Source organism: Caloramator sp. CAR-1 (genome assembly GCF_030546345.1).
Lineage (GTDB): Bacteria > Bacillota > Clostridia > Clostridiales > Caloramatoraceae > Caloramator > Caloramator australicus.
In genome coordinates this window covers 1-115,343 of sequence record NZ_JAUONW010000022.1, presented here as the reverse complement: position 1 = coordinate 115,343, position 115,343 = coordinate 1, and the positions used below count along the sequence as shown (strand labels likewise).

Sequence of the window (115,343 nt, the reverse complement as noted above, 5' to 3'; positions counted from 1 at the left end):
ATACTCAAAATGATGAAAAAGAAGAAAAGATAAAAAGTTATGTTTGGAGCATCATTAAAAGTCAACAAGATAAAGATAAGATATCTGCTGAAATAAAGAGCTTAAATAAAATAGGAGTAGCAGATGATGATATCCTATACTTCATAGTTACAGATACAAGGGAATCAAGGCTTGCAGGAGACATACTTTCTGAATACTTCGAAGTTACATTTAATGCAACATCTAAAGTCTTATCTATTACAAATCTTGTGGTAAACGATTCGGTAAAGTTCGAACGGGAAGGAATCAAAAATCTCATCGAAAAAATTCTTGAAATCATCGAACAAAATCCCTATGCAGAAATAATATTTAATCCAACTGGAGGATACAAAGGTGTTGTCCCATATTTGACTATTTTAGGCATGATTTACAACAAAAAAATTGCCTACATATTTGAAAACACCGATAATTTGATAGAACTTCCTCCAATACCTTTAGAATTCAATTATGATTTGATAAAAGAAAATGAAGAAAGATTTGATCGACTATGTAAAGAAGGTGCTTTAAAGGAGGAAGAGTTTTTTCAAGGAATTGATTTTGCAATAAGGGGAGATTTTAATTCATTATTAATACATGATGGTGGGTATGTAACGCTGTCAGGGATTGGGTTAATGTTATATAGAAAATATAGAGCGGTTAATGATAAGGAATTCATTTATTTATCAAAGCAGGCTATGAAATTCTTAAATCGTATTTCGGATAGAACAGATAGAGAAAAAATATTATCACTTCTTAAAAAATTATTGAAGGAAGATATAAGAAATAATTATATCCACACTAATTTTGATACTTCTATTACGGATTGTAAGGTGTTTAAGATGCCTGCTACAAGTGAAAGAATATTTTATTATCTTAAAGGAGAAATTCCATGGGTATGTGAAATTGTCCCTGACCATGATGAGTATATGAGGGAACTTGGTAATAAGGGAATATTTAAGTCAAATTATACATGTTTTGAAAAACTTTATTTTGAAGACGATGATTGATTAAATATTTGCTTTTTAGGAGGTAGAAATAATATGGCTTTTTATCCTGCAAAGATTGATGATTCGTATAAAAGGATAAATGATTTTTCGGATTTAAAAAATATTTATTATCATCTTAAAAGTTACGAAGACGTAGTATGGAACGAAAAGAATATAAAAGAGAATAAGCCTTCTGTTGCCGATGCGGCTAAGATATATGTTTTAATTTCTTATTTAAAGACGATGGATAAATCAAATTTTGATAGAAAAAAGGCTTATATGAGCTTTTTCTCAGATGAAGCGGATGATATAAAAAAATTTATTATAGACGGCTTAAATGGCATCCAAAGTCAGCTTTTTAAAGATATAAAAATCGATGTGATCAAAGGTTCTATATATAAGATAAAGAAATATTTCTTAGAGAATAAAAAGATAAAAGATATAAGAGGGGCAAGTGAAATAATAGAGTATCTTAACATAGATGTTACTTTAAATATTGTAGGTGAAAAATTTATAGAGGAATGCGTAATTTATGCAGGAGGAGGCAATGTATATATTGTTTTACCTGAAGGTAAAGGCAAGGATGTTTGTAAAAGGCTTGAAGAAGAGTATACCAATATTGCTCTTACTGCTATGAATGCCTTTGAATGGGAAACTACCGATTTGAACACATTTTTTTATGATTATAAAAGAATATCGGGAGAATTAAACAGAAAGTTGGAATGGAGAAAAAAAATAAAAATTTATCCTATAAATCCTGATAGCCAACTAGAGGAGCTAAATATAAACGGCAATAAGATTAGTCTTAAGGCAAATACTTTAAGGGAAAATGGTGTGGTATGTGATCTTTGTGCAATAAGAGATGCTAAATATTTAATAAGTTCGCCTGATGGACAAGTTCCTGTATGTCCTTCATGCTTAAGAAAAAATAGAGTTGGTAAGGATAAGAGTAATTTTGCAAATGAGTTTAAAAGCTTTACAAACAAAGAGGCTAAATCGGTTAAGACTTTGGAAGATTTAAAAGACGATAGAGGATATGTTGCAGTTATTTATGGCGATGGAAACAACATGGGTAATTATGTTATGAATATAAATAATCCTTTTGAGATGATGTATTTTAGCAGGACATTGGACTACATAACAAAAAAGTCAGTTTATGAATCCTTTGCAGAAGTTATGAAGGATGATATAAGGTTTGAAATAATTGCTCTAGGTGGGGATGACATATTTGTTATAGTGCCTGCTGTTTATGCTCTTGAGGTTTCAAAAAAAATAATAGAAAAATTTGATGGAAGCTTTAAAAATAATATAACAATGTCTATTGGAGTTTGCATTGCAAAATTCAATACCCCTATAGGGAATATGTCTGATATCGCACAAAATTTGCTTAAGAATGCAAAGAAAAAGGCTAAAAATTTAAAAAATCCTGCAGGAACCGTTGATATTGAGATATTAGAGGGAAACAGCTTTATAGATTTTGATTATATCAAGGAAGGATTATTCCCTGCCACGGTAAATGAGCTTGCAAGTTATTATGAAGCAATAAGAAAAATGAAGGAGAAAAGCATTCAAAAGAGCCAGTTGTATAAACTAAGGTATGCTTCTGAGACTATGGAAAGGGAAGAATTTGAACTATTTTATCTATATCAAAATGCCAGAACAATAAAGGAATTAAACAAAATCGTGACTGAAATGTTTAGAGGGAGAACCTTTACAGGTTTAGTTAATGGAGTATATTCACCATGGGCTGATATTTGTATGTTATGGGATTATGTAAGGTGGTGATTGGTATGGTTAAGAAGGTTTATGAGATTGTGATTGAAATAAAGACTCCTTTTATCATTTCTTCAGGTAACATAGAAGGGGAAATGATAGATAAAGCAACCGTAAAAATGAATAACAAGCCCTTTATCCCAGGTTCAACTTTAAAAGGTAAGGTTAGGGATAATCTTTTGATGATTCTTAAAAGTAAATTAAATGAAGACAAGGTAGAAGAATTGGTTAGTAGACTCTTTGGAAGTAAAGGCTATTGTCCTTCAAAAATTTATTTCACTGATCTACTTCCCGAAGAAGAAAAAGGAACTAATGTTAGATATGGAGTTGCTATAGACAGATTTAGAAAAGTATCGAAGGATAAAGCGTTATATTCCTTTGAGACCGCAGATATTGGAATATATAAGGGTAAAGTTGAGGCCTATATTGATGAAGAAATAGATTTGGAAGAACTTATTATGGCCTTCAAAATGATTGATTTTATTGGAGGCTCAAAAAGTAGGGGATGCGGAAGATGTAAAGTGGATATAAGGGAGGTGAAGGCATGAGAATTATTGCTGAATTTTTATCGCCTTTGTTAGTCGGGACTAAAAAGCTCTCGAGCAATTACATAGAAGGGGCAGATTACATTGCAGGGGATGTTATGCGGGCAGCTTTTGCAAGAACGATTTTAAACAATTGTAAAGAATTTAAGAATGATATTGTTGAAGTTGAAGGCCAGCAAAAAAGAAATTGGGTTTATTTTAGAAATGGAAATGGATGCAAAAACTGTGATTTTTTATCCGTTTGCAAAAAGTTTAAAGATATAAAGTTTTCATTTTTCTATCCAACTGGAACTGATGTGCTTCCATTGACAGCGATGAAATGCAAAAATAATGATGAACATAGGTTTGTAGATGTTTTGACGGATGAAGCCAAATGCAAATTATGTCCAGAGGGAAATAATAGGGTTGAGTTTATATCCGGGCTTGTAAGGGATAACAAAATATTTAGGCCCTATAAAAAGGTTTTTACAAGGACTGCAATTAATACCTATACAAAAACAGCAAAGGAAGGAAATTTGTTTTCTTTGATTCCTATTGTTGCAACGAAAAGGGTTAATGATTCTTTAGAATGTAAATTTGAAGGCTATATTGATGGCATTACAAAGGAAGAGCTAAAGCTATTTGAAAATATAAGGGTTGGAAGTTATATATCTTCGGGTTTTGGAATGGCAAAGCTTTCAATAGGTGAAGAAAAGGAAAAGGATAATAAGGAAAATGTAAAAATGAAAATTAAAAGGTTTAATGAAAGGTATAAAAATAAAAAAGAAGATAAAACTTATTTTGCATTAAAGTTAGTTTCGGACTGTAAGCTGGATTTTGAAATAAATGATAAATATTATTCAACGGAGGAATATAAAAATTTGTGGAAGGATCTATTAAATATTGGCAGCGATTACGATATAGATGTGGCGTATTTAGAAACTATAAATTATAGAGGTTATGACACATCTCAAAATAAAGAAGACAAAAGGGAAAGGGCAATTATACATGTTTTAAAGGGAAGTGTTTTTGTTTTGAAGACTAATAATGATTTAGACAAAATTTATGATGATTTTTTCAAAAATCCATTTTTTGGTTTAGAAAACAATAACGGTTTTGGCAAATATGAGGTTTATTGTGGAGGTGTAAGGTGATGGAAAAAAAGCAAATTCTTCAGAAGGTGGAAGAAGTAAGAAAGACAAATTTTTTAAATAATAAAGATATTGGAAGTACAAATATTAAAAGCTTATCGGCGATGGTTTTAAATGCTGATTGTTATGAGGAGATAGAGCTTTTTATAAAGTATAAGACCGGTAAGGGAAATGGATGGGAAAAAACTTTGCCAAATTCAAAGCAAAAATTTGGAGATTTTATAATAAATAAAATTAGAGAAATAAAAAATGTATCAAAGGATGACAAGGAAGCCATTAAAAATATAAGTCTTTTCTTTGGATATTTGTATTGGTTAAAAAGAGGGTTAGAGGGTTAAGAAAAAAGAATAATAACTCAAAAAAGGGGATGATTAGATGTTGCACGATAAATTTGTGAATAAATATATAGTTACAGGGATTTTGGTAAATAACACTCCTTTACATATCGGAGGAGGGGAGGATGAGTTTACCCCCAATGCTGTTGACAACAGCGTTGTAAGATATAAAAATGGTGAACCTTTTATACCGGGAAGTTCCCTTAAGGGAGTTTTAAGGTCTTATATAGAAAGGATTTTAAACAGCGGATATGACGAAAGGTTTAGTTCTTGTTTTATTGTAAATGAGGAATGTTTAAGCGATAAAAAATTGGAAGCACTTAAAAAGGATTCAAAGAATGAAAAGGATTTTGCAGAAAAAATCTATGATAATATGTGCACAGTATGTAAAATATTTGGTTCTAAGTATTTTGCATCTAAAATTCATATAAGCGATGCGGTCCCAATTGAAAAAATTTATACAGGTAAAAGGGATGGCGTTGCAATCGATAGGGATACATTAACAGCAGCGGATGGGAAAAAATATGATTTTGAATATGTATCACCCGGTTCAAAATTTAACTTTTATATGACGATAGACAATTTAGAAGAAGCGTATGAGGATATTTTAAAGTTAATTATAAACCTTTTAGCAAAGGGTGAGATTAAAATAGGCGGAAAAACTTCAGCAGGACTTGGGGATGTTCAGCTTAAGGATTATAAGGTTTATAAAATAACGGATAAAAATTTAAAGAAATATCTTTTAAACGGACCTTCTGAGGAAATGAGGTGGCAAAATGTTTAAAAAGATATATAATGAAGCGATTATAACTTATACTTTAAAGACTAAAAGTCCTCTTTTTATAAGGTCAGGCAAGGAGGAAGGATTAGATCCTACTAAAGAGGATAATACTTTCATAACTGTTCATAAAGATGGACAAGTAATTCCATTTATGCCTGGAACTAGTATTAAGGGAGTTTTTAGGTCGAGGGCAGAAAAATTACTGCCTAATAGCTGTAACTTGTTTTCAGGAGCTTGTTTAAACCAAAGTGACATGAAAAATAAGAATGGAACCGAAAGGTATAAATTAAGCTGTCCTGCCTGCAAAATGTTTGGTTCTACGGCTTTGAAAAGCAGGGTGTTATTTTCGGATGCTTATCCTGTTGGAAAATACTTTATAGGTTCAAGGACTTCGGTTGCTATAGAAAGGATATCTGGTGCGGCAAAACAAGGAGCTTTATTTAACATGGAATATGTAGAGGATGCGGAGTTTAAAGGGGAAATAAGGCTGCAAAACTTTTTTAAATGGCATATAAAAACACTTGTTGAGGTGTTTAAGGATATTAATAATGGCTTTGTAACTTTTGGAGGATTAACTTCAAAGGGATTTGGACGTATGGAAGTTAAGGAATTTAACATTAAATTAAGGTATTATAATAAAGGATTATCAAACAATAATTATGCGGATAAAGGATTTTATATAGAAAGAGAAATAAATAGTTTAGATGAATTGGATGGACTTTTAAGGAATATCCAGTTAAATGATAATGAATTAAGAAAGGGCGATTTGAATGAGCAAGCCATATAGTTTTGTTCCCTTTTTGGATTATAAGCCGTATAACGAAGATGGAAACTTAGAGGGTATAATAAAATTAAAAATTAAGGTTTTGACCCCGGTTCATATATCTTCGGGTAAAATAGATGAACATAATGGGAAGATTTACAAAAAAATTTTAAGGATAAACGGTGAGGTTACTATTCCGGGAAGCAGTATAAAGGGATGTGTAAGAAGCATAGCAGAAGCAATATCCTATAGCTGTTATCAACCGGGTAAACAGGTTCGATATAATAAATTACCAGATGGTAAGACAAATGATCGTTTGAAGGATTGTATAATATGCAAGACATTTGGAAGTATGGGCAGGAAAAGCAAAGTAATATTTAGTGATTTTAAAATGACAAAAGGGAGTATGGATATCATTGGATTGCCTAATTTATATGCACCTCATATTGAAGAAAAGTTTTATTTGTTAAACGGAAAATATAAAGGATATAAATTTTATTATCATGGAATTTCATCAATTTGCGAAAAAGGCACAATATTTTTTGAATTTGCAAAGGAAGGCGCTGAATTTGAAGGAGAGGTTTATTATAATGGTTTAACTCAAAAGCAATTAAAGCTACTTTGTTATTCTTTAGGACTTAACGGCGATATTCAACCTAAAATAGGATACGGGAAACCTGCATATTATGGGAGTGTTAAATTTTTGGTCAGAGACTCCGATGAACAAGACAAATATAAAAAATATGCCAATCAATACTATAATGAATCCGATGCTAATATTAGAAAAAACATAGATAGGCTGAAGACTATATTAAGTTATAACAATGCTAAAAGAGTTTCAGATTGGACACAGAATGGTAACATAAGAACTTATTAAGGTTGGTGGTTGGATGGATAAGAAAAAATTATTAAAGGAAGCAGAATCCATGGTGAGTTTCACCCAAAGAAAGCAATATTCTAATTTTTTTGACCATATATTAAATCTTATAGAAATAGCAGAAAACAGCTCAGAAGATGAAACAGAAAGAAAACAGAAATTTTTGAAGCTGCTAAGTCTTTTGAAGGATGACAAAAATATATCTATTTTAGGTGGAGGGAAGCAGGTAAAACAAGGTTTGAAGGATTTTATTGAAAATCATATTATGGTAAGGAAATATAGTGATTATCAAATAGCAAATCCAAGGTTACAAAATTTAAGCTTGACGGAATTAAAATATGTGTTTGGATGGGCAAGAAGACTTGCAGGCAAATAAAAGTCGCCATTTGGCGACTTTTATTCTTCTTGTAAATAGTGCAAAAAAATATGAATATTATTTTTAGTATGATATAATTGAAACTTTATTTGAGGAAGTGAAGATTTATGTATTTAATATTAAAAGTTCCCCCATTTCATGACTTAAAATCAGGCCAATTTTATTTAAATCAAAAAAATACAGAGATTGTGTTATCTAAATTTCCAGGGATTCAAAAATTAGCAGCCAAAGATATTAAACGTGCTTTTGCCTTTTATAATGGTAAAAATATGGATAGCAAGGTATATTCCATTATTGTTAACAATATCGCTATTTCTACAAACGGGATAAGTATAAGATATAATATTGTGTTAAAAAATGAAGAATATTTTAACTCTACTTTATTTTCTAAATCACTATATTATTACTTAATAAGCGAAGGTAAAATAAAAAAAGAAGAATTTATGCCTAATATTATTTTACTTGATAATAATGGCTGGCTAGCTGTTTTAAATAATATGAATAAAAATGATTTGAAAAAAGATGAAGATGATATAGGAAGTATGTTTGCTCAAAATAATTGGGAAGGAATATATAACAAATTTAAGCCAATTGAAAATATAGATAGAAGCAAATATTGGAATAATCATGAAATTTTATCTATGATAGGGTTTGCTATATCAAAATTATCATACTTAAGTGATGCTGATAAGGAGTGTTTAAATAATATAAAAAAGAAGGAAAAAATACTTAAAGAAAAGAAAAAGTTAAGGGAAGAAGCTGAATTTATATTTAAAAGGTGTATTGAAATTGATAAGGAGAATAAGGCGAGATATTTGTCTAACATAGCTTATATTAATTATCATTATTTACAAGATGCTATTAATAATAGAAAGTTTAAATTAGAATCAACCGAGGATCTTCTTACTTATTTTAATAAAGCTGAAAGATATTTTAAAGATGCATTAAAACTTGATGATACAAGAATTAAAGAGTGGTATAGATTAGGATACCTTATGCTAGAATGCTATGGGAAAATTGTGGTAGATACTGATGAAGTCTTTAAAAGACAAATGGAAGGTATAGACTATTTGAGAAAAGTTATAAATTTATGGAGAGAACTATCGGAAGATGAGAAGAAAAGATGTAAATATGAATATATAAATTCGCTATACAATATATCCAAATTTTATCAAGAAGCTTTAAAATCTTTCTGGAGTAATGTTAAAAGGAGATTACAAGGTAATTTGTTAAACACAAATTTGTTTTCTAAAAACCATATCGATCCTAAACAAGGACTATGTTATGCAAAAGAGTATTTAGAAGAATGTTTTAAGGATCAATATGAACAAGATATAAATGAAGTTATAGATAAAATTACTCATGAAGATATAATGAAGACATATGATAATTGGAAAATTGAAGCGATTGATTTGCTATATAGATTAGGGCTTTTGTATTTTATGATTTATTGGTATTTGATAGACATAAATTGTAAAGATATAGATAAGCTGAATTCATATATAAATAAATCCAAAAAATGTTATGAATTATCATTGAAATTAAATTGGAAAGAAAATAAATCTATGCAAAGGGATTTTATAGAAGAAAGGTTTGCTAGGCTTTATATAACTATTGGTCAATATGACAAGGCTATAAATTTGTTAGAAAAATATAGGGATAAATACAAAGATAAGGAATCAAAAAAATATATTTTAGACACATTAGATTTGGCTGTATATCTTAATATAAGAAAAAGAGTGGTATAAAAGGGGGTGGGGATAGATGATATTATTAGACGATAAAATACATGTTGAAAAGGATGACCTTAGAAGAATATTTTACATTAAGGATGAAGATAAGGAAGTTCCTTTTTATATACAAAATGCAATTGTTGATTTGATTTTTGAAGAAGGTGGCTTTAAAAGAAAATACAATGATCTTAATGACTTGGAGTTAATAGAAGATAAATTTATTAAAAAGGTTATTAATATTATAGATAATTTGTATAAGGTTCCTTCTAAAACCGATTATTCTGATAAGTATATAACGTATATTTGGTATTATTTGCCTAATAATATGTATAAAGTTTGGCAGCCTCTTGTTGATTTGCTTATAGTTGGAGAATTGAAAAATAAAATAAAGGTATTGGATGTTGGAACAGGTCCTGCTACTCTGCCTTTAGGGATTATTGAATTTTATAAAATAATTGCTGAGAATTTAAAAGATAAGGAATTTGTTATTTGTTTTCATTTAATTGATTCGCAAAAAAAATTCATAGATTACGCTAATTATTTAATAAGTAAGGTTTTATTGCCTAAAAATTTAAAAGTTCAAGTTAATAGTTTAGTAGCAAATGTAAAGGATGATTCTATAATAAAAAAAGATTTTAAATATGATATTATCAGCATGAGCAATTTCATAAACCATTTTGAGCATGAAAAAGATTTTGATGCCTTTAAATTATTAAAAAATTTAAGGGATAATTTAAACGACGATGGATCCTTAATTATCATTGAACCAGGTAGCGAGTTTGAATGTATAAGTTTTAAAAAAATCAGAAACAAATTAGTTAATGAAGGAATATATAATATTTTCTCACCTTGCATTCCTATATGGGAAGATAGAGATAAAATAAATTGTGCATGCTTTTCTACTTATATAATGGAAGTTAAAAAGCCTGAATTAATCGAATTTTTACTTTCAAAAGGACTTAAAAAGTTTAAAAATAGAGAACATGTGGCATATAATTATACAGTTTTAAGAAAGGATGGTCTATATAAATATCGCATTGAGAGGAATAAACAGAGTTTTTTTACAATAAAGGAGATATTCGAACATCAAGAAAAAGAATTTCGAGCAAATATTAAAGGTATAGTAAAGAAAAAATCTAATAAGAATTTAAGTTTTTGTATATGTGATGGAACGATGCCGAATAAAGATTATTGGATTAAAATAGATGAAAGTGCTTTAAATGATACAAAAGAAGCTATTAAAAAATTAAATATGGGAGAAAAGATAAGTATAAAAAAATTGAAGGTTATTAAGAAAAAGAATAATGTTAATATGATCTTAGATATCAATTCAAAGTTACAACTATTCTATTGATGGGGACGGTTCTTAATAATTTTAAAAATTTGACAAATATGTGGATGAACTACAAGTTATTGAAGTTGTTTATAAAAATAAAAAGCCTATTAAAGCCTATTTGGGCTTTTTATTTTTTGTGTTATAATTTTAAGAAAATTATAAAAATGGAGGGTTATGATGGAGTATAAAAGCACGCGGGGGAATATAAGGTTAACGTCTACAAAAACTTTAATTCAGGGATTATCTGATGATGGAGGATTGTTTGTTCCTGTTGAGTTTCCTAAGTTAGAATGGAATTTCAAAGAACTTATGAATAAAAAATATAACGAACTTGCATTTTATATTCTTAAAAATTATTTTAATGACTTTGATGAAAACACACTTTTAAATTGTATAACTAAGGCCTATGATGATAAGTTTGATACAAAAGAAATAGCTCCTTTAGTAAAGAAGGATAAGTTTTATTTTCTCGAACTATTCCATGGACCAACCCTTGCCTTTAAGGATATGGCTTTATCGTTGTTCCCATACCTTTTAAAAGAAGCAAAATTAAAAGAAAATATTAAAAAGGAGATAGTAATTCTAACAGCAACATCTGGGGATACAGGAAAGGCTGCCCTTGAGGCCTTTAGGGATATAGAGGGGATTAAGATAATAGTTTTTTATCCTTCTAAAGGGGTTAGCAACATTCAAAGATTGCAGATGACAACTCAAGAGGGAGAAAATACATTTGTTTTTGGAATAAACGGCAATTTCGATGATGCCCAAAGGGCTGTAAAGGAGATTTTTTCGGATGTTCACTTCAATGAAGAAATCGATAAAAGGGGTTATGCTTTATCCTCTGCAAATTCAATAAACATAGGAAGGCTTTTCCCACAGATAGTATATTATTTTTATGCCTACTTAAAACTTTTAAAAATGGGGGAAATATCTGAAGGGGAATATGTAAATATAGTTGTTCCAACAGGAAACTTTGGTAACATACTTGCTGCCTATTATGCAAAAAAGATGGGACTTAAGGTTAATAAACTAATATGTGCATCAAATAAAAATAATGTTCTTTATGATTTTTTAAGGAGTGGAGTATATGACATTAGAAGAAATTTTTATACAACAATATCTCCTTCCATGGACATTTTAGTATCCAGCAATCTAGAAAGATTTTTATATGATGCCTGTGGTGAGGATGAGGATATAATTAGAGCCCTAATGAGGGATTTAAAAGAATTTGGATGCTTTAAGCTTTCAGAAAAATATATGGATTCTTTAAAGGATTTTTATGCTAATTTTGCAGACGATAAGGAGACATGCTCTGAAATAAGGTGGGCCTTTTTAAATCTTAGATATCTTATTGATCCTCATACTGCTGTTGCATTAAACGTTTATAAAAAGTATCTAAAGGATACCGATGACGATACAAAGACAATTATAGCTTCAACTGCAAGTCCATATAAATTCGTAGCATCTGTTTATAAAGCCATTACTTTAAAAGAGCCTTATGGTGATGAATTTATGCTTGCTGATGAATTGTCAAAGCTTACAAAAACATCTATTCCAAAACAAATAGTTGAGCTTAATAATAAAAGGGTTTTGCATAACAAGGTTATTGATAAAGGGGAAATTTATGATGTGATAAAGGATATACTTAAGGGGGATTAATATGGTTAAAGTAAGGGTTCCGGCTACAACTGCTAATATAGGGCCAGGGTTTGACTGTTTAGGAATAGCATTGGATCTTTATTGTTATATAGAAGTCGAAGAAATAGAAAAAGGACTAGTTATAGAGGGATGTGACGATAAATTTAAAGGCGAGGATAACTTAATTTATAAATCTATGAAAAGGATATTTGAAAGTGCATCATATTCACCAAGGGGAATTAAAATAAAAGTTGATAGTAAGATTCCTATATCAAGGGGTCTTGGAAGCAGTGCTGCTTGTATAATTGGAGGCCTTTTGGCGGCGAATGAACTTGTAGGACGTGTTTATTCAAAGGAGGAAATTCTAAATATTGCAACTCAAATAGAAGGACATCCTGACAATGTAACGCCTGCCTTACTTGGAGGTATGACGGCAGCAATTTATGAAAGGGATAGGGTTTATTATAATAAAATCAAGGTTGCAGATAGATTTAAGTTTTATGCCTTAATTCCTCAATTTACAGTTTCAACGGAAAAGGCAAGAAAGGTTTTGCCAAAGGTTATAGATTATAAGGATGCAGTTTTTAACATAGGTAGGGTTTCCCTTCTTATAACTTCCTTTATTGAGGGAAATGATAATATAAAAATAGCCTGTAGAGACAAAATACATGAGGATTATAGAAAGGAGCTTATAAGGGGCTTTGATACTATAAAAGAGAAATGTTTAGATTTAGGCAGCCTTGCAGTTTTTATAAGCGGTTCTGGATCTACTCTTATGGCTATAGTTGATAAGGAGAATACGGATTTTAAAGCAAAAATAGAAAAGGATATATATAATTTTGAAGGAAGCTGGATAGTTAAGGAAGTAAATATAGATTATGAAGGGGCTAAAATAATAAAATAGGGCAGGTTGCCCTATTTTTGTTTTACAATATAAAGGGTATCAAACTCTAAAAAGTTAGGATAAATTTCTAATAGTTCATCAAGGATTATTTCTTTTTTGGGAAAGCTATTTAAAAATTCATCAAAATCCTGTTTGTTTCCAAGAATGACCTCAACATCCTCGTCATCGCTGTTTATAACTATAAATTTAAAATCTTTTTCTATGTTTTGTAGGACGTTTTTTACGTTGTCTATTCTGCTAAAGGAGCTAATAACTATATCGCAGGCACAATGTCCGTTGCTTATGTGATATAAAAAACCATCGTCTATTTCAACTTCCCCTGTTATATCCGTTACATATAAATTGTCCACTTCATTTTGCCTTAAAACATCCTCCGGCAATCTATTTTTTGTCCTTGCAAACATAAAGTAGCACATAACATCACCTTCCCTTTTTATTTAATTATACCATAAGTTAACAATTAGTTCATAAAAATTTAATAAAACAAAATTGACTATTAGTCATTTTAGGAGTATATTAATATTGTCGAACAAATGACTAATAGTCAATTTATTTTGGGAAAAATATAAATAAAAAACAATTGGAGGATATTGTATGGTTGATACAAAAGATATTTCAAGCAAGAAAAAACTAAAGCAAATAAAACTTTTCGAATCGGCCTTTAACCTTTTCTTAAACAAAGGCTTTAACGAAACAGCAATAGATGACATAGTAAAGGATGCTGGTGTGGCAAAGGGAACATTTTATCTTTACTTTAAAGATAAATACGACATTTTAGACAGGCTCATTCTTTCAAAAAGCTGCATGGTAATTAGGGAAGCATTGGAGAAAACAAAGGAAAAACAAGAGGATGATTTTATAGAGAATATGATAAACTTTATAGATTACATCATCGAATACTTTAAGAATAACAAAAGGTTATTAAAGCTTATTTACAAAAATTTATCCTGGGGACTTTTTAGAAAGGCATTGGCAAGACCTGAGGAATATGAAGAGATGAATAATTTAAAGAACATAATAATAGAAAACTTTAAAAATAAAGGCTTTACTGAGGATGAGATTGAAAGAAATATTTTTATGATTATGGAGCTTGTAAGTTCCGTTACCTATAGTTGCCTAATTTTAAATGAACCTGAAGATATAAATAATATGAAACCATACCTTTTTAATGTTGTCCGTAAAATATTAACAAAATAAAGGAGATGGTGGACTTGAAAAGATTAGGACGCTGGATTGCAAAACATCGTATTCCTACATTGATCATCGCAGTATTTCTTTTAATTCCTTCTTTTATTGGTTTTGTAAATACGAAGGTAAATTATGATATTTTAACCTATCTTCCTAAAAATTTAGATACCATGAAGGGACAGGAAATACTTGAGAAAAATTTTAACAATGCAGCAACAGCTATGCTTATAGTTGAAAATATGCAGACGAAGGATGTTTTAAAATTAAAGGACAAGATTGAAAAGGTTAAGGGTGTGGAAAGGGTTATATGGATAAGCGATATTTTGGATTCAACAGTTCCTAAAGAATTTTTGCCTGAAGATATTAAGGAGGTTTTTTATAGGGGAAATTCAACTTTGCTTTTTATCCAATTTAACGAGCCAGCATCAAGCTTAACTACCATGAAGGCAATAGAAAGTATAAGGTCGATAGCAGACAAGGATTGCTTTCTTGCAGGCGTAGCAGCGATAATCAAAGATACTAAAGATCTTGCAGATAAAGAAACTCCAATTTATGTTCTTTTGGCAGTTATTCTTACCCTTTTAGTTTTGGCCCTTGCAATGGAATCTTATATAATACCAATAATATTTATTTTAAGCATAGGTTTTGCTGTTATTTATAACCTTGGAACAAACATTTTCCTAGGTCAAATATCCTATATTACAAAGGCATTAGCGGCAGTTTTACAGCTTGGAGTTACTATGGATTATTCAATATTCTTACTTCATAGATATGAAGAGGAAAAAAGAGAATTTGAAGATAAATCAGAGGCTATGGCTGAAGCGATTGCTTCTACCTTCTCGGCTATAACAGGAAGTTCCTTAACAACTATTGCAGGTTTTTTAGCTTTAACTGTTATGAGCCTTGGAATAGGTAAAGATATGGGAATAGTTATGGCAAAGGGTGTATTTATAGGGGTTTTAACGACGGTTACTGTTCTTCCTGCTATGATATTGACCTTTGATAAGCAGATTCATAAATATCAACACAAGGTATTACTCCCTGAATTTAATAGGACTGCTAGTTTAGTAACGAGATATTATAAAGTTTTTGCAATATTAGCTATATTAGTATTTATCCCAGCCTTTATAGGTCAGGCCAGCACAAATGTTTATTATAACTTAGATGAATCTTTACCGAAGGATTTAAAATCAGTGGTTGCAACTAATAAATTAAAAAATGAATACAATATGACAACAACCCATATGATCCTTATTAAAGATAAAATTCCTGCATATAAGGTTAGGAACATGGTAAAGGAAATTGAAAGGGTCGATGGGGTTGAAAAGGTGATAGCCTATGATAAGTTTGTAGGGAATAGAATTCCTGAAAAATTTTTACCGGAGGATATAAGAAGCTTTGCTTCAAAGAATGGGTATAAGCTTATTATAGTAACTTCAAAGTATAAGGCGGCATCTAATGAAGAAAACATGCAAATAGATAGAATAAATTCAATAGTAAAAAGCTATGATAAAACAGGTTTAGTTGCAGGTGAAGGACCCCTAACAAAGGACCTTATAGAACTGGCTGACAAAGATTTTAAAAAGGCAAGTTGGGTTTCTATAATTGCAATATTTGGAATAATTATGTTTGTATTTACTTCATTATCCCTTCCAATAATATTGGTTCTTTGCATAGAGCTGGCAATATTCATAAATATGGCAATCCCATTCTTTATGGGACAGACGATACCATTTGTAGCATCAATAGTAATCGGCTGTATTCAACTTGGAGCTACGGTGGACTATGCGATACTTTTATCAACAAGATTTAGAGAGGAAATTAGGGAAGGGCTTAATAAGTTTGATGCCATGAGGATTGCAGTTCAATCTTCGGGTAGATCAATCCTTACAAGTGCTCTATCATTTTTCTCTGCTACTATTGGTGTTGGATTAATTGCTAAGATGGACATGATTCAAACTCTTTGTAAAATGCTTGCAAGAGGAGCTCTAATTAGTATGGTTGTAATAATATTTATCCTTCCTTCTATTTTAATTATTAGTGAAGGAATTATCTCAGCTACCAGCAAAAACTGGGATAAAAAACCATCATTAAAACTTAAGCTCGCAAAGGAGAGTGAATGACGATGAAGAATTTTAAAAAATTATTAGCATCTATATTAGCTTTAATGGTTGTATTTACTAATATAGGTTATGCAGCAGTTAAAAAAGATGAATCGGTTTATGTTGTTTTATCTTCAAAGGGAGAAACAAAGGATGTAATAGTTAGTGACTGGATTCATTCGGATGATATAAATGTTGAAATAAAGGATAGGTCAATATTAAATAATATTGTCAACGTTAAAGGGGATGAAGTGCCTAAAAAGGAAGGTGAAACTTTAATTTGGACTTTACAAAATAATGACCTATTCTACCAAGGAACTACTAATAAGAAGTTGCCAATAGAAGTTAATATAGACTATTATCTAGATGGAAAAAAAGTAGAGCCTAAAGATCTTGCAGGGAAAAGTGGTAGAGTAAAAATAGAATTAAATTTTAAAAACAACGATGAGCATGAAGTTAAAATAGACGGAGATTATAAAAAAGTATTTACGCCCTTTACAGTAGTTGCAGTTGTTAATCTACCCCTTGATAATTTTAAAAATGTAAAGGTATCTTCAGGGGAGGTCTTTTCAGATGGTAATAACCAAGTAGTAACCTTTATAAGCTTTCCAGGACTTAAAGAGAGCTTAAACTTAAAGAGTAATTTATTAGATATTGACGATAAATTAATTATTGAAGCAGATGCAAAAAAGTTTAGATTATCTCCAATAATGATTACAGCAACGCCTAAGATGGTAAATATCGATAAAATAGAGGGAGCAAACGATATTAATGAGCTTATAGACGGAATTAAAAAGATAAAGGAAGCAACAGAAAAGCTAAACGCTGGTTCAAAAAGACTCTCAGAAGGTTCTAAAGAGCTTTATAATAATATGAATAAGTTAACAGACGGTCTTGATAAGCTTTCTTCAGCTTCAAAGGATGTTAAGGACGGAATTCAAAGTATAGCAATTGGTGCTAAAGGTGCCTACGATGGTTCATTAAAATTAAATGAAGGTTTGAGCAAGTTAAAGGATGGGTTAGGAAATATAGAAGGTAACTTAAATGGTTTTGCAGACGGAACAGTATCTTATGCCGATAATGCTAAAAAGTTTGCAGATGGTGCTGTAAAGTTTTCAGAGGGAGCATCGATGCTTTCGGAAAATACAAAGGCATTAGAAAATGGGCTTGAGGATATAGTCAAGGCAACAGAGGAGATAAAAAATGGGGAAAATAGGATAGTTGAAGGTTTAGGCAAAAGCTTAGAGGTTATAAAAAAGTTAAAGGAATCTAAAGAAAAAGAAAATTCCTATTATGAACTTTTAATAAAAGGGATAGACTCCTTAAAAGGTTTAGTTTCCTTATTATCAAATATCCCAGGTGCAGAAGGTATAGCTGATAAGTTAAATGCTGGATTAGAGGAACAAAGAAATTATCTTCAAGCTATGTTAAAGTCGGGACAAGATTATGTTTTAGCCCTTGATGAGCTTCAAAGGGGGATTTATGAAATAAAAACAGGGACAGAAAACTTAAATAATTCCCTCAAAGCCTTAAATGAAGGACAAAAGAAGGCATTATATGGTGCGAAGGCCCTTTCATCAGCTGGAGATACATTAAAGGATTATGCAATTGAGATGCAGAAGGGAAGTTTAGGACTAAAGGATGGGGCCGAAAAATTACAAAAGGGTTCAGAAAATTTAGCTGGAGGCCTAAAGCAAATAGTTCCATCTGTAGCTGCCCTTTATGAAGGTTCTAACAACCTTAAAGGTGGTCTAGATGAATTAAGTAAAGGCTCTAATAAGTTATATAGTGGTTATGATGAATTTTCAAAAGGTATAGATTCGGCTAAAGAAGGAAGTATAAAATTAACGGAAGGTGCCAAGAAACTTTCTGATGGATTAGAAGAATTCGATAAAAACTTTACTAAATACAAAGAAGAAGGAATATACAAGATGGATTCAGAAGTTAGCAGCAAGTTTGGTGATATAAATGAAATATTAAAGAGGAAGGATGAAGTTGTAAGGCTTTCTAAAAACTATGGCACCTTCTCAGGCCTTTCAAGGGACATGGAGGGAAGCGTGAAGTTTATAATGAGAACCGAAGAAATAAAATATGACGAAGTTGAAGAAGTTTCACAAACAAAGGTTATAAAAGAAAACAAGAACATCTTTGAAAGATTAATCGATTATTTAAAGAAAATGTTTTAATATATACTACCCCCTTCGTGATTTAAGACAGTAATAAAAATTGTCGATATAATTTTAAAGACAAAATTAAGGCCTTTGTAGTATAATAAAATCACGAAAGGGGGATTTTTTATGAGTAAAAAGCTTTGGTCCTTTAAGTTTTCAACGGCATCATTGGTTTTAATTCCTGCAGCAGTTGGTATTAACTACATAGGAAAGCTTTTTGCAGGACTTCTTAAGTTGCCTTTGTGGCTAGATTCAATTGGAACGATGCTTGCAAGCATGCTGGCGGGGCCAATAATCGGTGCCTTAAGCGGTGCAATCAACAACATAATCTATGGACTTACAATGGATCCTATTTCCTTTGTTTATGCTATAACCAGTATAGCAATAGGAATAACTGTAGGCATATTGATGTATAGGGGACTTATAAAAAATATTTATCTTGCAATTTTATCGGGAATAATAGTTGCTCTTGTTGCAGCCATCGTTTCAACACCAATAAACATAGCCTTCTGGGGAGGACAAACAGGTAATATTTGGGGAGATGCCCTATTTGCATCCCTTATGGCTAAAAAATTTCCAATGTGGCTTGCCTCCTTCTTAGATGAGTTTGTTGTTGACCTTCCAGATAAGGTGGCATCTTTAGTAATAAGCTTTTTAATATATAAAGGGCTTCCAAAGAGCCTTATAAACCTTTACAGCAGCGATGATGAAATTGAAAGGCTTTAATTTTAGAGAATATATTTGCCAAGGCAAATATATTCTCTAATTTATGTTAGGAAGGTGCTAAAATGAGGATGATGAGCTTATATAAAGATAAAGATACTATAATCCATAAAATCGATCCATTAAACAAAATACTATATATATTAGCATCAATTTTAATTACGATGCTAATTTCTGATTTTAAGATTTTAACATTAACTTTAGTATTTTCCTTCTTGCTTCTTGCAATAGGGAAGGTTATAAAAAATGTATTTCCTATAATAAGCTTTAGTTTGATTGTTTTGGTAACAATAGTTATAATCCAGGGACTTTTTAATCCTAGTAATAAAATTCCTTTATTTAATATAGGTCAATTTGTTTTTTATAAAGAAGGAATCATTTATTCTTTTTTATTAATTCTTAGAGTCTTAAACATATTATGTGCCTTTTCCCTTCTTATTCTTACTACAAAACCATCCGATTTAATTGAAAACCTGGTAAGAAGAGGATTATCTCCTAAGCTTGGTTATGTTTTAGCTTCCGTCCTTCAGATAATTCCTCAAATGTTATCGACAATGGATACCATTTTAGACGCACAAAGGTCTAGGGGGCTTGAGACGGAAGGAAAATTAATAAAAAGACTAAAGGCCTTTATTCCACTCATTGGTCCTGCCGTTATGAATTCTTTAATTTCAACAAGGGAAAGGGCTATGGCCCTTGAAATGAGGGGATTTAATTCAAATATCAAGAAGACCTTTTTAAATGAACATAATGAAACTTCTATGGATAAATTGATAAGATATCTAATTATTGCTTTAATCATTTTTACTATAGTTTGGAGGTTAGTATGGCTAAAATAGTTGTTGAAGGTTTAAAGTATAGATATCCTTTATCCCAAAAGCTAGCTTTAAATGATATATCCTTTGAGATAAACGAGGGGGAATTTATAGGAATCATAGGGGCTAATGGAGCTGGGAAATCAACCCTTTGCCAGGCTCTCACAGGTATCGTCCCTTTATTTTTTAAAGGAGCCTATGGTGGAAGGGTAATTATAGATGATGTCGAAGTTGCAAAATCTAACTTAAGTGAAATATCCTTAAAGATAGGTATGGTTTTTCAAAATCCATTTACTCAAATAACAGGCTCTAAACTTACTGTATATGAAGAAGTTGCCTTTGGGCTTGAAAATATGGGGCTTGAAAGGGAAGAGATGAAAAGAAGAATTGATGATGCTCTTATGCTTTTGGATCTATATAGGCACAAGGATAAAAATCCCTTTGATTTATCAGGAGGGCAGATGCAAAGGCTAGCTATTGCAAGCATAATTGCAATGCAGCCTAAGATAATTGTTTTAGATGAACCAACATCTCAGCTTGATCCTCAAGGGTCAAATGAAGTTTTTAAGGCAGTTTCCGACCTTAAAAAGAAGGGGATAACCATAATCATGGTTGAACATAAGGTTGAGAAGCTTTCTGAATATGCCGATAGAATAATGCTTCTTCACGATGGAAGACTAATAGATTTTGACACTCCATCAAAGATCTTCTCGAGGGATGATTTGAAGGATTATGGAGTAGTAGAGCCTGTTTTTACAAGGTATTGCAAAAAGATAGGCTTAAAGGATGAAAGGGGATTATATCCTGTTACTTTAGATGAAGCTGTTAATTTGGTGGTGAAGAAACGTGAACATAATAGTTAAAGATTTATATTTTTACTATAAAGAAGGAGAAGATGTTTTAAAGGGGATAAACCTAGAGTTTGATTATAGATCAACTGCAATTATAGGTCAAAACGGTGCAGGAAAGACGACCTTTGTAAAGCTTTTAAAGGGTCTTTTAAAGCCTAAAAAGGGTGATATATTTATAAAGGGATTAAACACAAAGGAAACCACAGTTGCTAAATTAGCATCTATAATAGGCCTTGTTTTTCAAAATCCAAATGATCAGATTTTTAAGAATAAGGTTTTAGATGAGGTTATGTTTGGGCCATTGAATATTGGACAAGATAAGAATTTAGTCTTTGAAAATGCCAAAAAGGCCCTTGAACTTGTTGGACTTTTACAAAAGGCTGATGAAAACCCATACGACCTTACCCTTTCTGAAAGAAAGTTAATTAGCATTGCATCAATTTTAGCGATGGATACCGATATTATAATTTTAGATGAGCCGACTATTGCACAGGATTTTATATCAAGGGAAAAGATTAAAAATATAATAAAAAAGTTAAAAAAAGAAGGAAAGCTTGTTATTACCATAACCCATGACATGGATTTTGTTGCAGAAACCTTTGAAAGGACGATAGTATTCAACCAGGGACAAGTTCTTCTTGATGGCCCAACTAAAGAAGTTTTTTCAAAAGAAGATATTTTAAAAACAGCTCATCTAGAACCTCCGTATATAACGCAGCTTTTTAAAAGATTGGGCTTTAGCGAGACTGTTTTGAATTTAGAAGAAGCTATAAATTATAAAATTTTATAAAATTATTTTTTTGTTATGGATATAAAGCTTTACGAAATAATAGAAATTAACATATTAAAATCCGCCAGAATAGGCGGATTTTAATATGATTAATTTAATTTATTGAATAATTTAAATATTTATACTTAAAAAATCAAAAACATTTTTAGCTATAATCTCAGAGAAAATTGGTGGAACAGCATTTATTACTTGATTATACATGCTTATTATAGAATCAGTATTTGATTTAAATTCATAATCTATTGGGAAACCTTGTAAAGATGCACATTCTCTAACAGTTAAAATTCTATTACAATATGGATGAGAAAAGTGGCTTTTATATACAGATGATGTTAATGTTTTTGATGGTTTTAAAGGATCTAACTTATAATAGTAATTTTCATGATATTTCTTTTGAGATAAATTAGGTATATTTTTATAATTGCCACCTGGAGGTATGTTAATTATATTTTTTTGTGTATTTTCTTCTATGTTAACAGCATAGTGATTATGCAAATTATGATGTGAACATGGCTTAGGGAGATTTTTAAAAATTTCTTCCACTTTAACATAGTTTTTGTTATTAATTATAGGTTTTGGAAAGTTAAAATTAGTATTACTAAGTTGTTTGTTTATTCCATAAATTATAACTCTCTTTCTATGTTGAGGTAAACCATAATCAGCTAAGTCAATGATATTATAGTTTATTATAAAATTATTTAGGATATTTATTAAATAATTATATGCTTTTGACTTACCATTAGAAACAAATTCAGGAACATTCTCTATTAAAAATATTTTTGGTTTTAGACCGTTAATAAATTCAACTAACTTTTTATATAAATTTCCTTCATGATGTTGTTCTTCTCTTATTTTCTTATTTGCTCTACTATATGGTCTACATGGTAAACCTGCGATTAAAACGTCTACACATTTGCTATTTATGTTTTTTTTTAATATTTTTAGATTCAAATTATTAATATCATATAACAAAGTTTTGGCTTTAATATTGTGTTTATAAGTTTCGATTGCATCTTCATTGTTATCAATGCCAAGTAATATTTTAAAGTTATTTTTTTTAAAACCGTATGAAAAACCACCTGCACCACAAAACAAATCAATAACGGTAAAATTTCTTTTCAACCTCCCATCCCCTAAATTTTGATACACTACATTATATATTTTAATAATTTATTTTATTCCTTAGGAAAATTTTCTTCTAACCACTTCCGAACCTTATCTGTAGTTGATAATCCTTTTGATTTTAGAATTTCTACAATATCTTTTGCTGATATTATTAATATTGGATGACCATCTTCTATAATTTCTTTATATGCTTGATTACTAACATAAGAAGTAGTGACTAAAACTCCGAATTGTCTATATTTTAATCTGGAAATTAATCTTGTTGTATGTTTTAATGTAATTGCATTCTTGAGTTTATATTTTTTTGCTTCTAAGGCAAATTCTACTATAATATTATTTTGATCAAGACCAATTCTATATTTCCCAATAGCATCTCTCCCTCCATCTTTCCATTTTCGTGTTAATTGATATTCTATTACATTATTGTCTGAAAGCTGAAATAATTTTGCAGCGAATTCTTCGAAACTATAATCGTCGAAGTAGTTATAAATTAATTCGATAATTTTTCTATCTATATCATTATATGGTAATTGATCTTTTTTGGTTCGAATCTTTTTGCTATTAATACAACATAGTGGATTATATATACCGTTTTCAACCCAGATTTTATAATTTTTTGGTGTTGATTCAGTAATTTTATTACCATTTATAAGATCTATAATCCATTTTCTAGAAATAACTATGTCGTTTAATATTGTAAATGTAGCTTTATAATTTAGAAATCTTAAATTATTTTGTAATGACCATACTGCAATGAGATCATCTTTTTCAGTTAAATTATTAGCTCCAGGAACTGCTAAGCCTCTGAAAATAACATCTCTACTTTTTTGAGATGCTTTAGAAAATATAAAAAATGGGGGGATTATATCTCTGTTATTTGTATGTAAAGAATCAAAAACTTTTTTTAGAATTTGATTGCCTTTAGTATTGAGTAAAGTATCACCACATTCTCTATTGTCACCATAATAAATAAAAATACCTTTTTCAAGATCTAGGTAATCTTCCCATCCTGATTGTGAAAAATCTGTGTAAAGAATTACAAAAGCTATATTTGATAGATCGTTGCTGTTCTTTTTAATAGAATTTTTTCTTATTCTAAATCCACCTAGATTGCCACATCCTAATAGTTTGCTTATAGGATCATCAGAAATATTATTTTTGTTACCACCTTTATATAATGCATCAACAATTAGATCAGAGTCATTTAAATCATTAAAAGAAATAATTTTTTGATTGTTTTTTATAGGCTGATTTTTAGTTTTGGGTTTTAAAGTAGTTTTATATCTTTTTATTAGACTTTGTTGCATACATATCACCTTTTTATTTGATAAGTTTATTTTTCTTTTTATAAGTTTTTGCATTACTTAGCAGATTATTCATTTTTATTTGCGTTAATAAATGACAACATTTATATTAAAGAAATTGCAGACGCGTTAAAACCTAAAACAAATTATCTTCTAGGTATATTATGGGGAATTGCTGGTTTGATAATTATGTATGTTCTTTATGTTATGTTTAATATGCTTGATAAGACAATGGGGATGTGACTTCCGCCGATTTAGGCGGAATTTTTTGTATAAAAGAAGGATTTGTTACAAATATGTAGAATTTTTAATTGGGGGGTGGTTTTGTGCAAACTTTAATGGTAGTTTTATTATCTTTAATTTTGCTAATTCAAATTATTGCTTTTTTTAAAAAGGGTAGCACAAATATAGACCTTAACCAGTTTAAAATAATGTTTGATAATCTTCAAAACAAATTAGAAGGAACGTTTAGGGATGAGATGAGCAAGAATAGGGAGGAAAATAATAAATTATCCTTCCAAAACAGGCAGGAGATATCTCAAAACATAAAAAATATGTCGGATACAATAAATCAGCAGATAAATAGTATTTCAAACCTTCAAAAGGACCAATTGGATTTAGTCCTTAAGCAGCTTTTGGAACTTTTAAAGACAAATTCAGAGGGGCTTGAAAGGATAAGACAATCGGTTGAGAATAAGCTTCAGCAAATACAAGAGGACAATAACAAAAAGCTAGAAGAAATGAGGGCAACGGTCGATGAAAAGCTTCACAATACATTGGAAAGAAGGCTTGGGGAATCCTTTAAAAACATAAGCGAAAGGTTGGAGGCCCTTTACAAGCAGCTTGGAGAGATGCAGAGCTTAAATAGCGGTATAAACGATTTAAAAAGAGCCCTTACAAACGTTAAAACAAGGGGTATATGGGGTGAAATACAGCTTGCCAATATAATTGAGGAGATTTTTACAAGGGATCAGTATGATGTTAATGTTGCAACTAAAAAGGGAAGCAGGGATGTTGTTGAATTTGCCATTAAGCTTCCTTCAAAGGATGATACTAAAAAGTATATTTATCTTCCAATAGATGCAAAATTTCCGCAGGAGGATTATCAAAGGCTTTTAGATGCTCAGGATTTAGGTGATAAGGAAGCCGTCGATGCTGCAAGAAAACAGCTTGAGGCAAGGATAAAGGGTGAGGCAAAGTCTATATTTGAAAAATACATAGATCCACCTAACACAACGGATTTTGCTATCATGTTTCTTCCAACCGAAAGCTTGTTTGCGGAGGTTGTAAGAAATACAGGGCTTATAGAAACACTTCAAAGGGAATATAAGGTTATAATAACAGGACCAACTACTATAACTGCCCTTTTAAATAGCCTCCAAATGGGCTTTAGAACCCTTGCAATAGAAAAAAGGTCCAGCGAAGTTTGGCAAATATTAGGGGCAATAAAAACTGAGTTTGGTAAGTTTGCAGAAATACTTGAAAAAACCCAAAAGAAGCTTCAAGAGGCAAGTAATAGCATAGAAAACGCAACCAAAAAGACAAGGACAATAGAGAGAAAATTAAAGAAGGTGGAGGAGTTACCAATTGAAGAAAGTCAAAAGTTAATTGAAATTGATTTGGAAGATGAAGAGGAAACGGCATAAATAAAAAGCACTTTATAGGATATTTATAATCATCCTATAAAGTGCTTTTATCTTTCTAGAAAATAATAAATGCAATTGGTGAAACTATTATTAAGGTCAAAACAGTTCTTTCAAACCAAATCACGAGTATTTCAGGTATTGTAATTGGTATTTCGGTTGATAAAATGCATGGTATTGAAGCCGAGAAGAATAAAATTGCTGATATTGAAACAACGCCAATTATGAATTTTGTTATTAGTGGTGCATTAGCAGCTAACAAAGCTGGTAAGAACATTTCTGCGATTTCGACGCTGCAGGCCTTTGCTGCAAGCATAGGCTCTGGAATTCTAAGTAGTAATGTAAATGGGTAGAAAATATAACCTAGTATATCAAAAACAGGTGTATATTTAGCAAGCGCAAGTCCAATAAGGCCGATTGACATTATAGTAGGTAAAATATTTAAAGTCATTCTAAAACCATCTCTTAAATTGATATAAATATTTTCAAAAATTCCAGGTGCATTTGATGCAGCTTTTATAGCTTCGTCAAAAGCATTTTTTAATAAATTATTCTTATAATCTGGCTCAGGATCTCCTTTCCCATTTATATAGCTATCATCCTTATTCTTAAGCGGATAAAGCCTTGCAGTTATTGCTGTAACTATAAAAGTTACAACTAACGTAATCCAGAAAAATTTATTCCAATGTTCCATAAGTCCTAATGTTTTTGCAACTATAATCATAAAAGTTGTTGATACTGTTGAAAATCCAGTAGCAATAATTGCTGCTTCTTTTATAGTGTATTTTCCTTCTTTAAATACTTTGTTTGTTATAAGAAGTGCTATAGAATAACTACCAACAAAAGAAGCAACAGCATCTACTGCTGACCTTCCTGGTGTTTTCCATATAGGTCTCATAATTGGTCTCATTATAACTCCTACAAATTCTAAAAGTCCATATCCAACAAGGAAAGCCAAGAAAACGGATCCGATTGGAACAATAATACCAACTGGTATTACAAGTTTGTTGTATAAGAATGGTCCCATGTCAGCTTCAAATAACCATTTTGGTCCAACTTTAAAATAAATGAGCAAACCTACAATAAAGCCTATAACTTTTAAAATTGAAAAAGTTAAGGTTAGCTTATCTTTGTTCCATGTCTTACGATAAAATGGCATTAATGCACCTAAGAAAAGAACAATTAAAGCATAGAAAGAGGCAAGAGCTGGTAAATTGTTTCTGATGTAAGTTACTATGTGGTCAAGAGGTATGGTTGTGCTTTTGTTAATTGTAATACTAACAAAAAACATGAAGATACCAATAAAGCTGAAGATTAGAAATTTTAATAGGGACGTTGTTCTGTTTTCTGTTTTCAGATTAATGTTGCTTTGCATAATACCCCTCCCATTTATTAACTATATTATTATAATATTACATCAAGAGCGTCTAAAATTCGTCTAATTTTATTATGTAGATAATATTTAGTTGTTAAGTTATAATTTTATTAGAGTTTTATGACGGGTGGGGGATGAATCGTGAAAAAAGTGATTTTAAGCATTTTATTTTCGGCCTTTGTTTTTAGTAGTATTGAGGTTTCAGGAAAATTAATTTCTGGACAGCTTAATGCCTTTCAAGTAACCTTTATAAGGTTTTTGATAGGTGCTTTATTACTTTTTCCTTTTGCCATAAGGGATATTAAAAGGAGACAATTAGTTTTAAAAAAAGACGATTTTTTGTTTCTATTGCTTGAGGGATCCCTTTGTATTCCTATATCAATGGCTCTTTTGCAGCTTTCGGTTTATTTTACTAAAGCGTCAACTGCAGCCGTCATGATGAGCACAAACCCTATTTTTATGGTTATTTTTTCATATTTCATATTGGGAGAAAGGATAAACAAAAGGACAATAGGTGCTATAATAATAAGCTTTATTGGGGTTTTATTTATATTTAATCCCCTTAAAATTAGCTATGATATTAAAGGAATGCTTATTGCACTTTTAGCAGCAGTAACCTTTTCTTTATACAGCGTCCTTAGTAAGAAAAGAATATCCATATACGGTGGATATATATTCAATTTTTTTAGCTTTATACTAGGGGATATAGTTTTACTTATTTTACTTCTTATGTTTAAAGTTCCAATACTTCAAGGCATAAATTCAAAGAACATCTTAGTTTTAATTTACATGGGGATATTTATAACAGGATTAGGATATATATTCTACCTTTATGCCATTCAAAAAACTAGTGCTGCGATATCATCCTTTGTATTCTTTATCAAACCAGCCCTTGCCCCTATTCTTTCTGTTCTTATGCTTGGTGAAAAAATATCATTTAATGTTTTATTGGGGATAATGTTTATAATTTTAGGAACGGTTTTTGCCTTTGGGGATAAATTGAGAATTAAAAATTAATTTGAGGGGGATCCTTTATGAATGCTACCTTTTTAAAGATTTTAGCCATAATTTTTATGCTCATTGACCATATTGGTGCTTTTTTGTTTCCGAATGTTTTAATTTTTAGACTTATAGGAAGACTTGCCTTTCCCATATTTGCCTATTTTATTGCTGAAGGATATAGGAAAACCAGTGATTTGACATCGTATTTTGGCAGGCTGTTTGCTTTTGCTTTAATATCACAACTTCCCTTTTCAATGGCAACGGGGAGTAAAGCATACCTTAATATTTTCTTTACCCTTGCATTAGGTTTGTATGCAATTTATATTTATGATAAAAGGAATGATTTGAGGTTAGTATATTTGATAGCTATCCTTGCCCAATATGCAAATACCGATTATGGATTTTTTGGGGTTATGCTTATTTTTATATTCTATAGGTATAGGGATAACTTTAAAGAGCTTGTTAAATGGTTTGCTATATTAACTTTAGCCTTTCAAGGAATGATAGATCTTAATTTAGCTTCATTGGGCTTTAAAGAAATGCTTACCCATGCAGGATTTTATCAATTCTTATGGATGGGCTCATTAGTATTTTTAAAACAATATAATGGAGAAAAGGGAAGAGGGCTTAAGTATTTATTCTACCTATTCTATCCTCTTCATCTTGCTATAATTGCAATTATAAGAAACTATTTGAGGTGAAAATATGAATGAATGGAGATATGAAAATTTCAAGTATGCTCTTAATAGACTTATTGAGGCTTTAAATTTTGAAGAAGTAAATGATATTATAATCGATGGAATTATACAAAGATTTGAGTTTACATTTGAATTGAGCTGGAAATTGATGAAGGAGTTTTTAGAACATGAAGGAATAGAGGCTAATAGCCCAAGGAGTGTTATAAGAGAGGCCTTTAAAATAGGACTTATTGATAATGGAGATAAATGGATTAGTATGTTGACAGATAGAAATAAAACATCACATATATATGATGAGGAAGAATCGAGAGGGATATATGTTAATATAAAAGAAAGTTACGTTAAAGAGTTTATTGATCTTTTAAAAAAGTTTGATCAAATAATATTAAGCTTATAAAGGGAGCTTAGCTCCCTTTAAATTATTAACCAAAATATAATTCCAAACATTATCAGTGCTGAAAAATTGTATAATGAGAATCTTATAAGGTATATTTTCTTTTGTGCTTTATAATTTTCAGCATAAAATTTATATGAAATTACGCTGGCAAGGGAGGCGATTAACGTTCCCATACCTCCTATATCAACTCCAAGAAGTAGTTCCTTATAATTGTTTGTAAATCCAGATAAGAAAATGGCACAGGGAACATTGCTTATAAACTGGCTAAGGACTATGGATGATACATAGGTAGATTTTGGCCTGTTTAAAACCCTTTCAATTATATTTTTTATAATTCCAAAATGTGAAAGATTTCCTATGAATATAAAGAAGAAAACAAAAGTTAAAAGAAGGGCATAATCTACCTCTTTAAAAAGTGTTTTATCTAATATTAAGGTAATAAATATAGTTATAACAAAGGCTATTTTGTAGTCTAAGTAGTTGAAAATTGAAAGAAGGACTAAAATAAAAAGTAGTATAAATATTAAGGTTCTTTTTCTATCCTTTATTTCAACTTCTTCAATGTGAAAATCTATTTTTTTGTTTGGGATCATAAAGTTAATTAAAATTAAAGACACAAGCCCTAAAAGGACAAAGGGAAGCATAATTTTTATAAATTCATGAAGATTTATATTATACTTTGAATACAGAAAAAGATTTTGCGGATTTCCCATTGGTGTTAAGCTGCTTCCTATATTGGCGGCAAGGGTTTGGAATATTATTATTTCAAGCGGATTTATGCTGGATTTTCTTGCGATGATCAGCGTCAATGGCACAAAGGTTATAAGCGCAACATCGTTCGTTACCAACATGGAAAAGAAAAATGTTATAAGTATCAGCATTAAAGAGACAATTCTTTCGTTGTTAAACCTATCTAAAATTTTTATAGATATCATTTCTAAAAGTTTTAGCTTTTCAAAGGCCTCCACAACTATCATTAAGTTAAAAAGAGAAATCAAAACCTTAAAATCTATGTATTCTACTTTAGGAAGGCTAATAAATGAGGTTATTAAAGCAAGCATAAAGGATATCAAAAGAACTATATCTTCCTTTGCTTTGTTTATAAACTGGTTTATCAATTTTAATCCCCCTTTTGATATTGTCCATTAAGATTATATATTATAATAGAATTATTTCCAACAAGTATTTTGTGGACATAAATGCATATCTATGTTAGACTATAAAATGCATAATACTTTAGAGGAGGAAGGCTATGAGGCTAAGACATAAGCCGTGGGCAAGGCCGGAGCTTGAAGCATGCCCCTTTGTAGTAACTCAGCCTAAGGAATATAAGGGAAAATGGAAGGACGTTTTTGGGAACGACAATGACATTTATCTTGAGCTTGGCTGTGGAAGGGGTAGATTTATATCAGAAAATGCAGCCCTTTATCAAGACAAAAATTTTATAGGAATAGATATTAAGGATGAAGTTTTAGTTTATGCTAAAAGGAAGGTTGAGGAAAAGTTTAAGGAAATAAATAAAGAAGTTTCAAACGTTCGCCTTATAATAGGAGATATAACCTATGTCGATGAGATGTTCGACAGGGATGAGATTTCAAGGATTTACTTAAACTTTAGCACCCCGTGGCCCAAGAAAAGGCACAACAAAAGAAGGCTAACCCATCCAAGGTTTTTGGAAAAATATAAAAACTTTTTAAGAAAGGATTCTGAGATTTGGTTTAAAACGGATCATGAGGAATTTTTTAACGACTCTATTGCCTATTTTCAAGAGATGGGTTTTGAGTTAAAATATATAACATATGACCTTCATAACAGCGATTTTAAAGAAAATATAATGACGGAATACGAGATGAAGTTTTCCTCCTTTGGGCAAAGGATAATGTTTTTGATTGCAAAGTATTAAAACTTAATAAGACAGTTCGAAACCATCCTGTCTCTAAACAAAACTATGGGCCTGGTGCTGGCATAAGCACTAAAGGGCCATTTTGGCCCTTTTTTAATTCATAGGGGCAGGTCTGCCCCTTTTTTTATTGGAGGTGCAAAATGAGAATAGGAATAACAACCACAGTCCCAATTGAAGTTTTATATGCAGCAGGTTATAAGGTTATTGACCTTAACAATGCATTTATATCTTCTAAGGACTATTCAAAATATATTGAACTTGCTGAAAGGGATGGCTTCCCTAAAAGCCTTTGTGCCTGGATTAAAGGAATATATGGTGCATGTATTGAAAATGATATTAAAGAAGTTGTAGGCGTTGTTGAAGGGGACTGTTCAAATACTAAATCATTGGTTGAAGTTTTTAAATCAAGAGGAATTAAAATTTATCCCTTTTCATACCCTACTTTTCATACAAAGGAGGAGGTTAAAAGAAGCATAGATGAATTTTTAAGGCAGTTTAACGTAACGTATGATGAAGCTGAAAGAGTAAGACAAAAACTAAATAAGGGAAGATATCTTGCAAGGGAGATAGACAAGCTAACTTTAGAGTTTAAAGCAACTGGCTTTGAAAACCACCTTTATCAGGTATCCTTATCAGACTTTGATGGGGATGTGGAAAAATTTATTAAAATACTTGAAAACAAAGTGGAGGATATAAAAAAGAGAAATCCAAATCCTAAAAAACTAAGGCTTGCCTATATAGGGGTTCCGCCTATGACGGGGGATTTATACGACTTTGTTGAAAATTTAGATGCACAAATCATCTACAACGAGGTTCAAAGGGAATTTGCCTTTCCAAGGTTTGATGAGGTTAAGGATATTTATGAGCAGTATTACGACTATACCTACCCTTATAGCTTAAGCTTCCGATTAAAGGAGATAAAAAGGCAGATAAAGGAAAGGAAAATAGATGGGGTAATCCACTATACCCAAGCCTTTTGTTATAGGGCAATTGATGATATCGTCATTAAAAAGGAGCTTGATGTTCCTGTTTTAAACATAGAAGGGGATAAGCTAAACGCCCTTGATGCAAGGACAAAGATAAGAATTGAAGCATTTTTGGATATGCTGAAGGATTTAAAGGAGGATTAAATTGAGGATATTAGGAATTGATTTGGGATCAAGATTTGTAAAGGTTGCACTTATGGAGGAGGGTATTATAAAGGAAAAGTTTAAAATAAGCACTGTAAAGTTTTATAAGGAATACTGTAGGTTCGACGGAAGGCTTAAGGTAGACTTTAAAAGGCTTGGAGTTTCTGATTTTGACATAGGTGTTTCAACGGGATACGGTAGAAACAATGTTGATATAGAAAGCTTTAGGATAATAAACGAACTTAAGGCCCATGCCTATGGTGCTATATATCAAACAAACCTTAAGGACTTTATTCTTCTAGACGTTGGAGGACAGGACGTTAAGGTTATAAAGGTTGAAAAAGGAATTTTAACCGACCTTGAGCTTAACGATAAGTGTGCGGCTTCCTGCGGAAGATATCTTGAAAACATGGCAAAGATACTTGAAACCAACCTTGATGATTTATCCAGCTTTTTTAAGGATCCTGTTGAATTAAATTCCACCTGTGCAGTTTTTTCTGAATCTGAGCTTATCGGGAAAATTGCAGAGGGACATTCCTTTGAAAGTCTTTGTGCAGGGGTGAACTATTCTTTATACAACAGGCTAAGGCCCCTTCTTTCAAAATTTAAAGGAAGGCTTTTACTTCTTTCCGGTGGGGTTGCTAAAAATAGAGCTCTTATAGAATACCTAAAGCAGGATTTTGATGAGATAAAGGTGTTAGGGGATCCAGATTTTAACGGAGCCATAGGCTGCTGTTATTTTGGAAGTTTAAAAAGATAAGGAGGAGTTATTATGACAAAGGCATTGGTATTGGCAAGTGGAGGGCTTGACAGCACAGTTTTACTTGCAAAGGTTGTAAAGGAATATGGATGTGAAAACGTAACTGCCCTTAACATATTTTATGGGCAAAAGCATAAAAAAGAAGCTGAATTTGCAAAGTATCAGGCTGAAAGATACGGAGTAAATTATATTACAGCAGATTTATCAAGCGTATTTAAGTTTTCAAATAATTGTCCCTTGCTTGAAGGTAGCGATAAAGAAATTCCTGAGAAATCATACGCAGAACAGCTAAAGGAGATGGGAGGACAAGGAACGGTTTCAACATACGTTCCCTTTAGAAATGGACTATTTTTATCCTATGCTGCAGCCATTGCAATTCAATTTGGAGCGTCTAAAATTTTTTACGGTGCCCATTCTGACGATGCGGCAGGAAGTGCATATCCTGATTGTTCAGGAAGTTTTATAGAAAACATGGCAAAGGCTATATATGAAGGAACAGGCGGTGAGGTTTCTCTTGAGGCGCCCTTTTGGAATTTAACTAAAAAGGATATCGTAAAGATGGGACTTGATTTAGGTGTTGATTTTGCCCATACATGGAGCTGCTATAAAGGAAAAGAGGAGCCCTGCAGAAGATGTGCAACTTGCATAGATAGGGAAAGGGCCTTTGAACTTAACGGAACTCAAGATCCGCTTATTAGGAGGTAATAAAGTTGAAAATAACTGTAACAAAGGAATTTACCTTTGATTGTGCCCACATGCTCTCTAATCATGAGGGGATATGTTCTAATCTTCATGGTCACACATATAAACTTGAAGTTACGGCTTCATCGGAGCTTATAAAGGAAGGCTCATCCCAAGGGATGGTTGTGGATTTTGGGGATTTAAAAAGCATCGTAAAGGAGCTTATTGTGGATAAATTTGATCATTCATTTATATTTTGGGAAGGTGGCTCTGAGGCAGAAAAGGAGATTGCAAGAGTAGTAGAAGGTTATGGAATGAGGATAGTGAAATTTAAGGAAAGGCCAACGGCAGAGAATATGGCACTTTTTATAATAAAAACTTTGAATGAATATCTAAAGGATAGTCCTATAAAGATAGTTAAAGTGAGGCTCTTTGAAACTCCAACTTCCTTTGCGGAGGTGGAGGATGATGTATAGGATTAATGAGATTTTTCATTCTGTTCAAGGGGAGGGTTCCTATTTAGGCTGTCCTGCAACTTTTGTAAGGCTGTCGGGCTGCAACTTAAACTGCCATTGGTGCGATACCGACCATTCTGAAAAGGAATTTTTAACTGCAGAGGAGATAGCCGATAGGGTAGAATACGAAAAGGTTATTATAACAGGCGGTGAGCCTACTATTTACAACTTAGAGCCCCTTTTGTTGGAGCTTAAAAAAAGAGGAAAAAAGACAATGCTGGAGACAAACGGGACAAATCCAACGGATGATATAAGGCATTTGTTTGATTGGATAGTGTGTTCCCCAAAGCCAGAGACTAATTGGGCTATAAATGAAAGATGCCTATTTGACGAGTTAAAATACGTAGTTGATGGCAATTTTGATCCTGAAATTCACATTCCAAAGGGGATAAAGGAAAAGTATAAGGATAGGATTTGGCTGCAGCCGGAGAGTAGTAATTTTAACCTTCGTTCAAAGGAGGCCTTCTACTTTGCAATGAAGGATCCTTCTTTAAGGGTTGGTCTTCAGCTTCATAAGATAATAAACGTAAGATAGAGGTCGCTATGATGCAACCTCTATCTTTTGAATAAGAAGTATGTTGGAATTGGTTTTTGCATATTCGACTAGCTCATCCGTAAATCCGGATTTTGAAAATAGAATATAATATTTATTAGGATGATTAAATAATGTTGATTTTTCCATCAAATCCCTTAACGTTTCCATGCCTACCAGTTGATTTTTCCATTTGCATTCACCAAATATTATATTATCTTTATTTAAGGCCACTATGTCGATTTCTTCTTCTCGTTTTTTATATGGATTGTTTCCCCACCATTTACCTATTTTTTCTGCGATAAAGGGAAGCTTTTTATCCCTATTTAAAAGTTTGATGTAATCAAGACATATATCTTCATAGACTAAACCTAAGAAATCATTCATAAAGGGTTTGATTTTTTCTTCTATAACAAAATCAATTAAACCTTGTTCTATCAATGATTTATTATAAAATACAAATCTATACCAAAATCTAAAAAAGTTGTCTTTTATTCTATATATGCTTTTTCTACTGTTTTCTTTTATATCTATAGGGGTTATTTTTTCAATTATTTGCAGGTCTATAAGGGTAGAAATATATTTTGCACATTTATCGTTTTCTATTCCAACTTTTGTTGAGATTTCGTTAAGTTTGCTGGCCCCATCTGCTATAGCCTCAATAATGGAATTATAAAGAGCTGGCTCTCTAACTTCTTGCTTTAAAAGTAATTTTGGTTCTTCAAACAGGTATGAGGTTTTATCTAAAATTTTATTTTTTATATTCTCAAATATATTTAAACTATCATCGAAGTTTCTAAGATATTGAGGGACACCACCCAATATTCCATATGCAGCAACATTTTCTTCGAATGTATATCTTGGGAAAAATTCTGTGCTTGTGAAAAAATTAAAAGGTTCGATAAAAAATTGTGCTGTTCTTCTTCCATATAAGGGACTTTTGTAGCTTAAAACTTCTTTTTCTATAAAACTCATAGATGAGCCGCAAACTACAATGAATAGTTTCGTATCTTTAAGATGATGATCGATTAAATTTTGTAACAGTGAAGGCAAACTTTTGTTGGCATTTACAAGGTAAGGGAATTCATCGATCACAAGAACTAATCTTCTATCCTTTGAATTTTTTGCTAAAAAAAGAAATGCCTTTTCCCACGTTTCAAATCGGCTTACTAATCCGTCAAGGCCAAAATATGATAGTATCTTATCTGAAAAATTTTCCAGAGCCATTTTATCATTATATTCTTCAGCAACAAAAAATATTGATGGTTTATCTTTACAAAATTCAGCAAGTAATGTGGTTTTACCAACACGCCTTCTTCCATACATAACAATAAATTGAAACTTATCTTCGATGTATAATTTATTCAATGAATCTAATTCGCTTTTTCTTCCAATAAACATAAAATCACTCCTCTTTATTAACTCATGATTTACTAACTTTAGAGTTAGTTACTTTAGAGTTAGTAAAATTGTAGCATATTTCATTGATTTTTTCTACTATGTTGTAATTATATTTGATGTTCATAATCACAAAATTTGAGTATAATATCTGTGGGGTGATATTTTGAATAACATGTGGGAAGAGTTTATCGATAGATTAGGAAAATTTATAGATAAGCATGTATCCGACAAGGATGATGCGGAGGATTTACTTCAAGAGGTTCTTATAAAGATATATAAGAATTTAGACAACTTAGAGCAGGAGGAAAAGGTATACCCTTGGATATATCAAATAGCAAGAAATTCTATAATAGATTATTATAGAAGGAAAAACAAAATGACTTCAAACTTAGAATTGGAAGATATAGCAGTATATGACGGTGAAGAATCCTCTAATGAGGATATTGCAATTTGCATAAAGAACATGATAAATAGCCTTCCGGAAAAATATAAACAGGTTATCATTCTTTCAGAATACGAAAATCTAACATACAAGGAAATAAGCCAAAGACTTGGAATATCAATATCTGGGGTAAAGTCAAGAATTCAAAGGGCTAGGAAACTTCTAAAAAATATGCTTTATGATTGCTGCAATTTAGAGCTGGACAGCTTAGGGAATGTAATCGATTTTCAGCATAAAACAAAGGACTGCAAATTTTGCTAAGAATAGGGCTAAATTTGAGTCCTTTTTTATTTTTTTGCGTCTTTATATATGCCAATATGAGTTAAAGGGAGGTTTTTATATGGAAAACAAAAATAAAAGTTGCTGCTCTTGTGGCTCAGCATGCTGCGGTGAGGTTAATACAAAAGTTAATAAAAGAAAATTAGTTATCGACTTTCTTTATCTAGATCTAACTTCTTGTGACCGCTGCATGAAAACCGATGATACCCTTGACGAAGCATTAAATGAAGTTAAAAGGGTATTAGAAGCTACAGGAATAGAAGTTGTTGTAAATAAGATAAACATTACGAATGAAGATTTGGCTAAAAAATACAAATTTGTAAGCTCACCAACAATAAGAATCAATGGCAGGGACATTCAAATGGATATAAAGGAGAGTCCATGCAAGGCATGTGGGGACCTTTGCGGTGATGATGTTGACTGCCGCGTATGGGTTTATCAAGGGAAGGAATATGATTTTCCACCTAAGGAAATGATAATAGAATCAATTTTAAAGGCTGTATATGGTGGAAGTGAAACTGTTAAAGAAGAGGAATACGTAATGCCAGAGAACCTCAAAAGATTTTTTGATGGAATGAAAAAAAGATAAAGTGGCTTTACAGATAGTCTAGTTAACGTAGCAAAGGAGAATAAAAATTTGATATTAAAAAAGTTGCCGTAAAGGGGCAACTTTTTTAATATTCTATCCTTTGGCTTTCTTCTGTAAGCATATTTTTATAAAGAGTATAATAGTAACCCTTCTTTTTAAGAAGCGTCTCATGGTTTCCATCTTCGATTATTTTACCGCCCTCTATTACAAGTATTCTATCTGCATTTCTTACTGTTGAAAGTCTATGGGCGATTACAAAGCTTGTTCTTCCCTTTAAAACCCTTTGAATAGCATCTTGAATTATATGTTCTGTATGGGCGTCAACGGAAGAAGTTGCTTCATCAAGTATAAATATAGCAGGGTTTGAAATTACTGCCCTTGCAAGGGAAATAAGCTGCCTTTGTCCTATGGAAAGCTTACTTCCACCCTCGCCAACTTCAGTGTTGTAACCCTTTTCAAGCCCCATAATAAAGTCATGGGCATTTACAAGCTTTGCAGCTTCAATTATCTCATCCATTGTAGCGTCAAGCTTACCATATCTTATATTGTCGGCAACAGTTCCGCTGAAAAGATGGGGCGTTTGAAGGACATAGCCTAGGCTAGAGTGGAGGACTTTAAGGGGAATGTCCCTATAATCCACCCCATCTATAAATATCCTGCCTTCTGTTGGCTCATAGAAGCGGCAGATAAGATTAACTATGGTTGTTTTTCCAGAGCCGGTTTCACCAACAAGGGCTATTGTTTGTCCCTTTTTAACCTGTAAATTAAAGTTTTCTAAAACCCTTTCACCCTCTTTGTATTTAAAGCTTACATTTTCAAATACTATATCCCCTTGTATTTTAAAATCCTCTAATTTCCCTTCATCCTTTATTTCAGGTTCTGTGTTTATAAGGTCTATTACCCTTTCTGCTGCTGCTTGGGCTGAGATTAGCTCTGCCGTAACCCTTGCAAGTTCCCTTACAGGCTCGAAAAATTGAATTGAGTAGGATATAAAGGCTGCAAGGGTTCCAAAGCTTATCAAATTCATATAGGTATATTTTCCACCTACAACAAGTATTACTGCTGTTGATATGCTTCCAAGGCTTATTACAATAGGCATATAAATAGAGGAAAGAATAGCAGCCTTTATTGCAGCGTTTTTCATTTCGGATGTTTCAAGCCTAAATTCGCTAATATGCATATTCTCTGTTGAGAGTATCTTCGACGTTTTAGCTCCCATTATTGCCTCATTAAAAGAGCCTGTTATTTGGGAGTTTAGTTTTCTTACTATCCTATATTGCTTTAATATTCTTTTTTGAAAGTATATGCTAATTACAAACAACACAGGTATTGCAAGTATTATAAAAAGGGCAAGTTTAATATTTAAGGTTAAAAGATAAATTAATATAAACGTCATTATGGATACTCCCCAAACCATGTCGACTATTCCCCAGGCAAGGGTATCACCAAGCTTTGAAACGTCGGAGGTCAACCTTGACATTAGATATCCCGTCTGGGTGTTATCGAAAAAGGAAAAAGACAGTGTTTGCAGCTTTTCAAAGGCAGATTTTCTAATGTCGTGGCAAAGGCCCATATCTACCTTTCCTGCAATTGCTATTAAAAGATATACGTTAATGGTTTGGAAAATAATTAAGATTGAATAAAAAAGTATGAATTTATAAAAACCTTTATAGGTTCCCTTTATTACGAAGTTATCTATTGCGTATTTAGAAAGATAAGGGAATGTGGCATCGATTGCCCCTACAAATACCATTATCATGATAAGAGAAAATATTTCTTTTTTATATGGTTTTAAAAAGGATAAATATTTTTTCCAAAGCTTAAGGTCAAAATTGTTTTTATATTCCTTTTCTTTTATTTGAGCCATAATATCACCGCCTTATATTGTCTTTTCAAAGTCCCTTTCTATTAAGGATTGGATTTCCCAAACCCTTTTATAGAGTCCCTCCTCCTTTATAAGCTTTTCGTGGTTTCCTATGTTTGTAACTTTACCCTTATCTAAAACTATTATAATATCAGCATCCTTAACGCTGGTTATTCTGTGGGAGATTATAATCGTCGTTGTATTTTTGCTCCTTTCTTTAAGGGCGTTTCTTATCTTAGCTTCAGTTTCCGTATCAACGGCACTTAAGGAATCATCAAAGACAAGGATTGGATAATCTTTCAAAACTGTTCTTGCAATAGTAATTCTTTGCCTTTGACCGCCTGATAAGGTTATTCCCTTTTCACCAACTAAGGTGTCATATCCATCCTCAAATTCCATTATTGTATCGTGGATGGATGCGATTTGTGATGCTCTATATATTTCTTCAAGCTCTGCATCGGGATTTGTTATTGCTATGTTTTCTTTGATTGTTTTGGAGTATAAAAAGGCATCCTGAGGAACTACTCCGATTTTTTGTCTTATAAATGACTTTGATATATCTTTAAGTTCTATCCCATCTATTTTTATTGAACCTTTTTTGTAGTCGTAAAGCCTCAATAAAAGGGATATTATTGTTGATTTTCCTGAACCTGTGGAGCCAAAGAAGGCTACCGTTTGTCCTGCTTCAATTTTAAAAGAAATATCCTTTAAAACATAATTTTTATCATCAAATCCAAAGGTTACGCTGCTAAATTCGATATTCCCCTTGATTTCAATATCTTTAATTCCTTCATCAAGGTTTTCCCTATCCTGAGTTAGTATTTCGTGTATTCTTGAAAGGGATATGGTCATTTTGCCCATGTCGGAAAGAATTCTTCCCATCTGCCTTACAGGCCAAAGGAGCATTCCTTCATAGCTGACAAAAACGAGCAAGGTTCCTATGGTGATTTTGCCATTTGCAGCAAAGTATGAGCCAATAAGAACCACAAGGGCAGTTTGAATCATACAAAGGCAGTCTGAAAAGGACCAATAGTTTGCAAAAAGCTTTATAAGATTATAGGTAAGGTCCCTGTAGGTTTTGTTTTTTTCTGCAAATTTTTTAATCTCAAACTCTTCCCTTGCAAAGGCCTTTACAACTCTAATTCCTGTTATGTTTTCTTGAATTACCGTTGAAAGTTCAGCCTCTGCCTCATCGCTTCTTTTAAATTGCCTTTGAACCCTTGTAAAAAACCAAAGGGCAAAGGCGAAGATAATAGGAACTATTAATGTCGCAACAAGGGCAAATTTTACATCCAAAGAAAACATTATGATGAGTATAAGGCTAAGAAGTATAACTGTCCTTCCTATTTCAACAAACTGGTTTGCTAAAAAATTTCTTATGGTTTCAACGTCGGAGGTGCATCTTTGTATTATTTCCCCCGATGGATATTTTGAGTAAAATTCATATTTTGCCCTAAGTATTGTTTCGTATAGACTGTCCTTAAACCTCTTTGCTATGTTTTCTGAGGCTTGGCTTGACCATTTCCCTTTAAGATAAAGAAATAATGCGTTAAGTAGGGTAAGTAGTATTACCAAAAGCCCCATAATCCATAGATTTTTTAGAATGTAATCTCTACCACCTAAAGAATCTACTAAGTTTATCATTAGTTTAGATGTCATAGGCTTTGTTCCGATTATCGAGTCAACGGTTAGTTTTATAATAAGGGGAATAAGGACGGAGAATAAAGCCGAAAGACCCGTTGCAATTATTGAGGCAATGTATTTTAGCCTAAAGCCCTTTGAAAAATCAATTAATAGTCGATATTTCCTCATGTCATCACCTTCCTTTAAACATAAAAAGGCCATGGGATAGCACACCCATGGCCTAGATTACTTAATATTTTTTAGGGCAATATACGCGAAGGCATAGGTTGCACTATCTTTTTATTTTTAGTATTAAATTTAATTTTTAAACTTCCTATAAACATTAACATCTGTGCAACCTCCCTTCATAAATATTTCTTTTTATAGTATAAAATAATTTTTAAAAAATTTCAACAATTTTTTGATATAATGCCATAAGTTGCTATGTGTTATAAGAAAATTATGGAAATGTCAAAAAGTCAAAATGTCAAGAGGCAGGCACTTTACATTTTATAATTTTTTGAATTATAATAATTTTAGAAAACTAAATAAAGGACACTGGGGGAGATGGACGAGGCCATCTGAGAGTAAGGTCCGATGAAACCTTAGACCCTTTGAACCTGATCTGGATTATACCAGCGTAGGGAAGTGGGAAAATATGCACTACTCTATTTTGCTGGGTAGTGCTTTTTTGCACTACCTTTACGCTGGGGTAGTGCAATTTTTTTTAAGGAGGGAGATAATGGCATTTTTAAACGATGAAAGGATTAGTTTTAATGGGACGGTTTTAGAACTTTTAAAAAGGGAGGGATATGATGAAAAAAAGGTTGTTGTTTTACTCAATGGTGAGATCTTAAAAAGAGACCTTTGGGATGAGGTTTTCTTGAAGGAAGAGGATTATTTAGAAGTTGTAAGTTTTGTTGGAGGTGGTTAATGTGTCTTTTGTAATTGGTGGAAAAACTATTAATTCAAGGCTTTTTGTAGGGACAGGAAAGCTTCCAAGTTATGAAATGATAAAAGATATAATTAGGGAAGCCCAAATAGATGTTGTTACAGTTGCTGTAAGAAGGGCCCATAGAGGTGGAGAAAGAGAAAACATTTTGGATTATATTCCAAAGGAAACCATAATAATGGTAAATACATCCGGAGCAAGGGATTATAAGGAGGCTGTAAAGATAGCTTTAATCGGTAGGGAACTTACAAATTCTAATTGGATAAAGGTAGAAATAGAGGCTGATACTAAATATCTTTTGCCTGATAATGAAGAAACCATTAAGGCCTGTGAAATATTAGTTAAGGAGGGGTTTAACGTTTTCCCTTATATTTCCCCGGATCTTATAGTTGCTAAAAAACTTGAGGATATTGGAGTTAGTGCAGTAATGCCTCTTGGTTCACCTATTGGAACCAACAAAGGATTGGTGGCAAAGGAGCTTTTAAAGGCTATAATAAATGAAGTAAAAATTCCAGTCATAGTAGATGCAGGAATAGGAAGGCCCTCCCATGCGGCAGAGGCTATGGAACTTGGAGCCGAAGCTTGCCTTATAAACACCGCTATTGCAACAGCAAAGGATCCTATTAAAATGGCAAAGGCCTTTAAGATGGCGATAGATGCAGGAAGGCTAGCTTGTGAAGTAGGAGTTTTAAAGGAAAGGGAATATGCCGATGCATCATCACCTTTAACGGGATTTTTAAGGGGTGTTTAATATGTTTAATTTTGAAGAAATAGCCCGTCTTTATGAAGAAAATAAAAGCAAACCTTCAAGGGAGGAAGCTATTGAAATTTTAAATAAGGAGGATTTATCCGATAAGGACTATATTAAACTTTTAAACTGCGATGCTTTAGATATATTAGAGGTGGCAGCGAGGAAGGCAAAAAGGCTTACAGAAGCTTATTTTGGTAAAAACATATTTTTATATATTCCTCTTTATATCTCAAATTATTGTTCATCTGGTTGTATTTATTGTGGGTATTCATGTTTTAACAAAATAGAGAGAAGAAGGCTCAGCTTAGATGAAGTTGAAGATGAGATGCTGGCTATAAAGAGAAAAGGATTTAACAGCATATTACTTTTAACGGGGGAGGATGATACAAAGGAGGGGTTTGAATATTTAAAATCGGCTATAAAAATTGCAAAAAAACATTTTCCTGAAATTTTCATTGAAACAGGTCCTTTATCCTTTGAAGGATATAAGGAACTTGTAGATGAGGGACTAGTTGGGGTTACTTTATACCAAGAAACCTATGACTTAAATACCTATGAAGCTGTCCATTTAATAGGAAGGAAAAGGAATTTTGTTAAAAGGTTAAATGCCATTGAGGAGGCAATAAGGGCTGGAGTCAAGGAGGTAAATATAGGTTGTCTTTTGGGACTTTCAAATGATTTTAAAAAGGATGTATTTTTAACTGCTATGCATGGCAAGTATCTTTTAAAAAAATATCCTAAAATAGAGCTTTCTATATCCTTCCCTAGGATAAGGCCCTTTGAAGGAATGAATTTTATCTATACAAAGGTTGATGACTTGCAATTTGTAAAATTTATAGTTTATACAAGGCTACTATTAAAGCATGTAGGTATCAATATTTCAACAAGGGAAAGTAAAGAACTGAGGGATAACCTAATAGGCCTTGGTGTTACAAAGATGTCGGCGGAGTCTAAAACCGGCGTTGGTGGATATGTAAAGGATAATCCCTCACCAAAGCAGTTTGAGGTATCTGATGATAGAAAGGTTGAAGAAATCATTATGTCTATAAAATTGAAGGGATATAATGCAGAATTTACAAATTGGGTGATGTTATGACCTTTAGAGAAATTTTATTAAATTATCTTTCTGAAAAAGAGCTTAAAAAAATAGAAAAGACGAAGATAATTGTTATAGGCTGTGGAGGTTTAGGTTCTAATATTGCTAAGTTATTGATTAGAACAGGCTTTTTAAAGTTAACCCTTATCGACTTTGATGAAGTGGAGCTTAAAAACTTAAATAGGCAGGACTTTTATTTAGAACAGGTAGGCAATAAAAAGGTGTATGCATTAAAGGAAAACCTATTAAAGATTAATAAGGATGCTTTAATAGAAACACTATGCCTAAAAATAACAGAAGATAACCTAAATTTATTGAAGCAGGCAGACATAGTCGTAGAGGCCGTTGACAGGGTAGAGTATAAAAGGATGATTTTTGAATATTGTCTTTCAGAAAAAATAAGGGTTGTATGTGCTTCAGGTATTGCAGGGTTTGGGGACGGAGAAGGAATAAAAATAAAAAGGGGTAAAAATTATTCAATAATTGGGGATTTTAGAAAATCTATAAGTGAGTTTAGTCCCCTTTCTCCTAAGGTAACTGCTGTTGCCAGCTTGCAGGCCGATGAGGTTTTAAGGATGGTGATAGGAGATGAAAGCTGAAAAATTAAGGCTTTTAAAGGAATACAATCTTTACTGCATTACAGCAGAGAATTTATCTAGGGGAAGAAGCAACATAGAGGTAGTAGAAAAAATGCTAAAGTCGGGTGTGAAGATAATTCAATATAGAGAAAAGAAAAAGACCCTAAGAGAAAAACTCTTAGAGTGTGAAAAAATAAGGCAAATGACATTAGATTATGGTTGCATATTTATAATAAACGATAATATAGAAATTGCAAAGATGGTTTTAGCCGATGGAGTTCATATAGGTCAGGATGATTATCCATTAGAGAGGGTAAGAGACTTTTTAGGAGAGGAATATATAATTGGCCTTTCCACCCATTCGAGGACTCAGCTTTATGATGCCCACAAAATAGGAGCGGATTATATTGGTGTTGGCCCTATATTTAAAACCTTTACCAAGGAGGATGTGTGCGATCCTGTTGGATTTGAATATTTAGATATAGCAGTAAAAGAGAGCAAAATCCCCTTTGTTACAATAGGAGGGATAAAGGAAAACAATATGGAGGATGTTTTAAAAAGGGGAGCAAAGTGTATAGCAATGGTAAGTGAAGTAGTTGGAGCGGAGGATATAAAAGGAAAGATAAAGGCTATTTTAGATAAGCTAAATAACTGGAGGGATAAGAATGAAAACTCAAATGGATTATGCTAAGGAAGGGATACTAACGGAGGAGATGAGAATTGCCATAGAAGTTGAGGAGATGGATGAAAAAATTTTTTTAGAGTTGATAGCAAATGGTAAGATAGTAATTCCTGCAAATAAAAACAGAAGAAGGTCAAAATATTTTGCAATTGGAGATGGGACAAAAGTTAAGATAAATGTTAATATTGGTGTATCCAGCGAATGCGGAGATTTTAAAGAGGAGATTGAAAAGTTGGAGCTTTGTAAAAAATACGAAGTCGAGTCGGTTATGGACCTTTCAAGTGGAAAAAATTCAAAGGAGTTTAGAAAATATCTTTTAAAAAACTATGATTTCATAGTGGGGACGGTTCCGATATATGATATTGCCATATTACATGAGGATTTTACAAAGGTTGAGGCAAAGGAGATGCTTGAGCTTATAGAGATGCAGGCGGAGGAGGGTGTGGACTTTTTTACCCTTCATGCGGGAATTACAAGAAAAACTCTAGAGAGGTTTGAAAAAAATAGTAGAATAATGAAAATAGTATCCCGTGGAGGCGGAATGATTTATAACTGGATGATTAAAAACAACAGGGAAAATCCGCTATATGAATACTTCGATAATATTTTAGATATTTGTAAAAAACATGACGTAACCTTAAGCCTAGGGGACTCCCTAAGGCCTGGATGCATATTCGACGCTACAGATGCCCTTCAAATCGAGGAGCTTATAAATTTAGGTGAGCTAACAAAAAGGGCGTGGGAAAAGGGAGTTCAGGTCATGATAGAGGGTCCTGGCCACATGAGGGCAAATGAAATTGCAGCAAATATGCTCCTTGAGAAAAAACTATGCCATGGAGCACCCTTTTATGTTTTAGGACCTTTAACAACAGATATAGGTGCAGGATATGACCATATTACAGGAGCTATGGGAGGGCTGATTGCAGCCCTTAATGGTGCAAACTTTTTATGTTATGTAACTCCTGCTGAACATTTAAGGCTTCCGAGCATAGAGGATGTTAAAGAAGGAATAATTGCCTTCAAACTTGCTGCCCATTCTGCTAATCTTTCAAAGGGTTTTAAGAAAGACCTTGAAAGGGATTATAAAATGAGCTTGGCAAGATCAGAGATGAATTGGCAGGAGATGTATAGATGGGGAATAGATGAGGAAAAGATGAGGATGTATAAGAAGGATGAAAATAAATACTGCACAATGTGTGGAAAGCTGTGTCCAGTAAATAATGTAAGATAGCCATGGAAGAAAATAAAATATATAAATAATATCAAGATATATATTCGTATATTTTCGAAATATAACAAAAAATATTTGACATATTTAAGGATATATTCTAATATGAAATTAGAAAAGAATACGGTATCATCCATATAATCTGGGGAATATGGCCCTAGAGTCTCTACCGGGCAGCCGTAAACTGCCCGACTATGGATGAGTCAATAGGTTATTCCCTTTTTAGGAATAGGTATCTCCTTTTTGACTCTTCCATGGTCAAAAAGGGATTATTTTTTTAGGGGGAGTGTTTTATGGAAAGGTTAGAAAAACTCTATGAAGGTAAGGCAAAGATAATTTATAGGACAAGCGATGAGGATAAAATAATAGCCTACTTTAAGGACGATGCCACAGCCTTTAACGGACAAAAAAGGGCACAAATATTTGAAAAGGGAGTTCTTAACAATACCATATCTTCAATTCTATTTGAACTTTTAGAAGGCAAAGGAGTAAAAACCCATTTCTTAAAACAAATCGATAAAAGGCAGCAGCTTCTTAAAAAGGTTAATATAATTCCCCTTGAGGTAATAGTAAGAAATATCGCAGCAGGAAGCATGGCAAAAAGGCTTGGAATTGAGGAAGGGACAAAACTTAATACAACCGTCTTTGAAATTTGCTACAAAAACGATGAACTTGGGGATCCTTTAATAAACGACTATCATGCAGTAGCTCTAGGAATTACAACCTTTGAGGAGCTTCAAAATATTTATGATTGTGCTGGCAAAGTTAATGAGTTCCTTAAAGAGTTTTTCGATGAACTAGGCATAGACCTTGTTGACTTTAAGCTGGAATTTGGAAGGTTTAGGGATGAGATTTTACTTGCCGATGAGATATCCCCGGACACCTGCAGATTTTGGGACAAAAATACTAAAGAAAAGCTTGACAAGGACAGATTCAGAAGGGACCTTGGAAACGTCATTGAAGGCTATAAAGAGATTTTAAAAAGGATGAAGGGAGAGGTAAAATGAAGGCTTTAATTGATGTTACCTTAAAGGAGAGCATTTTAGATCCACAGGGGGCAGCGGTTAAGGAGGGACTTTTAAAGCTAGGATACCATGTTGAGGGAGTTAGAATTGGAAAGCATATTGAGGTTGAATTAAAGGATATGGATATTAAGGAAGCTGAAGGGATAATCAAGGACATGTGTGAAAAGCTTCTTATTAATCCAGTTATAGAAACCTACACATTTAGATTTGAGGTGTGATTATGAAGGCAGGGGTTGTAGTTTTTCCAGGTTCCAATTGTGATAAGGATGTATTCGATGTTTTAAAGTCTTTAGATGTTGATGTTAAATATATTTGGCATGATGAGGGTAAAATCGATGTTGACCTTTTGGTTTTACCCGGAGGATTTTCCTATGGTGATTATTTAAGATGTGGTGCCATCGCAAGGTTTGCGAAGATTTTAGAGGGAATATATGAGTTTTCTGAAAGGGGCAATCTAATCCTTGGTATTTGTAACGGGTTTCAGATACTGACTGAATTAAAGCTCTTACCCGGCGCCCTTTTAAGGAATAAAAATTTAAAGTTTATATGTGGCGACTGTCAGCTTATAGTTGAAAATAACAATACTCCCTTTACAAGGTTTTATGAAAAGGGAGAGGTTGTAAATTTTCCAATAGCCCATGGAGAAGGAAACTATTTTATAGATGATGAGGGCTTAAAAAGATTAAATGAAAAGGGACAAATAGTTTTTAAATATAAAAATAATCCCAACGGTTCTATAGAGGATATTGCAGGAATCGTAAACGAAGGGGCAAATGTATTAGGCCTTATGCCCCACCCAGAAAGGTCATCGTCAAAGCTTTTAGGATGTGATGATGGGATAAGATTATTTAAAGGGGCTATAGAATTTTTAAAAGGCTAAGGAGTGTTTCTATGAATAAAGTGTATCTACCACCTTCAAGGATAGGGGTTATAGGGGGAGGACAGCTTGGTAGGATGCTTGCCTTTGAGGCCAAAAGGATGGGGTATGAAGTTTTTGTCCTTGATCCTAAGGAAAACTCACCAGCAGGGCAGGTATCAGACTTTCAGTTTGTTGCAAGCTTTGATGATTTTGAAGCCCTTTTAAGTTTAGCCCAAAAGACAGATATTTTAACCTATGAATTTGAACACATTAATGTAGAGCATCTTTTGAGATTAAAGGAAATGGGATATAAAATATACCCTTCACCAGAAACATTAAAAATAATTCAAAATAAGTATCTTCAAAGGGAATATTTAAAAAGGCTTGGTCTTCCTGTTCCTAAATTTAAAAGGGTTGAATCCTTTGAGGACTTAATTATAAAGGCAGGACAGTTTTCTTTCCCCCTTATGTTAAAACATGCAAGGGGAGGATATGATGGTAAGGGAAACATCCTTATAAAAGATCAAAAGGATTTAGAGGAGTTTAAGAACTTTGATTTTAAAAGGGAAATTTTTATAGAGGAATATATTCACTTTAAAAAGGAAATATCAATAATACTCTGCAGGAATTTAGATGGCGATTTAAAGTTTTATCTACCCTTTGAAAACTATCATGAGGACAGCATTTTAAAGATTACTAAATGCCCAGCGGATATAAAAGAGGATGTAAAGAAGGAGGCTATAAATATCGCAAAGGCGGTATTAGAAGGCTTTGATGATGTTGGAGTATTCTGCATCGAAATGTTTTTAGACTATGATGATAGGATCTATATAAACGAAATAGCACCAAGGGTTCATAATTCAGGGCATCTTACCATCGAGGCCTGTGTCAGCAGTCAGTTTGAAAACCACTTAAGAAGCATAGCAAATTTACCATTAGGTTCGACGGAGCTTTTAAAAAGGGCGGCCATGATTAATATCCTTGGGGATAGAAAATTAACGGGAAAATATACAATAGAAGGATTTAAGGAGCTACTAAAGATGAATGGAATATATGTTCATCTTTATGGAAAAGACTTTGTAGACAATAAAAAGAAGATAGGTCATGTAACGGTCATCGGTGAGACTGATGAGGAGATAAATGAAAAAATAGAATTTGTTAAAAACAATTTAAAGATAGGTGAGTTTAATGGGTAAGGTAGCAATTATAATGGGAAGCATTTCTGATTATGAGGTTATGAAGGATGCTGAAAATATCTTAAAAAAGTTTAATGTAGATTATGAGATTGATGTAGTATCAGCCCATAGGACCCCTGAAAAGATGTTTTGCTTTGCAAAGGAGGCAGAAGTCAGGGGAACTAAGGTTATAATTGCAGCAGCCGGAGGGGCTGCCCATCTTCCCGGAATGGTAGCCTCAATATCCAACCTTCCGGTTATTGGAGTTCCTATAAAGGGCAAATCCTTAGAAGGGCTCGATTCCCTTTTATCAATAGTTCAAATGCCAAAGGGAATTCCCGTTGCAACAGTTGCCATAAACGGTGCAGCAAATGCTGCAATATTGGCTGTTAAAATACTTGCAACCTTTGATGAGGATTTAATGAATAAATTAAAGGACTACAAGAGGGAACTTGAAGAGGACGTATTTAATATGTCTAAAAGGTTAATTGACGGTCAATTAACTTAACAAGGAGGATTGCTATGCTAACATATAAGGATGTTGGTTTAAATAAAGAGGAATACGATTTGATAGTTGAAAAATTAGGAAGAATTCCAAACGATTTAGAGCTTTCGATGTTTGGAGTTATGTGGTCGGAACACTGTAGCTACAAAAATTCAAGGGCCCTTTTAAAGCTTTTCAACACTAAAAGCGAAAGGGTGTTACAGGGCCCTGGGGAAAATGCAGGGGTTGTGGATATCGGAGATGGACTTGCAATTGCAATGAAAATAGAAAGCCACAATCATCCGTCAGCCGTTGAACCATATCAAGGAGCTGCGACGGGAGTTGGAGGTATTTTAAGGGACGTATTTACAATGGGAGCAAGACCTATTGCAAATCTTAATTCTATAAGGTTTGGGAGGCTTGAGCTTGAAAAAACAAAGCATCTTTTAAAGGGAGTTGTAAAGGGAATAGGAGACTATGGAAATTCCGTTGGTATTCCAACGGTAGGTGGTGAGACGGTTTTTAATGAATGCTATAACGATAATCCCCTTGTAAATGCCATGAGCGTAGGACTTCTTAAAAGGGAAGACTTAAAAAAGGCGGCAGCAAAGGGGGTTGGAAACCCCGTCATGCTGGTTGGACATACAACAGGACGTGATGGAATGGGTGGGGCAAGCTTTGCCTCTTGTGATTTAACTAAGGAATCGGAGGAAAAGCGTTCAGCTGTTCAGGTGGGGGACCCATTTATGGAAAAGCTTCTTTTGGAGGCCTGCCTTGAGCTAATTAAAGAGGGATGCGTCGTTGGGATACAGGACCTTGGTGCGGCAGGGCTCACATCTGCAAGCTGTGAGACTGCCTTTAGGGGAGAAAGCGGAATAAAAATAGATGTTACAAAGGTTATTACAAGGGAAAAGGGAATGAACCCCATTGAGATTATGATTTCCGAATCCCAGGAGAGGATGCTCGTTATAGTTGAAAAGGGTAAGGAAGATAGGGTTTTTAAAATCTTTAACAAGTGGGGACTTCATGCATCGGTAATAGGAGAGGTTACTGACGATGGATTCGTTTCAGTTTATGAGGGAGAAAGGTTAGTTGGACAAGTGCCAGCAAAGCTTCTTGCCGATGGCGCACCAATTAATTTAAGACCCTTTAAAAGGCCAAAATATATGGATGAGCTCATGAATTTTGATACCTCAAAGGTTGAAAAGCCAAAAGATTTAAAGGAGACTATTTTGAAGCTTTTAAAATCCCCTAATATTGCATTAAAAAAGTGGGTTTACAGCCAGTATGACCATCAGGTTAGAAACAGCACCGTTATTAAACCCGGTGGGGATGCAGCCCTAGTTCTTGTAGATGGGACAGATAAGGGAATTGCCCTTACGGTGGATTGCAATGAAAGATATTGTTATCTAAACCCTTACGAAGGGGCAAAAATAGCGGTTTTAGAGGCTGCAAGAAATATAGCAGCAACTGGAGCAAGACCGATTGCTATAACCGACTGTTTAAACTTTGCAAATCCAGAAAAGGAAGAAATATATTATCAATTTAGGAATTCCATATTAGGAATAACAGAGGCATCAAGGATTTTAAATACACCTGTCATAAGCGGAAACGTGAGCTTTTATAATCAGTCGGAAAAAATGGCAATTCATCCTACACCTGTTATTGGAATGCTTGGACTTTTAGAGGATGCAAAAAAGCACACGACTATAGACTTTAAGGATGAGGGTGATGTAATAATTCTTGTCGGTGAAACAAGGGATGAAATAGGCGGAAGTGAATATTTAAAGGTTATATTTGGCATCGAGGCAGGAAGGGTGCCGGAGGCTCAAGTTGAGATTGAGAAAAACACAATTGAAGCGGTTTTAAAGTGCACAGATGAGAATCTTTTAAAGAGCTGCCATGATATATCCAATGGAGGCTTTATAGTGGCCCTTTTAGAGTGCTGTTTTAAAAATGAAATGGGTGCAAAACTTAGCATAAATACAGACCTTAGGGAGGATAGATTCTTATTCTCTGAAAGCCAGGGAAGGTTTATTTTATCCTGCAGAAAAGATGCTGCTGATAAGGTAATATTAAACTTTAGAAGATATGGGGTTATGGCAGAGGTTATTGGTGAAACACAAAGGGACAAAGTGGAGATAGAGCTTAACGGAAATAAAGTTTTAGACATAGAAGTAAAAGAGGCTAAGAAGGAATGGGAAGGTGGCCTTGTATGTTTTGTGGAGTAGATAAATTTAAGGAAGAGTGTGGAGTTTTTGGAGTTTATTTAACTGAAGAAAAGGAAATAGCAAGAACTGTATATTACGGCCTTTTTGCCCTTCAGCATAGGGGACAGGAAAGTGCAGGGATGGCTATATCAAGTGGGACAGACTTTATAGTCCATAAGGATATAGGGCTTGTATCGGAGGTTTTTACAGAAGAATTTTTAAATACTAAAGGATTTGCCGCAATAGGCCATGTAAGGTATTCAACAACAGGCGGGACAAGGAAGGAAAACGCCCAGCCCCTTTATAGTAAATACAAACTTGGTAACATTGCAATTGCCCATAACGGCAACCTTGTCAATGCAGATATCATAAGGGAACTTTTAGAAGAGGCGGGGGTTATATTTCAAACAACAATAGATACAGAGGTTGTATTAAACCTTATAGCAAGGGCAGCAAAGAAGGGAATAGAAAGGGCAGTATTTGACGCCATGCAGGCGATAAAGGGTTCCTACGCCATGCTTATACTAACCGATGATAAATTGATTGCCGTAAGGGACCCCCACGGTATAAGACCTTTATGTCTTGGGAAAATAGATGGAGGATATGTTTTGGCATCTGAAAGCTGTGCCCTAGATGCTGTCGGTGCTGAGTTTTTAAGGGATGTTGAACCTGGTGAGATAGTGATAATAGATAAAGAAGGAATAAGGAGTCTTAATTTAATAGAAAAAACAAAGCTTGAAACCTGTGCCTTTGAATATATTTATTTTGCAAGACCCGACAGCATTATAGATGGAATTAGCGTTTATGAGTCGAGGCTAAGGGCAGGAGAGGAGCTTTATAATGAAGCACCTGTTGAAGCAGATATTGTTATCGGCGTTCCAGACTCAGGAACCTTTGCTGCAGTAGGTTTTTCAAATGCTTCAAAGATACCCTACGGCATAGGCTTTGTAAAAAACAAATATATTGGAAGAACCTTTATTCAGCCTAAAAGCGAAGAAAGGGAAAGGGCGGTTGCCATTAAACTAAATCCTTTGAAGTCAAATATAGAAGGGAAAAGGGTTGTTTTGATTGACGACTCGATTGTAAGAGGAACTACCATGAGAAGGCTTGTAGATTTATTGAAAAAATCGGGGGCAAAGGAGGTTCATGTAAGGATTGCATCCCCTGTTGTTGCATACCCTTGTTACTTTGGAATAGATACCCCCTATAGAAGTCAGCTTATAGGAGCTAATAAAGATATTGAGGATATTTCCAGGGAAATAGGCGCAGATTCTTTGGACTTTTTAAGCATAGATGGTCTTTTAAAGGCATTAAATAGGGATGGTTTTTGTTTAGGATGTTTTAACGGAACATATCCGGTTTCTGCACCCCTTGAGGCGGATAAATTCCAGTTTGAAAGGAAGGAATAGTATGAAATATAAAGATTCAGGAGTTAACATCGAGGAGGGCTATAGAGCTGTTAATCTTATTAAGGACATGGCAAGGAAAACCTACAGTAGTAGGGTTTTAAACGGAATTGGAAGCTTTGCGGCCCTTTACGATATAGGAGGGTATAAAAATCCTGTCCTTGTTTCTGGAACAGATGGGGTTGGAACAAAGCTTGAGATTGCCTTTAAGATGAAAAAATACGATACAGTAGGCATAGACTGCGTTGCAATGTGCGTAAATGATATATTATGCCACGGTGCAAGGCCCCTTTTTTTCCTTGATTATTTAGCCTGCGGGAAATTAGATGCTGAAGTTGCAGCACAAATAGTTTCAGGTGTTGCAAAGGGATGTGAAATTGCAGGTTGTAGCCTTATAGGCGGTGAAACTGCCGAGATGCCGGGGTTTTATAAGGAAGGGGACTATGACATAGCAGGCTTTGCAGTTGGAGTCGTTGAAAGGGACAGAATAATAGATGGAAGCAAAATAACAGAAGGGGACGTTTTAATAGGAATTGAATCCTCCGGCCCCCACAGCAACGGCTACTCTTTGATTAGAAGGATTATAAAGAATTTAGATGCAGAATTTGAAGGAAATAAAATAGGAGAGGTTTTACTAACACCAACCACTATATATGTCCCTTATGTTCTTCCCCTTATAGAAAAATACGAAATAAAGGGAATGGCCCACATAACAGGCGGAGGATTTTATGAAAATATTCCAAGGATGTTTAAGGAGGATTTTACGGCGGTTATCCATAAAAATTCCTTTAAGATTCCCAAAATATTTGAATATATAATGGATAACGGGGTTGAGGAAAGGGAGATGTTTAACACCTTCAACATGGGAATTGGATTTGTTTTGTGTGTGGATAAAGGTTTAGCTAAAAATATAGTTGAGGATTTAGAAGGGATGGGTAAAGGAGCGTATATAATCGGCCATGTTGAAAGGGGCGGTGATGGCGTTTGCATAAAATAGCAGTTTTAGTGTCTGGAAGCGGTTCTAATCTTGAGGCTATTATGGATGCAATAGATGATGGTAAATTAAACTGCAGCATTGAATTTGTAGTTGCCGACAGAAGCTGTTTGGCCATAGAAAGGGCAAAAAAAAGGGGGATAAGAACTGCAGTTTTAGATAGAAGGGGATTTGGTAAAGAGCTCTCTCAAAGGATATTGGAGGTAATAGGAAAGGATTTAGACCTTTTAGTCCTTGTAGGCTTTTTATCCATTTTAGAGGGAGAGATATTAAAGGTTTACAAGGATAAAATAATAAACATCCACCCCTCCCTTTTGCCTAAATTCTCAGGAAAAGGGATGTATGGGTTAAGGGTGCATGAGGCTGTTTTAAAGGCAGGAGAAAAGGAGAGCGGCTGCACCGTCCATTTTGTGGATGAGGGTGTGGATACCGGAAGGATAATCCTTCAAAAAAGGGTTCCTGTTTTAGAAGAAGATAGTCCTTTCGATTTGTCAAAGAGGGTTTTAGAGGAGGAACACAAACTAATTGTTGAAGCTATAAAAAAGGTATTGGAGGGATAGTATGAGGGCACTTATCAGCACTTATTATAAGGATGGGATAGAAAACCTCTGTAGATTCCTAGCTGATAGAGGCGTTGAAATAATTTCAACGGGTGGAACCTATAAATTCTTAAAGGATAAGGGAATACCAGTTATAGAAATAAAGGAGATTACAGGCTTTGAGGAGATACTCGATGGAAGGGTGAAAACCTTACATCCTAACATTCATGGGGGAATCCTTGCAATTAGGGATAATAAAGAACATATGGAGACGATAAAACAAAAGGGGATAGGGACCATTGATTTTGTTATAGTTAACCTTTATCCATTTTTTGAAAAGGTTCAGGAGGATTTATCCTTTGAGGAGAAGGTTGAGTTTATAGATATCGGAGGCCCTTCAATGTTAAGGGCTGCAGCTAAAAACTTTAAGGATGTTGTTGTCCTCTGCGACTATAGGGATTATGATAAGGTTATGGAGGAGATTGAAAGGGATGGAAATGTAAGCTATAACACAAGAAAATATCTTGCAGGTAAAGTCTTTAATTTAACATCAGCCTATGATGCGGCGATTTCTAATTTTCTTCTTGATAATCCTTATCCGGAATACTTATCTATATCATACAAAAAGGAAGCGGAATTAAGATACGGAGAAAACCCCCATCAGACGGCTGCCTTTTATGTTAAAACTGAAGGCTCTGGTGCTATGAAGGATTTTGAAAAGCTAGGAGGCAAGGAACTTTCCTACAACAACATAAAGGATATGGATGTTGCGTGGAAGGTTGTTTGTGAATTTGATGAGGTTGCCTGCTGTGCAGTAAAGCACAATACACCCTGTGGAGTTGCAGTAGGTAAAGACTCCTATGAAGCCTTTTTAAAAACCTTTGAATGCGACCCTGTTTCAATTTTTGGAGGAATAGTTGCATTAAATAGCAGGGTTGACAAGAGGACAGCAGAAAAGATGGTTGAGATATTCCTCGAGGTTATAATAGCTCCTGAATATGATGATGATGCCCTTGAGGTTTTAAAGGCAAAGAAGAATTTAAGAATAATAAAGGCAAAGGTTAAGCCTCAGGATAAATATGAAATGGTAAGCGTAGATGGAGGAATTTTAGTTCAAAGTGTAGATAATAAGCTAGTAGATGAAATAAAGGTTGTTACAGAAAGACAGCCAACAGAGGAAGAAATAGAGGAAATGCTCTTTGGAATGAAGGTTGTAAAGTATGTTAAATCCAATGCCATAGTTGTGGTAAAGGATAAAAGGGCAGTTGGAATTGCAGGAGGGCAGGTAAATAGAATATGGGCAGCCTGCCAAGCCCTTGAAAGAGGGAAAGGTGCTGCTGTTTTAGTTTCTGATGCCTTTTTCCCCTTTAGCGATGTCGTTGAGGAGGCTGCAAAGCATAATATTAGAGCAATAATGCAGCCGGGAGGTTCCCTAAGGGATCAGGATTCAATTGATGCCTGCAACAAATACGGCATTTCAATGGTTTTTACAGGAGTTAGACACTTTAAACATTAAAAACTTAAATCTTAAGTGCCTGGCACTTTAGGAGGTGATCGGATGAAGGTTTTAGTCATAGGTTCAGGTGGAAGGGAGCATGCAATAGCATGGAAGATAGCTAAAAGCCCCCTTGTAGAAAAGGTATTTGTTGCCCCAGGAAACGGCGGAACCTATATGGAGGAAAAATGTGAGAATGTAAATTTAAAGGGTATAGATGAATATTTAGAATTTGCAAAGGAAAACAAAATCGACGTTACCGTTGTAGGTCCTGAGGCACCTTTAGTTGAGGGAATAGTTGATGAATTTAAAAAGCAAGGCTTAAAAATATTTGGTCCCTCAAAGGAGGCTGCAAGGCTTGAGGGAAGCAAAATATATGCAAAGGAGTTTATGAAAAGGCACGGCGTAAGGACGGCGGAGTATGAGGTTTTTTATGATCTAGAAGGGGCAGTGGAGTATATTAAAAAATGCCGATATCCCTGTGTAATAAAGGCTGACGGTCTTGCCCAGGGAAAGGGCGTTGTTATATGCAGTTCCTTGGGGGAGGCAGAGGATACCTTAAAAAAATTTATGGTAGAGGATGTTTTTAAAGGTTCTGGAAAGAGAATCGTCATTGAGGAATTTTTAGAAGGAGTTGAGGCATCAATCCTTTCAATAACCGATGGAAAAACTATTATTCCCTTTATATCTGCAAAGGATCATAAAAGGATATTCGACTGCGACAAGGGGCCTAACACAGGCGGAATGGGTGTTATCGCACCTAATCCCTATGTTACTGATGAAGTTTTAGAGGATTTTAAGAAAAATATTATGCTACCTACATTAAATGGGATAAAGGAAGAAGGACTTGATTATCATGGCATAATATTTTTTGGAATTATGATAACAAAAAAGGGAGTTTATCTTTTAGAATACAACGTAAGGATGGGGGACCCTGAAACTCAGGCCCTTCTTCCCCTTATGAAAAGCGACTTTTTTGAGCTGATTTTAAGGGCTATTGACGGAAAATTAGAGGGATGCAAAATAGAGTGGGAGGAAGGATTTTCCTGCAATGTAGTTGCTGCCTCAAAGGGATATCCAGGCGATATTGAGAAGGGATTTAAGGTTAATATAGGCGATGTTGAAAACAAAATATTCATCGCCGGTGCAGAATTTAAGGATGGCAATTTAATCACAACAGGTGGAAGAGTTTTATCGGTAACAGCAGTAGCTGACACCCTTGATAAGGCAAGGCAAAAGGCCTATGGGGATTTGAAAAGGATTTACTTTGAGGGTATGCAGTATAGAAAAGATGTATAGGGTTAGCAAGCAAACATTTTTGTTGTCGACCCCTAAAATGCAAAAAACTATGGGGGGTCGACAGCAGGCTTTAACCCTTGAAAAATCTAGAAAGTTGATCGAATGTTACAAAATGGAAACAATTTGACTTTATAATAGAATTCAGATATAATAAGGCTTAATGAGAGTTTTTAGCCTACCTATAAGGGATCGAGACTGTATTGTGAGGTTCCCAATTTTTTTGCCAACACATGGTTTTTAGCCTACCTATAAGGGATCTAATCAAGATTGGTGGGTAGAGGATTGAGCCTGAAAAATTATATTTATATCTATGGGTGGCTTTATGTATGAGGTTTTTAATTAAATAGATTAGGCAGTATTATTAAAAATAAAAAAAGCCCTTAGCTTTAGAAACTAAGGGCTTTATTGAGACACACGGCATAGTCAAAAGATGGAAGTGAATACTCCTGCACTTTTCTATTTTATTACTTTATACCTATTCCTGCCTTCTTTTTTAGCAAGAAGCATAGCGTCCTTTATTTTATTTATTATCTCATCATCATAACATGACTTTTTTGTAAAATATTATAAAATCTTAATCTTAAGTGCCAGGCACTTCGTAGAAGTATTAATTAATCATTATTTGGAAATTTTGTTTTTAAATTGGGTGGTGAATAATAAAAATGAATAGCAAGAGGGATTCTGAACATTTTCGAGGATGCCTTTTAGGTGGGGCAATTGGTGATGCATTAGGATGGCCGGTTGAGTTTTTAAAAAGAGATGAGATTATTAGAAGATTTGGCAAAGAAGGAATTGTTGACCTTCTCTTGGGTAAAAATGGTAAAGCTGAAATAACTGACGATACCCAAATGACGCTTTTTACAATCGAGGGCATATTACGTGCAAAAACAAGATTTGCCTTAAAAGGTATATGCCATCTTCCATCCGTCGTTTATAATGCCTATAGGCGTTGGCTTATAACTCAAGGATATACAAATCTAAAGGACTATGATTTTATAAATAGTGGATGGTTAATAAAAGTAAAGGAACTTCATGTGAAAAGAGCACCGGGAATGAGCTGCCTGTCTGCACTTTTAAATGGCAAAATCGGAACAACAAAAGAGCCGATAAATAATAGCAAGGGCTGTGGTGGAGTTATGCATATCGCACCAGTAGGACTATTTTATGCCAAAGAATATGCCTTTGACATAGCAGTAGATATAGCAGCACTAACCCACGGACACCCAACAGGTTATTTATCTGCAGGTGCCCTTGCATACTTAATCGCTTTAATAATTGAAGGTGAGGAATTAGAAAAGGCTGCTAATAAAACAATGAACAAACTAAAAGAATATGACAATTGTGAAGAGTGCTTTAACAGCTTATCAAAGGCGATAGAACTTACATATAGCGATGTAGAAGATATTGATGCAATTTCTCAGCTTGGTGAAGGGTGGGTTGCAGAAGAGGCTCTTGGAATATCGGTATACTGTGCATTAAGATATAAAAACGATTTTAAGAAGGCTATAATTACTTCCGTTAATCATGATGGAGATAGCGATAGCACAGGTGCAATAACAGGCAACATTTTAGGTGCATATTTAGGTGTAAATAGTATACCAAAAGAGTGGATTGAAAAAGTAGAACTAAAGGATGTTATAATAAAGATAGCTGACGATTTATTTGAGGCAAACAAAGAAAATATAGATGAAAATTGGTGGGAGTGTTATCCTGGGTATTAAATAAAAGGGGGCTTTTTATGAACCTTGTAGCCTTAACAGGTGCTGGAATATCAAAAGCAAGTGGCATTCCAACATTTAATGAAATGGGAAACTTAAGAGAAAAGCTAAGCAGATCATTTTTCCAAAATAACCCTGAAGAGTTTTATAAAATATTAATTGAAATGAAAGAAAAAATAGAAAGAGCAGAGCCTAACCCTGCTCATATTGCACTTGCAAAATATAATGTTCCAATTGTTACAATGAATATTGATGGACTGCATAAAAGAGCTGGTAGTAAAAATATTATTGAGATTCATGGAAATTTAGAATATGTTGAATGTCCTAACTGCAATGAATTATATGATTTTGATGTAGTTAAAGGAACAATTTATTGTAAAAAGTGCAGAGGACTACTTCAACCAAATGTGGTTCTTTATGGTGATATAATACCTTTATATTTTAATGCAATAGACCTTATAGGTTCAGCCGATGAACTGCTTGTAGTCGGGACATCATTCTACACATCAACTGCGATTGATCTTGTTAACAGGGCAAAATTTGCAGGTATTAAAGTGACAATGATCAATGAAAATGCAGAGGAGAATGTCCCTAAATATCTTAAAAAGCTAATTAAATAGTAAATTATTTTATACCAAAGTTCACCAGTTTCATAGTAAAGCTTGCCTTTAACAAAATATCTTGGGCCATAATAATGCCTTGATTATTAATTGTATTCATCTTCAAATTTTAGAATCCTATTTTTTGTTTAATGATTTTTTAATTTCGTCAGCCTTTTCTTTTTCACCAATTCTTAAATAAGCTTCAGCAAGGAGTTCTTTACATTCTCTTGCTGATTCTTCCCATTCTTCATCAAATAAATTTAAAGCCCATTCATAACATTGTATTGCTTGGTGATATTGATGTTTTGAAAAATGAATGTCACCTTTTAGTTTAAAATTAATTCCTCTTTCAGGATTTTCAATTATTGCATTATTAATTTCTTTTAAGGCCTTATCTTGCCTACCTTGATATAGCAAGAGGGAAGATAAATTGTAGTAAATATATTCATCATTTGGATTTATTTCAAGCCCTTTTTTATAATATTCAATAGCCTCTTTTATAAGTCCTCTATCAGCACAGAACACACCCATATTAAGATATGGATCAGAGGAATTTGGCATAAGTTCAGCTAAGTTTTTATAACACTCAAGGCATTTATCAAATCTATCCATTGAATCAAATAAAAGAGCCAAATCTTCCCATAGGTAAATATATTTTTTAGAAAATGCACTTGGCATTTTTTCTTTAACATCTAATAAAATTGAGAAAAGCTCATCAGCATATCTTTCAGGATTGTAGCCGTTTAATACTTCTAAAACACGAGCAAGTCTTTTTCGACATTTAATTTTATCAGGAAGAGGAATGTTTTCCCCTATTTTTTCTTTTGGAATATTATCAAGGATCCAGTAGTATTTGTCCCTTCCAGTATTGTTATTTCTAAATTCAATACAAAGCCAAATGCCTTTAATATATTTATACTGGTATACCATATAAATGCTTCTAATTCCGTTTAAGAAAACCCCAGCTTGAGTCCAAGGTTTGGGTTCATAGCCAACATCGCCAACATATCCATAACAGAATGTATTGTAGAGTTTATAATAAGGATTACCTTTTCTTGGAGGTTCAATCATTTTGATAAAATTATTTAGCCCTTCGAGGATTCTTTCACGTTCCTTCTTTTTTAGTTTTGCTTGATTTAAGAGAGTGTCAATGTTTAAGAGCTTGATCAAAAATTCATCTCGTTCTTCCGTTGAATCGAATTTAATGACTACTTTTAACTTTGACATAGCAATTCCCCCTTTCTATATAAATATATACACGAATGATTTTGAAACGGTTACGGATTATTGATATAAAATTCATGTTCAAGCTAAGTAATATCTAAGTAATCAAATAAGATGTCCAGAAATAAATTTAATTAAACTTAATAAAAAATCTAATTCAAAATTTTAAAAAAATTTCTAAAAAACTCTTGAAAATTATACCAATAATTGATAATATGATTATAAGGCTAATATTTAAGGGGTTATAAAAGAGGGATTATCATAAAAGTTAAGATGATTGAAAAGATAAGTCTAAACAAATGAATTGTTATTCATAAACTAAAAAAAGATATCATCTAACCAAGTTAAGAGATATGTATTCTAAAACTTAGAAAGGAGTGATAATTTGAACATTACTTCAGATGAAATACTACAAAAAATATATGAAGGATTTAATAAAATATATAAAGCATTTAACAACTTCGTTGATTCAGGATTTTTATGGGAAGAATGCATAAAAACAGTTAAAGATACAGATTTGATGAACAAAATAATATTTTGCAATGATATATTAAATGTTCCACCAGTAAAAGTCTTTGTTCTAGTGAATGAGAAGATACCTTCAAATTTAACAGATTATGAAAAAAAAGCAATTGGAGCATTTTGGGGTTATGTCTTTAAATTTGTTTTCGGTTATCGCAACCAAAGAAGTGTGCCAATAAATGTTAAGGGTATAAAGACGGCTACTACATTCTTTGATGTTAAAGAACAAATAGTTGTAAAATAAATAAAAGGGGGATAAACAATGATTACGTATTCAGAGATTGAAATCATCAACAAGATAAATAATGCTTTAGGACAAAATGGACCAGAAGGCTTATATCAACAAGATTTTGTAAATTATAGAGGTAAAACAAAAGATACAGAGGAGTACTACACAGAAGTAATTTCTAGAGAACTGATAATAAATGATTTTGCAACTAAATTGAAAGGCATTACTCCTATAAATCGTGGAAAATACAATGTAGGACATAGTGGTATGGTTACAACTGATAATGCATATTCAAACAGAATAGAAGAAAGGATTGCAATAGCTTTATTTAATGCTTCTAAAAATTTTAGTATTACTTTTGGAAAATTAGGTGAAATAATAGATTATCAAGTGCCGTTAAAAGCAACTCAAAGTAACAAAGGAATAGGCAAAATTGATCTTATAAGCAAAACAAAAGATGAAATTTGGCTTATTGAATTGAAATATTATAAACACAAGGACAAAAAAGCAAACAAGGAAACTCTTTTAAGGGCAGCACTTGAAATTGCAACTTATTACCAATGGCTAGATAAGCAGAATTTTTTAAACAGTTATGAACAATTTAAAGGATATAAAGAGGAACAAATAAAGAAATCAATTTTAATATTTAATGAAAATGAAAGAGATAAAGAATATGAAGAGCTGAAGAATGGAAATATGCCATTTCTAAAGAATTTACTTAAAAAATTAGAAGTTAATATTTATGATATTGGAGTTGGAGAAATATGATAATCAGGTTTATTGGTGGGGGAAGGGAATTAGGCGGAAATTGTGTAGAAATAACTTCGAATAATGAATCAATATTGCTTGATGTAGGCATGCCAATTGAAAAAAATTATAGTGAAGAAATTACTTTCAGAGATACATATGCTGGGATATTAATATCCCATACACATATGGACCACTATTTAAGAATGGAATTTTTAAAAGATAAGAAAGTTAATGTATACATTTCAGACCCTATGAAAGATATATTTGAAGCTAATGAGATTTTTCTAAACGAAAGGATACTAAACTATAAAAGTTTTTTGTTGTATGAAAGTGAAGAGGTTGAGATAGGGGATTTTAAAATAACCCCCTATCTTCAAGATCATTCATCATTTGATTCACGAGGGTTTTTGATAGAAGTTGAAGGGAAAAAAGTATTTTATACAGGAGACTTTAGATTCCATGGTAGGAAGAGTAGTAGAAAAGAAAACTTAATATCTAAACTTAAGGAAAAAGATATAGATGTTTTAATTACAGATGGAACAAATATTTCGAATAATAAAATAAATATAACAGAATATTCAATACAGAAAAAAATTATGCAAGAAATTAAAAATACAAATGGATTAGTTACAGTAAATTTTTCATCTCAAAATATAGATAGAATTGTTTCAATTTATAAAGCATCTCGAAAAAACAATAGGACTTTCATTATAGACTTATATACTGCATATTTATTGATGAAACTTTCTAAATATGCTAAGCTACCCAATCCATTAACATATTCACATTTAAGAGTATACTACCCTCAAAATCAAATATGTAAAGTAATAAAAAACCATAATAGTAAAATATTAAATTTATTTAGGGAAAAAAGCATTTACCTTGATGAAGTAATATTAGAACCGAATAAATATGTCTTTCAAATTAGGCCATCGTTCATTGAAGAAGTTGAAAAATTAACACCCACATTAAATATTTATTCAATGTGGGAAGGTTATTTAGAAAAGGAAGAATATAATAAATTCAAATCACACTATGTTGGAAACGGAATATCATTCAAGATAATTCATACAAGTGGCCATATTTCAAAGACTGAACTAAAAGAATTTATTGAACAAGTAAAACCAAAGAAGATATTCATAATTCATACGAATTCGGATTTAGGCGAGATGAGTTTTTCTAATGTTTTTTATCCTGAAAATGGGTTTCAGATTGAAATTTAATGAGGTGATATAGTTGAATAAGAAAAATTTATTTCTATTGATAGATACCTCATCGAGCATGTGGGGTTTAGATTTTTATTCGGGATTTAAAAAAATAGAAATCTTAAAGGATAAACTATTAAAATATTTAGCTGATGGTCTTTATAATTTTGAAGATATATTTTTTTATACTTTTTCTAGTAGTTTGAAATTTAAAGGAATAATTAAGGGCAAAGATGAACTTGAAAAGAACTTAAGATTGCATTCTGATTCTGGCAACACAAAAATTTGGGATTCAATAAATGAAATAATAGATATTATTAATAGTAGAAGCAAAACGATTTTAGGGGATTATTTTTTTAATCCAAATTTAGATAATCTTATTTTATGCATAACTGATGGAGATGATAATTCAAGTAAAATGACATGTGAAGAGGTGACAAAAAAGATTGAAGACGCCAAAAATATCGAATTGAAGATAATAGACTTAAGCAGTAATATAAAACTAAGAAAGGAAAACAAATCTAGGGTTTCAATAGGAAATGATATAGATGAGTTAAAAGAAGTAGTAAATACTTCAAACAAAACTACTAATTTTAATTTTTCAGTATCTGTTATTCCAGCTATTCAAGTAACTAATGAGGAAATTGATTTGGTTAGACGAATGACCATAAAGGCAATACCTTATATAGAAAAATTAACTGGGCTAAGATATTACCCTGTTCCTACGGTTATTGTTGATAAATATATAATAAGAGATTATGTTGATGTAATAAATAAAAGAAATATTGATTTGGATTTGAATGAAGAAATAAAAGAGTTTATCAGGTTTATTTTAGCTGTTTCAATATCGTTTCACGTAGGGGCATTTAAACCTGATAATATAGGGGAGTCATTAAGGAAAACTGAATATGAGGGATTACATACACTTAATAGAGAGTCTGTTCATAAATTAAGAATGTGGGCTGAAACTGGATATGGATTATTTTATTTTTTAAATAATAATAGTGAAGAATTTTTTAATTTTGGTAGGCATAATGATTGGTTTATCGAAGAGATATCAGCTACTATAGACCCTGTTGTAAATTGTTATGAAGATTTAAAATGTATGAAAGACATTCTAAAAAATATTCAAGAAAGATATAAAGAAGTAGGATTAAGAGATACTTATTTTAGCAATGGAAGAGATTACCCTAAACTTGATGTTTGGAGAAAATATATTACAAGCAGGCAATTTAAGAAATTAATTGAGTGTGTTGGCAATCGTGGAGAATGGAAAAAGGACTTAGGATCTATTCTTTATGTATTAGATTTATCAATAGATATAGTTTTTAAAATATTAAGTAAAATGAGGAAGAAAGCAGTAAAATATCAAAGTATTATATCTAATATGCACACTTTTGGTGTTTATTTATCACCTACTGAAAAAATGGATATAAAATTAAAAGAAAACTTTTTGGTTAGTGGATATCCAGAATTTTTCAACTTAAATAATACAGGTATTGTTCTTTTATGTTTAGATGAAATAAGAGAAAGAATAAATCAAGTTCTTGCAGAAGATTCATCATTAAATGAAGCATATTTGAAAGAGAACCTTATTCTTGCAACGGTTATACATGAACATACACATGCTGCTGTATTTGAAGGATTAAATTTTAATAGTAATAATATTAAATTTTATAGCATGAGAAGTAATGGGAAGAAATACAAAGCGGTTTCTGAAGGATTGGCTGAGTGGTCAGAATTAAATTATTTTAGAAATGACAAATTCATGTTTGATATTGTTATTAATCATGCCTTATGTGGCAATTTCCCTGACTGGCCATATGCAGCAGCATTCTTAATAGAAAAATCCTACAATCAATTAGATGATATAAAATATAAAGCTTTAGTTGAGTATTTTAGAAAAGATTATAACGAGGCTTATAAATTGCTGCTCAGTGAAAAATAATGTTATGTATTTATCAAGTTATTTGTAAAAAGGATTTTAATAATACAGCTTAACAATTGTCAGAATGTTATGAAAAAATGGTTGAATCAAAGCTTTTTATGGTTTAGAATTAAATTAGTCGTAGGTAAAATTATGAATTATTAAGTAAAATTGTAATGAATTATAATTGAATATGCTAAAAAAAGCAGATTAATTAGATATTAAATATAAGATAAATTTTACATGCAAGGAGAATACATATGGGGAAGGGAGATATTAATTTTGAATATTATGTAGATTATGTCACAAAATATTCTAAAATTAAACTACCAGAGGCGTTATTTAATAATATTGAAAATGACGTAAACAAACAGATCATGCTTGCAAGATTTTTGATAAGAGACGATGATGCGAATTTAAAATCCGTTTCATTAAGAATTTTTGAAAATGCCATGGAACAATTTGATATTATTGAAGATACAGGAATAAAGATATGTTTACTTAAGGAAATGGGGATTTTATATTGGGATATTAAAAGAGATAGGAAAAATGCGCTAAAGTATCTAAATCGTGCATTTAAACTTGCTAAAAATTCAAATGAAATTTTTAATTTTCCTATTGAACAGCAAATTTGGTTTGACATTATGACAATTTTATTTCTTTTAGGTAAAGAAAAAAAGGTTTTAGAAGGATGTAAAAAGATAATTGAAAATAACTTTAAAACATTGAATAATAAGGCAGAAGATGAATATACAGATGAAGATTATAAAAAGGATATGTATATTCATTATGCTTATTTACTTTTGGCTTACATATCACTTGAGAAGGGTAATATAGAATCAGCTCGTCATTATTTACATGTTTTAGCATATGTAAGCAAAAAGTTTGTTAGTGTCCCAAAAGATAAGGAAATTATTGTAGAGATAATAGATAGATTTTACAAGAATCCCCATTAAAAATAAAGGAGTGATGTTATGGGAAAATGGGCGGCAACAATGCGGGTTTGCGCAACCTGTAGATATTGGTGTGGTAGCAGAGATGTTGACGGACTTGCAACTTTATTTGAAGCTAAAGAACCTTATGGTATGTGTGCAGGACCAATCGGAAGTTTTAGGGGCTGCCAAATGAATGAAGGACATTCATGTTCTAAGTGGGAAAAATTTAGAGATGATTAACTGCAGGGAGAAAATTTTATGAAATTAATGGACATGCATAATCATTCAAATTGGTCAGATGGGGATAATGACGTAGAAGAAATTATATTAAATGGAATAAAAAATGGTTTAAATTTAATTGGAATTTCTGATCATTTTGAAACTTCAAAGTGTAATTCGATACATGTAAATGAATTAAATAGTTATATTAAAACAATAGAAAGTATGAAACAAAAGTATAAAGATAAAATTACTATTCTATCAGGTATTGAGATTTGTTTAAATAAAGATTGGTGTAAAGTGGATTGTTTACCATTTGAACAATTTGATTATTTGGACTATGTGCTTTTTGAGTATGTTGATATTTTTGAAAACAGTGTTACCTTGGAGGAATTTGAAAATTACACTTGTAAGGTAAAATGCAAAAAAGGATTGGCTCATACAAATTTATTAGATTTATCTGAAAAATATGGTATTGATAAATTATTAAAATTAATAAAACATAACAATCTATTTTGGGAAATTAATGTTAATGAAGGTTATGAGTATTTTGATTATATGATTAAAAATAAGGAAAAAAATAAAGTTAAAAATTTTCTTAAAAAGTTAAATGAATATAAGATTGAAATTACTATAGGTTCAGATACTCATAATTTGATTTTTTATGAGGTTGATAGAATCTTTATGGGAAACAAATTAGCCCAAGAAATTCTGTCTAAATATTAGTCTCAATTTTCATACTACTATTTTTAATGACTTTTTAAAAGGGAGTATTATTATCAGCAGTTAAAATGTTTTTTCTATATTGTATTTAGTCAAAGCTTTTTTCTTGTTTAATAAATTGGCAGTAATAATACAAGCCTATAGTATAAAATTACATTAATGTATTTATTTGTAGAATATGATCAAACATAAGGGGGAGGCTTTTATGGCATTTAGTTTTTTAGCAACTTCTGATTTACATATAGGTATGAAATTTAAAAACTATAGTGAAAATGTTAGTAAGGCTCTTCATGAAGCAAGACTTAGATCATTAGAAAATTTAGTAAAAATAGCAAATGAAAAAAGGTGCGGTCTATTTTTAATTGCAGGAGATCTATTTGAGAGTACTGCTGATACAAACAGAAAATACCTAGATGAAGTTATATCGACATTAAGAGGGTTTAATGGTGAATATGTAGCTATTCTACCTGGGAATCATGATTTTTTTAATATTTCTAACTTCTGGGTAACATTTATTAATTTAATAAAGGATACTAATATAATTGTTTTAAATGAATATAGACAATATAATCTTGAAATAAATGATGAGAAGGTTGTTTTATATCCTGCTTATTGTGATTTAAAACATTCAAAGGAAAATAGGCTTGATTGGATAAAAGAGTATAATAACTTTGACAAAGAAGCCTTTAATATTCTTGTTTCTCATGGTTCAATAAAGGGAATTTCACCTGATTTGAAGGATGAATATTTTGGCATGAGTATTGATGAAATAAATGCTTTAAATGTGGATATAGCTATTGTAGGGCATATGCATATAAATTATCCGTTTGCAATTAATGTAAAAAATGAAAAACTATTAATTCCAGGCACGCCTGAACCAGATGGTTTAGATTGTAAACATGAAGGGTATGCTTGGATTGTAGAGGTATTGGACAAAAAAAATTTTAATGCAATTAAGGTTAAGACAGGTATCTACAGATTTATTGATGAAAGGTGCAGTATTAATTCATATAAAGAGCTTGAGAATTATAAAAATTGGCTTTTAGAGGGTAACCCAAGGCAAAAAGTTGTCAGAGTTGATTTTTCTGGTAGTATTGAAGAAGAACGTAGTAATGATAAAAATAAATGTTTTGATGAACTTTCAAGAAAACTTTTTTATTTTGAATATAGCGACAATATAAGAAAAAAATTTGATAAAAACCAGATAGATAAAGAGTTTGTAAGGGATTCACTTCCACATAGAATTTTAAGCAGTATAGACGATAAAGAACTATTAGAACTCGCTTATGAAAATAGAGATGAGCATAATTGATAAAAAATAAAATAATTAATGTCAAATAGTTCCAATTTTTAAGAATGGCAGCTTAAATACTTTAAATTAAAGTTAAATTAAGAACAAAAGAGCTCCAAAAAGGGTAGACTACCCCCTTGGTAAAATTTGCTGATTTAAAAATTAATTTAAAAGCTTGTTTAAGCCATTCTTCTAAATCCCGATAGAGATTTAAATTTATCAACACAGCCAGATTTTATGGCAGCAATTGCAACAGTTAAAAGACAAATATGTCCGATTGTATTTAGATTAGTAACAGAGTTAATATTTCTAACATAAGCTTGCTCAGTATTGAGATTTTTCCATCTAGAATTGTATCTTTCTGATTCAGTTCTTAGGCTATATATTTTTTTAAAAAATATAGAATCACGATTTATAGAGGACCTATAATCAGTCCCAATGGTTATGTATTTTACACAGCCTCTGTTTTTCTTACCATTAAAGTATTTATCATGCTTACAAGGACATAAAGAGTCATCCTTGGAAGTTCTAAAAGGACAGCAAAATTTTTGCTTAATATATGAATCAAAATATTGTTTACCATCTTTATGCATAGGTAAGCCGGCATCGCAAATGACATTACCTTTTGATGTTAAATTATGTTTCTTAGTGCCACGCTTATTTAAGGCAATGAAGGCATGACCTTTAAGGGTATAACGAATGAAATCATGATTTTGCTTTGAATCATAACCTTTATCAGCAATGATGTAACTGCCTTCAAGAGGAAACCATTCATTAGTAGAAGCAAGGATTTCAGTAAGATTAGAAACCTCATTAACATCAGCGGTGGTAGTAAACTCAGCAATAGGAAGACCAGAAATAGCATCGCAAATGACATGATTTTTGTAACCCCAATAGAACTCATAGTTTTTCTTAGAGTTTACGGTTTTATCTTCAGAAAGATGAAGATTCATGGAGTTATTAGCGGTATGAACACCTAATTTACAATCTTTATCAGAAGAAGGGGGATTATTTTTAGAAAATTTGTTATTTGAAAAGGATTTAGGGTTGTTAAATTTAGTATTAGCTTTAACAGGGGTAGCATCGACGGAAATAAATTTATTATCGATAAAGCCTAAATCTTTAAGGATATTAACTTGATTTTTCATGATTTCTTTAAGAAAAGAGTTAGAAAGATTTTTAATAAATCTTCGAAAAACAGAGTAAGAAGGTAAAGGTTTAAGAATATCAAAGCCACAAAGTTTAGCAATGATTAAATTGTTTTCTAGAAAATCTTTGAGATCAGTAATTTGAGCAAATTTCTCACATTTCATAACGATGAAGGCTCTAAAGAGAGCATGGCGAGAATAACCGGTAGGACCGTATTTAGAGGGGAGCCTATCAGGTAAAGGAGATAAATCAAGATTTTCAAATAGTTTTGTATAGAAATTAATAAGTTTTTGAGAAGTAAAGAGTTCAATAATGTTAAAAATTTCTTGACGTTGATACATAGAGATTTCCTCCTTTTTGTTGCTAAGTTTATGTTGATATATAAATATAATTCGGCAAAAATGGAGGAAATCCTATGAAATATATTTGAGTGATAAAAAAAATTTAGTCCTAACGGGCTAGTAGTTTCAAGGTCTTTAAATTATGCTCAAGGCTAGAATAATTAACTTGAAGGGGTGATTAGGATGGCAAAGGAAATAATGTTCGGTGAAGAAGCAAGAAGAGCGATGCAAAGAGGCGTTGATAAGCTTGCTAACACTGTTAAGATAACTTTAGGACCAAAGGGAAGAAACGTTGTTCTTGATAAAAAATTCGGTGCACCACTTATAACAAACGATGGTGTTTCAATCGCAAGGGAAATAGAACTTCAAGACCCATATGAAAACATGGGGGCTCAACTTGTAAAGGAAGTTGCAACAAAGACTAACGATGTTGCAGGTGACGGAACAACAACAGCTACATTACTTGCTCAAGCAATAATAAGAGAAGGTTTAAAGAACGTTACAGCTGGTGCTAACCCAATGCTTGTAAGAAATGGTATCAAGAAGGCTGTTGATGTTGCAGTTGAAGAAATTAAGAAGATTTCACAACATGTAAAGGGAAGAGAAGATATAGCAAGAGTTGCTGCTATATCAGCTGCTGATGAAGAAATAGGTCAGCTTATCGCTGATGCTATGGAAAAGGTAGGCAACGAAGGAGTTATAACTGTTGAAGAATCAAAGACAATGGGAACAGAGCTTGAAGTTGTTGAAGGTATGCAATTTGATAGAGGATATATAAGCCCATACATGGTAACTGATGCTGAAAAGATGGAAGCTGTGCTTGATGATCCATATATACTTATAACTGATAAGAAGATTTCAAATATCCAAGACATTCTTCCAGTTCTTGAACAAATAGTTCAACAAGGAAGAAAGCTACTTATCATAGCTGAAGATGTTGAAGGCGAAGCTCTTGCAACACTTGTTGTTAATAAGCTAAGAGGAACATTCACTTGTGTTGCAGTTAAGGCTCCTGGATTTGGCGACAGAAGAAAAGAAATGCTTCAAGACATTGCTATCTTAACTGGTGGTCAAGTGATTTCAGAAGAACTTGGAAGAGATCTAAGAGATGCTGATATAACTATGCTCGGTAGAGCAGAAAGAGTAAAGGTTACAAAGGAAAATACTACAATAGTCAACGGAAGAGGCGACAAGGACGATATCAAGGCAAGAGTTGCTCAAATCAAGGCTCAAATTGAAGAAACTACTTCAGATTTCGATAGAGAAAAATTACAAGAAAGACTTGCAAAGCTTGCTGGTGGAGTTGCAGTTATAAAGGTTGGTGCTGCAACAGAAACAGAATTAAAGGAAAAGAAATTAAGAATAGAAGACGCTCTAAACGCTACAAAGGCAGCAGTAGAAGAAGGTATAGTTCCAGGTGGTGGAACAGCTTACATCAATGTAATTCCTGCTGTTGCTGAACTTGAAGCAAAGGAAACTGAATCTGACGTTAAGGTTGGTATCAGCATAGTGAAGAGAGCTCTTGAAGAACCATTAAGACAAATAGCAGAAAACGCTGGATACGACGGAGCTGTAGTTGTTGAAAAGGTTAAGGCAAGCGAAAGAGGAATCGGATTCGATGCTCTACATGAAAAGTATATCAACATGATAGAAGCTGGTATAGTTGACCCAACTAAGGTTACAAGATCAGCGCTTCAAAACGCTGCATCAGTTGCTGCTACATTCTTAACAACTGAAGCTGTTGTTGCAGACATCCCAGAAAAGAAGGATAACCCAATGCCAGGCGGAATGCCAGATATGTATTAATAAAAATTCCCCTCAACTTAAGGTTGAGGGGAATTTTTTATTCATCAAGTTTGAATTTACTGATCTCTTTTACCATCTCATCAGACATTTCTTTAAGGATTATTGAAGCTCCTGCAACCTCCTCTGATGATGAGTATAATTCCTCTGATGTTGCAGCTATTTCTGTTATTACAGAAGAAACATTATTTAAGCTCTCAGAAGAAGTATTTAAATTATTTAGGATATCATCTTTTTTGCTATTTACTTCTAGTGCATGTGCATATATGTTATTAATCTTAGGAATTAAATTTGAAATAGTATTTAACAGCTCTTTAAATATTTCAGTAGTATTTTTATTATATTGAATTTGATTTTGAATAGTCGTTGACATATTATTGGTGTTTTTTATTACAAGTTCATTTTCCTTTGAAATAGTATTAATTATTTCAGCTATATTTAGGGCTGATTCTTTTGATCTTTCTGCAAGCTTCCTTATTTCCTCTGCTACAACAGCAAATCCTTTTCCACTTTCACCTGCCCTTGCAGCTTCAATAGCTGCATTTAAAGCAAGAAGATTGGTTTGTTCTGCTATATTATTTATAAGGCCCAATATCTCGCTAATTTTATTGATATTTAAATTAAGGTTTTCTATACTTCTTGCAACAAATCCAAAGGAAGTATTTATTTCATCCATAGAAGCTATAAAAGAATTAATATTTTTGCTTCCGTCTTTTATTAGTGTATTTATCTTTGTAGTATCCTTTTCTATCTCTTCAATTAAAGCTACAATTTTTTGTATTTTATCGTTGAAATCCCTAGTTAAGCTAACTATTTTTTCTATGCTTTGATTTTGATTTTCCATATCATAACTTGTTGATTGCATTGAAGTTGAAACGTCTTCTGAGGCTTTTTGTAATTCCCTTGCAACATAGGATAAATTTTGAGCCTGATTATTTAAGGTTAAAAAGTTATTCTTTATACTTAATAACATGTTATTAAATGCCAACCTAAATTCATCTGTCTTTTTGATGATATCTTCTATTTCATCCTTAGTATTAGCATCTAATTTAACGGTAAGATTTCCAGATGAAAGTTCGTTTATATTTGTAAGGGCATTGTCGATTTGTAATACAACATTTTTAGAATATCTATTTATAAAAAAGATAGCAATTATAAAAACTATTATGAATATGTAGATAATAGAAGCTATTAGCTTGGAGTTAATGTATTCAAAAACTGAGACATCCATATCAGCAGCTACAATTCCAACTATTTCCCCGTTTGAATTTTTAACAGGAGCATAGGCAGAAATAAAAGTGCCCCATTTGTCTTTTATGGGAAACTTTAACACAGCTATTTTACCTTTCATAGCTAATGACATTTCCTTTTTGTAAATATATTCTTCGCCTAAGGAGGCTGCATCTTCTGTTGCACCATCAACAATAAAATAAACTTTGTCATTATCTACAAAAAGAGTATAAATAAATTTAACATCGCTATTACTTTTAGCTTTAATTAGACTATCCTTTATATCTTTAAAGTCTTTAGAATTCATATCTTTAGATTTCCAAACTTTTTGTAGTTTATCTCCATTGATCATTTTTTGTGCAAGCTCAACGGTTCCCTTTGCATTATTTTGAAGTTTTGTTAAACCTGAATATAACACAAAAAAGTAGGATATAAGCGTTAGAAATAAAAATGAGATAGAAATACTTGCTATTAGCTTTATTATGTTTTTACCAAACCTACTGATTTTCATTTTCCTCCTCCTAACATCATTAAAGCTAAAGACATTATATCATAAATAAATAATGTTATGAACAAAACAATGTCAATATTGGTCAAATATAATCATATTTTGTAACATGGCTTTAATATTTGATGATTACCTTATATTGTAAAAATAATTAAAATATAGTAAAATCATTATAGATGCATACGTTTGCACGATTTTAAAGGGGGGATTAGATGAAAAGGTTCAAACAAAGGCTAAGCATTATTCTTATATCCTTATTCTTAGTTAATTTTTTTCCTAAATTAAATCTGACTTTACAAGTTAGGGCCTCATCAAGGGTAGATGACATAGTTGCACTGGTTGGAAACTTTACTTTAGAGGGAACCAAAGTAGAAAACAATTGGAAACCCGATGATAAGAATAATTTTATGAAACCCTTTGGAAATGGAATCTATGAGGCTGTTGTGGATTTTAAAGAGGCCGGTAGCTATGAATACAAGGTTGCACTTAACAGAAGCTGGGATGAAAATTATCCGTCACAAAATAGACAGCTTAATTTAACTGAACCTAAAAGAGTTATATTTAGATTTGATAATAAAAATAAGAGAATTATCGATTCAGTAAGTGAACCGCAGGAATTTAAACTATCGGCAACATTGGTTGGAAACCTCAACGATTTTGTTGAAAATGGCCAATTTTGGAACCCTGAAGATGCCAATTTTGATTTAAGCTATGTCGGTGGAGGATTTTTTAAAGGAACCTTTAAACTTTCACCAAAGACTCAAAATACTAAGCTTGAATACAAAGTAGCCTATGACCATAAGTGGTCCAATGGTGAAGTGGGACAAAATAGGGAAGTTCAAATTACATCAGAGTCAGATGTAACTTTCCTTGCAAATCCGTACCTTAACCTTTGTGTTGATTCAATTAACAATCCGTGGATAAATACTGTAGTTTCAATTATAGGACAGATTAGAGAAGGCAATACTTGGGATGCTTCAACAAGGGGATATGAATTTGATTATTTGGACGGCGATGGAAAATTTATTTATAGAAGCTTTTTAAATGCAGGAAGTTATGAATATAAGGCTTGTGAAAACTATTCATGGGATAGCGGTGGAATACCAAGAAGCGGCAATAAGGTTTTAAACATCCCTGAAGGCGGCAAATATGTTATATTTATAGCGGATGTAAAGAATGTAGCACTATATGACAGCATTAATGACTATGACAAGGTTGCTGAAATTTTAGGATTGGAAAATCCGATAGTAAGCCCAGAAATAACTTTAGATGGTAAGGTTATATTCAGATACAAAAACGATAGGGCAGAGAGGGTTTCAGTGGCAGGAAGCTTTAATGGTTGGGATAAAAATGCAAATCCTATGATAAAGGGAAATGGACTGTGGACTTTAGTTTTAACCCTCAATCCAGGTGAATATCAGTATAAATTTGTTGTAACAGAAAATGGATATGAATATTGGGTAAATGACCCGTCAAATCCAAATGTAGTTGACGATGGATATGGCGGAAAAAATTCTAAACTTGTTGTTCCATCAAAGGTTAGTAGCCCTGTAATAGAAGGTAATAAGGTGATATTTAACTATCTAGATCTAAGCGGAAAAGCAAGGGAAGTTTACCTTGCGGGTTCTATGACAAATTGGGGAGACGGAAAACTTTTGATGACAAAAGGAGAAGACAATGTTTGGTCCATTAGCCTACAGTTAAAACCTGGTAAGTATCTTTATAAATTTATTGTTGATGGCAATTGGATGACGGACCCACAAAATCCAAGAAAGGAAGGCAATCCACCCTTTGATAACTCTGTTTTATATGTTCCAGGACTTGTTGATATAGATGTGCCCTTTGAGGTGGAACAAAATACTTCAATAAAGCTTATTGCAAAATCCATGAAGGAGGATGGTTCTTTAGAGGATTATCAAAATGTAGAGTGGTCCTTAATAGATAATCCAAATCAAATAGCATCATTAAGCGATGAAGGAGTTTTAACATTAGGACAACTTCCAGAGGGCGAAGATACAATAAAAATTAAGATATCAGCGAAGGATAAAGCTTCAAATGTTCAAGTTTCAAAGGAAGTTCAAGTTGTAAGGGAAGCTTCAGAAGTTCCAGGAGGAAGATTGGTGGTTTTAGTTGGAACCGTTCAACACCTTGTTGGTGCAAATGATTGGGATCCATCATCACAAATTACAAGGATGAAGCATATAGGAGATGGCCTTTATAAATTTACAATAAAGGATGTTCCGCCTGGAATATATGAATATAAAGTTGCTATGGGTTCCTGGAATGAAAACTACGGAAAGGATGGAGCAAGGGACGGAGCTAATATTCAGATGCAGGTTACAAAAAAGCAAGATATAACCTTCTATTATTCAGACATAAGTCATATAATAACTGATTCTACAAAATATGTTCCACTTCTTGGAGAGAATAGACCAAAGTTAGTAGGTCTTGACAAAGAATATGTTATGAAGGATTTAAGGTTAACGGGAGTATATTCAGTTTCTGTTTATCTAAGGGCAGGAACATATAGAGGAATAAGGGTTCTTTTTGGAAACGATGATTATGAATATCCAGAGATTGTTTTAAACGAAGATAGAGAAGTTACATTCAGCTACGATTATGTAACAGGTTTAATATTCAACAACGCTTCACAAAGAAATATAGACACAAGCAAAATTTATTATGATTCAAGGGATTTAAGCTTTAAAGAGCCCTTTGGTGCTGTTAAGATAGGTGAAAATCTGAAGTTTAGAATAAGAACGGGGCAGGATATTTCACAAGTTAAGCTTGTTGTATTAACTCCAAATGGTAAAGAAAGCATAGATATGACAAAAACTCTTGCAGAAGATAACTATATTTGGAGCACTAATTATACACCAAAGGAAAAGGGAATGTATCAATATTACTTTATAATTTCCAATGGTTCAGAAGTAAAGGCATTTGGTGACGATGATGGATTATATGGCAAAGGAAAGGCTGATGATTTAGGAAAGGTTTTATATTACGGGCTTAACGTATATCTTCCAGGTTTTAAAACACCGGATTGGATGAAAAATGCTGTGATATATCATATTTTCCCTGACAGATTCTATAATGGAGATAAGAAAAACGACTACTCTCAAAAATTTGCAAGGGGAAGTGTTCTTTACGAATTTTATGATGATTGGTACGCAATCCCTGAAGTTCCATCCTTAGAGGATAGAGAAGACTACAAGGGAACAAGGGGAGATAAAGAATGGTGTAACGAAATGTACGGTGGAGATATCGAAGGAGTTATAAAGAGACTAGATTATTTGAAGGCCCTTGGAGTAAATGTAATTTACTTTAATCCTATTTCTAAATCCATATCCAACCACAGATACGATGCAAGCGATTATAAGGAACTTGACCCGCTACTTGGTTCTATGGATGATTTTGTAAGACTTGCTAAGGAAGCTAAAAAGAGAGGAATTAAAATAATCCTTGATGGAGTATTAAACCATGTTTCTGATGACTCAATTTATTTTGATAGATATGGAAAATACATGACAAAAGGGAAACCCCTTGGGGCTTATCAATATTGGTCAAGGGTTTACGATTTGATGAACCTTGAGGGATTAAGTCACTTAGAGGCAGAAAAAAGAGTTCAAGAATACTTTAGAAGCATTGGAATCACTGATTTCCATTACAAAGACTGGTTTAGAATAGAAAATAGGAAGGTGGATGTTGGGAAACCAACTGAGCACTATTACTATGAAGGATGGTGGGGATTCGACTCGATGCCTGTTATTCAGGCACTTAATGGTTCTGAATATCAAGTTAAATCTTGGGCTGAAGAAGTTATTGATGGTGAAGATTCCCATACAAGATATTGGTTAAGAAAAGGTGCCAGCGGCTGGAGACTTGATGTTGCAAATGAGGTTTCGGATGAAACATGGGTTAACTTTAGAAGAGTGGTAAAGGAAGAAGGAGACAATGTAATAATAGGTGAAATATGGGATGATGCTACAAGATATCTTTTAGGAGATATGTATGATTCTGTTATGAATTATAGATTTAGAGGAACACTATTAGACTTCCTTATGGGACAAAAGGATTCAGAAAAGGCGATGGAAACGTTAGAACTAATTAGAGAACAATATCCAAGGGAAGCCTTCTATGCTATGTTTAACTTAATAGATTCCCATGATACCCAAAGGGCAATTTCTGCCTTCGATGGATATCAAAAGAGCGTTAAGGATATAGCAAATCCTCCAAGTGAAAAAGCAAAGAAACTTTTAAAGCTTGCAGCATTGATGCAGATGACTTATCCCGGTGCACCCGTTATATATTACGGAGATGAAACAGGGCAATATGGTGCAGATGACCCAGATAATAGAAGAACCTTCCCATGGGGTAAGGGTGATAGGGAACTTGTTGAGTGGTATGCAAAACTTGCAAATATAAGAAATAACTATGAGGTATTAAGAACTGGTGAAATTAAACCGATATCAGCCCATAAAGATGTTTTAGCATATGTAAGAGAAAAGGCTTCAGATAAGGCTATCATAGTTATAAACAGGGGAGATTCAAAGAGCGTGAGTTTCAATGTTCCTTATGAAAACGGAACAAAGTTTATAGACTTAATTTCAGGGCAAGAAATTATAGTTTTAAACGGAAATATCAATTTAAATTTAAATGAAAAATCAGGAGTAATATTAGTAAATAAAGTAAAGAATATAGCGATTGATGGAGAAAGTTTAAAACCTGCTTATGATCCAAGTTTTGTTCTCGAAAAAAGGATAATGCATAAAAATGATGCGGAAGAGTTCAAGCTAATCAGGTTGCTTTTGAATACAGAAAAGGAGAAGGTGTTTAGTGTAAGTGGTAAATTATCAAGGGAAGTTTTATATGCAGCTTCGTTGAATGATTTATTATTAAGTTATTGCGACAAGAATATAGAGGTAATTTACAAAGCAAAGGATATTCTAAGAAATATAAATGATTATTTTGAATTAAATATTTCAAATATTAAATCAGCTAAGCTTAATAAGATTAGAGGAAGGGATTTTATAGGATTTAACATTTCTTCAAACATTGAAACTTTATATAATACTGTATTCAAAACAAAGATAGAGATAGATAAAAAGAAATTTAATAACGCATATGTTTATTATTTTAATGGTTCTACATTTGTATATGTTCCTTCTAGAATTAAAGATAAGACTGTAGAGTTTGAAACAAAGTATTTAGGAGATTTTATAATTTTAAATAGACCTTTAGACGATTAGTATTTTTATAAAATTGAGCTAATATTTAAAAGCTTTAAAGTTCAAAGTTGAATTTAATCTTCCCTATGGCAACATTTGTTTAGTAGTTTCAATACGAAATTCAAAAGGAATTGAACTGCAAATCTTTCTAATTTTCTAATTGTAAAATATGAGCTGCCGTAATAAAGGCAGCTCATTACAATTTATTTTAATAATTTTTAGCTAGTAAGTGATAGAATTACTATAATGGGATTATTAACAGCATTTATTTAATATCCTAAAGATGCCCCACATTCCTTGTTCTATTTCCCATCTTATATTACCCGAACGGTATAAATAATCGCCTGTTAATTTATTTTTTCCTCCAGCAATTAATTCAATATTTAGTGTATTTCCAACTGATAATGCACCTTCAGCACCGATTCGATTTGAATAGGGATTATTCATTTGTTGAAGCCAATTATGACCATGAATTATAAAGGTAGTGTTTCTTGGTTTATCGGCAACAATAGCATACCTAAAAACTACTTTATCTCCTGCATGAGCTATAAAAACAGGCGTTGAAGGATCATTATGGATTTTTGAACTAAAAACTAAATGTCTATTAGGATTGTGGTGTAATCTATTTTCAAATCTTTCACATCTATAGTTAAAGGCTTTATGGCCTTGATCTTCAAAGTCAAGATGTTCTGAATGATGAACTTCTGGAATTCTATTGCCATCTTTATCAAACAGGTCAATTCCATTTTGAGCTAAGATTATAAATTCTCTAAAGGCTTCTTTATAGGCAGGGATTATTATAGCTTGCTCGCCAGAAATAGTTTTTCGTCTAGTAAAAGGATTTAAATAAATTGATCCCTGTGGTTCAATAATTAATACCCCGAATAAACCTCTGTGTCTGTGGTTTCTAATATCTCCATAACTTGATAAAATAATAGTTCCAAATTCGCCATCTGCAAAATATCTATAGGTTATACTTTCATTTGGGCCTATTGTCTGATCATAGTTAAAACCAACTGTTGCACCGTCAGAACCACGCACATCATATTTTAGCATTTGAGCATGGATAGAAACCCTGTTTGATGGTGGAAAAGGTACCTCAACAGGAACGTGCGGGTATTCGGTTTCTGCTATGGTTTCTGGAAGTAAGTTTGTAAGCTTAATTTCGATACATTCACCTGCATTTGCTCTTATTATAAGAGGTTTTGGACAAATTTTGTCATTCAAAACTTTTTTCAGATTTTCTTTAAGAACAAATAATAATCCATTTGGGTCGTTATCGCCAAATTTATTGTATATAATTTTCTTTTGGACAGCATAAACTTCAAATCTCCTAATTTTTGAATATGATTTACATGGCATACCTGGATCTTCAGCCTTTGGAGGTGGAGAACCTGTTGGTGTGGGGAATGGTTTACTTCTTTCAGGTGGTGCTGGTCTATCTTTTAATGGCAGCAAATGCGGCATAATAGCTCCATATACCCTTAAAATACCCCAAAGACCAAGCCATAAATCGTCAAGCCCGGCGAAATAATATAATACATCCTGATCATCCTCAGCTTCAGCTATAAATTCAATATTAAACGCTTCTGAAATACCTATTACCTGTGAGCAAACTAAAGGTGATTTGGGATTGGTTATTTCCTTGTGCCATTTGTATCTGTGGAGATTGAAAACATGCTGTTCTTCATGCGCCCCATCTAAAAGCCTTATTCTTATCCTATCTCCAGAATAGCACTCAAGTAGTGGGGTTTCTGGGTCACCATGGAGAAAAGAACTGAATACATAAGCAGGCTCGCCTGGCCTGAACTGAAGCGGTGCACATTTATAGTTTATTCCCATAACTCCTGGGTCCTCGTGAGAATCAGGGAAGGGTGGAGGATTTATTTCTTTATTATTGTTGTCAAATAATAGAGCAAAATCATGAACAAACAATGAAAATTCTCTAAAACTACCATGTGGTGTTTCAACAATAGCTTTTGTTCCACTCTTGATTGGAAGCCCGGTATACGGCGAAATATATTTTGAACCTGCGGGTTCAACAATTAGCGAGGCAAATAATCCATGCTGCTGATGAGTGTTTGCAAACAAGTGATCATGAAAAAAACAGGCATGAAGTTCTTCATCGGCATACCATCTATAAATGATAGTTTCACCAGGCCTTACTCCGCTTGAATAATTCCAGCCATTGCCACCTCCATCGGAGCACAACACATCAAATTTTACTAAGTGAACATGGCAAGTACACTGGGTGGTTGCGTGAACTGTTTGAAATAAATTCCCTCCAATAGTTAATGGCAATTTGTTAGTAAATTTAATTTCAACGCAATCACCTGCATTTACTCTAATTACGAGGGGCTCAGGTTCCTTTATTCCATTTAATATATCCTGTTCGTCCTCAGCAAGACAATATATCCTCCCAAATGGATCATGCCAGTTTTGATTATTGTATTTAATAGGCACTTCTATAGCTACAATCTCAAATGTTTTTACAGGTGCATTAGGCGGACATGGATTTGCAAAGGCTGCTCCGGGTACAGCATTAGGATGGAAAGTATTTATCTCAAGCTGAGTTGGAGCTCTTCCGCCGATTATTCCAAGTGGAGGTTCAGGTGCTTTTTGGCCGACTACTCCTGGTATAAACAATGGGAAACCTGGCCTTTGTGGAGTAGGCAAAGGTGGAGGAGTCCTGTCTGGAAGGGGTTTTAAGCTTTTTATTTTTGTTCCATCTGGGTAAAACCTTGTTCCATCTTCAAGAACGTCGTGAACTCTGAAAAGTCCCCACATACCTGCTTCAAAATGGGGATATAAATGACAGTGAAATATAATATCACCGAATGTTTTTTGCAAACTTCCTGCACCATATAAGGGGACTACTGTATAACATTGCTGAGGTCCAATTGAAATTGAGTCAATTATGGTGGAATTAGGATCGTCAGGATTTAACCTCCATTGATGAACATGGAAGTGAAATACATGGGTTTCTTTAACACCAGCGTTAATTAACCTTATTTTTACCGGATCACCTATATAAGCATGTAGAACAAGAGAAGGATCTCCCCATACCCAGGAGGAATGCATGCAGTCTTCTCCGATGCAATCGGTTGAAGGCTCTGGCATTCTGTTTCTCATAGGTTCCGAACGATAGTTTATTGAATGGGTGTCTTCCTCATGCCCAGTCATTGGATTTATAGGGGGTAAACCTTGATTGTTAAGAACTGGTGCTTCATCATGGAAAAATAGCACATATTCTCTAAACGAATTTTTATATTTATGGTGAATATCTGCATATAATCCCGATTTTATTTCCTCACCTGTTTCAGGATGAGTCCAATATGAGCCCTCTTCTTCAACAATTAAAGCGCCAAACAATCCATGGACGCTGCTTCCTGTTTCATCTGCAAATGGATTCCCAAGGTCGCTAAAAAAATATATTCCCTGTCTTTCGGCATAAAACTTGTAAGTTATTTTCTGATTAGGCTGTGCAACCGATGGAGGATTAAAACCCGCATTCGCCCCATCTGAAGTTACATCATAGTGCAATCCCTGTATATGAATAGAAGCAGGAAAATCAAGTTTGTTATGAAAATTTATTATCACTATTTCTCCTTCATTTGCCCTAATTACAAGTGGAGAAACTAAATCAACAGGTGTATTTGGGTTGTTTTCAATTTGATTTAATATATTTTCTTCATCTTCTGCAAGAACGTATAAAAGACCGTTAGGGTCATGGTCACCGTATCTATTATATACTATCTTTGTCTTAATTGCATTTATATTATATATTCGCATGTTAGAGTTCAATAAATTACAGAAATCGCTAATCATATGATTATCCCCCCCTTTAATATATTATATGTCATCATATCGTAATGTGTTATTTTTTGTGTTTGTTTTTGTCGAAAAAAATAATAAATGTATAGGGTGTCTCCTTCCGGAAACACCCTATACATCATCTTGAATATCTCAATGTTAACCTTATTATTCTTCTTACTAACCTTCTTGCTACCGGCATTGGGATTCCATAGGCCCTTAAGATTGCAAATATTTGAGGATCGTTTTTCTCAATCTTGTTTAAAATCTCCTCAACAGAAACTCTGTCTTCTTCCCTATCTTCATAACCATCTTCATCATCCATATCTATAAGCATAGGCATCATTTGCATCATTGACGTCCCCATCATAGGCATGTGCATCATCGGCATTTGCATCATATAAGGCATGCTTTGCATTTTTTCCATTCCCATCATTGGCATCATATAGTGATAAAAAGGACACATAAACATGTGATGATACATAAACTCCCTCCATCTATATTGATTAGTCTAATAAATCCTTAAAATTAGTAAATAATTCAAACATATATCTTTGTTCATGTGTAATGTGCTCTAATAGTTCTTGCCATACAGCATCGTCTTTTCCGTATTGTTTAATTTCTGGAAGAAGCATTAAGAAATGTCCATCATGAAGTAAAAATTCATCTATGAGACTTTTTACGTCAAGATAAACTAGAGGGGTGATGTGGGACTTCCCCTTTATTGCTTCGGCTTTTTTCATTATTGGCTTAAACATTTCACTAATTTCGTCTAATCTTCGGTTTAGGGATTCTGGAAGATTTTTTCTTGTGAGGGAAGCGACCGTTTTAATAAATATGGGGTGTTCACTTGAAATTTCGCTCCATAGCAAGATTTCATTTACAACGCAGGTTAGATTTGTAAAATAGCATTTGCAATACAACGTATCACCTTTATTTAATTATTACTCACAATAAATAATATATGTAAATAATTTAAAATGGTGATTAGTATTTAATAAATATAAATTATTTTTACCTTCTTACTTTGTAACATCAAGCATATAAGAACTATATTATATTAATGTAAGTATTAATTTGGGGGTTTTTACTTTGTATTGTCCATACTTTTGGATGTGGCAGTATTGGAGGGAATATGAAGATTATGATGAGAACTACAGGGATGATGATTTGGAATTGGAATACGAAGAGGATGAATTAGTAAGGCAAATTACTCAAGAGGTAAATAGAATAATGAGGCTTGTTGATACAGAATTTGCAAATGTATATGCTGAGCTAAGAAGATATGGAATGTCAAGGAATATTACTCGACTTTTATTCAGGGCAATTGTTAACTACGTTGTAAGAAATGCTGAAAACTATACAGGAAATATTAATCAAAAGACGGATGCATTATTCACAAGCTTAAGAAGAGATATGCCTTGGATTTTTGCAACATTTATAGGTTTTAGAGTTCCAACCCGTAGGACAAATGAAATAATTAGAGATCTTATAAAATTTACTTTGGAAAATATGAAGGGACAAACACCATCAGGATGGAGCCGCTGGGAAAGCCTTGGTGGAATTTTAACCTCTGGACCAGGTGCTGCATCCTGGGGACCAAACAGAATAGATGTTTTTGCAAGGGGGACAAATAATGCTCTATGGCATAAATGGTGGGACGGGAGAAGATGGAATAACTGGGAGGACCTTGGAGGAATTTTAACATCAAGTCCGGATGCAGTATCCTGGGGACCAAACAGGATAGATGTATTTGTAAGGGGAACGGATAATGCCCTTTATCATAAATGGTGGGATGGTTCTAGATGGAGTGACTGGGAAAACCTTGGAGGAGTATTAACGTCAGCACCAGCTGCAGCATCATGGGGAAGAAATAGGATAGACGTATTTGTAAGGGGAACGGATAATGCCCTTTATCATAAATGGTGGGATGGTTCTAGATGGAGTGACTGGGAAAACCTTGGAGGAGTATTAACGTCAGCACCAGCCGCAGTATCCTGGGGACCGAACAGAATAGATGTATTTGCAAGGGGTACAAATAATGCTCTATGGCATAAATGGTGGGACGGGAGAAGATGGAGCGAATGGGAGGACCTTGGAGGAGTATTGACATCAGATCCAGCAGCTTCTTCTTGGGGACCGAACAGAATAGACGTATTTGCAAGGGGAACAAACAATGCCCTATGGCATAAATGGTGGGACGGAAGAAGATGGAGTGATTGGATGGACCTTGGAGGGCAATTGACTTCAGAACCGGCAGCAGTATCCTGGGGACCAAATAGAATTGATGTATTTGCAAGGGGTACTGATAATGCCCTTTGGCATATATATAGGGGGTAAAAGGAAAATCTTGTGGGGGCATGTCTCCCACAAGATTGATGTTAAAGCCTTAAGGGGGAAACATAATGGTTAGGGAATTCATTAAATATATTGGGCCGGGACTTCTAATAACTGTAGGATTTATAGACCCTGGCAATTGGGCATCAAATGTTGCGGCAGGTTCTCAATATGGCTATAGGCTTTTATGGATGGTTACTTTATCTACTTTGATGCTTATTGTGCTGCAGCATACAGCTGCAAGACTTGGAATTATTACTGGAAAGAGCCTATCTGAAGCTGCAACCTCTTATACTAAACCTATTATAAGCAAATTAATTTTGTCAAGTGCCTATTTTGCTTCAATATCTACAGCCCTTGCAGAAATTTTAGGTGGAGCTATAGCCCTTTATATGCTCTTTTCTATTCCAATTAAATTGGCTGCAGTTTTAATATCAACCTTTTCATTATTTATGATATGGACTAACTCCTATAATAAAATAGAGAAATGGATAATATGCTTTGTTTCGATTATTGGTTTTTGCTTTGTGTTTGAACTTGCTCTTGTAGATGTTGAATGGGGGAAGGCTATTTTTAGTTCAACTGTTCCCGCTATTCCTAAGGGATCAATGCCTATAATAATGAGCGTTTTAGGCGCTGTTGTAATGCCCCATAATATTTTTTTGCACTCAGAAATAATTCAAAACAAACATTTTGACAGGACGGATGAAATTAAGTTAAAAAGGCAAGTAAGGTTTGAATTTTTAGATACTCTTTTTTCTATGATAATAGGCTGGGGAATAAACAGTGCAATGATAATAGTTGCAGCTGCTACCTTTTATAAAAACGGGATAATAGTTCAAGAACTTCAACAGGCACAAATCCTCTTAAGACCAATCCTTGGTAACTTAGCATCCTTTGTTTTTGCCCTTGCTCTTTTGTTTTCGGGAATTTCCTCAAGCATTACGGCAGGGATTTCTGGAGGGGTAATTTATTCAGGAATCTATAACAAAACCTATGATATAAAAGATAAAGAAACAAAAATAGGTATAACTATGACTATAATCTGTGCACTTTTAATAATTATGTTAATCAGCGATACCTTTAAAGGCCTTTTAATATCTCAGATAGTTTTAAGCATTCAGCTTCCCTTTACAATTTTTCTTTTAATATATTTAACAAGTTCTAAATATGTTATGGGTAAATTTAAAAATGATTTAAAAACAAATATTTTGCTATGGATTATAGGGATTGTCGTAACCCTTCTTAATGTTCTTTTATTACTAAAACAATAGGGCTACCTCGAATATGAGATAGCCCTTTAAATTATCTTCCTTCAAATGCCCTAATATAGATTTCCTTTATTTCGCTGATTAAAGGATATCTTGGGTTAGCTCCTGTGCACTGATCATCAAAGGCTTGTTCTGCAAGTTCATCAAGTTGTGCATAGAACTTCTTTTCAGATACTCCGGCTTCTTTAATTGATTTTGGAATACCTACCTTTTCCTTTAAATCTTCTATTGCCTTTATTAATAGTTCAACCTTTTCATCTTCATCTTTTCCACCCAGTCTTAGATAGTCTGCAATTTGTGCGTATCTCCATTTTGTATTTGGGTATTTGTATTGTGGGAAGGCAGTTTGCTTTCTTGGGTTATCTACTGCATTGAATCTTATAACTTCGCTTATCAAAAGTCCATTTGCAACGCCGTGTGGAATATTGAAGGCAGCACCGAGTTTATGGGCCATAGAGTGGCATATTCCAAGGAAGGCATTTGCAAAGGCCATTCCTGCTATTGTTGAAGCGTAAGCCATCTTTTCCCTTGCCTTTTGATTTTTAGCACCTTCATTGTAAGCTGCTGGTAGATATTTAAATATTAGCCTTATCGCTTCAAGGGCAAGTCCATTAGTAAATTCAGATGCAAGAACAGAAACATAGGATTCTATTGCATGGGTTAGGGCATCTATACCTGACGCTGCAGTAAGTCCCTTTGGCATATTCATCATAAGCTCAGGATCAACGATGGCCATATCAGGTGTTAATTCGTAGTCAGCAAGTGGGTATTTGATTCCAGTTTTTTCATCTGTTATAACGGCAAATGGTGTCACTTCAGATCCTGTTCCAGCTGTTGTTGGGATAGTAACCATCATGGCCTTTTTACCTAGTTCAGGGAATCTATAGATTCTTTTTCTAATATCCATAAATCTTAAAGCAAGGTCCTCAAATCTAACTTCAGGATGTTCATACATTACCCACATAATCTTTGCAGCATCCATTGGTGAGCCTCCACCAAGGGCTATTATAACATCAGGAGAGAAAGATTTCATAAGCTCAGCACCCTTTTTAGCACAAGATAATGTTGGGTCTGGTTCAACTTCAAAGAATACGCTGTGCTGAATTCCAAGCTCATCTAATAAATCGGTGACTTTATTTGTAAACCCAAGATCAAACAATACCTTATCAGTTACAATGAAGGCCTTTTTCTTGTTCATATCCCTTAATTCCTTAAGGGCTGTTGAAAGACTTCCATATTTAAAGTAAATTTTTTCAGGAACTCTAAACCAGAGCATATTTTCTCTCCTCTCAGCTACGTTTTTGATGTTCAATAGATGTTTAACCCCTACATTTTCTGAAACTGAGTTTCCGCCCCAGGAACCGCAGCCAAGAGTTAGAGAAGGCTCTAATCTAAAGTTATATATATCACCAATTGCCCCTTGTGATGATGGCATGTTTATTATTATTCTTCCTGTTTTCATAGCAGCGCTGAACTTTTCAACTCTATCCTTGCACTTTATTGTATCTGTGTAAAGAACGGATGTATGACCAAACCCACCGTGTTTTACAAGCTCAACAGCAAGGTTTAGAGCTTCATCAAAGCTTTTTGCTCTATACATTGCAAGGATTGGTGATAATTTTTCAAAGGAGAAGGGTTCAGAAAGTCCAACGTTTTCAACTTCACCGATGATTATTCTTGTATTTTCAGGGATTGTAATTCCTGCCATTTCAGCGATTCTTTGGGGGTTTTGTCCAACTATTTTTGCGTTTATAGAGCCATTTACAAGAATTATTTTTCTTACCTTATCTATTTCATCATCCTTTAAGAAATAGGAACCTCTCTCCATGAATTCCTTTTTAACTTCATCGTAAACTTCATCTAAAACTATAACAGCCTGTTCTGATGCACATATAACTCCGTTGTCAAAGCTTTTTGAAAGAATAATTGAGTTTACTGCCATCTTTATATGAGCTGTTTCATCTATAATGGCTGGTGTATTTCCTGAACCAACACCTATAGCTGGTTTTCCAGATGAGTAGGCTGCCTTTACCATTCCAGGACCGCCGGTAGCAAGGATAAAGTCGCATTGGCTCATAAGAAGCTGTGAAAGTTCAACAGAAGGCTCGTCTATCCAAGCGATGATGTTTTCAGGAGCTCCTGCCTTAACAGCGGCCTTTAAAATTATTCTTGCGGCCTCTATTGTTGAATTTTTAGCCCTTGGGTGTGGGGAGAATATTATACCGTTTCTTGTTTTTAGCGCAAGGAGGGCTTTAAATATAGCTGTTGATGTTGGGTTTGTTGTAGGAACAATTGCTGCTATAACGCCAATTGGTTCTGCGATTTTAACAATACCTGAAGATTCATCCTTTTCAATAACTCCACAGGTCTTATCATCCTTGTATTTGTTGTATATATATTCTGAAGCAAAGTGGTTTTTAATAACCTTATCTTCGACGATCCCCATTCCTGTCTCTTCAACGGCCATTTTTGCAAGATAAATTCTTGCCTCATTTGCAGCCATTGCAGCTGCTCTGAAAATCTCGTCAACCTTTTCCTGTGGGAAAGTTGCATATATTTCTTGAGCTTTTCTCACCTCGCTGATTTTTTGCATTAATTCGTCGTTGTTCGTAATTAACATACAAAACACCTCTCTTTGATATAAAATTAACAAACAACATTATAAAAAATAGTATTTTCTTTATAGATAAAGGTTTTATTGATATAATAGATGATTAAAATGCTTGATAATATTTAGCTGTCAATGTTCTTTTTAATTGTTATTTATTTCACAATTTAATTATAATATTTTGTGAGCAAAAAATCAATAGTTTTTGATAAAATTTTAACAAGTTATATTTTTATACTGTATTTTCTTTTCACTTGTAAAAATTATCAATTAAACTATAATAAAAGTATGAATATGTTTTAGGGGTTGGTTATATGCTACCGGAGGCAAGAAAATACTCTTATCAAGAATTTTTAGAGTTAACTAAGGATAAAAGAGCCGAATTTATAGATGGACAAATTTATCTTTGGGCATCACCATCTACAGAACATCAAAGAACAGTAGGAAGGCTTTTTGCAAAGTTTTTAGAGTATTTTGAAGATAAAGGGTGTGAACCTTTTGTTGCTCCCTATGACGTTATATTTGAAAATGAAAATACAGGAGAAAAACACGTTGTTCAACCTGATATTACAGTGATTTGCGACAAGAGCAAAATAACAGCAGAAAATTATAGAGGGATTCCTAAACTTATTGTTGAAGTTTTATCACCTTCGAATGCATCCCATGATTATATAAAAAAGATGGATTTATATTCGAGGTTTGGTGTAGATGAATATTGGATTGCAAGTCCTAAAGGAAAGATTGTCCAGGTTTTTGTTCTAAAGGAAGGGATGTATATAGAATATGGCACATTTTCAAAAGATGATTTTGTAGAATCGGCTTTCTTTAATGATTTAAAGATAAATCTAACAGAAATATTTGTCTAAGCCCAAAAGGGCTTTTTAATTTAAAAGGAGGTTACTTATGGATAGCTTTACAAAACTTAATGAACTTAAAAACATATTAGAGGATATGGGAGGCGTTTTAGTTGCTTTGTCTGGGGGAATAGATAGCTCCTTTTTATTGAAGGTATCTAAGGATGTATTAGGAAATAGAGCAGTAGCAGCCACAGCTATATCCTACATATACCCTTCGTGGGAAATTAATGAGGCAAGGGAATTTGCAAAGGAATTAGGTGTTGAGCATGTGGAGATTGAGTTTGATCCCTTAACGGATGTTTTAGGTTTTAAAAATAACCCAATAGATAGATGCTACATCTGTAAAAGGACTGTTTTTTCAAAGCTAATTTCCTTTGCCAACGAAGTTGGAATAGACTATGTTGTGGATGGAACTAATGCCGATGATTTAAAGGATTATAGACCAGGGCTTAGAGCAATAGAAGAGCTTAAAGTTAAAAGCCCCTTACTTATGGCAGGTCTTACAAAGGAGGATATAAGATTTTTAGCAAAGGAAATGGGACTTAAATTTTATGATAAACCCTCCTTTGCTTGCCTTGCAACAAGGATTCCCTATGGGGATGAGATAAACAAAATAAAACTAAAGATGATTGATGATGCTGAAGTTTTTCTAATAAACAAGGGTTTTAAAAATGTAAGGGTAAGATGTCATGGGAATATTGCAAGGATAGAAGTTTCAAAGAATGATTTTAAAAAGTTTTTTAGTATGGAACTTATAGATGAAGTTGAAAAAAAGCTAAAGGAAATAGGCTTTAAATATGTATCATTAGATCTTACGGGTTATAAAACAGGAAGTTTAAATTTGGGGGTAAAGTAATGGACAGGAATACGCTAAAGGAGATACTAACTAAAGTTAAAGAAGGGGAGCTGGATGTAGAGAAGGCTCTTGATGCATTAAAGGATGTTCCCTTTAAGGATTTAGACTTTGCAAAGCTTGATTACCATAGGGGCATAAGGGTTGGTTATCCAGAGGTTGTTTTTACTGAAGGTAAAGATATTAATCATTTGAGGGGAATTCTTTTAGATATGATAAACAGAGATGCCAATGTCCTTGCAACAAGGATGTCAAAGGAGGTTTATGAAAGAGTAAAGGATATTTCCAAAAACATGGTATACCATGAGATTGCAAGGATACTCATAGTAAATCCAAAGGATGTTGAAAAGGTAGGTAAGGTTGCTGTTGTTACAGGGGGAACGGCAGATATCCCTGTGGCAGAAGAGGCAGCAGTAACCCTTGAGGCCTTTGGAAATAATGTTGTAAGGATTTTTGATGTTGGGGTTGCAGGAATACATAGATTGTTTTCTAATATGGATAAAATTAAGGGATCGAGCTGCATTGTTGCAGTTGCTGGAATGGAGGGTGCCCTTCCTTCCGTCCTTGCTGGACTTGTGGATGTTCCTGTTATTGCTGTCCCAACAAGCGTAGGATATGGGGCAAATTTTAAGGGGCTTTCTGCTCTTTTAACTATGCTAAACTCTTGTGCTGCTGGTATTTCCGTTGTTAATATCGACAACGGATTTGGTGCAGGATATATCGCTTCTATGATAAACAAAGGATTTTTTAGAAACGGAGTGGTAAAATGATACTTTATTTTGACTGCTTTTCAGGAATTAGCGGTGATATGGCTGTAGGTGCTCTTTTAGATCTTGGCGTTCCTAAGGACTATTTAATTGAGAATTTAAAAAGTTTGAATATAGATGAAGAATATCAAATAGAAATTAGAAAGAGCAATAAAAACGGCATAGAAGGAACGGACTTTTATGTTTTTTTAAAAGAGGAAAATATCCATCATCATGAAAGAAATTTAAAGGATATAATAAGCATTATAGATAAAAGCAGGATTACAGATGGTGCTAAAAATATTGCGAAAAAGATTTTCAATATAATAGCAGAGGCGGAGGCAAAGGTCCACGGAAAAAGCATAGATGAGGTTCATTTCCATGAGGTTGGAGCGGTGGATTCGATAATTGACATTGTTGGAGTTGCTGTTTGTATAGATTATTTAAAACCTGATAAAATAATTTCTTCATATGTAAATACAGGAAGCGGATTCGTAAAATGCCAGCACGGGATTTTACCTGTTCCGGCACCGGCAACCATGAATATTTTAAAGGATGTTCCTATTTATTCTGATGAAAGAAAATTTGAGCTTACAACTCCAACGGGAGCAGCTATTTTAAAGGGGCTTTGCACAGAGTTTGTTGAGGGAATTAACATGAAGATAAGGGCAGTGGGGTATGGTTGTGGTAAAAAGAACACAGAAAAGCCTAATGTTTTAAGGATTGTCCTTGGTGAGGAGGATAAGGAGGAAGTTGTTCTACTTGAAACTACAATAGATGATATGAATCCTCAGTTTTACGGATATGTTATGGATAAACTATTTGAAAAGGGTGCCCTCGATGTTTATCTTACTCCCGTTTATATGAAAAAAAATAGGCCTGGAATTGTAATATCAGTTCTTGTCCATGAAAACAAGGAAAAATCCATAATTGAGGTTCTATTTAAAGAAACAACGACAATAGGAATAAGAAAATTTAAAATAAAAAGATATGAACTTCAAAGGGAAATCAAAAGGGTGGAGACGGAATTTGGTAAAGTTGATTTTAAAATTTCAAAATACGAAGGTGAAATTGTAAACATATCCCCTGAATTTGAGGATTTAAAAAGGATTTCAATGGAGAAGGGGCTCCCTTTGAAGGATGTTTATAATTTTGTAAGGAGAACCAAGCTTTAGGGGTTGATTTAATGATATCTATAGAGGATAAAATTCCTGCTTTAGTTAATTATTTTAATGATGATAAGAGAATAATTGCCGTTTATATAATAGGTTCATATGGAACGGAATACCAAAGGGAAGATAGCGATATAGACTTTGCTGTTTTATTTGAAGATGACATTGATTTTATAGAAGAAACAAAGATAGCTTGTAAAATTACAGAAATATTAAAATTTGATAATGTAGATATTGTAAACCTAAATAAGGCTCCCTTGACACTTCAAGTTAAAGCAATTAATGAGGGAAGAGAAATTTATGTTGCTGATTCTATAAAGCTTAGCGATTTTATTGAACTAGTTTATAAAAAATACAGAGATGCAAAATATTTTATTGATTCCTTTAACAGAGATTTCTTTTCAAATTTTAAAAATAGAGGTGTTAACGGATGATTTTAAATATAGATTATGACAAAGTTAGGAATAAGCTTTTGTTTATCCAGGAAAACCTTAAAAAGCTTGAGGAGCTAAGGAATTTTACAAAGGAAGAATTTTTAAATGATTTTAGGAATGTTGATAGTGCAAAGTATCTTTTACAAACATCTATTGAGGCAATGCTTGACATTGCAAACCATATTATTGCAAGAAATAGATGGGGGAAGGTTGAAAGTAATAGAGATTCTTTTGAAATACTGTATCAAAATAGAATTATTGACAAAAACGACATTGAAACTTATTTCTTAATGGCAAAGTTTAGAAATAGGATAGTTCATATGTATATAGAAGTGGATAACGAAACAATTTATAATGTTTTGCAAAACAATCTTAAGGATATAAAAAGATTTGTAGATACAATATCAATGAATATATAAATTTTTGTATCTGATCCTTGACGCAACGTTTTTTTAATAATATAATACTAAAAAACGATATATTTTGACATTACCTGCTCATATAATCCAAGGAATATGGCCTTGGAGTCTCTACCGGGTGGCCGTAAACTACCCGACTATGAGTAAGGCTTAATATGCTTTTTTTGGCATACTACGCTTTACTCGTAGTATGCCTTTTTGGTTTATGTAAATAATAATTAAAAACCATTTGAAAAGGGGGATAATATGGCAAGAATAATAAAAGAAGCCTATACATTTGATGATGTTTTATTAGTTCCACAAAAGTCAGAGGTTCTACCAAAGGATGTTGATACATCAACTTATCTTACTAAAAAAATTAAATTAAATATTCCAATAATGAGTGCAGGTATGGATACGGTTACTGAAGCTAAAATGGCCATTGCTATGGCAAGGGAAGGCGGTATTGGAATTATTCATAAAAATATGTCCGTTGAAGAACAAGCTCTTGAGGTGGACAAAGTAAAAAGATCAGAACACGGCGTAATAACAGATCCCTTCTTCTTATCTCCTGAGGATACGATTCAAGATGCTGATAATCTAATGGCAAGATATAGAATATCAGGTGTTCCGATAGTTGTTGGCAGAAGGCTTGTTGGAATAATTACAAACAGGGATATTAGGTTTGAAAAGGATTATTCAAAAAAGATAAAGGAAGTTATGACAAAGGATAACCTTATAACTGCTCCTGTTGGAACAAGCCTTAAGGAGGCAGAGGAAATTTTGAGAAAACACAAGATAGAAAAGCTTCCTTTGGTAGATGAAGAGTTTAATCTTAAAGGCCTAATTACAATAAAGGATATCGAAAAGGCAGAGAAGTTTCCCAATGCTGCAAAGGATGAAAAAGGAAGGCTACTTGTAGGGGCAGCCGTTGGAGTTTCAAAGGATATGATGGATAGAGTAAAGGCCCTATATGAGGCTGGGGTTGATGTAATTGTGATAGACACAGCCCATGGACATTCAAAGGGGGTCTTAGATGCAGTTTACAATATTAAAAATCAATACCCAGAGCTACAAATAATAGCAGGAAATGTTGCTACAGCCGAGGCAACAAGGGACCTTATCCTGGCAGGGGCTGATTGCGTAAAGGTTGGAATAGGTCCCGGTTCAATATGCACAACAAGGGTTGTAGCAGGAGTTGGAGTTCCGCAGCTTACTGCTGTTATGGACTGTGCAGAAGAAGCGAAAAAATATGAGGTTCCAATAATAGCAGATGGAGGAATCAAATACTCTGGAGACATAGTAAAGGCCCTTGCTGCAGGTGCTGATGTTGTAATGCTAGGGTCTTTGCTTGCAGGATGTGCTGAAAGCCCGGGTGAAGAGGAAATATATCAAGGAAGAAGATACAAGGTTTATCGTGGAATGGGATCTTTAGGTGCAATGCAAAAAGGAAGCAAAGATAGATATTTCCAAGAGGATAGCAAGAAATTAGTTCCTGAAGGAGTTGAAGGAAGGGTTGCCTATAAAGGGCCTGTAGGTGATACAATATATCAGCTTGTTGGAGGCCTTAGGGCAGGAATGGGCTACTGCGGTGCAAAAAATATAAGGGAACTTCATGAAAAGGCAGTATTTGTTGTTCAAACATCAGCGGGACTTAGGGAGAGCCATCCCCATGATGTTCAAATAACAAAGGAGTCACCTAATTATACAACACTTTAGTGCCTGCCACTTGACATTTTGACTTTTTGACATTTCTATAAATTACCAAATTATTAGGAGGAGATTATGGAAAAGGAACTTGTAATTATAGTTGATTTTGGAGGGCAATATGCCCAGCTTATAGCAAGAAGAGTTAGGGAAAGCAGGGTTTACTGCGAAATAGTTCCCTATGATGAAGCGCTTGAAAGGATAAAAAAGGCAAATCCAAAGGGGATAATTTTTTCAGGAGGGCCAAATAGCGTTTATGATGAAAGGGCACCTAAAATAGATAAAGAAATATTTGAATTAAATATCCCCATTTTAGGTATATGTTATGGGGATCAGCTTATAGCAGAGAGCCTTGGAGGTAAGGTTGATAGGGCAGAGGTTAGGGAATATGGGAATACATTAATAAACTTTGATTTATCTTCTATGCTGTTTAAAGGCTTACAGGAAAAGGCTATATGCTGGATGAGCCATACAGATCAAATAGTAAAACTTCCTGAAGGTTTTAGAGTAACAGCATCAAGTGAAAACTGTCCTATCGCTGCGATGGAGGATGAAAAGAGAAAAATATTTGGCCTTCAATTCCACCCTGAGGTTCATCATACCCAATTTGGAAGGGAAATAATTAATAATTTCCTTTTTAATATCTGTAACTTAAGTGGAAGCTGGACAATGTCCTCCTTTGTAGATGACAAGATAAAGGAGATTAAAGAAAGAATAGGTGACAAAAGGGCAATTTGTGCTCTATCGGGAGGAGTAGACTCATCAGTTGCAGCTGTTTTGGTCCACAGGGCAATAGGAGATAACTTAACCTGTATTTTTGTAGATCACGGTCTTTTAAGGCTCAATGAAGCCGAGGAGGTCTATAGAACATTTAAGGAAAAGTTTAACATGAACCTTATAATGGTAAATGCAAAGGATAGATTTTTAGAAAGATTGAAGGGAGTTTCAGATCCGGAAAGAAAAAGAAAGATTATAGGCGAAGAATTTATAAGGGTATTTGAGGAGGAGGCAAATAAAATAAAGGGAGCTGAATTTTTAGTTCAAGGGACGATATATCCCGATGTTGTTGAAAGCGGAACAAAAACTTCAGCTACAATAAAGAGCCACCACAACGTTGGAGGCCTTCCGGAGGATCTTAAGTTTGAGCTTGTTGAACCCCTAAGGGAGCTTTTTAAGGATGAAGTTAGGGAAGTTGGAAGGCAGCTTGGAATTCCAGAGGATTTAATATCAAGGCAGCCCTTCCCAGGTCCAGGCCTTGCAATTAGAGTTTTAGGTGAAGTTACTGAGGATAAATTAAACATTTTAAGGCAGGCGGATTTTATATTTAGAGAAGAAATAAAAAAGGCAGGACTTCATAGAGATATATGGCAGTATTTTGCCGTTTTACCAGATATAAAAAGCGTTGGAGTTATGGGGGATGAAAGAACTTATGCCTATACGATAGCCCTAAGGGCTGTTGAGAGCGTAGACAGCATGACCTCCGACTGGTTTAGAATCCCCTATGAGGTGCTTGCAAGGGTCTCCTCAAGGATAGTAAACGAAGTTAAGGGAGTAAATAGAGTTGTATATGACATAACTTCAAAGCCACCTGCAACAATTGAATGGGAATAAAGTGCAGCGCTGCTGCACTTTATTTTATTATTGCTTTATCTTTTTCTAATATATGATTTACAAGCCAATCGGCGATGAAGTTGAAAATATCAAGAAGGTATTTATCTTGCTCCCCATCTATATTTTCAAGGTCTATACTTTGAATTTTTTCAATGAATTTTTGATGTTCTATTTTGTGCATAAAATATCCTTCATATCCTATTTCCTTCATAAATTTTTCTTCTTCTCCAAAATGATAGATAGTATAATCCTCAAGTTCCTTTAAAATTTCTACTATTTTGTCATACTTGTCCATATAAAATTGATTTTTAAGAGTATCATAGACTCTGCCGGCGATTTCAATCAAATGCTTATGCTGCTGGTCAATACTTTCTACTCCTATTGAATAATCTTCCCTCCATTTAATCATACGAGGCACCCCCATGAAATTAATAAACTAATTTAATGATAATTGATAAAATTACTTAAGTAAAGTTAATTTAGAAGTTTATTTTCATGAAGCATATATTCATTATAGATGTAATTTAAAGCTAGATTTTTAGCTCTATCGTATTCATTGAAAATCTTCTTTGCTCTTTCAACATCACCGAAAACCTTCCAATAACCACAAAGCTTAAAATCCTTTTCATCATTTATAAAGGCCATTACATCTTCCAGTGGAATACCTAAAAAAATTCCTATTTCATGGGGGCAGGAGAGGGTATATTTTTCTTTTAAAAGGTTTAAAATTTGGCTCAAAGTCATATCGTGCTTATATCCAAAGGTTGAAAGGAAAGAAATGTTTTCCCTAAAAACATTCAAAAAAAGGTCCTTTTTATAAAAAAGAACTACACATCTATTACTATTTTTAAAAAGTTCAAAGGTGTAGAGTCGAAACTTTTTCTGCAACTCTGCCTTTATCGAAGGCAATATCATGCAAAAGGATGGGTCTATATTGTCAAAATTAATTATAGTAGATGGTTTAGATGAAAAGATAGTAGGTGCAGCGTGATAAAGTATTCTACTTATTATGTAGGATCTATAATCGTATTTCTTTGTCTGATTAAACAAATTAAATATGGTCATTTTTACCCTCCATGTAATCTGCTAATTTTCCTGAGATTATTGGCCATGAGCGTCTGCAGTATATTACGTTGCAATGACAAAGATTGTTCTTTAGATTTGATACCAAGCAATGATTAATATAATCGGTTAAAACTATTACTATGTCATATTTACTGTTATTCAAGATACATCCCTTTATTTTGTCTTTAGCTTTTCTGCCACTGATATGTTCAATTATATTAAATCCCTTATCCTTCAATCCTTTTATTATAGTTTGCACTTTATCTCCACCTATTATAAGTGCGGACATAGAGAAACCTCCCTATATGATATTGATAATTATTGTCAATTACATTCTATAATTTTCTATTTCTTTTGTCAACTGGCACTATAATTGATTTTTCATATTTGGTATAATATAACAAAAATGCCTAATCTAAAGTTTATGAGGTGGGGTTATGGTGATAAAAAAAGTTAAATTAAGTTTATTTATTCTCGGAGCTTTATTTTTGGTATTATTAATTGGGATTTCATTTCACCATCACATACAAGATGTTTTATTAAAGGCACATAATAAGGATTTATCTGAACTTAGTATTGATGAAAAATTAGAGGATTTCGATTATTTATATAATGTTTTAAAGGATAACTATCCTTATTTAGAAGTTTCAAAAAGGAAAACTGGTTTTGACTGGCTTGAAAAAAGGGAGGAGTTTAAAGGGACAATTGCTAAAACAAAAAACAATGTTGAATTTTATTTTGCCATCGATGAGATTTTACATCTTTTACAAAATGCCCATACAAATATAATAGGCCCTGATAGATATGATATGTATAGGGAGTTTTATAAGGGATCAGGAAATTATTCCTGGAATAGGGTAATAAACAATAAAAATGTTGAAGCTAAATATAAAAAATGGACTATGATATTGCCTAAAAGTAAAAGGATTATTCCTATTGATTTTAAGTATGTGGAAGGTAAATATATAATATATTCAAACTTAGGCGATAAAGATTTTTTAAAACAATATGATATTCCAAGGTTTTCAACTTTGATTAGTATAGATGGTATTAAAGTAGATGAATATATAAAAAATAACATGAATAAAATGTATCTAACCTATGATTTTAAAAGAAACAAACTTAAAACAAATAACCTATTTATAACTTGTAATGATAATGAAAGGAAAGAATTACGATTTAAAACTTTAGATGGGAAGATAATTAAAAAGAAGTTAACTGGGATACAAGTTGAAAATACCAATAAATATAACATAAATACTGATAAAGTTTATGAAACAAAAATAATTCAAAAGGACAAAATTGCCTATTTAAAGGTTTGGTCCTTTTCATATGAATATGTTGAAAAGGATAAGGAAGGTATATATTCATTTTTAAAGAGCATAAAGGATTACCCATACCTCATAATAGACATAAGGGGCAATGGTGGTGGAAGCGAAGGCTATTATATGGAAAATATTGTCCCAGCACTAATAGAGAAACCTTTATCCACTCAATTTTATTGCCTTTATAGGGGAGGAGATTATATAAAACCCTTTTTAAAGTCAAGAAAAATAAGAACAAAACCAATAGAAAAACTTCCGGATGAATTAAATTATCCAGAAGAAACCAAAAATTTATTTAAAAGCTTTTTAGACTCAAAGGATGAAATAAGACCAAAGAATCCAGTTGGATTTAAAGGGAAAATATTTTTGCTGGTTGACGATTATGTTTATTCATCTGCCGAGGCCTTTGCGGCTTTTTGCAAAGCAACAAAATTTGCAACCTTAGTAGGAACAACAACAGGTGGTGATGGAATAGGAATGGACCCTGCGATTGTTTCTTTGCCTAACTCTGGACTTTTAATTAGGTTCCCCCTTGAAATGGGATTAAATCCCGATGGAACCCCAAATGAGGAATATCATACACAGCCAGATATTTATGTGGAACAAAGGTTTGATGATTTTGTTGAATATGTTAAATACAAAGAAAATCATTTTGATGTGATAAATCCCTACGATACAGTATTAAATTATGTGATTAAAATGATAAATGACCAATGATTTTGCTTGAATATAAAGTTAATTTTTTTTGGGGGTGTAAACATGAAAAAGGTTTTGACGATTGCAGGTTCGGATAGCTCAGGAGGAGCAGGAATTCAAGCGGACATAAAAACATTTTCAGCCCATCTTGTTTACGGCATGAGTGTTATAACGTCAGTTACTGCACAAAACACAAAAGGTGTTTTGGCAGCCTTTGATTTACCAAAGGAATTTATAGAAATGCAAATTAGAGCAATATATGAAGATATAGATGTGGATGCAGTTAAAATAGGCATGCTATCCTCAAGTGAAATCATAAAAACAGTAGCGAAGGCTTTAACCTATTACAATGCAAAAAATATAGTTTTAGACCCTGTAATGGTTTCTAAAAGTGGATTTAAGCTTTTAAAGGATGAAGCCATAAGCACACTAGTAGAGGATTTAATTCCTATATGCACCATAATTACTCCTAATATAGATGAAGCAAGTTTGATGGCTGGAATTAAGATAAAAAACATCGAAGATGTGGAAAAGGCTTGTAATAAAATATATGAACTTGGAGCAGAAAACGTCCTTATAAAGGGTGGGCATCTTGATGGTGAACCCATTGATGTTTTATATGATGGAAAGGATTTTACATATTTCAAAGGTAAAAGGATCATAAGTAAAAATACCCATGGAACAGGCTGCACTTTATCATCTGCCATAGCTTGTAATTTAGCATTAAGTTATTCAATAGTCGATGCAGTTAAAAGGAGTAAAGAATATATTCAAGGGGCAATTGAAAATTCCTTCAGCATTGGATACGGTGTTGGACCTATTGACCATTTTTTTAGATTTAGATTAAATAAAAATGATGAATGAATAATTATATAAAAAGGTTGCATACTAACCTTGAGGTGAGATGATGGATAAAAATAGAGTAAAGGAAATTCTAAATTCAACAAAAAGCATTGAAGTTCAATATGAAAATAAGCCTGTATGGATTGAAGAACTTGACGATACAAGAAACGTAGCAAAAGTAAGAAGGCTTGATAATGGAATGCACCTTACAGTATCGGTAAATGATTTGCATGAAACGGGGACGGTTCATTAACTTTAACCGTCCCCTATTTTTAAACTATCCTCAAACTCAAATCCAGCGATTTATATGAATGGGTTATTGCGCCTGTTGAAATAAAATCGACGCCTGTTTTGGCGATGTCGCCTATTGTGTTAAGATTGACGTTTCCAGAAACCTCTATTAAGGCTCTTCCATTTATAAGTTTTACTGCTTCCTTTATAAGTTCAAGATTCATATTGTCAAGCATTATTATATCAACATTGCAGCTTAGGGCTTCCTTTACCATATCTAAACTTTCCGTTTCAACTTCAATCTTTTTTAAATTAGAGTATCTTTTTCTTACAAGTTCTACAGCCCTTGTTATACTTCCTGCAGCTTTGATGTGATTGTCCTTAATCAGAATCCCATCGGAAAGGTTGAATCTGTGGTTTACTGCACCGCCCATCCTGGTTGCGTATTTTTCTAATATCCTTAGATTTGGCGTTGTTTTCCTGGTATCAAGCAAAACTGCCTTTGTTCCCTCAAGCTTTTTTACAAATTCCCTTGTAAGGGTTGCAATACCAGACATCCTTTGGATAAAATTTAGGGCAGTCCTTTCGCCTATTAAAATGTTTTTAGTTTTTCCTTTAAGTGTGCAAATTATATCTACTTTTTTAACTTCTTCTCCGTCCCTTTTAAAACTTTCAATTTCAACTTCGCCTAAAATCTCAAACACCCTTTTAAAAACGAATAGCCCTGCTAATACTCCATCCTCCTTTGCAATGAGGTTTGCTGTAGATAAAAGGTCGTCAGGGATTATCGCCTCAGTTGTTATATCCTCATAGGTAACATCTTCATTTAAGGCAGCCTGTATTAGTTTATCAATCATCGATAAATTCATCCTTAAGATCCCACCTTTTCTTTTTTAGTTCTTTTATAACAAGCCTTTTATTATCCCTTTCTAAATCTTCAACATTAATCAAATCATTTTTACAAGTCTTTATCAGCCTAATACTATCTATATTTTTATTTATATCCTCCGCAGCCCTTCTTGAAAAAACTAGCCCCTCAAGAAGGGAATTGCTGGCAAGCCTGTTTTCACCGTGGACTCCTGTGCAGGATACCTCACCTACGGCATAAAGGTTATCCATTGATGCTTTTGAAAAAAGGTTAACTTCAATTCCTCCCATAAAATAATGTTGTGCCGGGGCGACAGGGATTAAATCCTTAGTTATATCTATTCCCCTTTTTAAACATTCGTTGTATATATTAGGGAATCTATCCTTTAAGTAGGAGCTGTTAAGGTGCCTTGCACTTAAAAGGACATAGGGCTTCATTGACCTTTTTATTTCCTCTAATATCCTTAAAGAAACCTCGTCCCTTGGTAAAAGCTCGTCAACGAATCTTTCACCCTTATGGTTTAAAAGGACTGCGCCTTCCCCCCTTAGGCTTTCCGAAATTAAAAATCTTCTTTCATCCTTTTCCTCGTAAAGGGCGGTAGGGTGAAATTGGATAAACTCGATATCTTTTATTTTAACACCATGCCTTATAGCAACGGAAAGACCATCTCCCGTTAAAATCCTTTGATTGGTTGAATTTTTAAAAAGGCCTCCAATGCCACCGGTTGCAAGGATTGTAACCTTTGAATAGATATTAAGGCACTTTCCATCCTTTATAAATATCCCGCCAAGGCATCTGTTACCTTCAGATAAAATGTCTATTAGCTTCGAATTTTCATATACTTTAATATTTTTTCTTTTTAATATATTTTTAATAAGAGCTTTTGCAACGCCTTTACCTGTCCAGTCCTTAACATGAACTATCCTATTGGTGCTGTGGGCACCTTCCTTTGTAAATAAAAGCCTTCCATCGATATTGTCAAACTCCACGCCAAAATCGATGAGCCTTTTTATATTTTCCATCGATTCTTTTGCCAAAACCTTTACTGCCTCCAAATTGTTTTTGTAATTTCCAGCCCTTAGAGTGTCCTTAATGAAAGATTCTATATCCTCCTCATCCTTTGCAGTTGAAATACCTCCCTGGGCAAGATAGGTGTTGGTTTCCTTAAGCGTTGTTTTAGAAACTAATATAATATTAAGATCCCTTCTTAAATTTAACGCTGCATAAAGTCCGGCGACTCCACTTCCGACTATTAAAACATCACAACTTATCATTATATCACCTTGCAAGCATTAGCATATTTTCAAGGGCTCTTTTAGCTCCCCTTGCGATTTCTTCGTCAACATGGATTTCATATCTTGAATATAAAAGGCTCTCATAAACATCTATAAGCCTTGTTTTTTTCATGTTAGGGCAGGTTGCTGTAAGGCCTGGGATAAAAAAGTTTTTATTTGGGTTTAGTTTTTTTAAGGTGTGGATTACTCCTTCTTCAGTAGCTATAAGATAGTTTTTATAATTAGTTTTAGTGGCATAATCTATTATCTCCTTAGTGCTGCCTATAAAATCAGATATTTCCCTAACATCCCTTTCACATTCAGGGTGAGTAAGAACTACTAAATCTTTAATTTCTTCCTTCAAAGAAAGGATATGCTCTTTAGAAATTTTACGGTGTGTTGGGCAAAAACCAGTCCAAAGGATTATTTCCTTTTCTGGAACCTGTTCTTTTACAAATTCCCCAAGGTTTTTATCAGGAAGAAAAACAATTTTTTTATTTTCTATCCTTTTTATTATCCTAATAGCATTTGACGATGTTACAACAACATCGCAAAGGGCCTTAACCTCAGCGCTTGTATTTATATAGCAGACAAATGTTGCATCTGAATTTTTTTCTTTAAATCTTTTTAATTCATCAATATCCACCATCTCAGCTAAAGGGCATCCTGCATCTTTAACGGGAAGAAGGATTTTCTTGTCAGGTGATAGAATTTTAGCACTCTCAGCCATAAAGTCAACGCCGCAAAATACTATTGTCCCTTTATCTGAATCCTTTGCCACCTGACTAAGGTAAAAGGAATCGCCAACGAAATCGGCAATATCTATAACCTCAGGCCTTTGATAGTTATGGGCAAGGATTAGAGCATCCTTTTCTTCCTTAAGTTTCTTTATTTCCTCTATCATCATTACACCTTCCTTTACATCTGTATATACAATATTATATATAAGCGATACAGCAATAGCAACTTTACTTGAGTTATTTTGCCATAAAAGTTTGGTTATTTATAATATTTACAAAATATTGTTATCTATGAGATAATTTGAATAAAAGTTTATAAAGGGGATGATTTAATGTTTTTAAACCCAATAATAACCCTTATATTTTTTCTTATAAAGATCGCAATCCTATATTTTGTAATTTATCAAGCAGTTAAACGCGCAATTGAAGAAAACCTAATAAACATGGAGGATAGCATAAAAAGGGCTGTCAGGGATGTTTTAAGGGAGCAGGAATATAGAAATAATGACAACTAAAGGAGGACTAATATGGAGAGAAAATGGTGGAAGGAAGGCGTTGTTTATCAAATCTATCCAAGAAGTTTTTATGATTCAAACGGGGATGGAATTGGAGATTTAAAGGGGATAATAGAAAAGCTTGATTATCTTAAGGAGCTTGGGGTGGACATAATTTGGCTAAATCCAATATGTAAATCCCCAAATGCTGACAATGGATATGATATAAGCGACTATTATGATATTATGGATGAATTTGGAACTTTGGAGGATTTTGAAAAGCTACTTGATGAGGCACATAAAAGGGGAATCAAAATCATTATGGACCTTGTTGTAAATCACACTTCAGATGAACATATATGGTTTATAGAATCTAGAAAATCAAAGGATAATCCATATAGAGATTTTTACATATGGAGAAAAGGGAAAGACGGCAATCCGCCAAACAACTGGACATCAGCCTTTTCAGGTTCTGCATGGCAGTATGATGAAAACACCGATGAATACTATCTTCACCTATTTGCAGTAAAGCAGCCGGACCTTAATTGGGATAATGAAAATGCAAGAAAAGAAGTATACAAAATGATGAGGTGGTGGCTTGATAAGGGGATAGACGGATTTAGAATGGATGTTATAAACTTTATTTCAAAGGTTGAGGGATTTCCTTATGATTACGATGCAGAAGAAAAGGGTGAACAACCAGGCTTTAAATATTACGCCAATGGACCTAAGGTTCATGAATATCTGCAGGAGATGAATAAGGAAGTTTTATCAAAATACGATATAATGACGGTTGGAGAAACTCCAGGGGTTACTCCTGAGGTTGGAAGGCTTTATGTGGATTACGATAGAAATGAGCTTAATATGATATTCCATTTTGAACTAATGGATATAGACTCAGGTAAAAACAAATGGGATGTAAAGCCGTGGAAGCTTACTGATTTTAAAAGGATTATGTATAAGTGGTATGAAGGACTTAAGGAAAAGGGATGGAATTCAGTTTATTTAAACAATCATGACCAGCCAAGGCTTGTTTCAAGGTTTGGTGACGATAAAGAGTATAGAATAGAGTCTGCAAAGCTTCTTGCGACCTTTATCCACACTTGGCAGGGAACACCCTATATTTACCAAGGAGAAGAAATAGGAATGACAAATGTAAGATTTGAATCAATAAATGATTACAGGGATATTGAAACTTTAAATTGGTATAATGAGATGCTCCAAAAGGGTAATGACCCTAAACACCTTTTAGAGGCAATTTATAAAAAGGGAAGGGACAATGCAAGAACTCCTATGCAGTGGGATGACAGCGAAAATGCAGGATTTACCAAAGGAACACCTTGGATTAAGGTTAACCCAAATTATAAGGAGATAAACGTTAAAAAAGCCCTTGAAGATAAAAACTCGATTTTCTATTACTATAAAAGGCTAATCGAACTTAGAAAACAATACCCAGTAATAGTCTACGGTGACATAAAACTTCTATTTGAAGATGACGAAAGAATTTTTGCCTATACAAGGCATTTTGAAGATGAAAACCTATTAGTTTTTATGAATTTTTCAAAGGATGAAGTTGAGGTAAATCTTCCAAAGGATTTATTAGGAAAGGATATGAAACTTTTAATCAGCAATTATGAAAAAGAAGAATTGAAGGAAAATATGCTCTTAAAGCCTTTCGAGGCAAGGGTATATCTATTTTAGAGGTTGAAGTTTCAACCTCTTTATTTTATTATTTTAGTTATGAGAAATTTTGAATAGGAGGAAAAAGAATTGTTTAAGGCGGTTTTGTTTGATCTTGATGGAACTTTAATCGATACTAATAATCTTATTTTAGAATCCTATAAGCATACCTTTAAAAAACATTTAGATTATATTCCAAATGACAATGAAATTGTTAAATATTTTGGTGAACCCCTTAAAATAACATTGTCGAGATTTGACAGTGAAAGAATTGAAGAGATGTATAGAACGTATGTAGAATATAATGAAATGAATCACGACAGCATGGTTAAAGAGATGGATTATGCAAGGGAAACGTTGGAGGAGCTAAAAAGTAAAGGAATACTTCTTGGTGTTGTAACGTCTAAAAGAAGGATAATGGCAGAAAGAGGCCTTAGATTATTTAATCTTTTGGATTATTTTGATGTTGTAATAACTCCAGAGGATACAGTAAAGCACAAGCCAGATCCTGAACCTATTTTAAAGGCCTGTGAAAAGTTAAAATTTGAGCCAAAGGATGTATTATTCGTCGGTGATTCCAATTTTGATATCCTTTGTGGAAAAAATGCCGGCGCCAAAACATGCCTTGTAAAATATACTATGCTAGATTTAGAAGAGCTTTTAAAATTTGAACCAGATTTTGTAATAGAAGATTTAAGGGATATTTTAGAATTTTTTAAGGCACCTTAAAGGTGCCTTAAAATATCAAGTGTTATATTAAGAAAAGTGATAAGATAAAAACTGTAATTATTGTAACAATGCCCATCAAAAGTGTTGCAATTGTTTGAGTTTTATAAGCTGTATTAACATCCATTCCACCAAATTGTGATACTACCCAGAAGTAACTATCATTTGCATGGCTTACAGTCATAGCGCCTGCCCCTATTGCCATAACAACTAAGGTTTTAGCAATGTCGGAAGTAAAACCAAGTGAAGGTAATAAAGGTAGCATTAAGGCTGATGTTGTTAATAAAGATACCGTAGATGATCCTTGTGCTGTTTTAATTGCAGATGCAATTATAAATGGAAGAAATATCCCAAGATTTAACCCTGCTAAAGTTTGTCCTAAATAATCACCAACTTTTATTTCTTTAATAACATTTCCTAAAGAACCTCCAGCTGCTGTAATTATTAAAATTATAGCTGAATCTTTCATTGCTTCTCCAATCCATTTATTTAAAGTTTCAGAATTTAAATTAGGTAATAATAAGAATGCAAAGAACATACCAATAAGTAAAGCGTTTACTGGTGTTCCAAGGAAAACAAATAACTTAAAAATAAAACCTTGCCCGAATGGTTCACCTGGAAACTTAGCAACTGAACCAAGAGCCATTAATATTATTGGAACAACAATGGGTGCAAATGATTTCCAAGCACTTGGAAGTATGCCAAATTTTTTCATAACTTCTTCGTAATTTATATCTTCTTCAATATTTGCTTTATATTTTGATGCGACTTTATTTGCAAAAATATTACCAGTTATTATTGCAGGGATAGCGACAAGCATACCTATTATAATTACTAATAATAAATTATCGAGTTTCAAATTAGACGCTGCTGCAATTGGTCCAGGTGTTGGAGGAACTAATACATGAGTTGCATACAATCCAGTTGATAGAGCTATTGACATAGCAACTAATGAGGTTTTAGTCTTTTTAGCCAAAGCTTTATTTAATGATGAAAGTATAACAAATCCGCTATCACAGAAAACTGGAATTGAAACAATATAGCCAATGATGCTCATAGCAATTGTAGGTCTTTTTTCACCAACGAGTTTTATAATTGTCTCTGCCATTTTAATTGCTGCTCCTGATTTTTCAAGAATTGTTCCAATGATAACACCAGCAATGATTACTATTCCTATGTTTGTTAATGTGTTACCAAATCCTTGGGTTATAATTGCTGCGATTTTATCTGATGGTATAAATGCTGCAAATGCCAAAAGATATGATGTGAGAATAAGAGAAAGAAATGGATTGAGCTTGAACTTTGCTGTAGTGATTACAATAAACAAGATAGCTAGAAAAAGGATGAATACTAAATACGGACCTGACATTAAAAACCCCCCTTTATTTTTAAGCCTTAACGGCTTTAATTAACCTAAAAATCCTTTCAGATGTTTTAATTAATAATTCAGGCGCTGTTATAAGTGCATCATCAAGTTCCATTGGTTTATCAATAATTGAAAAAATACTATTAATCCCCATGCTATATAATTCTTGATTATCTTCAACTGAACCAGCTATTACAATTAAAGGTTTATTATATTTTTGACACAATTTTGCAACTCCGGCAATTGTTTTGCCAAATACTGTCTGATAATCTATCTTACCTTCACCTGAAATAACAATATCACTTTGTTTTATTTTTTCTTCTAGTTGAAGTGTTTCAATAACAATTTCAACACCACGTTTAAGCTTAGCGTTTAAAAAAGCTAAAAGTCCAGCACCAAGTCCACCTGCAGCACCAGAACCAGGTATGTCTATAATTTTTTTGTTGTATTTTTTTTCTAACAAAATTCCATATGATTTTAGTCCAGAATCCAAAATTTCAATCATTTCTTTTGTTGCACCTTTTTGAGGGCCAAACACTCTTGATGCTCCTTTATCACCAATTAAAGGATTATTAACATCACAAGCTACTATAAATTCACATTCTTTTATTCTTTCATCAATATTAGTATCATCTATTGAGTATATTTTAATTAATTCCTTACCGCCGAATTCAATTTCATGATTAAATTTGTCATAAAATTTAACTCCAAGAGCCATAGCCATACCTATTCCACCATCGTTAGTAGCACTGCCACCGATACCGATAATAAATTTTCTGCACCCTTTATCAAGTGCGTCTTTTATAAGCTGACCTGTTCCATATGTTGTTGTTAACATTGGATTTCTTTCTTCTTGATTCAAAAGATACAATCCTGAAGCTGCAGCCATTTCAATTACTGCTGTTTTTGCATCTCCTAATATTCCATAAAAACTTTCTATATCACGCATTAAAGGATCTTTAGCAATTGTTTTAATTATTTTTCCGCCTGTTGCGTCTACTAAAGATTCAACTGTTCCTTCGCCACCATCAGCCATAGGAACCTTTTCGATTTTTGCTTCAGGATAAACTTTCAATATTCCTTTTTCAATATTTTCAGCAACTTTTAATGCAGACAAACTTCCTTTAAATTTATCGGGAGCTATTAATATACGCATACTACCACCACCGTAATATATTGTATTTAAAAATTTATTTTTTTAAAATATTCAAAAAGCATAATATTGTAAGCTAAAAGTTTTATTTATTTTAGACTAATATAACAAAATCCCCTTATGGGGATAATTCATATATCATTATAGCTATATATAATTTCATACATTCGCTTGGAATTGTTATGTCAATGTCAAATTCATCTTTAATCTTATTTATTCTATATATAACGGTATTTCTGTGAACATATAAATTTTTAGAAGTTTTATCAATATTCATTCCACTTTCAAAATATATCTTAACTGTTTTAATTAATTTTTTGTGTTTATCATTTAAAATATTAGTATAATCTTTTAAGTATAAATTTTTGTTCATTTCATTTAAATCATTTAATAATAGCTCAATAGAATAATTATTATAACTTAATATTTCTTTGTTGATTTTTCTTCCTATATCGATTAATTTGTTTGCAATTAAAAATGACACATAATAATCTGAAAGACTATTGCAAGTTGGTCCAATGCCAAAAATAAACTTAAGCTTGAATTTTGATATCATTTCACTTTGCACATATTTACAAAAAGAATAAGCATCTTTATGACTAGAAACTATTAAAAATCTATCCTCGTTAAAGTTGAAAACTACATCATTAATTTCAAGTTTTTTTCTTAAAAAATCAACTATATTTTCCTTTAATTCTTGAACCTCTACTTCTTTTAAGTTATTAGTGTAAATAAATTCGCTAAATCCAATTATATCAGCAACAATTAATGTTTTTTCTCTATTAATATCAAATCCAATCAATTCTGCACGACCTTTAAGTATTTCAAGTTCATCTTCTTTTATGTTTTTATTATTAATTAATTCTTTAATAAAACTTACAATTGCTCTAAAGTGTAATGTTTCATATTTTTTGTTTTCATATTCTTGAATCATAAGTTCAACCAATTCTTTTATTATTTTTCCATATCCTATTATTTCATTAGGTTCGCCTGTTATACCAACTACTACAATTACTTCGTTATTATAAAATATTGGTATATTAATTCCTTTTTTTGTTCCTTTATAAAAATCGATATTTTTATCATCAATTATAACATCGATTTTTTTTAATGCTGCAATTTTTGCACCTTCATGAATTGTTCCAATCCTACTTGAATCACCAGATGCAATAATTATTCCCGATGTATCCATAATATTTATATTTTTACCCAGAATGTTTATAAGCTTATTTACAATTTTTTGATAATCTTCATTGCTTAACATTTTTATCCCCCTAATTTAAAATTAAAAATTAAGGTTTATTAAAATACTTTAGATAATAATATTTTAAATAAACAATAAAAATGTTTAAAGGGAAAAATTAGTTAATGTAGAAAATATTAAATAGATAAATTTTAAATTTTATAGAAGGTGAAGGATATGGATAAATATTTATGCGGTATTGACCTTGGGGGAACCAAAATAAATACCATATTAATGACTAATGAAGGGGAAATAATTTCCACTTATACCCTACCAACTTTAGCCCATGAAGGCCCTGAAAAAGTTATTCAAAGAATGAAGGAAACGTTATATAAAGTATTAAAAGATGCTGAAATTAATATTTCAGATTTAGAAGGTATAGGGGTGGCATCGCCGGGACCGTTAGATGCAAAAAAGGGAATTGTTTTAAATCCTCCAAATCTACCAGGATGGAGTGATATTCCTTTAGCTAAAATATTAGAGGATGAGTTTAAAAGGCCTATAAAGCTTCAAAACGATGCCAACTGTGCTGCTCTAGCTGAATACTTTTTTGGTGCTGGCAATGGGACAAAAAATTTTGTGTATATAACTTTAAGCACAGGAATAGGCGGAGGAGCAATAGTAGATGGTAAACTATATGATGGGGCAAACTCCAACGCAGCAGAATTTGGACATGCAAGTATAAATTTTGACGGTGAAATGTGCCACTGCGGAAACTACGGTTGTTTTGAAATGTATGCATCGGGAACAGCCCTTGCAAAATTTGCAGAGGGAGAAATAGAAAAGGGAAGAGAAAGCGTTATAAAAGATATAGCAAAGGATAGAAAAATAACTGCAAAGGATGTTTTTGAAGGCTACAAAATTGGGGATAATTTAGCAAGGGAGCTTATTGAAAGGGAAGCCTTTTATCTTGGTGTTGGAATTGCAAATATAATTATGAATTACAATCCAGAGGTTTTAGCAGTAGGCGGGGGAGTTTCCAATGGTTTTGATATACTTTATACTATAATGATTAAAACAATAGAGGAAAGATGTTATAAGGCAAGTTTTAAAGCATGCAAAATTGTAAAGGCAGAACTTGGCCAAAATTCTGGTGCAATTGGTGCTGCCCTTTTAAATATTAATTTTTGAAAAATTAAAAAAATTTTATTGACTTTGGGCTAAAATCGTATTATTATTAATTTCAAATTATATAAAAGCCAAAATCAATGCGTGAAAGAAGTAGGCATAGTTGGTAGTTACAGCGAGTTGGGGATGGTGGAAGCCCGATACGATCCATTATGCTGAATGGGTTCACAAGATGCAGGGTGAAATAAAGTAGCCCGCGCCGGATTTCCCACGTTACAGGGATAGGATGTGTTGGCATCCGAAAAAGATGAGCATTTTGCTCAATTTAGGTGGCACCGCGAAGGCACTTCGCCCTAAAAAGGGTTAAGTGCCTTTAATTTTTTTAAGGGGGTTCAATTATGAAAAGGGAAAAGTTTTCTTCAAGTTTGGCGGTTTTTTTGGCTACATTAGGTTCTGCTATAGGTTTAGGCAATATATGGAGATTTCCATATATTATCGGAATGAATGGAGGAGGCGCATTTTTATTTGTTTATTTGATATGCGTTTTAATAGTTGGAATCCCTGTTATGATAAGCGAATTTTTCATAGGAAGAAAAACAAGATTAAATCCTGTTTTAGCCTTTGAAAAGCTTGGAGGGAAAAAATGGAGAATAGTAGGTTACATGGGTATTTTAGCCTCCCTATTAATCATGTTTTTCTATAGTGCTGTGGCGGGATGGGTTTATTCCTATACATTCAAAAGTTTAATTGGAAAATTTAATGGAGTTACATTAGAATCCTCAAGGGATATATTTATAAATATGATAACAAGCCCTAAAGACGTTATCCTATGGCAATTAACTGCTCTTTTAGTAGTCGCCATAATACTTATGATGGGAGTCAAAGGAGGAATAGAAAGGGCAACAAAATTATTAATGCCTGTCCTATTTATCCTGATTTTAATTTGTGACATAAGAGCATTGACTTTAGAAAACTCATACGAGGGAATCAAATTTTTGTTTGCTGTAGATTTTTCAAAGCTCAAGTCAAGCAGCATATTAACCTCCTTAGGACTCTCGTTTTTTAAGCTATCTTTAGGTGTGGGGACAATGATAACCTATGCAAGTTACTTTACTGATGATAATGATTTAATGTCAACATCTTTAAACGTTGCATTATCAGATACATTAATATCCCTTCTTGCAGGGCTTGCGATATTTCCAACAGTTTTTGCTTTTAAAATGGAACCATCCTATGGTCCAGGGCTATTGTTTATAACAATTCCGCTTATATTTTCAAAATTACCCTTTGGGAACGTTCTTTTATTTATGTTTTTCTTATTAACGTCTATTGCGGCAACAACTGCAATGCTCTCCTTAGTTGAAGTTTCAGTTGCATATCTTATAGAAGTTAAAAAAATAGATAGAAGAAAAAGCGTTTTAATTACTACTATCTTCATTGTATTATTTGGAAGTTTAGCAGCTCTTTCGGTTGAAGGAAATGTTTTATCAAATGTAAAGCTTTTAGGAAGGACTATTTTTGATATATTCGACTATTTATCCTCTAACATTCTCTTGCCATTAGGTGGAATTTTGATTTCTGTTTTTGTTGGATATTTTGCAAGATCTGAAGAAGTTTTTTTAGAAATGTCAAAAGGAAATGGGAATAAAAACATAATTTACATCAAGGGCGTATTATTCGTTTTAAAATTTATAACACCGATTTTGATATTAGTGATATTTGTTAGGGGATTATTTTAAAGTTTTAAGACAAGTTTAATTAATAAATTTTTATGTTATGTGATATAAATTACATTTTTAACCATAGAAAGTGCTATAATAAAATCAAAACCAATAAAAGTAGTAAGGTTTTGGAGGGATTTTTAATGAGTGAACAATTTATAAAAAACATTGAGCATAAGGCAATACTTGAAATGGAAAGTCTTGTTCAATATCAAGAGGGGACGGTTGTTAGTAGAACCTTAGCCCAAAGCAAAGCCCACAGTGTTACTTTATTTGCCTTTGACAAGGGGGAGGAAATTTCAGCCCATTCTGCTCCGGGAGATGCCCTTGTATATGTTTTAGATGGTGAAGCAGAAATTACAATTGGAGATGAAAAGTTTTACTTAAAGAAGGGCCAAACAATAGTAATGCCAGCCAATATTCCCCATGCCCTCTTTGCAAAGGAAAGGTTTAAAATGCTTCTTATAGTGATTTTCCAATAATTATTAAAAAAGGGTTGTTTCAAGATTTTGAAACAACCCTTTTAAAAATTATTTTGCAATTTTAAGCTTTAGTTTAAATAGGTCTTCTTCAGTTTGATGTTCTTTATGCTTAAGGAAAATTATATCTTCAGTCATGTTTTCCAGTTTCATATAAATTTCAGTATGTCTTGTAGCGTTTATGGCTTCTATATCATTAATTTTCTTTTCAATATTATCGAGTTTTTCAATGACTTTTGTAAGTTGAACTTCTACATTTTCTACTCTTTGTTCTAATTTTATTTGGTTAGCCTTAAGGTCGGCGATGTCGCTTTGCATTTGTGTTTGATTAGCCTTAAGATCGTTAATGTCTTTTTGCATTTGAGCCTGGTTAGCCTTAAGGTCGGCGATGTCGCTTTGCATTTGTGTTTGATTAGCCTTAAGATCGTTAATGTCTTTTTGCATTTGAGCCTGGTTAGCCTTAAGGTCGGCGATGTCGCTTTGCATTTGTGTTTGATTAGCCTTAAGATCGTTAATGTCTTTTTGCATTTGAGCTTGGTTAGTCTTAAGGTCAGCGATGTCGCTTTGCATTTGTGTTTGATTAGCTTTAAGATCGGCAATGTCGTTTTGTATTTGTTTTTGGTTAGCTTTAAGATCAGCGATGTCGCTTTGCATTTGAGCTTGAACATTTTCTATTTTATCGAGTTTTTCTAATATCAAATTTAATATTTTTTCCATTAATCCTTCACCTCCAAAGAGCTATTTTTATTATACAATAAATATTCAATTTTAGAAATAAGCTTATTTCTTTGATAGTGTCAAGATATTGTAGGTTAATTTTTATAGACAACCCCTTAAATTAGCTAGTTTCAAGGCGTTTGTTAAATTTAAAAAACTTAAATTATATTTTCATATTTTATTGATTTTAATATCCTGTAAATTGGCGTTACTTTCCCTATGTTCAATATCGTTATATTATTCATAACTTCACGTGAAGATTTATTTATCTTTCTTATCGCTTCTTTTATTTTCTTCTTACTTACCTTGAAGGCTTTTTCATCTTCCTTAAACACACTTATTTCCCTTAAATTTCCTCCATTCTTGCTAAAT

Annotated in this window: 107 protein-coding genes, 1 pseudogene and 3 riboswitches (1 of these 111 running past the window's edge); of the genes and pseudogenes, 81 read left to right on the top strand and 27 right to left on the bottom strand. The window is 33.1% G+C overall.

What is annotated here, in order from left to right:
* The 13 genes from Q3V94_RS07235 to thrB all read left to right on the top strand — a co-directional run.
* Positions 1-1,025 carry the 3' portion of a putative CRISPR-associated protein gene (locus Q3V94_RS07235; RefSeq protein WP_303526434.1) on the top strand. It extends 91 nt beyond the left edge of the window, so 1,025 of the gene's 1,116 nt are visible here — the last part of the coding sequence; the start codon falls outside the window, past its left edge; it ends in the stop codon at positions 1,023-1,025.
* A gap of 33 nt (positions 1,026-1,058) precedes the next feature.
* Positions 1,059-2,789 (top strand): hypothetical protein, encoded by a 1,731-nt coding sequence (locus tag Q3V94_RS07230; protein ID WP_303526431.1) that lies wholly within the window; start codon positions 1,059-1,061, stop codon positions 2,787-2,789.
* 5 nt (positions 2,790-2,794) lie between these two features.
* Positions 2,795-3,325 (top strand): RAMP superfamily CRISPR-associated protein, encoded by a 531-nt coding sequence (locus tag Q3V94_RS07225; protein WP_303526428.1) that lies wholly within the window; start codon positions 2,795-2,797, stop codon positions 3,323-3,325.
* The gene (locus Q3V94_RS07220) at positions 3,322-4,455 is read left to right on the top strand and encodes a hypothetical protein (protein ID WP_303526426.1); all 1,134 of its coding nucleotides are present in this window, start codon (positions 3,322-3,324) and stop codon (positions 4,453-4,455) included. Before Q3V94_RS07225 ends, Q3V94_RS07220 begins: the two co-directional genes overlap by 4 nt.
* A complete protein-coding gene (locus Q3V94_RS07215) occupies positions 4,455-4,790 on the top strand; it encodes a hypothetical protein (RefSeq protein ID WP_303526425.1) in 336 nt (111 codons plus the stop codon). Before Q3V94_RS07220 ends, Q3V94_RS07215 begins: the two co-directional genes overlap by 1 nt.
* Before the next feature lie 37 nt (positions 4,791-4,827).
* A complete protein-coding gene (gene csx7 / locus Q3V94_RS07210) occupies positions 4,828-5,571 on the top strand; it encodes a CRISPR-associated RAMP protein Csx7 (RefSeq protein ID WP_303526423.1) in 744 nt (247 codons plus the stop codon).
* The gene (gene csx7 / locus Q3V94_RS07205; protein WP_303526419.1) at positions 5,564-6,355 is read left to right on the top strand and encodes a CRISPR-associated RAMP protein Csx7; all 792 of its coding nucleotides are present in this window, start codon (positions 5,564-5,566) and stop codon (positions 6,353-6,355) included. Before csx7 (Q3V94_RS07210) ends, csx7 (Q3V94_RS07205) begins: the two co-directional genes overlap by 8 nt.
* A complete protein-coding gene (locus Q3V94_RS07200) occupies positions 6,339-7,208 on the top strand; it encodes an RAMP superfamily CRISPR-associated protein (RefSeq protein WP_303526416.1) in 870 nt (289 codons plus the stop codon). Before csx7 (Q3V94_RS07205) ends, Q3V94_RS07200 begins: the two co-directional genes overlap by 17 nt.
* Positions 7,209-7,221: 13 nt before the next feature.
* Positions 7,222-7,584 carry a hypothetical protein gene (locus Q3V94_RS07195; protein ID WP_303526414.1) on the top strand — a complete coding sequence of 121 codons (363 nt, stop codon included), beginning with the start codon at positions 7,222-7,224 and terminating at the stop codon, positions 7,582-7,584.
* Positions 7,585-7,853: 269 nt separating this feature from the next.
* Positions 7,854-9,332 carry a hypothetical protein gene (locus Q3V94_RS07190; RefSeq protein WP_303526412.1) on the top strand — a complete coding sequence of 493 codons (1,479 nt, stop codon included), beginning with the start codon at positions 7,854-7,856 and terminating at the stop codon, positions 9,330-9,332.
* Between the two features lie 16 nt (positions 9,333-9,348).
* Positions 9,349-10,671 (top strand): methyltransferase domain-containing protein, encoded by a 1,323-nt coding sequence (locus Q3V94_RS07185; RefSeq protein WP_303526410.1) that lies wholly within the window; start codon positions 9,349-9,351, stop codon positions 10,669-10,671.
* Between the two features lie 159 nt (positions 10,672-10,830).
* Entirely contained in the window at positions 10,831-12,312 is a 1,482-nt protein-coding gene (gene thrC / locus Q3V94_RS07180; protein ID WP_303526407.1) for a threonine synthase, read from the top strand.
* A gap of 1 nt (position 12,313) precedes the next feature.
* Entirely contained in the window at positions 12,314-13,195 is an 882-nt protein-coding gene (gene thrB / locus Q3V94_RS07175) for a homoserine kinase (protein WP_303526404.1), read from the top strand.
* 11 nt (positions 13,196-13,206) lie between these two features.
* On the opposite strand, the gene Q3V94_RS07170 is transcribed toward thrB, so the two are convergent.
* The gene (locus Q3V94_RS07170) at positions 13,207-13,611 is read right to left on the bottom strand and encodes a hypothetical protein (RefSeq protein ID WP_303526401.1); all 405 of its coding nucleotides are present in this window, start codon (positions 13,609-13,611) and stop codon (positions 13,207-13,209) included.
* A gap of 178 nt (positions 13,612-13,789) precedes the next feature.
* Between Q3V94_RS07170 and Q3V94_RS07165 the strand changes: the two genes are divergently transcribed.
* The 7 genes from Q3V94_RS07165 to Q3V94_RS07135 all read left to right on the top strand — a co-directional run bounded on the left by Q3V94_RS07165 (position 13,790) and on the right by Q3V94_RS07135 (position 21,835).
* Positions 13,790-14,392: a TetR/AcrR family transcriptional regulator gene (locus Q3V94_RS07165; RefSeq protein ID WP_274766796.1), complete on the top strand. Its 603-nt coding sequence runs from the start codon at positions 13,790-13,792 to the stop codon at positions 14,390-14,392.
* A gap of 5 nt (positions 14,393-14,397) precedes the next feature.
* Positions 14,398-16,506 carry an RND family transporter gene (locus Q3V94_RS07160; protein WP_274766797.1) on the top strand — a complete coding sequence of 703 codons (2,109 nt, stop codon included), beginning with the start codon at positions 14,398-14,400 and terminating at the stop codon, positions 16,504-16,506.
* A 2-nt stretch (positions 16,507-16,508) separates the two neighbouring features.
* Complete coding sequence (locus Q3V94_RS07155; RefSeq protein ID WP_303526393.1) at positions 16,509-18,671, top strand: hypothetical protein; 2,163 nt, start codon at positions 16,509-16,511, stop codon at positions 18,669-18,671.
* Between the two features lie 111 nt (positions 18,672-18,782).
* Complete coding sequence (locus Q3V94_RS07150; protein WP_008909391.1) at positions 18,783-19,382, top strand: membrane protein; 600 nt, start codon at positions 18,783-18,785, stop codon at positions 19,380-19,382.
* A gap of 62 nt (positions 19,383-19,444) precedes the next feature.
* Complete coding sequence (locus tag Q3V94_RS07145; protein ID WP_303526389.1) at positions 19,445-20,218, top strand: energy-coupling factor transporter transmembrane protein EcfT; 774 nt, start codon at positions 19,445-19,447, stop codon at positions 20,216-20,218.
* Positions 20,206-21,057: an energy-coupling factor ABC transporter ATP-binding protein gene (locus tag Q3V94_RS07140; protein WP_303526387.1), complete on the top strand. Its 852-nt coding sequence runs from the start codon at positions 20,206-20,208 to the stop codon at positions 21,055-21,057. The genes Q3V94_RS07145 and Q3V94_RS07140 overlap by 13 nt, the downstream gene beginning before the upstream one ends.
* Positions 21,041-21,835 (top strand): energy-coupling factor ABC transporter ATP-binding protein, encoded by a 795-nt coding sequence (locus Q3V94_RS07135; RefSeq protein WP_303526385.1) that lies wholly within the window; start codon positions 21,041-21,043, stop codon positions 21,833-21,835. Before Q3V94_RS07140 ends, Q3V94_RS07135 begins: the two co-directional genes overlap by 17 nt.
* A gap of 111 nt (positions 21,836-21,946) precedes the next feature.
* Here Q3V94_RS07135 and Q3V94_RS07130 read toward each other — a convergent pair whose 3' ends face one another.
* Both Q3V94_RS07130 and Q3V94_RS07125 read right to left on the bottom strand, forming a co-directional pair.
* Entirely contained in the window at positions 21,947-22,957 is a 1,011-nt protein-coding gene (locus Q3V94_RS07130) for a DNA cytosine methyltransferase (RefSeq protein WP_303526383.1), read from the bottom strand.
* 53 nt (positions 22,958-23,010) lie between these two features.
* The gene (locus Q3V94_RS07125) at positions 23,011-24,267 is read right to left on the bottom strand and encodes a restriction endonuclease (RefSeq protein WP_303526381.1); all 1,257 of its coding nucleotides are present in this window, start codon (positions 24,265-24,267) and stop codon (positions 23,011-23,013) included.
* 48 nt (positions 24,268-24,315) lie between these two features.
* Here Q3V94_RS07125 and Q3V94_RS07120 point away from each other — a divergent pair, with 48 nt between their 5' ends.
* Entirely contained in the window at positions 24,316-24,507 is a 192-nt protein-coding gene (locus Q3V94_RS07120; protein ID WP_303526380.1) for a hypothetical protein, read from the top strand.
* Positions 24,508-24,602: 95 nt separating this feature from the next.
* On the top strand, positions 24,603-25,910 hold the full coding sequence (locus Q3V94_RS07115) for a DNA recombination protein RmuC (protein ID WP_303526461.1): 1,308 nt from the start codon (positions 24,603-24,605) through the stop codon (positions 25,908-25,910).
* A 55-nt stretch (positions 25,911-25,965) separates the two neighbouring features.
* Here the strand turns inward: Q3V94_RS07115 and Q3V94_RS07110 are convergent, their stop codons facing one another.
* On the bottom strand, positions 25,966-27,282 hold the full coding sequence (locus Q3V94_RS07110) for a YjiH family protein (RefSeq protein WP_303526379.1): 1,317 nt from the start codon (positions 27,280-27,282) through the stop codon (positions 25,966-25,968).
* Between the two features lie 141 nt (positions 27,283-27,423).
* On the opposite strand from Q3V94_RS07110, the gene Q3V94_RS07105 reads away from it, so the two are divergent.
* Genes Q3V94_RS07105 through Q3V94_RS07095 form a run of 3 tightly spaced genes read left to right on the top strand, consistent with a single transcriptional unit; the run spans position 27,424 to position 29,379 of the window.
* A complete protein-coding gene (locus Q3V94_RS07105) occupies positions 27,424-28,299 on the top strand; it encodes a DMT family transporter (protein WP_303526376.1) in 876 nt (291 codons plus the stop codon).
* A gap of 17 nt (positions 28,300-28,316) precedes the next feature.
* Complete coding sequence (locus Q3V94_RS07100) at positions 28,317-28,985, top strand: TraX family protein (protein ID WP_303526373.1); 669 nt, start codon at positions 28,317-28,319, stop codon at positions 28,983-28,985.
* Between the two features lie 4 nt (positions 28,986-28,989).
* Positions 28,990-29,379: a nucleotidyltransferase substrate binding protein gene (locus tag Q3V94_RS07095; RefSeq protein WP_303526372.1), complete on the top strand. Its 390-nt coding sequence runs from the start codon at positions 28,990-28,992 to the stop codon at positions 29,377-29,379.
* Between the two features lie 17 nt (positions 29,380-29,396).
* On the opposite strand, the gene Q3V94_RS07090 is transcribed toward Q3V94_RS07095, so the two are convergent.
* Positions 29,397-30,497, bottom strand: a complete 1,101-nt coding sequence (locus tag Q3V94_RS07090) for an SLC13 family permease (RefSeq protein ID WP_303526370.1) — start codon at positions 30,495-30,497, stop codon at positions 29,397-29,399.
* Between the two features lie 134 nt (positions 30,498-30,631).
* Between Q3V94_RS07090 and trmB the strand changes: the two genes are divergently transcribed.
* The 6 genes from trmB (at position 30,632) to Q3V94_RS07060 (ending at position 34,903) form a co-directional block, all read left to right on the top strand.
* On the top strand, positions 30,632-31,282 hold the full coding sequence (trmB, locus tag Q3V94_RS07085; protein WP_303526368.1) for a tRNA (guanosine(46)-N7)-methyltransferase TrmB: 651 nt from the start codon (positions 30,632-30,634) through the stop codon (positions 31,280-31,282).
* A 140-nt stretch (positions 31,283-31,422) separates the two neighbouring features.
* The gene (locus tag Q3V94_RS07080) at positions 31,423-32,412 is read left to right on the top strand and encodes a 2-hydroxyacyl-CoA dehydratase (protein WP_303526366.1); all 990 of its coding nucleotides are present in this window, start codon (positions 31,423-31,425) and stop codon (positions 32,410-32,412) included.
* 1 nt (position 32,413) lies between these two features.
* Positions 32,414-33,172: an acyl-CoA dehydratase activase gene (locus Q3V94_RS07075; protein ID WP_303526363.1), complete on the top strand. Its 759-nt coding sequence runs from the start codon at positions 32,414-32,416 to the stop codon at positions 33,170-33,172.
* Between the two features lie 12 nt (positions 33,173-33,184).
* Entirely contained in the window at positions 33,185-33,877 is a 693-nt protein-coding gene (gene queC, locus Q3V94_RS07070; protein WP_303526361.1) for a 7-cyano-7-deazaguanine synthase QueC, read from the top strand.
* Positions 33,878-33,882: 5 nt separating this feature from the next.
* Positions 33,883-34,329: a 6-carboxytetrahydropterin synthase QueD gene (gene queD / locus Q3V94_RS07065; RefSeq protein ID WP_303526359.1), complete on the top strand. Its 447-nt coding sequence runs from the start codon at positions 33,883-33,885 to the stop codon at positions 34,327-34,329.
* Positions 34,322-34,903 carry a 7-carboxy-7-deazaguanine synthase QueE gene (locus tag Q3V94_RS07060; RefSeq protein WP_303526356.1) on the top strand — a complete coding sequence of 194 codons (582 nt, stop codon included), beginning with the start codon at positions 34,322-34,324 and terminating at the stop codon, positions 34,901-34,903. The genes queD and Q3V94_RS07060 overlap by 8 nt, the downstream gene beginning before the upstream one ends.
* A 6-nt stretch (positions 34,904-34,909) precedes the next feature.
* Here Q3V94_RS07060 and Q3V94_RS07055 read toward each other — a convergent pair whose 3' ends face one another.
* Positions 34,910-36,301 (bottom strand): ATP-binding protein, encoded by a 1,392-nt coding sequence (locus Q3V94_RS07055; protein WP_303526353.1) that lies wholly within the window; start codon positions 36,299-36,301, stop codon positions 34,910-34,912.
* A 172-nt stretch (positions 36,302-36,473) separates the two neighbouring features.
* Here Q3V94_RS07055 and sigZ point away from each other — a divergent pair, with 172 nt between their 5' ends.
* Together sigZ and Q3V94_RS07045 are read left to right on the top strand one after the other, a co-directional pair.
* Positions 36,474-37,004 (top strand): RNA polymerase sigma factor SigZ, encoded by a 531-nt coding sequence (sigZ, locus tag Q3V94_RS07050; protein WP_303526459.1) that lies wholly within the window; start codon positions 36,474-36,476, stop codon positions 37,002-37,004.
* A 79-nt stretch (positions 37,005-37,083) separates the two neighbouring features.
* Positions 37,084-37,611 carry a DUF2703 domain-containing protein gene (locus tag Q3V94_RS07045; protein WP_303526348.1) on the top strand — a complete coding sequence of 176 codons (528 nt, stop codon included), beginning with the start codon at positions 37,084-37,086 and terminating at the stop codon, positions 37,609-37,611.
* An 85-nt stretch (positions 37,612-37,696) separates the two neighbouring features.
* Here Q3V94_RS07045 and Q3V94_RS07040 read toward each other — a convergent pair whose 3' ends face one another.
* Positions 37,697-39,478 carry an ABC transporter ATP-binding protein gene (locus Q3V94_RS07040; RefSeq protein ID WP_303526346.1) on the bottom strand — a complete coding sequence of 594 codons (1,782 nt, stop codon included), beginning with the start codon at positions 39,476-39,478 and terminating at the stop codon, positions 37,697-37,699.
* Positions 39,479-39,490: 12 nt separating this feature from the next.
* Positions 39,491-41,287, bottom strand: a complete 1,797-nt coding sequence (locus tag Q3V94_RS07035) for an ABC transporter ATP-binding protein (protein WP_303526344.1) — start codon at positions 41,285-41,287, stop codon at positions 39,491-39,493.
* Between the two features lie 361 nt (positions 41,288-41,648).
* A riboswitch (TPP riboswitch) is annotated at positions 41,649-41,762 on the top strand.
* Between the two features lie 78 nt (positions 41,763-41,840).
* Here Q3V94_RS07035 and thiS point away from each other — a divergent pair.
* From thiS to Q3V94_RS06940, 19 genes are all read left to right on the top strand, one after another.
* Positions 41,841-42,032 (top strand): sulfur carrier protein ThiS, encoded by a 192-nt coding sequence (gene thiS / locus Q3V94_RS07030; RefSeq protein WP_303526342.1) that lies wholly within the window; start codon positions 41,841-41,843, stop codon positions 42,030-42,032.
* Positions 42,025-42,801 (top strand): thiazole synthase, encoded by a 777-nt coding sequence (locus Q3V94_RS07025; RefSeq protein WP_274768350.1) that lies wholly within the window; start codon positions 42,025-42,027, stop codon positions 42,799-42,801. Before thiS ends, Q3V94_RS07025 begins: the two co-directional genes overlap by 8 nt.
* A gap of 1 nt (position 42,802) precedes the next feature.
* Positions 42,803-43,897 carry a 2-iminoacetate synthase ThiH gene (gene thiH / locus Q3V94_RS07020; RefSeq protein ID WP_303526339.1) on the top strand — a complete coding sequence of 365 codons (1,095 nt, stop codon included), beginning with the start codon at positions 42,803-42,805 and terminating at the stop codon, positions 43,895-43,897.
* A complete protein-coding gene (gene thiF / locus Q3V94_RS07015) occupies positions 43,894-44,496 on the top strand; it encodes a sulfur carrier protein ThiS adenylyltransferase ThiF (protein WP_303526337.1) in 603 nt (200 codons plus the stop codon). Before thiH ends, thiF begins: the two co-directional genes overlap by 4 nt.
* Positions 44,486-45,166 carry a thiamine phosphate synthase gene (gene thiE, locus Q3V94_RS07010; protein WP_303526336.1) on the top strand — a complete coding sequence of 227 codons (681 nt, stop codon included), beginning with the start codon at positions 44,486-44,488 and terminating at the stop codon, positions 45,164-45,166. Before thiF ends, thiE begins: the two co-directional genes overlap by 11 nt.
* The gene (gene thiC, locus Q3V94_RS07005) at positions 45,135-46,388 is read left to right on the top strand and encodes a phosphomethylpyrimidine synthase ThiC (RefSeq protein WP_303526456.1); all 1,254 of its coding nucleotides are present in this window, start codon (positions 45,135-45,137) and stop codon (positions 46,386-46,388) included. The genes thiE and thiC overlap by 32 nt, the downstream gene beginning before the upstream one ends.
* 110 nt (positions 46,389-46,498) lie before the next feature.
* Positions 46,499-46,600, top strand: a riboswitch (purine riboswitch).
* 78 nt (positions 46,601-46,678) lie between these two features.
* Positions 46,679-47,392 carry a phosphoribosylaminoimidazolesuccinocarboxamide synthase gene (gene purC, locus Q3V94_RS07000; RefSeq protein ID WP_303526334.1) on the top strand — a complete coding sequence of 238 codons (714 nt, stop codon included), beginning with the start codon at positions 46,679-46,681 and terminating at the stop codon, positions 47,390-47,392.
* A complete protein-coding gene (gene purS / locus Q3V94_RS06995) occupies positions 47,389-47,628 on the top strand; it encodes a phosphoribosylformylglycinamidine synthase subunit PurS (protein WP_274766844.1) in 240 nt (79 codons plus the stop codon). The genes purC and purS overlap by 4 nt, the downstream gene beginning before the upstream one ends.
* A 2-nt stretch (positions 47,629-47,630) precedes the next feature.
* Positions 47,631-48,290 (top strand): phosphoribosylformylglycinamidine synthase subunit PurQ, encoded by a 660-nt coding sequence (gene purQ, locus Q3V94_RS06990; protein ID WP_303526332.1) that lies wholly within the window; start codon positions 47,631-47,633, stop codon positions 48,288-48,290.
* Positions 48,291-48,301: 11 nt separating this feature from the next.
* A complete protein-coding gene (locus tag Q3V94_RS06985) occupies positions 48,302-49,465 on the top strand; it encodes a 5-(carboxyamino)imidazole ribonucleotide synthase (RefSeq protein ID WP_303526331.1) in 1,164 nt (387 codons plus the stop codon).
* Positions 49,458-49,952, top strand: a complete 495-nt coding sequence (gene purE, locus Q3V94_RS06980; RefSeq protein WP_274766846.1) for a 5-(carboxyamino)imidazole ribonucleotide mutase — start codon at positions 49,458-49,460, stop codon at positions 49,950-49,952. Before Q3V94_RS06985 ends, purE begins: the two co-directional genes overlap by 8 nt.
* A gap of 14 nt (positions 49,953-49,966) precedes the next feature.
* On the top strand, positions 49,967-52,159 hold the full coding sequence (gene purL / locus Q3V94_RS06975) for a phosphoribosylformylglycinamidine synthase subunit PurL (RefSeq protein ID WP_303526328.1): 2,193 nt from the start codon (positions 49,967-49,969) through the stop codon (positions 52,157-52,159).
* A complete protein-coding gene (gene purF, locus Q3V94_RS06970) occupies positions 52,144-53,547 on the top strand; it encodes an amidophosphoribosyltransferase (protein ID WP_303526326.1) in 1,404 nt (467 codons plus the stop codon). Before purL ends, purF begins: the two co-directional genes overlap by 16 nt.
* Before the next feature lies 1 nt (position 53,548).
* Positions 53,549-54,541 carry a phosphoribosylformylglycinamidine cyclo-ligase gene (gene purM, locus Q3V94_RS06965; RefSeq protein WP_303526310.1) on the top strand — a complete coding sequence of 331 codons (993 nt, stop codon included), beginning with the start codon at positions 53,549-53,551 and terminating at the stop codon, positions 54,539-54,541.
* Complete coding sequence (purN, locus tag Q3V94_RS06960; protein ID WP_303526309.1) at positions 54,529-55,098, top strand: phosphoribosylglycinamide formyltransferase; 570 nt, start codon at positions 54,529-54,531, stop codon at positions 55,096-55,098. Before purM ends, purN begins: the two co-directional genes overlap by 13 nt.
* Before the next feature lies 1 nt (position 55,099).
* A complete protein-coding gene (gene purH / locus Q3V94_RS06955; protein ID WP_303526308.1) occupies positions 55,100-56,593 on the top strand; it encodes a bifunctional phosphoribosylaminoimidazolecarboxamide formyltransferase/IMP cyclohydrolase in 1,494 nt (497 codons plus the stop codon).
* 42 nt (positions 56,594-56,635) lie between these two features.
* Complete coding sequence (gene purD / locus Q3V94_RS06950) at positions 56,636-57,871, top strand: phosphoribosylamine--glycine ligase (RefSeq protein ID WP_303526307.1); 1,236 nt, start codon at positions 56,636-56,638, stop codon at positions 57,869-57,871.
* 662 nt (positions 57,872-58,533) lie between these two features.
* Positions 58,534-59,592 carry an ADP-ribosylglycohydrolase family protein gene (locus Q3V94_RS06945; RefSeq protein WP_303526305.1) on the top strand — a complete coding sequence of 353 codons (1,059 nt, stop codon included), beginning with the start codon at positions 58,534-58,536 and terminating at the stop codon, positions 59,590-59,592.
* A 17-nt stretch (positions 59,593-59,609) separates the two neighbouring features.
* Complete coding sequence (locus Q3V94_RS06940; protein WP_303526303.1) at positions 59,610-60,209, top strand: Sir2 family NAD-dependent protein deacetylase; 600 nt, start codon at positions 59,610-59,612, stop codon at positions 60,207-60,209.
* A gap of 117 nt (positions 60,210-60,326) precedes the next feature.
* On the opposite strand, the gene Q3V94_RS06935 is transcribed toward Q3V94_RS06940, so the two are convergent.
* A complete protein-coding gene (locus Q3V94_RS06935) occupies positions 60,327-61,418 on the bottom strand; it encodes a tetratricopeptide repeat protein (RefSeq protein WP_303526302.1) in 1,092 nt (363 codons plus the stop codon).
* A gap of 382 nt (positions 61,419-61,800) precedes the next feature.
* Here Q3V94_RS06935 and Q3V94_RS06930 point away from each other — a divergent pair, with 382 nt between their 5' ends.
* The 8 genes from Q3V94_RS06930 to Q3V94_RS06895 all read left to right on the top strand — a co-directional run bounded on the left by Q3V94_RS06930 (position 61,801) and on the right by Q3V94_RS06895 (position 69,237).
* Positions 61,801-62,181, top strand: a complete 381-nt coding sequence (locus Q3V94_RS06930) for a hypothetical protein (RefSeq protein WP_303526301.1) — start codon at positions 61,801-61,803, stop codon at positions 62,179-62,181.
* 18 nt (positions 62,182-62,199) lie between these two features.
* Positions 62,200-62,934 (top strand): hypothetical protein, encoded by a 735-nt coding sequence (locus tag Q3V94_RS06925; protein WP_303526298.1) that lies wholly within the window; start codon positions 62,200-62,202, stop codon positions 62,932-62,934.
* Positions 62,931-64,139, top strand: a complete 1,209-nt coding sequence (locus Q3V94_RS06920; protein ID WP_303526296.1) for an MBL fold metallo-hydrolase — start codon at positions 62,931-62,933, stop codon at positions 64,137-64,139. Before Q3V94_RS06925 ends, Q3V94_RS06920 begins: the two co-directional genes overlap by 4 nt.
* A 13-nt stretch (positions 64,140-64,152) precedes the next feature.
* Complete coding sequence (locus tag Q3V94_RS06915; RefSeq protein WP_303526293.1) at positions 64,153-66,069, top strand: vWA domain-containing protein; 1,917 nt, start codon at positions 64,153-64,155, stop codon at positions 66,067-66,069.
* A gap of 239 nt (positions 66,070-66,308) precedes the next feature.
* On the top strand, positions 66,309-67,004 hold the full coding sequence (locus tag Q3V94_RS06910; protein WP_303526290.1) for a hypothetical protein: 696 nt from the start codon (positions 66,309-66,311) through the stop codon (positions 67,002-67,004).
* Between the two features lie 18 nt (positions 67,005-67,022).
* Positions 67,023-67,223 (top strand): hypothetical protein, encoded by a 201-nt coding sequence (locus tag Q3V94_RS06905; protein ID WP_303526288.1) that lies wholly within the window; start codon positions 67,023-67,025, stop codon positions 67,221-67,223.
* A gap of 18 nt (positions 67,224-67,241) precedes the next feature.
* Entirely contained in the window at positions 67,242-67,928 is a 687-nt protein-coding gene (locus Q3V94_RS06900) for a PHP domain-containing protein (protein ID WP_303526285.1), read from the top strand.
* A 202-nt stretch (positions 67,929-68,130) separates the two neighbouring features.
* A complete protein-coding gene (locus Q3V94_RS06895) occupies positions 68,131-69,237 on the top strand; it encodes a metallophosphoesterase (RefSeq protein ID WP_303526283.1) in 1,107 nt (368 codons plus the stop codon).
* Positions 69,238-69,395: 158 nt separating this feature from the next.
* Here the strand turns inward: Q3V94_RS06895 and Q3V94_RS06890 are convergent, their stop codons facing one another.
* Entirely contained in the window at positions 69,396-70,706 is a 1,311-nt protein-coding gene (locus Q3V94_RS06890) for a transposase (RefSeq protein ID WP_303526280.1), read from the bottom strand.
* A gap of 183 nt (positions 70,707-70,889) precedes the next feature.
* On the opposite strand from Q3V94_RS06890, the gene groL reads away from it, so the two are divergent.
* Positions 70,890-72,512: a chaperonin GroEL gene (gene groL / locus Q3V94_RS06885; protein ID WP_303526278.1), complete on the top strand. Its 1,623-nt coding sequence runs from the start codon at positions 70,890-70,892 to the stop codon at positions 72,510-72,512.
* Between the two features lie 37 nt (positions 72,513-72,549).
* On the opposite strand, the gene Q3V94_RS06880 is transcribed toward groL, so the two are convergent.
* Positions 72,550-74,250 (bottom strand): methyl-accepting chemotaxis protein, encoded by a 1,701-nt coding sequence (locus Q3V94_RS06880; RefSeq protein ID WP_303526275.1) that lies wholly within the window; start codon positions 74,248-74,250, stop codon positions 72,550-72,552.
* 209 nt (positions 74,251-74,459) lie between these two features.
* Between Q3V94_RS06880 and Q3V94_RS06875 the strand changes: the two genes are divergently transcribed.
* Positions 74,460-79,496 (top strand): alpha-amylase family glycosyl hydrolase, encoded by a 5,037-nt coding sequence (locus Q3V94_RS06875; RefSeq protein ID WP_303526273.1) that lies wholly within the window; start codon positions 74,460-74,462, stop codon positions 79,494-79,496.
* A 234-nt stretch (positions 79,497-79,730) separates the two neighbouring features.
* On the opposite strand, the gene Q3V94_RS06870 is transcribed toward Q3V94_RS06875, so the two are convergent.
* The 4 genes from Q3V94_RS06870 to Q3V94_RS06855 all read right to left on the bottom strand — a co-directional run bounded on the left by Q3V94_RS06870 (position 79,731) and on the right by Q3V94_RS06855 (position 84,211).
* Entirely contained in the window at positions 79,731-83,303 is a 3,573-nt protein-coding gene (locus Q3V94_RS06870; protein ID WP_303526271.1) for a multicopper oxidase domain-containing protein, read from the bottom strand.
* Positions 83,304-83,427: 124 nt separating this feature from the next.
* Complete coding sequence (locus Q3V94_RS06865) at positions 83,428-83,643, bottom strand: hypothetical protein (protein ID WP_303526269.1); 216 nt, start codon at positions 83,641-83,643, stop codon at positions 83,428-83,430.
* Entirely contained in the window at positions 83,606-83,785 is a 180-nt protein-coding gene (locus Q3V94_RS06860) for a hypothetical protein (protein ID WP_303526267.1), read from the bottom strand. Before Q3V94_RS06860 ends, Q3V94_RS06865 begins: the two co-directional genes overlap by 38 nt.
* A gap of 9 nt (positions 83,786-83,794) precedes the next feature.
* On the bottom strand, positions 83,795-84,211 hold the full coding sequence (locus Q3V94_RS06855) for a DUF2935 domain-containing protein (RefSeq protein ID WP_040305796.1): 417 nt from the start codon (positions 84,209-84,211) through the stop codon (positions 83,795-83,797).
* 190 nt (positions 84,212-84,401) lie between these two features.
* Between Q3V94_RS06855 and Q3V94_RS06850 the strand changes: the two genes are divergently transcribed.
* A complete protein-coding gene (locus Q3V94_RS06850) occupies positions 84,402-85,628 on the top strand; it encodes a sialidase (protein WP_303526261.1) in 1,227 nt (408 codons plus the stop codon).
* A gap of 65 nt (positions 85,629-85,693) precedes the next feature.
* Positions 85,694-86,899: an Nramp family divalent metal transporter gene (locus tag Q3V94_RS06845; RefSeq protein ID WP_008907975.1), complete on the top strand. Its 1,206-nt coding sequence runs from the start codon at positions 85,694-85,696 to the stop codon at positions 86,897-86,899.
* A gap of 31 nt (positions 86,900-86,930) precedes the next feature.
* On the opposite strand, the gene adhE is transcribed toward Q3V94_RS06845, so the two are convergent.
* Positions 86,931-89,516, bottom strand: a complete 2,586-nt coding sequence (gene adhE, locus Q3V94_RS06840) for a bifunctional acetaldehyde-CoA/alcohol dehydrogenase (protein WP_303526257.1) — start codon at positions 89,514-89,516, stop codon at positions 86,931-86,933.
* A gap of 302 nt (positions 89,517-89,818) precedes the next feature.
* Between adhE and Q3V94_RS06835 the strand changes: the two genes are divergently transcribed.
* From Q3V94_RS06835 to guaA, 8 genes are all read left to right on the top strand, one after another.
* Positions 89,819-90,370: a Uma2 family endonuclease gene (locus Q3V94_RS06835; protein WP_008908440.1), complete on the top strand. Its 552-nt coding sequence runs from the start codon at positions 89,819-89,821 to the stop codon at positions 90,368-90,370.
* A 37-nt stretch (positions 90,371-90,407) separates the two neighbouring features.
* Positions 90,408-91,217: an ATP-dependent sacrificial sulfur transferase LarE gene (gene larE, locus Q3V94_RS06830; RefSeq protein WP_303526255.1), complete on the top strand. Its 810-nt coding sequence runs from the start codon at positions 90,408-90,410 to the stop codon at positions 91,215-91,217.
* Positions 91,217-91,984: a nickel pincer cofactor biosynthesis protein LarB gene (gene larB, locus Q3V94_RS06825; protein WP_303526252.1), complete on the top strand. Its 768-nt coding sequence runs from the start codon at positions 91,217-91,219 to the stop codon at positions 91,982-91,984. The genes larE and larB overlap by 1 nt, the downstream gene beginning before the upstream one ends.
* Positions 91,981-93,135 (top strand): nickel pincer cofactor biosynthesis protein LarC, encoded by a 1,155-nt coding sequence (gene larC, locus Q3V94_RS06820; protein ID WP_303526249.1) that lies wholly within the window; start codon positions 91,981-91,983, stop codon positions 93,133-93,135. Before larB ends, larC begins: the two co-directional genes overlap by 4 nt.
* Before the next feature lie 11 nt (positions 93,136-93,146).
* Positions 93,147-93,566: a nucleotidyltransferase domain-containing protein gene (locus Q3V94_RS06815; protein ID WP_303526247.1), complete on the top strand. Its 420-nt coding sequence runs from the start codon at positions 93,147-93,149 to the stop codon at positions 93,564-93,566.
* Positions 93,563-93,985, top strand: coding sequence for a DUF86 domain-containing protein (locus Q3V94_RS06810; protein WP_274766286.1), 423 nt, complete (start codon positions 93,563-93,565; stop codon positions 93,983-93,985). The genes Q3V94_RS06815 and Q3V94_RS06810 overlap by 4 nt, the downstream gene beginning before the upstream one ends.
* Positions 93,986-94,043: 58 nt before the next feature.
* Positions 94,044-94,145, top strand: a riboswitch (purine riboswitch).
* Positions 94,146-94,231: 86 nt separating this feature from the next.
* Positions 94,232-95,683 carry an IMP dehydrogenase gene (guaB, locus tag Q3V94_RS06805; protein WP_303526244.1) on the top strand — a complete coding sequence of 484 codons (1,452 nt, stop codon included), beginning with the start codon at positions 94,232-94,234 and terminating at the stop codon, positions 95,681-95,683.
* Between the two features lie 66 nt (positions 95,684-95,749).
* Complete coding sequence (guaA, locus tag Q3V94_RS06800) at positions 95,750-97,282, top strand: glutamine-hydrolyzing GMP synthase (protein ID WP_303526242.1); 1,533 nt, start codon at positions 95,750-95,752, stop codon at positions 97,280-97,282.
* A 19-nt stretch (positions 97,283-97,301) separates the two neighbouring features.
* Here the strand turns inward: guaA and Q3V94_RS06795 are convergent, their stop codons facing one another.
* From Q3V94_RS06795 to Q3V94_RS06785, 3 genes are all read right to left on the bottom strand, one after another.
* On the bottom strand, positions 97,302-97,691 hold the full coding sequence (locus Q3V94_RS06795) for a bacteriohemerythrin (protein ID WP_303526239.1): 390 nt from the start codon (positions 97,689-97,691) through the stop codon (positions 97,302-97,304).
* 65 nt (positions 97,692-97,756) lie between these two features.
* Positions 97,757-98,347 carry a DUF3793 family protein gene (locus Q3V94_RS06790; protein WP_051004387.1) on the bottom strand — a complete coding sequence of 197 codons (591 nt, stop codon included), beginning with the start codon at positions 98,345-98,347 and terminating at the stop codon, positions 97,757-97,759.
* A complete protein-coding gene (locus tag Q3V94_RS06785) occupies positions 98,334-98,636 on the bottom strand; it encodes a DUF2325 domain-containing protein (protein WP_040306073.1) in 303 nt (100 codons plus the stop codon). The genes Q3V94_RS06790 and Q3V94_RS06785 overlap by 14 nt, the downstream gene beginning before the upstream one ends.
* A 148-nt stretch (positions 98,637-98,784) precedes the next feature.
* On the opposite strand from Q3V94_RS06785, the gene Q3V94_RS06780 reads away from it, so the two are divergent.
* The 3 genes from Q3V94_RS06780 to Q3V94_RS06770 are packed head-to-tail and all read left to right on the top strand — an operon-like array spanning position 98,785 to position 101,464.
* Positions 98,785-100,389 carry a S41 family peptidase gene (locus Q3V94_RS06780; protein ID WP_303526233.1) on the top strand — a complete coding sequence of 535 codons (1,605 nt, stop codon included), beginning with the start codon at positions 98,785-98,787 and terminating at the stop codon, positions 100,387-100,389.
* 42 nt (positions 100,390-100,431) lie between these two features.
* Positions 100,432-101,232, top strand: a complete 801-nt coding sequence (thiD, locus tag Q3V94_RS06775) for a bifunctional hydroxymethylpyrimidine kinase/phosphomethylpyrimidine kinase (RefSeq protein WP_303526231.1) — start codon at positions 100,432-100,434, stop codon at positions 101,230-101,232.
* A gap of 43 nt (positions 101,233-101,275) precedes the next feature.
* The gene (locus tag Q3V94_RS06770; RefSeq protein ID WP_008908452.1) at positions 101,276-101,464 is read left to right on the top strand and encodes an H-type small acid-soluble spore protein; all 189 of its coding nucleotides are present in this window, start codon (positions 101,276-101,278) and stop codon (positions 101,462-101,464) included.
* A 19-nt stretch (positions 101,465-101,483) separates the two neighbouring features.
* On the opposite strand, the gene nadC is transcribed toward Q3V94_RS06770, so the two are convergent.
* The 3 genes from nadC to nadA are packed head-to-tail and all read right to left on the bottom strand — an operon-like array spanning position 101,484 to position 104,491.
* On the bottom strand, positions 101,484-102,311 hold the full coding sequence (gene nadC, locus Q3V94_RS06765; RefSeq protein ID WP_303526227.1) for a carboxylating nicotinate-nucleotide diphosphorylase: 828 nt from the start codon (positions 102,309-102,311) through the stop codon (positions 101,484-101,486).
* Positions 102,292-103,584, bottom strand: a complete 1,293-nt coding sequence (locus Q3V94_RS06760; protein ID WP_303526225.1) for an L-aspartate oxidase — start codon at positions 103,582-103,584, stop codon at positions 102,292-102,294. Before Q3V94_RS06760 ends, nadC begins: the two co-directional genes overlap by 20 nt.
* 4 nt (positions 103,585-103,588) lie before the next feature.
* A complete protein-coding gene (gene nadA, locus Q3V94_RS06755; RefSeq protein ID WP_303526223.1) occupies positions 103,589-104,491 on the bottom strand; it encodes a quinolinate synthase NadA in 903 nt (300 codons plus the stop codon).
* A 165-nt stretch (positions 104,492-104,656) separates the two neighbouring features.
* Here nadA and Q3V94_RS06750 point away from each other — a divergent pair, with 165 nt between their 5' ends.
* The 3 genes from Q3V94_RS06750 (at position 104,657) to ppaX (ending at position 107,227) form a co-directional block, all read left to right on the top strand.
* Positions 104,657-104,839 carry a hypothetical protein gene (locus tag Q3V94_RS06750; RefSeq protein ID WP_303526221.1) on the top strand — a complete coding sequence of 61 codons (183 nt, stop codon included), beginning with the start codon at positions 104,657-104,659 and terminating at the stop codon, positions 104,837-104,839.
* Positions 104,840-104,851: 12 nt separating this feature from the next.
* Positions 104,852-106,519, top strand: a complete 1,668-nt coding sequence (locus Q3V94_RS06745) for an alpha-glucosidase (RefSeq protein WP_303526218.1) — start codon at positions 104,852-104,854, stop codon at positions 106,517-106,519.
* Between the two features lie 69 nt (positions 106,520-106,588).
* Positions 106,589-107,227 carry a pyrophosphatase PpaX gene (gene ppaX / locus Q3V94_RS06740; protein WP_303526217.1) on the top strand — a complete coding sequence of 213 codons (639 nt, stop codon included), beginning with the start codon at positions 106,589-106,591 and terminating at the stop codon, positions 107,225-107,227.
* A gap of 22 nt (positions 107,228-107,249) precedes the next feature.
* Here ppaX and Q3V94_RS06735 read toward each other — a convergent pair whose 3' ends face one another.
* From Q3V94_RS06735 to Q3V94_RS06725, 3 genes are all read right to left on the bottom strand, one after another.
* The gene (locus tag Q3V94_RS06735; protein ID WP_303526214.1) at positions 107,250-108,593 is read right to left on the bottom strand and encodes a GntP family permease; all 1,344 of its coding nucleotides are present in this window, start codon (positions 108,591-108,593) and stop codon (positions 107,250-107,252) included.
* Between the two features lie 19 nt (positions 108,594-108,612).
* Positions 108,613-109,746: a glycerate kinase gene (locus Q3V94_RS06730; RefSeq protein ID WP_303526212.1), complete on the bottom strand. Its 1,134-nt coding sequence runs from the start codon at positions 109,744-109,746 to the stop codon at positions 108,613-108,615.
* A gap of 115 nt (positions 109,747-109,861) precedes the next feature.
* A complete protein-coding gene (locus tag Q3V94_RS06725) occupies positions 109,862-111,007 on the bottom strand; it encodes a sugar diacid recognition domain-containing protein (protein ID WP_303526211.1) in 1,146 nt (381 codons plus the stop codon).
* Between the two features lie 156 nt (positions 111,008-111,163).
* Here Q3V94_RS06725 and Q3V94_RS06720 point away from each other — a divergent pair, with 156 nt between their 5' ends.
* The 3 genes from Q3V94_RS06720 to Q3V94_RS06710 all read left to right on the top strand — a co-directional run bounded on the left by Q3V94_RS06720 (position 111,164) and on the right by Q3V94_RS06710 (position 114,257).
* Positions 111,164-112,117 carry an ROK family protein gene (locus Q3V94_RS06720; RefSeq protein WP_303526210.1) on the top strand — a complete coding sequence of 318 codons (954 nt, stop codon included), beginning with the start codon at positions 111,164-111,166 and terminating at the stop codon, positions 112,115-112,117.
* 335 nt (positions 112,118-112,452) lie between these two features.
* On the top strand, positions 112,453-113,793 hold the full coding sequence (locus Q3V94_RS06715) for a sodium-dependent transporter (protein ID WP_303526208.1): 1,341 nt from the start codon (positions 112,453-112,455) through the stop codon (positions 113,791-113,793).
* Between the two features lie 125 nt (positions 113,794-113,918).
* Positions 113,919-114,257, top strand: coding sequence for a cupin domain-containing protein (locus tag Q3V94_RS06710; protein WP_274766243.1), 339 nt, complete (start codon positions 113,919-113,921; stop codon positions 114,255-114,257).
* A gap of 48 nt (positions 114,258-114,305) precedes the next feature.
* Here Q3V94_RS06710 and Q3V94_RS06705 read toward each other — a convergent pair whose 3' ends face one another.
* Both Q3V94_RS06705 and Q3V94_RS06700 read right to left on the bottom strand, forming a co-directional pair.
* Positions 114,306-114,971: a hypothetical protein gene (locus Q3V94_RS06705; protein WP_303526204.1), complete on the bottom strand. Its 666-nt coding sequence runs from the start codon at positions 114,969-114,971 to the stop codon at positions 114,306-114,308.
* Between the two features lie 158 nt (positions 114,972-115,129).
* Positions 115,130-115,343, bottom strand: a pseudogene (locus Q3V94_RS06700) (UPF0236 family protein); the annotation flags it as partial.

Coding starts and splice junctions, on each gene's coding strand:
- Q3V94_RS07230 (WP_303526431.1), top strand. CDS start 1,059: ATGGCTTTTTATCCTGCAAAGATTGATGATTCGTATAAAAGGATAAAT.
- Q3V94_RS07225 (WP_303526428.1), top strand. CDS start 2,795: ATGGTTAAGAAGGTTTATGAGATTGTGATTGAAATAAAGACTCCTTTT.
- Q3V94_RS07220 (WP_303526426.1), top strand. CDS start 3,322: ATGAGAATTATTGCTGAATTTTTATCGCCTTTGTTAGTCGGGACTAAA.
- Q3V94_RS07215 (WP_303526425.1), top strand. CDS start 4,455: ATGGAAAAAAAGCAAATTCTTCAGAAGGTGGAAGAAGTAAGAAAGACA.
- csx7 (WP_303526423.1), top strand. CDS start 4,828: ATGTTGCACGATAAATTTGTGAATAAATATATAGTTACAGGGATTTTG.
- csx7 (WP_303526419.1), top strand. CDS start 5,564: ATGTTTAAAAAGATATATAATGAAGCGATTATAACTTATACTTTAAAG.
- Q3V94_RS07200 (WP_303526416.1), top strand. CDS start 6,339: ATGAGCAAGCCATATAGTTTTGTTCCCTTTTTGGATTATAAGCCGTAT.
- Q3V94_RS07195 (WP_303526414.1), top strand. CDS start 7,222: ATGGATAAGAAAAAATTATTAAAGGAAGCAGAATCCATGGTGAGTTTC.
- Q3V94_RS07190 (WP_303526412.1), top strand. CDS start 7,854: ATGGATAGCAAGGTATATTCCATTATTGTTAACAATATCGCTATTTCT.
- Q3V94_RS07185 (WP_303526410.1), top strand. CDS start 9,349: ATGATATTATTAGACGATAAAATACATGTTGAAAAGGATGACCTTAGA.
- thrC (WP_303526407.1), top strand. CDS start 10,831: ATGGAGTATAAAAGCACGCGGGGGAATATAAGGTTAACGTCTACAAAA.
- thrB (WP_303526404.1), top strand. CDS start 12,314: ATGGTTAAAGTAAGGGTTCCGGCTACAACTGCTAATATAGGGCCAGGG.
- Q3V94_RS07170 (WP_303526401.1), bottom strand. CDS start 13,611: ATGTGCTACTTTATGTTTGCAAGGACAAAAAATAGATTGCCGGAGGAT.
- Q3V94_RS07165 (WP_274766796.1), top strand. CDS start 13,790: ATGGTTGATACAAAAGATATTTCAAGCAAGAAAAAACTAAAGCAAATA.
- Q3V94_RS07160 (WP_274766797.1), top strand. CDS start 14,398: ATGGTGGACTTGAAAAGATTAGGACGCTGGATTGCAAAACATCGTATT.
- Q3V94_RS07155 (WP_303526393.1), top strand. CDS start 16,509: ATGAAGAATTTTAAAAAATTATTAGCATCTATATTAGCTTTAATGGTT.
- Q3V94_RS07150 (WP_008909391.1), top strand. CDS start 18,783: ATGAGTAAAAAGCTTTGGTCCTTTAAGTTTTCAACGGCATCATTGGTT.
- Q3V94_RS07145 (WP_303526389.1), top strand. CDS start 19,445: ATGAGGATGATGAGCTTATATAAAGATAAAGATACTATAATCCATAAA.
- Q3V94_RS07140 (WP_303526387.1), top strand. CDS start 20,206: ATGGCTAAAATAGTTGTTGAAGGTTTAAAGTATAGATATCCTTTATCC.
- Q3V94_RS07125 (WP_303526381.1), bottom strand. CDS start 24,267: ATGCAACAAAGTCTAATAAAAAGATATAAAACTACTTTAAAACCCAAA.
- Q3V94_RS07115 (WP_303526461.1), top strand. CDS start 24,603: ATGGTAGTTTTATTATCTTTAATTTTGCTAATTCAAATTATTGCTTTT.
- Q3V94_RS07110 (WP_303526379.1), bottom strand. CDS start 27,282: ATGCAAAGCAACATTAATCTGAAAACAGAAAACAGAACAACGTCCCTA.
- Q3V94_RS07100 (WP_303526373.1), top strand. CDS start 28,317: ATGAATGCTACCTTTTTAAAGATTTTAGCCATAATTTTTATGCTCATT.
- Q3V94_RS07095 (WP_303526372.1), top strand. CDS start 28,990: ATGAATGAATGGAGATATGAAAATTTCAAGTATGCTCTTAATAGACTT.
- trmB (WP_303526368.1), top strand. CDS start 30,632: ATGAGGCTAAGACATAAGCCGTGGGCAAGGCCGGAGCTTGAAGCATGC.
- Q3V94_RS07080 (WP_303526366.1), top strand. CDS start 31,423: ATGAGAATAGGAATAACAACCACAGTCCCAATTGAAGTTTTATATGCA.
- queC (WP_303526361.1), top strand. CDS start 33,185: ATGACAAAGGCATTGGTATTGGCAAGTGGAGGGCTTGACAGCACAGTT.
- Q3V94_RS07060 (WP_303526356.1), top strand. CDS start 34,322: ATGTATAGGATTAATGAGATTTTTCATTCTGTTCAAGGGGAGGGTTCC.
- Q3V94_RS07055 (WP_303526353.1), bottom strand. CDS start 36,301: ATGTTTATTGGAAGAAAAAGCGAATTAGATTCATTGAATAAATTATAC.
- sigZ (WP_303526459.1), top strand. CDS start 36,474: ATGTGGGAAGAGTTTATCGATAGATTAGGAAAATTTATAGATAAGCAT.
- Q3V94_RS07045 (WP_303526348.1), top strand. CDS start 37,084: ATGGAAAACAAAAATAAAAGTTGCTGCTCTTGTGGCTCAGCATGCTGC.
- Q3V94_RS07040 (WP_303526346.1), bottom strand. CDS start 39,478: ATGGCTCAAATAAAAGAAAAGGAATATAAAAACAATTTTGACCTTAAG.
- Q3V94_RS07035 (WP_303526344.1), bottom strand. CDS start 41,287: ATGAGGAAATATCGACTATTAATTGATTTTTCAAAGGGCTTTAGGCTA.
- thiS (WP_303526342.1), top strand. CDS start 41,841: ATGGCATTTTTAAACGATGAAAGGATTAGTTTTAATGGGACGGTTTTA.
- thiH (WP_303526339.1), top strand. CDS start 42,803: ATGTTTAATTTTGAAGAAATAGCCCGTCTTTATGAAGAAAATAAAAGC.
- thiF (WP_303526337.1), top strand. CDS start 43,894: ATGACCTTTAGAGAAATTTTATTAAATTATCTTTCTGAAAAAGAGCTT.
- thiE (WP_303526336.1), top strand. CDS start 44,486: ATGAAAGCTGAAAAATTAAGGCTTTTAAAGGAATACAATCTTTACTGC.
- purC (WP_303526334.1), top strand. CDS start 46,679: ATGGAAAGGTTAGAAAAACTCTATGAAGGTAAGGCAAAGATAATTTAT.
- purS (WP_274766844.1), top strand. CDS start 47,389: ATGAAGGCTTTAATTGATGTTACCTTAAAGGAGAGCATTTTAGATCCA.
- purQ (WP_303526332.1), top strand. CDS start 47,631: ATGAAGGCAGGGGTTGTAGTTTTTCCAGGTTCCAATTGTGATAAGGAT.
- Q3V94_RS06985 (WP_303526331.1), top strand. CDS start 48,302: ATGAATAAAGTGTATCTACCACCTTCAAGGATAGGGGTTATAGGGGGA.
- purE (WP_274766846.1), top strand. CDS start 49,458: ATGGGTAAGGTAGCAATTATAATGGGAAGCATTTCTGATTATGAGGTT.
- purL (WP_303526328.1), top strand. CDS start 49,967: ATGCTAACATATAAGGATGTTGGTTTAAATAAAGAGGAATACGATTTG.
- purF (WP_303526326.1), top strand. CDS start 52,144: ATGTTTTGTGGAGTAGATAAATTTAAGGAAGAGTGTGGAGTTTTTGGA.
- purM (WP_303526310.1), top strand. CDS start 53,549: ATGAAATATAAAGATTCAGGAGTTAACATCGAGGAGGGCTATAGAGCT.
- purH (WP_303526308.1), top strand. CDS start 55,100: ATGAGGGCACTTATCAGCACTTATTATAAGGATGGGATAGAAAACCTC.
- purD (WP_303526307.1), top strand. CDS start 56,636: ATGAAGGTTTTAGTCATAGGTTCAGGTGGAAGGGAGCATGCAATAGCA.
- Q3V94_RS06945 (WP_303526305.1), top strand. CDS start 58,534: ATGAATAGCAAGAGGGATTCTGAACATTTTCGAGGATGCCTTTTAGGT.
- Q3V94_RS06940 (WP_303526303.1), top strand. CDS start 59,610: ATGAACCTTGTAGCCTTAACAGGTGCTGGAATATCAAAAGCAAGTGGC.
- Q3V94_RS06935 (WP_303526302.1), bottom strand. CDS start 61,418: ATGTCAAAGTTAAAAGTAGTCATTAAATTCGATTCAACGGAAGAACGA.
- Q3V94_RS06925 (WP_303526298.1), top strand. CDS start 62,200: ATGATTACGTATTCAGAGATTGAAATCATCAACAAGATAAATAATGCT.
- Q3V94_RS06920 (WP_303526296.1), top strand. CDS start 62,931: ATGATAATCAGGTTTATTGGTGGGGGAAGGGAATTAGGCGGAAATTGT.
- Q3V94_RS06910 (WP_303526290.1), top strand. CDS start 66,309: ATGGGGAAGGGAGATATTAATTTTGAATATTATGTAGATTATGTCACA.
- Q3V94_RS06905 (WP_303526288.1), top strand. CDS start 67,023: ATGGGAAAATGGGCGGCAACAATGCGGGTTTGCGCAACCTGTAGATAT.
- Q3V94_RS06900 (WP_303526285.1), top strand. CDS start 67,242: ATGAAATTAATGGACATGCATAATCATTCAAATTGGTCAGATGGGGAT.
- Q3V94_RS06895 (WP_303526283.1), top strand. CDS start 68,131: ATGGCATTTAGTTTTTTAGCAACTTCTGATTTACATATAGGTATGAAA.
- Q3V94_RS06890 (WP_303526280.1), bottom strand. CDS start 70,706: ATGTATCAACGTCAAGAAATTTTTAACATTATTGAACTCTTTACTTCT.
- groL (WP_303526278.1), top strand. CDS start 70,890: ATGGCAAAGGAAATAATGTTCGGTGAAGAAGCAAGAAGAGCGATGCAA.
- Q3V94_RS06880 (WP_303526275.1), bottom strand. CDS start 74,250: ATGAAAATCAGTAGGTTTGGTAAAAACATAATAAAGCTAATAGCAAGT.
- Q3V94_RS06875 (WP_303526273.1), top strand. CDS start 74,460: ATGAAAAGGTTCAAACAAAGGCTAAGCATTATTCTTATATCCTTATTC.
- Q3V94_RS06870 (WP_303526271.1), bottom strand. CDS start 83,303: ATGATTAGCGATTTCTGTAATTTATTGAACTCTAACATGCGAATATAT.
- Q3V94_RS06865 (WP_303526269.1), bottom strand. CDS start 83,643: ATGATGCAAATGATGCCTATGCTTATAGATATGGATGATGAAGATGGT.
- Q3V94_RS06860 (WP_303526267.1), bottom strand. CDS start 83,785: ATGGAGGGAGTTTATGTATCATCACATGTTTATGTGTCCTTTTTATCA.
- Q3V94_RS06850 (WP_303526261.1), top strand. CDS start 84,402: ATGTGGCAGTATTGGAGGGAATATGAAGATTATGATGAGAACTACAGG.
- Q3V94_RS06845 (WP_008907975.1), top strand. CDS start 85,694: ATGGTTAGGGAATTCATTAAATATATTGGGCCGGGACTTCTAATAACT.
- adhE (WP_303526257.1), bottom strand. CDS start 89,516: ATGTTAATTACGAACAACGACGAATTAATGCAAAAAATCAGCGAGGTG.
- Q3V94_RS06835 (WP_008908440.1), top strand. CDS start 89,819: ATGCTACCGGAGGCAAGAAAATACTCTTATCAAGAATTTTTAGAGTTA.
- larE (WP_303526255.1), top strand. CDS start 90,408: ATGGATAGCTTTACAAAACTTAATGAACTTAAAAACATATTAGAGGAT.
- larB (WP_303526252.1), top strand. CDS start 91,217: ATGGACAGGAATACGCTAAAGGAGATACTAACTAAAGTTAAAGAAGGG.
- larC (WP_303526249.1), top strand. CDS start 91,981: ATGATACTTTATTTTGACTGCTTTTCAGGAATTAGCGGTGATATGGCT.
- Q3V94_RS06815 (WP_303526247.1), top strand. CDS start 93,147: ATGATATCTATAGAGGATAAAATTCCTGCTTTAGTTAATTATTTTAAT.
- Q3V94_RS06810 (WP_274766286.1), top strand. CDS start 93,563: ATGATTTTAAATATAGATTATGACAAAGTTAGGAATAAGCTTTTGTTT.
- guaB (WP_303526244.1), top strand. CDS start 94,232: ATGGCAAGAATAATAAAAGAAGCCTATACATTTGATGATGTTTTATTA.
- guaA (WP_303526242.1), top strand. CDS start 95,750: ATGGAAAAGGAACTTGTAATTATAGTTGATTTTGGAGGGCAATATGCC.
- Q3V94_RS06795 (WP_303526239.1), bottom strand. CDS start 97,691: ATGATTAAATGGAGGGAAGATTATTCAATAGGAGTAGAAAGTATTGAC.
- Q3V94_RS06790 (WP_051004387.1), bottom strand. CDS start 98,347: ATGACCATATTTAATTTGTTTAATCAGACAAAGAAATACGATTATAGA.
- Q3V94_RS06785 (WP_040306073.1), bottom strand. CDS start 98,636: ATGTCCGCACTTATAATAGGTGGAGATAAAGTGCAAACTATAATAAAA.
- Q3V94_RS06780 (WP_303526233.1), top strand. CDS start 98,785: ATGGTGATAAAAAAAGTTAAATTAAGTTTATTTATTCTCGGAGCTTTA.
- thiD (WP_303526231.1), top strand. CDS start 100,432: ATGAAAAAGGTTTTGACGATTGCAGGTTCGGATAGCTCAGGAGGAGCA.
- Q3V94_RS06770 (WP_008908452.1), top strand. CDS start 101,276: ATGGATAAAAATAGAGTAAAGGAAATTCTAAATTCAACAAAAAGCATT.
- nadC (WP_303526227.1), bottom strand. CDS start 102,311: ATGAATTTATCGATGATTGATAAACTAATACAGGCTGCCTTAAATGAA.
- Q3V94_RS06760 (WP_303526225.1), bottom strand. CDS start 103,584: ATGATAAGTTGTGATGTTTTAATAGTCGGAAGTGGAGTCGCCGGACTT.
- nadA (WP_303526223.1), bottom strand. CDS start 104,491: ATGATGATAGAGGAAATAAAGAAACTTAAGGAAGAAAAGGATGCTCTA.
- Q3V94_RS06750 (WP_303526221.1), top strand. CDS start 104,657: ATGTTTTTAAACCCAATAATAACCCTTATATTTTTTCTTATAAAGATC.
- Q3V94_RS06745 (WP_303526218.1), top strand. CDS start 104,852: ATGGAGAGAAAATGGTGGAAGGAAGGCGTTGTTTATCAAATCTATCCA.
- Q3V94_RS06735 (WP_303526214.1), bottom strand. CDS start 108,593: ATGTCAGGTCCGTATTTAGTATTCATCCTTTTTCTAGCTATCTTGTTT.
- Q3V94_RS06730 (WP_303526212.1), bottom strand. CDS start 109,746: ATGCGTATATTAATAGCTCCCGATAAATTTAAAGGAAGTTTGTCTGCA.
- Q3V94_RS06725 (WP_303526211.1), bottom strand. CDS start 111,007: ATGTTAAGCAATGAAGATTATCAAAAAATTGTAAATAAGCTTATAAAC.
- Q3V94_RS06720 (WP_303526210.1), top strand. CDS start 111,164: ATGGATAAATATTTATGCGGTATTGACCTTGGGGGAACCAAAATAAAT.
- Q3V94_RS06715 (WP_303526208.1), top strand. CDS start 112,453: ATGAAAAGGGAAAAGTTTTCTTCAAGTTTGGCGGTTTTTTTGGCTACA.
- Q3V94_RS06710 (WP_274766243.1), top strand. CDS start 113,919: ATGAGTGAACAATTTATAAAAAACATTGAGCATAAGGCAATACTTGAA.
- Q3V94_RS06705 (WP_303526204.1), bottom strand. CDS start 114,971: ATGGAAAAAATATTAAATTTGATATTAGAAAAACTCGATAAAATAGAA.